Below are 111435 nucleotides of genomic sequence, written 5' to 3' on the forward strand. Positions count from 1 at the left end.
CAGTTGCACACGTGTCACGAAGTACGGTCTACCGGATCGGCCTTCATTGTGAGGACGAATCCCGCGGATTGATCACGACCCGATACCCGGCCTAGGCGCGGGCAGGGGCTCGGTGGCGTCCTTCCGCGTGTCTGCGGCGGCGCAGCGCACGGGACCACTGGCCAACGCGGTGGGCTCGCTGGCCGGCCGGGGTGCCGAGCTGGTGCCAGCGCTGGACCGCAGCGGGCCGTTGCCGGAGGGCAGCGAGGCACCAGCGGCAGGCCGACAGGGGCAGGTCCGTACCGTCCAGCTCGCCCCCGCCGAGTGGTGTCACGTCCCGCTCGGCGAGGCAGCCCCAGCACCGTCCCGGCGACCGGAGCAGCCCCGGGGGGATCTGTGGCAGCGTGCTGGGCTCCATTACGGTGCCGATCATGGCGGCCCCTCGCGGTACCCGGGGACGTGTCGCACGGTGATGCGGAGTCGGCGTCTTCGGTGCCATCGTTCTGCCATGGCAGCGCCGTACGGCACGCCGAGTAGCAGCAGCGGCAGCGCGACCCCGAACCACAACGCCTGTCGAACCCCTGTGGGCGCGGGGTTGATCACCAGGACAGCCCCGGATGCGACACCGACGGCCACCAGGACGACTCCGATCGTGGCGGCAGCCTCGGTCCGCCTCGGCAGGCTCACAGCGGTTCCACCGTCGGGACCATGACCATGGCCGCGTCGGCAACCAGGCGGAAGGACCGGTGGTCGTCGTGGTTCCACTCGTGCTTCCGCGCCCATTCCCGCATCTCGTCGGTGGTGGGTGCCGGGCCTGACTCGGCACCGCACACGGTGCCGTTCTCGGACTCGGACTTGCCCACCAGCACGTAGACAGCCGGGTCTACGTCGGGCCCGTCGTCCGGGCAGAGCCGCCAGTCACCGTAGCGGGTGGTCGTCTTGCTCTCGCCGATCCGCCGGGGTTGATAGTCCGAGTGCGCCGGGGTCCACAGTGCTGACCGTTCGGGCGCTTCGGGGGTCTCGCTCATCATCCAACTCTCTGACGCTGGTCGCCTCGGCGGGCGCCATGTCGAACCGAACTCGCTCGTTGACGGACGGCACCCGGACATGTCTCGGATCGGCCGACCATTCGTTCCCGCCAGCGAGCGGAGCGAGCTTCCACCTCCCGTGGCGTTCCCCCTGGTACGTGCCGACGCTGCCCGACTCGGTGTCCACCACCGGGTCACCGACCTTTGGGGTCACCAGGTGCAACACCGCACCCTCGGGCCTGCGCGCCTCGGCGGCGAGGGCATCGACACCGGCCCGGATGATCTCGGCGAGCTTGAAAGCCGTCACCGGCTCGACCATCCCGAGATCCACCCGTGCCACACCGGTTTGGGGGTCCGCCGGCTCGACTACAAGATCCGGGAGCGGGCACCCGGCTTCCTCGGTCGCCGCACGAAGGTCAGTGCGCGCGTCTTCCGCCTGTCTCTCTTGCTCCCGGGCGATGCGGGAGAGATGCGAGTCACCCACGGTGGTGGCCTCTCACGTTCCGGTTGACCTGTCTGGCTCTACGCAACCGCACCAACACGGAGAGCGGTAGGCTCGCGACGCTGGGGGGATATCAAACCCATCAAAGCCACAGCACGGGGAGATGGGGCAATGCCCGAGCGGCACCCGAACACTTCACTGGCAAGGCTGTTGAAAGAGGCTCAGTACACGCAGGGGGCCTTTGCACGGGCCGTCAACCTGGTGGGTACCGAGAGCGGAGCGCCGACCGGCTACCAGCAGCCGGCAGTGTCCAACTGGCTCGCCGGTACCGAGCCTCGGCCCGAGACACAGGCGGCCATCCTCGAAGCCTTGACCCGCCGCCTCCGTCGCCTGGTGACGCACTCCGAGGCCGGTTTCCCACCACCACTCGATCAGCCGACCGGTCCGACAGGTACGGTCGAAGCCCTGATCGAGTTGGGGAGGCAGGATATGGACCCCTCGCGGCGGAGCGTGCTCGGCGGCTCGCTGTTCGCGGTCGCGCTGACCATCCCGGGGTGGCAGGACGTTCTAGCCCGCGCCGAGTCGATCCAGCGCGGCCGGACCATCCGGATAGGGATGACCGAAGTCGCGAACGTCATTGCCATGACTGAGGAGTTGAGCAGCATTGACGACAGACACGGCGGTCGGGCTGCCCGCCCCATGGCGGCAAGCTACCTGGTCAACACCGTGGGTCCGTACCTCCGGGCTGAAGCGCCCGAGGCCGTTCGGCAGGCGATGATGTCGGCCGCCAGCGATCTGTGCTACCTCACTGGCTACATGGCAGTGGACGAAGGGCTGCACGGCCTCGCACAGCGCTACTACGTCAAGGCACTCGAACTCGCCGGGATCGCAGAAGATCATCTGACCTACTGCACCACCCTGCGGGGCATGAGCGTCCAAGCCGTCGACCTCGGGCACGGGAAGCGAGCTATGCAGCTTGCCGACGCTGCCGCGGCAGCCTCGCCCGCCGCAGGGCCTCGGATGAGAGCCTTCCTCGCAGGCCAGCAAGCCCACGCCGCCGCGCAGACCGGGAACGTTGCTGGCGCGCACCGGTTGATCAGCGAGGCGGAAAGGGCGATGGATCAGGCCGAGTCCGAGAGCAAGGCTTTCGGGTCGTACGACCCTTCGTCGCTCCACTACCACATCAGTCAAGTTCGTTATGAGCTAGGGGACTTGACGGGGGCCGTAGAGTCCCTGGAGCTGTCCGACAAGCTTCGCCACGGCGTCTACCGCCGGACCCGCGTTCGGTACGGATCGCTGCTGGCCGAGTGGCAACTACAGGCGGGAATGTTCGAACGCGCGTGGTCCACATGGCACGGGGTGCTTGATGACTACCCCCTTGTACAGTCGGGCCGCGCAGACGCCAAGATCCGGAACATGATGGGCCTGTTGACCAGCCACCCCACCAATTCCGACGCTCGCGATCTCTACGAACGCGCCCGCAGCCTGGCCCCTTCCCGGCTCGCCGCGTAGCCTCCCCGAAGCCCCGCCACCCTGCCGAGGGGGTGACGGGGCTTCGCCGCATCTACGCCGCGAGGGCGACCAACTCGGCAGCCAGGGCACGGGTGTGCCGAACCGTGGTCACCAAGGCGAGCCCGGCCGGGGTCGGCTGGTCCGCCATGCGGTCGACCAGATAGACGCCCCACCCGGGAGGTAGGTGCCGCTGAGAGGGGATCCGGCGGACGGACTTGCCGTAGCGCTCGGTGATTCCGGCTCTCACCAGGACGGACGCGAGTCGGAACATGATCCCGTACGCGTCGTCCTCGGTGTCCTCAGACACCATGAAGTGCCGGTGCGCGGTCATGCGGCCGTCCTCGTTGAGTCCCGCCGTGATGACGGAGACGGTCCTACCCTCCAGCAGCTCCCGAACGATGCGCTCGATGACCGCCACGGCGTCCGGATCGGGAACCAGCGTCCAGCCGAGCCCGCCGTGTTCCGCGGGCATCGGGGCGGGCATGTAGCCGCACGGCGGGCGGGAGCCGCGCCAGCGAAGCGGCATCCTGCGAATGCCATGGCGCCGGTCACGCGGTCCCTGATCGACTGCGCCTCGACCTGCGCGGCGAACGCCAGCATGAGCATTTACGGCTCTGCCATGGGGTCGATCGGGTTGCGGAAGTCGAAGACCAGACGGCCGCCGCCGATGCCCTCGGCGAGAACCAACATGCTTCGGTGCTCGCGAGCCCACCTGGCGAGATCGTGCATGTCCGCCATGGACCGGATGATCCGGTCGAACCGCCAGCAGACGACAGCGTCGAAGTTGTCCGGGTCCGTGAGCCACGTCCGAAGGGCGGGACGGTCGAACTGGGCGACCTTGGACGCGCTCACATCCAGGTCGACGGCCTTGCCCAGGGTATCGCCCTCGCCGAAGTCGATCCCAAGCGAGCCGGCCACCATGTCGCAGGCGTCGCGCTGCCGCTCGGGGCTGGTGGTCTCGTCCGTCAGGACGGACAGTCGAACTACTCGGACCCCTCGCAGCGGCTGGCTGAACACGGTGCCCTCTGTGCCGGGCAGGCTGTTGGGTTCCATCCCGTCGGTGGGGCGGGAGGGATTCCGGGTTTCGAGGGACAGGGTGGCGGTCGACACCGTGGACTACTCCAGAACAGGTGGTGCGGAGTGTTCGGGTCGGTCATGACCGTCCACGGCACGTCACCCTGTCCCACGTCGGCGAGCGTCGCACCGAGATCCTTCAGCCGCGCGACCAGCTCCGCCTGGTGGGCGGGCGAGGTGGTGGCCAGATCGAGGTGCACCCGGTGATCGGCTCATCCGTGGCACCGACGCGCTGCTGCCGTCGCTGCGCCGCTCCCGGTCGCCCCGGATCGTCACCGTGTCCAGCAGCGTCGGCTCGCTCACCCGTCAGGCCGGGCCCGGGGGTGGGTTCTTCGAGGACGCCTGCGACGTCCGCCGGTGACGCGGGCCGGTGACGCCCTGCGGGGTGCGCTGCCGGTGCGCTGCCGGTGCGGGATCGACCGCCGGCCCGCCCCGGGGCCGCCCCTGGTTCCATGCCCGAACGGACGGCCTCCTACTATCGTTGCGCATTCTCCGACGGACGCCGATGCCCACGCGGCCGGGTGCCCGCCGTCCAGTGCCCCACACGACACAACGGCTCCACCGCACGGTGATCGAGTCGTGCATCGAGGAGGAACGTTCATGCACGCCCGGAAGATCGGCGCGGCCGCCGCAACAGCGGTGGCGCTCCTGGCCGCCCGCGACCTCCTCCAGAAGAGGCACGCGCTGCTCCGCAACTTCCCGGTGGTCGGGCACGCCCGGTACCTGCTGGAGACGATCGGGCCGGAGCTGCGGCAGTACATCGTGACCTCCAACGACGAGGAACGCCCGTTCAGCCGTGACCAGCGCACGTGGATCTACTCGTCGGCGAAGGAGGAGAACAGCTACTTCGGGTTCGGCACCGACGTCGACGTCGAGCACGTGCAGGGGCACGCCTACCTGAAGCAGCGCACCTTCGCCGGTGCGCTGCCCGACGCCCACGACCCGCAGGCCCCCCTTCCCTCGGCCAAGGTGCTGGGCGGGCCGCGCGGGCGCGCCAAGGCCTTCCGGCCGGCGAGCGTGGTCAACATCTCCGCGATGAGCTTCGGATCGCTCTCCGGTGCGGCCATCACCGCGCTCAACAAGGGCGCGGCGCTCGCCGGCACGATGCACAACACCGGCGAGGGCGGACTGTCGCCGTACCACCGCAACGGCGGCGACCTCGTCCTCCAGCTCGGGACGGCGTACTTCGGATGCCGCAACGAGGACGGCAGTTTCAGCCTCGACAGGCTCAAGGACGTGGTCGCCGGCGCCCCGGTCAAGGCGATCGAGATCAAGCTCTCCCAGGGCGCCAAGCCGGGGCTGGGCGGGATGCTGCCGGGTGCGAAGGTGACGCCGGAGATCGCCGCGATCCGCGGCATCCCGGTGGGCAAGGACTGCGCCTCCCCGTCGCGGCACTCCGCGTTCGGCGACGTCGACTCGATGCTGGACTTCGTCGAGCTGCTCGCCACCGAGACCGGTGTGCCGGTCGGGATCAAGAGCGCGGTGGGCGAGATGGGCTTCTGGCAGGAGCTGGCCACCCAGATGGCGCGCGGCGACCGCGGTGTCGACTTCGTGACCGTCGACGGCGGCGAAGGCGGCACCGGGGCAGCGCCGCTGATCTTCACCGACTCGGTGTCACTGCCGTTCCGGATGGGCTTCTCCCGGGTCTACGGCACCTTCGCCGAGCTGGGGCTGACCGACGACCTGACCTTCATCGGCTCCGGCAAGCTCGGCCTGCCGGAGAACGCCGCGGTCGCCTTCGCCCTGGGCGCGGACATGGTCAACGTGGCGCGTGAGGCGATGCTGTCCATCGGGTGCATCCAGGCGCAGAAGTGCCACACCGACAAGTGCCCCACCGGCATCGCCACCCAGAACCCGTGGCTGGCCCGCGGCGTCGACCCGGCGTCCAAGTCCACCCGGGCGGCCGTCTACCTGCGGGCCCTGCGCAAGGAGCTGATCAAGGTCTCCGGTGCCCTCGGCGTGGCCCACCCGGCGCTCATCACGCCCGACGACATCGAGATCATGAACGGCGACTACGAGGCCCGCACCCTGGGCGGCGTCTACGGCTACAAGGACGGCTGGGGCCGACTCGGCCCGCACCTCGCCGACCGGATCACCGCGCTGCTCACCTCCGCACCGGACGGCACCGGGACGCCCGCCCTCTGACGCGGTGGCGGCGACGGGCCCCGGTACGCCCGTCGCCGCGGCGGGAACCGATCCCTACTGACCGGTAGTCATCTCCCCCGGTACACCGGCGCATCCGACGGCAGGGAGAACACCTTGACACCGCAGACAGACGCGCAGCGCGCACCGGGCGGCCGGCACCGGGGCCCCGGGTCCGGCCTCGCCGCCTGGCTGACCGCCGCCACCGTCCTGGGAGGTTCGCTGGTGCTGCTCGTCGCGCTGCTCGGGACGGACGGCGGCGACATCGGGACCACGTCCTACCGCGCGGGCTACCAGGCGGGCAAGCAGTCCGGGATGCAGGTCAGGAACACCGCCGAGGACGTCATGGCGGTGGGGCGAGCCTGCTCGAACCTGGCCGGAGAGTCCTTGCCGCAGGGGTGGTACGACGGCTGCTCGGATGCACTGGCCGGAAGTCCCGCCCAGAGGTGACACTGCCGCTCCCACGGCACGGGGCCCGCGCGACCGGATGCCCGCGCACACGACGGGCGCGCCCGGAGGTTCGAGACCCCGAACGCAGGAGTGATCCACGTGGCCCTGTTCACGGCTCTGGGCAGCGTTCAGGGCTTCGGGCAGCACCCGTGCAGGCGAGGGAATCGAGCGTGGAGGCCCACGCGGCCACTGCTCGTTGAGGGCACGCCGGTCGGCGGCCGGGCGGATGGCTCGGGTCAGGTGATCTGCTTCTGCGGGTGCAACTCGACTGTGATGTGCGGGGCGAGCGCGTGCAGGAAGTCGGAGGCGTCGAAGATCTCCCCGGCGGAGACGACGCCGACGGTCCTCGTGCGGCCGGTCAGGACGCGGTCGAGGGCCTCGGCGACGAGGGGCGCGGTGACGGCGTAGATGTCCTGGCCGCCGGCCGTGGCCCGGCGCTCGGTTCCGCCGGAGCGGACCACGACGTCGACGAGGAAGGTCTGGTTCGAGCGCCCGCTCTCGTCGGCGGCGGTCGGGACCGGTGTGTGAGGGGCAGCGACGTCTCGGGCCGCCTCGGCGCTCATGTAGGTGGTCACATCGGGGATGGAGAGATGCTGGGGGACGGTCACGACGTCCGCCATCGTGAACTCCCCGATCACCAGCCGGGGTCCCATCGGTTCCGGGAAGGTCCACTCCAGGGTGGGCGCGGCGTCGGTGCGGCGCTCCCACTGTCCGCCGCGGTAGCGCAGGCGGTGGTCGCCGCGTCGCTCGCGGGAGACCGCGCCGGAGCGCCGGGTGCCGGCCGTGGGGTGCCAGTTGCTGAGCGCGTAGGCGATGTGTGCCTCGTCGGCCTCGGTCCAGTCGCCCATCGCCGCGGTGGCCAGCAGGTCGCCGAGGCCGCCGAAGAAGGCCATGGCCGGGACGATCACCGCTCCCGCGTCCCGGGCCCGCTCGCCGTAGTGGGCGAATGTGTCGAGGTTGGCCTCGAGCTCGGCGGCCACGTCCAGGTAGGGGATCCTCGCGCGGAGCGCGGCCTCGATGACGGGGCCGGTGGTTGACGCGAAGGGGCCGGCGCAGTTGATGACCGCCGCCGTGCCCGCCAGGGCCCGGTCCAGCGAAGCCGGGTCCTCGACCGACGCCGCCCGGGCCTCCAGCCCGTGTTCGTGGGCCATCTCCTCCAAGGTCCGTGCGTTGCGCCCGGACAGCACCGGGACGAACCCGCGCGCGGCCAGCTCCGCGACCACGAACCGCCCGGTGTGACCGTAGGCGCCGAACACCGTCACCAGCTGGCCTGACCCCATGAGACTCTCCCGCTCTACTCGAACGCCCGCTGCGAGGTCGATCCGCTGCGGCCCGACACCCACATCCTGTCCCTCCGGCAGCACCCCGTACGAGCGTCGGAAACGACATGACGCGTACAGTTTCGGACATGGCTGCTGTTGCACTGGCCGTCACCGACGGCATGCTCCACTACGAACTGTCCGTGGCCGTCGAGGTCTTCGGAGCCGATCTGACCCACATCGTGGATCCCTGGTACGACTTCGCCCTCTGCGGGAGCGGGCCGGTGCACGTCGGCCGCTTCCGCCTGGACCCCGACCACGGGCTCGACCACCTCGTACACGCAGACACGGTGATCGTTCCCGGCTGGGCCGACACCGACCGCGACCCGCCCGCCGAGCTGGTCGAGGCGGTGCGTGCGGCCCACGCGGCCGGTGCCCGCGTGGCCTCCCTGTGCACGGGCGCCTTCATCCTGGGCGCGGCAGGACTGCTCGACGGGAGGCGCGCCACCACGCACTGGGCCCACACGCGGGAACTGGCCCGGCGCCACCCGGCGGCCACCGTCGATCCGGACGTCCTCTACGTCGACAACGGCGACGTCCTCACCTCCGCGGGCAAAGCCGCCGCCATGGACCTGTGCCTGCACCTGATCCGCCTCGACCACGGCTCCGCCAACGCCAACAAGATCGCCCGACGCCTGGTCGTCCCACCCCATCGCGACGGCGGCCAGGCCCAGTTCATCGCCACCCCCCTCCCCGCCCCGGGTAACCATCCCTTGGGCGAGCTCTTCCCCTGGGCGCTGGAGCGGCTGGACCAGCCGCTCACCGTCGAGGACCTGGCCCGCCAGGCCCGCATGAGCTCACGTCACCTCGGCCGCCACTTCAAGCACCTCACCGGCACCACGCCACTGCAATGGCTCCACACCCAGCGCATTCGCCACGCCCAGGAACTGCTGGAGACCACCGACGCCACCGTGGACACCATCGCCGCAGCCGCCGGCATGGGCACCGCCACCACCCTGCGCCGCCACTTCCACCGCAGCGTCGGCGTCCCACCCGACACCTACCGCCGCACCTTCCGTCCCTAGACGAGCGCCAAGCCCGCTCCCGCCGCAGCCGGAGTCCCACCAGCCAGCTTCCGCCCGCCAGTTCGAGCGCCGCACCGGCCGACATCCCGGCCGCGACCAGGGCGGCGGCGAGGGCGATGACGACGACGATCACGATCGCTTCGGCGCGTCCTGGCAGCCAGGACGGGGCCGGGCGCGGCCCGTCGGCGCCGGCGGCGGCGCAGCGCGCCGTGTTGGCGCATGGGCCCGCCCGGACGGCAGAGACCGCCCGGCCGCGAGGTTCGAGCGGTCTCTCTGCGTTCGGGTATCGGGGCGCCGGGCGCCCGGGCCGCCGTGTCAGCCGCCGTCGGCCGTCGCCGGAGCGTCCGCTGTTCCGTCCACCGCGCGGCGCCGGCGCAGTGCCAGTACCCCGCCCACCGTCGCGGCGGCGAGCAGCGCCGACGTGCCCAGCGCCCAGGGCAGTACGGGACTGCCGTGTGCGGCCGGCGTGGCGGCCAGCGGCACGGCGGTCGGCCCGTCCGGCGCCGTGGGTGCCACGCTCGGGGTGGCGTTCGCGCTCGGTGCCGGCGCCTCGGGCGCAGGGGACGACGGTGCCTCGGACGGTACGGGCGCCGGCGGGTCGGCAGCCGGTTGTGGCACCGGAGTGCCGGTCTGCGTCGTGCGCGGTACGGGTGTCGTGGGCGCCGTCGTCCGTGGCTCCGGCTTACGCGTCGTGGCGCCGCCGGGTGCCGGGGTCGGGGCCTGGGCGGGGCTGCCGCCGGTGAACTCGAAGCTCACGCCGCCCATCTTGGTGCCCGTCACCATCGAGCAGGGCCCCTCCGGGTAGAGGTACGCGCCGAGTTCGTACACCCCGTCCGGGCTGCCGGCGGGCATCGAGAGGGTCTCGTGCAGCACGTGGTCACCGCGGGTCAGTCCGCCGAACTCGACGCGGTTGGAGTTCCAGGTGCCGAGGTTGCCGGGCTGGAGGGCCGGCTTCCAGGTGAACGAGAAGCGGTGCGCGGGGCCACCGTCCACGCTCAGCTGCACCGAGGGCGCGGGCCCCGGTGTGTAGCCGCCCTGCTGCCGGGTGGGGACGACCGCCACCTCGAACGCCGTGGCACTCTGGTCGGGAGCGTCGAGGTGCAGGGTGTTGTCGGTCTCGCGGGAGCCGCCCATGCGGACCTTGGGGACCGCGCCGTACACCCCGTCGATCCGGTAGGTCCCGGACGTCATCGTCGTACAGACGTCCGCGTGGGCCACGCCGGCGCCGGTCACCTGGGACAGGGGTATCGCAAGGGCCAGGATCAGGCCGCGTCTCGTCATGGCCCCGCATCCTAGGGGTGCCGGGTCGGGCCGCAGCACACGGGTGTCCGGCAGACCGACCCGGCGGACCGGGCACAGGCCCTCACCACCGACGGCGGGCCCGCCGACGGCGTCTGGTCACGGGTGCGCCGGGCCGTCTCCCCCGCCGTTCCGCGGTACACCGTGGACTTCCTGGAGGCCCGTTCCCCGACGTCGAGAACCTGCACCCCGAGATCGCCGGGCTGGTCGGCCCGAAGGCGGCGCCGAGCCTCTGCTGTCCGCCGACCTGCCGGACCTCGGGGACGACGGCGACACACCCGGCCCCGAGCCACCCGTCGGCGATCGACCGTTCAGCAGGGGGTGTTCGGGCGCCGCCCGGTGCGGTTGTGGTCGATCCTGGTACGGGCGACCGGGCCAGGTCGCCCCCGCCGACGCAGGAGCGAGAAGGATGACCGGAAACCGCCCCGAGGCCTCGGACCCGCTGCCCGCGACGGAACGGGTACGCCTGGCCGTGTACCGCGGATTCGCACGGACCGGCCGCGCCCCGGGTGTGCCGGAACTCGCCGCGCTCAATGCCCTCACCCCGGACGGGGTACGCCGGGAGCTCCGCGCGCTGCACAGCAGCCATGACCTGGTGCTGGACCCGCGGGACGGCGATCGGATCGTGATGGCGCATCCGTTCGCGTCCGTGCCGCTCGGCTTCTCCGTCATGGGGGCCCGCACGCTGTGGTGGGGCGGCTGCGCCTGGGACTCGTTCGCCATGCCCCACCTCCTGCGGGACGAGACCGACGTCCTGGTCGCCACCCGCTGTCCGGCCTGCGACACCCCGCACGCCTGGGTGGTCGGCCGGCAGGCGCCTCCGCCCGGCGACCAGGTGGCGCACTTCCTCGTCCCCATGCACCGGGTCTGGGACGACGTGGTCCGCACCTGCGGCAACCAGCGCCTGTTCTGCTCCACCGACTGCGTCGGCGGCTGGCTGCGCCGCACCGGCCAGGAGCGCGGCTACGTGATGGACCTGGCCACCCTGTGGCACTTCGCCGCCGACTGGTACACCGGCCGCCTGGACGCGGGCTACACCCGCCGTGACCCCGCCGCGGCAGGCGCCTACTTCGCGCAGATCGGCCTGCACGGATCCTTCTGGGGGCTGCCCGACCGAGGGACCGGCACCGGCCGCCTCCCGTAGGGCGGCCCACCGAGCCGGGATCGGAGGCCTGCGGAACCCCGCCCCCGCGGGCCGGACCGCCGTGGGCAGCGGCCGGGCCGGTGCGGCGGAGAGGGCAGGATTCGAACCTGCGCGGGCCCTCGCGGACCCTGCTCGGCCGTTGCCGGCCAGGCACCCGATGAACCGCTCCGGGCACCTCTCCCAGTCCGGGAGCCCGCCTCCGGCGCTCCCTTGATGTGCCCTCAGCCTGCCGTACCGGCCTGACCGGACGCTGACCCGATCCTGACCCGGCCGCCTCGGCTCCCGCGGGCCCTCGGGGTCGAAGAGTCGGCCGCCCGCATCGATGACGGCCGTCGCGCCACGGCCTACCTTCTGTGCGGGCTCCTGCGGGAGCCGCCCGTCTCCGGTGGTCGGGCGGCGGCCGGCTCCCGGCAACGGTGCGGCACCGGGCCGCCGACACCGCCTCAGGAGGATGTGCATGGCCGTCACGGCGCGTGGGAAGGCCACCCGGCTCCGCTGCCGGCCGGGGGTCTGCGTCGTGGCCGTCGGCCTGTCGGGTGTCGGGGCGGTGCCCGCGCAGAGCACCGGGATCACCGGTTCCGCTGCGCTCTCCGTACCGGCCGGTGCCGCATCCGCAGCTCAGGACATCCAACTGGATTCCTGGATGGAGCAGTCGCAGGGAACGATCGGGGACCGGCCGCTCGACCGGGTCGCCATGCCAGGGCAGCCACGACGCCGGGACCGCGGGGATCACGGTGGGCAGCGGTGTCTGCGAGCCGGGCGACACCGCGAGCACGGCCAGGATCAACTGTTCGACTGAAGCACGGTCCACCGGCGCGTCGCCCGACCTGCGGGCGGCCCCCGCCTGCGGCGTCAGGAGGCCGGGGCCGCGCCTGTCGCGCCCGTGCGCCGGGTACGGCGGTACGCACCGGGGCTGACGCCCTGCCACCGGACGAAAGCGTGCCCCAGCGCCGCCGCCCCGCTCAGCCCCACCGCGCGGGCGACCCGGTCGGTGGTCAGGTCCGTGGTCTCCAGGAGGAGCCTGGCCCGGGTGTGCCGGGCCTCGTCCAGCAGCACCCGCCAGGAGGTGCCGTGTTCGCGCAGCACCCGCCGCAGCGCCCGCCCGCCCATCCGCGAGGTGGCCTGGGCGTCGGCGAACCCCACCCCCTCCAGCGGCACGCCGGCCAGCCACCGGCGCAGCCGCTGCGGGACGGCGTCCGGCCCGGTCAGGTCCGCCAGCAGCCGGTCCGCGTAGGCGCGTTGCAGCGACGCCAGGCCCTGGTCCACCACCGCCCGGCGCAGTTCCAGCTCGGCCGTCGACACGGTCAGCGCGTTGTCCGCCGCCCCGAACGCCACGGGACAGCCCAGCACACGCTCGTAGCCCAGCCGCTCGCTCCCGCACGGATGGGTGAAGGTGACCCCGGCGGGCGTCCAGGCCGGCCCGGCCAGCCAGCGCGCGGCGCTCACCATCCCCACCACCACGGCCTCCACCTGCTGCGGGCGCATGGCGCCGGGCGCGACGGTGGGTCGGTACACCACCCGCGACAGGGTCCTGCCGCGCACCAGCTCGATCTCGCCGGCCTCGCTCACCAGCCGGTGGTAGCGGACCGCGGCCTCGGCGGCCTCACCCAGCGTGGCGCAGCCGAGCACGACATGGCCCAGGACGTCCAGGGCCGCCGGTCGCAGGTCCGCCCCCACCCGCAGCCCGGCCGCGGGATCCCCCGACGCGCCGATCACCCGGTCCCACAGAGCGCGGACCTCCTCGAACGGCAGGCGTCGGTCCCCCGCTGCCAACAGGTCGGGGCCTGCGCCTCCCGCACCCGCGACCGCCGAGGCGTAGCCCAGCGAGACCGAGACGCCGGGGGCGGGAACGACGCCGGGGCCGGAGGTGGGGATGTCCATGACCGCCAGTCAAGACAGCCACCGCCACGCCGTCAACGCCTGCGAGCCGTGATCGCGAGCACCTGCGGTCAACAACCGGGCCGCGCGGATCAACGACACCGTGCCCGGGTGCCCAGTACGGTCGGTGCCACCCCTGCCCGCGGCCGGGCCGCCGCACCACCCGGACCTGGGCGGATCCCGTACCGGGAGTCCCGCCCGCGGTCCGCCGCAGGCCGCGCGCCCGCCGCGCCGTACCCCGGAGAACCCCTGTGATCCTCTTCCTGCTGCCCGAGGCCGACTACGATCCCACCGAGGCCGCGCTCCCCTGGGCGGCGCTGCACGACGCGGGGTTCGACGTCCGCTTCGCGACCCCCGACGGCCGTCCGGCGCACGCCGACCGGCGGCTCACCGAGCAGGGGTTCTCCTGGCTCTCGCCGTGGCTCATGACCCGCGGCGGTCCGCTGGCCGCCTACCGCCGGATGACCCGCGACCCGCACTTCGGCGCACCGCTGTCCTACGGCGACGTGGACCCCCGGGCGCTCACCGCCCTGTTCGTCCCGGGTGGCCACGCGCCCCGCGTCCGCAGTCTCCTCGACAGCCGCCCCGCCCAGCGGATCGCCGCCGACGCGATGAGCCGGGCGATCCCGGTCGGCGCGGTCTGCCACGGCGTCCTGCTGCTGGCCCGCGCCGTCGACCCGGGCACCGGCCGTTCCGTCCTGCACGGCCGGCGCACCACCGCGCTGACCTCACGGATGGAGCTGACGGCCTGGCAGCTGACCCGGCTGCGCCTCGGCAGCTACTACCGCACCTACCCCACCACCGTGCAGCGGGAGGTCACCGCGGCGCTCGCCGACCCCGCCGACTTCGCACCCGGGCCGGTCCTGCCGCTGCGCGACGGCCCCGGGCGGCTGCGCCGTGGCTTCACGGTGCAGGACGGCGCCTACCTCTCCGCCCGCTGGCCGGGCGACTGCCACCGCCTGGCCCAGCAGTACCTCGCCCTGGTCGCGGCCACCACGGGAGGCCCCGGGGCCGCCGGGCAGGACCGCTGAACCCGCAGCCGGCACGCCCCCATCGCACGTAGCCCGCAGAGGATCCGATGACCGACCATGCCCGCCGGGCCCTCGAACACCTCAGGGACCCGTCCAGGTTCCAGTGGTACGTCATACCGGTGCTCCTCCTGATCCTGTACGTGTACGCCGCCGAGGTCCAGCGGCGGGACTGGAGCTCCGTCCTGGCCGGGCTCGCACTGTGGGGCATGGCCCTGGTGGCGTGCCGGCTGCCCGCTGCTCATCTGGCTGCTCGGATACCTCCCGTTCCTCCTGGTCTGCTTCCGCGTTCACGACCTGCCCCGGCTGCGCACCAAGGCCGTCACCATCGCGGCCCTCCTCGCCCTCGACGCCACCGCACTGGCCGTGGGATGGTGCCGTGCTGCAGGACCATGGGCGGCTGGGCAGTGTAGTTCTCCAGGTACCAGCCGTTGCGCGGCACCACGCTGGGGATGCCGCGCTCGTGCAAGTACTCCTCGGTGACGCTATGGGTGACGGCGAGGATCGTGGTCGCCGTGTCGGCCTGCACCTTGCTCGTGTACGCCACCAGCGACACACCTACAGCCCTGGCGGCGCCCATGACACGCCGGTGGTTGGCGAAGCGCTCGTCCACGGGGATCGAGGCCGAGATCGGCAGCAGCCTGTCAGCTCCCGCAAGGGCGGCTGTCAGGCTGTCAGCGTCGGCGAAGTCGGCTCGGCGCGTGACGATACCGCGGTCGGCCAGGGCCGTGATCCCGGCGATGTCCCGACCGGTCGCGATGATGTCGTCAGCGGGTGTGCCTGCGTCGAGCAGGCTTTCCACGACAAGCCGCCCGAGCCGTCCAGTCGCTCCGGTGACGAGAATTGACATGTCCTATGACCCCATTTTCAGTGGCATGGCCGTTCCAAAGGACCCAGCCGTTGCCCCGGGAGTCCCGCGTTGCGGGCCTGCGAGCCACGCTAGAACCTGACACTGGTGTCAGGGGCAAGTCGGGCGACAAGGTTCACGTGGACGGGACGATGCCACCCCAGCAGCACGATCTTGGACTGTTGCCCTGTGTCGACTCGCCGAGTCTCGAATACTCCCAGGCTGCGGTGGAGCGGATGGCTCAGGAACGCGAGAAGCTCTCGTCCCACATCACAGACCTCATCAACACTCGCGACGCGCTGGACGCGGCCATGGCCCGCGCCCTGGCCGGACGGCCGTAGGAACAGCGACTCAGAGATCGCTGATCTCGGCCAGTTCGCGCCGCAGTTCCGCGTCCCGCTGGAGGTCCACTTCGCCGGCGCCGACGGCACCTGCTGATACCGCGACGACCGCAGCCGGCGCTACCGGCTCTACCGGCGCACCACCCTCATCCGAGCGGCCGAACCCCTGCCGGGCCGGCGCCCGGCCGGGCCGGGGCGGGTTGGCGACGTCGCGATGAGCCCGGCGATCCGGGCGCTCGACGTGCCGCCCTCGCACTTCACGTGCCCGGGGCTGACACCCAGGCGCAGTCCGCCCTACGCCATGACGCAGGGGCATCGAAGAGTCGGATGGGTGACTCCGGCTGGAACTGTGGGGCGAGCTGGCCGGTTTCGGCTCTTCACTCTCCCGGCGTTAGATGTGAACATGACAATGGCACATGCCCTTCGAAAGGAGATCGATATGAGCAAGGTTCTCGGCGGACGCTGGGCGGTTCGTGGGATTGGCGTCATCAGCGCCGTTCTCCTGGCCGCGACCGGGGTGGCGGCCACCCCCGCTACAGCCGTGCCCGCCGGCCCGGCCCTGAGCGGCGGAATCAACCCGCACGACGTCTCCGCGACTGACATCTTCATCCTGCAGATGGACGGAACCTCCGTCGAGTTCCTGCGCGAGGTCAGCGGGCTGGATCCCGCGGACCACCGGGTGACGCTGGTGCGTACCGAATTCCACAGCCCTGCGGTCGACCGGTGGATCGACGACGCGATGGCGGGACGCGAGGGGCGCCTCAAGAACATCACCGTCGGAGTTCCCGACTCCTCCGGCCACATCATCAAGCGGTACAACTTCGGAGGCGCATTCGTGGAGCGAATCGACCTGCACCCCGGCTCGCAGGCGGACACGCTCACCGTCAGGTACTTCACGCTGAACGTCGGCTGACCTCCGCGTTTCGGTTCGCGTCGGCTGATCCGGGACGGCCCCTGTCACGGAGGTTGCGGGGCCGTCGTCAGGCGGTGGGCGTGCCGAGGACCCGGCGCGGCCGGGTGTCCCCGGACCCTCGGGGCGTGGAGATCAGGGGCGGATTCGCCTGTCAGGTTGCCGGTCCGGGCAGTGCCGCCAGGCGGCTGAACGCCACGGTCGGTTCGTGGCGCCAGGGCCGGCTTCTTCAGCACGGGGATGAACTGCGGGCCGCCGGCGGCCTGCCCCTCGGTCAGGACGGCCGCCAGCGGGCGGCCTTGCGCTCGCCGGCGACGTGGACACGCTGGTCTGCCCGCCCCTGGAGCGCCCGGGCAGGGGGCCTTCAGACGGAGCTTGCGTCGATGTCGGACCCCTCGCCGCTCGTCCCGTTCCGGGTCCTCTGCGGTGTCCTGCCCGTCTTGCTCCTCCGGGCCTTCCCCGCCCCCTCGGCCGCCTTCTCCGGGTCGGCGAGCGGATGTCGTGCCGCCCTGGGCCCGCGCCGCGGGCGAGGCTTCCGCCTCGCAGACAACAGGGGGGATGCCGTTCAGGTGCAGGACGCGGGCCAGTGCGAGTCCGCCGAGCCCGGCGCCGATGACGGCCACGGGGTGCATCGCGCCTCCTTCGTGAGCGGGGGCGGCGTGCTCGGCCGACACATTTGGCGCACCGCTCCAAAGTAGAACCATAGACCCAGATGGCGCAATGCTCCAATTTGGTCGGGCAATCCAATTTGGTTCATCGCTCCAAGTGTGTCACCTTTGGGGCATGCCAACACGAGCACGCCAGACTCAACGGCGTAACCAGGTGCTGTCCCGGGAGCAGATCATCGCCACCGCGATCGACCTGCTCGACACCGGTGGCGAGGGCGCCCTGACCGTCCGGGCGATGACCGATCGCCTGGCCACCGGGTCAGGGGCGATCTACTACCACGTCGGCAACCGGGACGAGCTTCTGGACACGGCGACGGAAACCGTCATCACCGCCGCCCTGGCCGCCCGGCCCGGCGGGGCCGAGGCGACACCCGAGGACGAGATCCGCGCGGTCGCCCTGGCCCTGTTCGACGCCATCGCCGAGCACCACTGGCTCGCCACACGGCTGACCCTCCAGATCATCCGCAACCCCGTCGGCCCGGTGACGGTGGGAATCTTCGAAAGGCTCGGCCAGCAGGTGGGCGCCCTGGGCGTCCCGCAGGCCCGCTGGTTCTCCGCGGCCTCGACGCTCGTCCACTACATCCTCGGCGCGGTCAGCCAGAACGCCCGCATCGAGGGCGACGCCTCGGGCGTCGACCCCGGGGCGGACCGCGAGGAGTTCCTCGAAGCGACCTCGCAGGCGTGGCAGGACCTCGATGCCGAGACCTACCCGTTCCTGTACGCCATCGTCGGCCAGATCAGGGAGCACGACGACCGCGAGCAGTTCCTCACCGGCATCGCCGTCGTCCTCGACGGCCTCACCCACCTGCGTTGACCCTCCGTATCCGGCCGGGTCCGCCGATCGATCATTCCTTGAAGGGAAACCTCTCATGCATGACGTCATAGTCGCGGGCGGCGGCCCGGTCGGCCTGTTCCTGGCCGGTGAACTGGCCCTGGCCGGCTGCTCGGTCCTGGTCCTTGAGCGGGACCAGGGACTCTCCTCGCCCCTGAATGCGCTCCCGCTCGGGATGCGGGGTCTGAACGCCGGCTCGGCCGAGACGTTCCACCGCCGCGGCCTGTTGGACGCGATGCTGGACGCCTCCGGCGCCGACGCGAAGGAGGTCGGCGCGCACCCCGACGCAGTCGAGGCACCCGTTCCCCGCGACGTGTCCCACTTCGCGGGCATGGGTCTGGACGCGGGCGGCATCGACGCGTCCGCACTGCCGTTCAGGCTGCCCAGCCCGGCGATGGAAGGGTTCATGACGAGCCTGGAAGCCGTCTCCACGGTGCTGGCCGAACGGGCCGCCGCACTCGGAGTGGAAGTCATCCGGGGCGTTCCGGTCACCGCCGTGGCGCAGGACGACGACGGCGTCACCACCACCGCCGGCGGGCAGGAGTACCGGGGACGCTGGCTGGTGGGCTGCGACGGCGGGCGCAGCGCCGTGCGTGAACTCGTCGGCTTCGACTTCGTCGGCACCGACCCGCAGTTCACCGGGTACGTCGCCAAGGTCACCTTCGCCGACCCCGAGCAGCTGTCGTTCGGCTTCAACCTGACGCCGAACGGGATGTACCTGCGTACGCCCTGGGGGTACCTGGGCATGAACGACTTCGACGGCGGCGCCTTCGACCGTTCCCAGCCACTGACCCGCGAGCACCTTCAGGCGGTCCTGCGCCGCATCTCCGACACCGACGTGACGCTGACCGGCGTCGAGCTGGCCTCCAGCTTCACCGACCGCGCGATGCAGGTCAGCAGCTACCGGATGGGCCGCGTCCTGCTCGCCGGTGACGCCGCGCACATCCACTCGCCCCTCGGCGGCCCGGGTCTCAACCTCGGCATCGGCGACGCCGTCAACCTCGGCTGGAAGCTCGCCGCCACCGTCCACGGCACCGCACCCGCGGGCCTGCTCGACACCTACACCGACGAGCGCCACCCCGTCGGGGCCGCCGTCCTCGACTGGTCCCGCGCCCAGGTCGCCACCATGAAGCCGGGCCCCAACGCCCCCGCCCTGCGCAAGCTCATCCTCGACCTGGTGAGCACCCCCGACGGCGTCACCCACGTGTACCGGCAGACCTCGGGGTTGTTCAACCGCTACGACCTGGGCAGCGAACAGCCGATCGTCGGCCGCAGCGCCCCCGACTTCCGCTTCACCGGCGGCACGCGCCTCGGCGAACTGCTGCGCCGAGGCCAGGGCGTGCTCCTCGACTTCACCCTCGACCGCGCGCTCCAGACCGCGGCCGAGGGCTGGCACGGCCGGGTCCACTACGCGGCCGGACCGGTACACAACGACCTCGGACTCGCCGCCGTGTTCATCCGACCGGACGGCACCGTGGCGTGGGCCGATCACCACGCCGACCCCGAAGCATTCCAGCGAGCCGCGACCCGCTGGCTCGGCGACCCGCGCAGCTAGGTCCTGAGGCGCCGGCACGGGGCGGACTCCTTCCGTGGTGACCGGGGTGGTCGACGCGACCGTGCGACCGCCGTTCGTCGAGGGTCGCGCGCTCGTCGGGGGCCGAGCCGGGGAAGAAGCGATTCCCGCCCCAACCGCCTCCCGCACCGTCTCGTCGCCCTGGGAGAGCTCGGTGACGTCCCGTCGGCGGTCGGCCGGGACGCGAGAACGTCCGTTGGCGACGACCCCGAATGATCGATGTTCACCGTCCATTGGCTACCAGCGCACGATCTGTCGATCGCGGCGCAGAGGTGCACATGTCCAAGCTGAAGATCATCGTGGGGACCACACGCCCGACCAGGGCGGCCGACCGGGTGGCACCATGGGTGGCATCCGTCGCCGCCGCCCACGAACGCTTCGAGGTCGAGGTGCTGGACCTGCGGGACTGGCCGCTGCCGTTCTTCTCCGAGCACTTCGGCACCATCGGCGACATCCACGACCCGACGTACTCCGAGCCGGTCGTGAAGGCGTGGAACGCGAAGATCAAGGACGCGGATGCCTGCGTCGTCGTGACGGGCGAGTACAACCACAGCGTCCCGGGCGTCCTGAAGAACGCCATCGACTCGGTCTGGGTATCCAACGCGTTCCGCAACAAGCCGGTCGCCGTCGTCGGCTACAGCGCCGGCATCGGCGGCGGTATCCGGGCGATCGAGCACCTCGCCCAGATCATGGTGGAGGCGGAGGCCGTGCCGCTTCGCAACACGGTCGTGATCCCGTTCGTCGACGACGCGTTCGATGACGCGGGCCGACCCACCAGCCCGGTGATGAGCGCGGGACTCGCTGTCGCACTCGACGACCTGGCCTGGTGGTCGGCCGCACTGGAGCAGGCCCGTGCGGCCGGTGAGCTGCCGCCGGGCCGGGCCCGGCTGCGTGCCGCGGTGCTCGACGCGGAATCCCGCAGGCGTTGAGTCGTCGCGAAGCGCGGTGCCGGTGTAACCCCGGACGTGTAGAAGGCTCTGGGGGCCTGGCCCGAGCCGTGTGCGGAAGGCGCACCACCGTGATCGGGGTGACCGGTCCGGCCGGCAAGACCGGTACGAAGTACCGTGCTGGCGCGGGTACTTGCCACACGGACGGGGACCGTCGCGATACCAGGGTCGACCTTCACCGGCGGCGGCCACCTGACCGGCGCTGACCAGCCTCGACGGGGGATCTCCGGAGCAGTGGTCGGAGCGTCCCGGAGGACCGGGCGGCCATTCCCTCCGAGTCATCAAGAGCAACACCCGATCAGCCACATCCGGTCCTCCCGGACCGTCCCACACACACAAGGACACACCATGCACGACACCCCCCGGCAAGCCCACGAGACCGACGTCCTCGTCATCGGCGGCGGACCGGTCGGACTCGTCAGCTCCCTGCTGCTGTCCGACCTCGGCATCGCCCACGTCGTCGTGGAACGCCGCGACGGCACCTCGCGCCTGCCCAAGGCCCACTACCTCAACTCGCGCAGCATGGAGATCCTCGACTCCGTCGGCATGGCCGAGGAGATCTACGAAGCCGGAGCCAGCCAGGCCGGCGGCCTCGCCTGGTACACGACCCTCGCCCCCGAGGGGGAAATGGTGATGCGCCAGGACGGCTTCGGCAGCGGCGCGCTGTCGCACGCATACGCCCGCGACAGCGCACACATCAGCGGAAACCTGCCGCAAAAGCATCTTGAACCGCGGCTACGCCGGGCCGCGGAGAAGAAGAACCCCGGGAACGTACGCTTCCAGCACGAGGTCATCTCCCTCACCCACGACACGGACGGCGTCACCGCCGCCGTCCGCTCCGCCGAGGGCGAGAGCGAGATCCGCGCCCGCTACGCGCTCGCGGCCGACGGCGGCCGCACGGTAGCAGCAGCGGCCGGCATCACCATGTCCGGACTTCCCCCACTCGGACGCGCGGTCGCCCTCCACTTCGCCGCCGACCTGTCGCACGCGCTGCGCAAGGACGACGACTCATGGATCCGCCTGATCAATCGCGTCACCGACGACGGGACAATGCTGGAGGTCGCGCTGGTCGCGATGGGGCCGACCAACTGGGACCGGCACTGCGAGGAGTGGGTACTCAACGTCATCGGCCCGGCCGACGACGCGTCGACGGCCGCCGACATCGACCACGCCACCGCGATCACAACGATCCGCGAGGTCCTGGGCCTTCCCGAACTCGACGTGGAGATGCTCGGATCCGGTGGATGGACGATCGAGAGCGTTCTGGCCGACCGATACCGCACCGGACCGGTGTTCCTGGTCGGCGATGCGGCTCACCGCTTTCCCCCGACCGGCGGGCTCGGGCTGAACACCGGCATCGCCGACGCCCACAACCTCGCCTGGAAGCTCACCGCCGTGCTCCAGGACGCTGCCGCCGACGCTCTGCTGGACAGCTACGAGCGCGAACGACGCCCCGTGGCCGTCCGCAACATCGAATGGGCCATGTTGAGCGCCCTCAACCACCTGACGACCACCCAGGCCGCCTGGGGCATCGTCGCCGGCGCCCCGCCCGCGCAGAACCTCGCCACGTTCCAGGCGGTGATGGCCGACGGACCGGACGGCGCGACGCGCCGCGCCCGGCTGCGGGAACTTCTGTACACCCTGCGCCCCGAGTGGCAGCACCATGACATCGAACTCGGCCACAGCTACGAAGACGGCGCAACCCTTGCGGACGGCACACCCGCGAAGGAGCGCGACCCACTGGGCCTGGGCCATGCACCCGGCGCACGACCCGGCGATCGCGCCCCGCACGCGTGGTTCGAGCACAACGGAACACGGACCACCACACACCGCCTGATCGAACCAGGCCGGTTCCTCCTCCTCACCGGCCGGAACGGCACGGCCTGGCCCACGGCAGCGCGCCGCGCCAAGCTCGGGATAGCCGCCCACGTCGTCGGATCCGACCTGGTCTGCGACCGCGACTGGCACGCCCTGTGCGAGATCAGCGACACCGGAGCGATCCTCATCCGCCCCGACGGGCACGTCGCCATGCGCGCCGTCGACGACACCGAAGCCGAAGCGCTGTTGGACGGCGCCATCGCCGCAGCCCATGGCCACGCCATCTGAGAGCGAGGATGTGACGCGGCTCCTCCGGGTAGGTCTGACCCGTTACCGACCTCGGCTCGTCGGGGTGATGTTTCGCGAAGTCCCTGATGGGTTCGGAGCGGTGGCTGTATGTCATGGCGTGTAGGAGGCGCCGCAGACAGGTGCCCTCGACGGCGACCCCAGGATCTTGGAGTGCTCAGGGCAGAACCGGGAGATGCCGTCCTCGAACACCATCTCCCCGTCCTCCTTCACCAGTTCCTTCGTCACCAGCCACCGCGCCGACGACATCCCCCTCCATCTCCTGCGTGGTAGCCGGGCGGCGACGCCGGCTACATCGAGTACCCGAGCCAACCAGTACTGAGGGCGGAACCGGCCTGCCTATCCCTCATCGACCTCCTGGTCGATGGCTTCGTTGGCACGGTCGATCTCGGCCATGTGCTCCTCCGCCCAGGTCCGCAGCCCCGCAAGCGCGGCTTCCAGGGACAGCCCGAGTGCGGTGAGTCGGTAGAAGACCCGCGGCGGCACGGTCGGTTCGACCCGACGCGACACCAGCCCGTCGCGGGTCAGGCTTCGCAGCGTCACGGACAGCATCTTCTGCGAGACGCCGGGCATCCGGCGTCTCAGCTCTGCGAAGCGCACCTCGTCCGGTGCGGCATCGGCGAGCGTCTTGACGGCCATGGACGTCCACTTCGTACCGATGCGGTCCAGCAACTGCCGCGTCGGGCAGTGGGGATCGAACAGATCGCCGCGTACCCCACGACCGGCGGCCCGGGCTCCGAAGGTGGTCACCTGTGGCTCACCACCTTCCCTGAAAGTGCCGTCTAGCAAGCGGTCGGACAGTTACCTATCGTTCTGTGGTCACCAATGGTAACCAGTCGGAGGAGCTGTCATGCCCGTCACCACCGCACACCAACTGCGCCGCATCGCGACGAATGGCGTCCAACTCAACGTCGCGATCGCCGGGGACGGACCCGCGGTTCTCCTGCTGCACGGCTTCCCGCACACCTGGCAACTCTGGAGCGGCATCATGGGTCGACTGGCCGGACGGTACCGGGTCATCGCCCCGGACCTGCGAGGCTTCGGTGCCAGTGCACGTGCCGTCGAGGGCTACGACGCAGGCACCCTAGCCGCCGACGCCGAAGGGCTGCTCGACGCACTCGGCGAGCCCTCGGCAGCGGTGGTCGGCATCGACGCGGGCACTGCCCCCGCCGTCCTGCTCGCGCTGCGCCGTCCCGGCCTCGTCCGGCGCCTGGTCGTGATGGAGGCACTGCTCGGCCGCCTGTCCGGAGCCGAACACGTCGTCGCGGGCGGCGCCCCGTGGTGGTTCGGCTTCCACGCCGTCCCCGGCCTCGCCGAGACCGTCCTGGCCGGCAACGAGGCCCCGTACATCGACTGGTTCCTCGACTCGGGGACGCTCGGGCGAGGAGTACCCGACGACATCCGTGCGGCCTTCGTTCACGCGTACACCGGGAGCGAGGCCCTTCGCTGCGCGTTCTCCTACTACCGGGCCCTGCCCACCAGCGCGCAGCAGATCCAGGACGCCGTCGCGACGGCCCGGCTGACCATGCCCACCATGGCCGTCGGCTCCCACCCCGTCGGCACCGGACTCGAACGCCAACTCCGTCCCATCGCCGATGACCTGGTCGGACACCATCTCCAGGACTGCGGCCACATCATCCCCCTCGACCGCCCCGACGCATTGTTCGCGCTCCTGGCTCCCTTCCTATCCGCCGATCTGCCGAAGTGACCGGAGCGGGGCCGAAGGATCACGGTCGGCGGTTCGGGCGTTCGTCCCAGCGGTGAGATGTCCAGGACCGCCGGATCAGGCTGCGCACGGTGATGATGGTGTCGGCGAGGTCGAAGAAGGCATCAATGACGGTGACGCGGCGCTCGTAGCACCGGGCGAGACGGCAAAAGGCGTTCTGCCACGCGTGAGTGCGTTCGACGTGCCAACGCCGACTGGCCTGAATGGGCGCCTTCTCCCGCTTGTGCGCGATGCGTCCATGCAGACCGCGTTCGCCGAGCAGAGCGCGGGTGTATCCGAGTCGTAGCCGGCGTCCAGGTGCACGGTGATGGTGTCGGGCAACGGGCCGAGGCCCTCCAGACGGTCCAGAGTCGGGGCGAGAAGCGGAGAGCCGTGGCGGTTGGCACCCGGCCAGGACACGGCCCAGCGGAATGCCGTATCCATCCGTCATGCCCGAGCGCTTCAGTCCCTGCTTGCCGCGGTCGACCGGTGAGCGTCCGGCGGCCTCCCCGCCTCCAGGTGCCTTGCTGATCGCCCCGTCGACGGCGATCTGGTCGAGGACGAGGCCGACGATCCGGTCGTAGGACTCCAGTGCGAGCTGCTTGAGCCGGGCAAAAGCACCCCGTCGTATCCACTCGTCGCGTCGGCTGGGGATCGTGGTGGCCGAGCAGATCGTGTCGGCGATCGCCTCGTAAGAACAACCGAAGCGCAGCAGCTGCAGCATCTTGTCGAAGATGATCCGGTCGCCGATGCGCCGGCGGTGACATCCACGGGCTCCCGGCGTTCCAGGTCCACCAAGATCGTGGCGTACTGATGGCCCTTGAGCAGCGCGAAGTCGTCCCCGCCGAGCACCCGCACGTGGGTGACGGCCGCCTCGGGCAGAGCACGGGCCAGGCGGAGCAGGGTGTCCTTCGCTACGTCGATGCCCAGTGCGGCGGCCAGGCGGGCTCCGGGCCTGGCCGCCCGCCGACCGCGCGATCGACGTCAGCGCCCTCCACAGCGGCGGCGTGCGCCGGGCATGAGGCGTCGTCAGCCCGTCCACCTGCTCGACGAACGTGACAGCGGGGCAGGCCGGTTCTCACAGTGGAACCGACGCACCATCAACTCGATTACCGCCCGCACTCCGCCGATCGCGGCATCGGCCAGCCGCCGCACGTACCGGCCATGCACCCGGGACGACACCCAGCCGCACCGTGAACACACCGCCGCAGTGGCCTTCACACGAGCGTGGAACCTCACCCCGGCAGCCGTTCGCTCGACCAACTCGCCCGCCACAGCGGCCAGATGAGGAAGCTCTGGCGGTCGATCCGGGTTGGTCCGAAGCCCGGGACCTGGCCCGCCGGGTGCTCGTCGATGTGCAGGGTGAGTGGAGCCTGCCGATGCCGGGGGTCTGCATCGTTCGGTAGCTGTCCCCGGTTCCGCGGACCGGGCTGCGCGCGACGGCGGCGGGGCGATGGGCCCCTTCATCAGGACGTGGCTGAGCGCACTCTCACATGTACGCCGCCAGTTGGACCCGTGGGGGCCAGGTCGCTCCCTGCTCGCGCAGCTCGCCGCCGACTGGGGCAGAGCCGGGTCCTCGCCGGCAGGACCGTCGGGTTCGGGTCAGGTCCGAGGGGACGGGCCCGGGTTGGCGGCCTCGATGCCGGCCAGGATGAGGTCGATGCCGGCCAGGAACTGTTCCCGGTCGTCGTGCTCGGGGAGCTGCGCCGCCACCCGGTGCACGAACGGGTACCGAGCGGGATCGAGCTGGATCCACTGCTGGGCGATCTCGTTCAGGAAGGCCGTCCGGTCGGTCCTGTGCGCGAGCAGGCGGGCGTTGGCGGCGTTCTGTCCGGCGACGCCGAGGACATGGATCACGAGTGTGGACGTGGCGTCGAACTGCGCTCCCTCGGGTACGCCGAGTTCCTCCAGCCGGCTGCCGAAACCTTCGAAGATCTGCGGGATCGCGGCCAGCCACGGCGCGCGGGAGAGCTGGGTGCCGACCCAGGGGTGTGCGTCGATCGCGTCGAAGAGCCCGAGCGCGAGGGCCCGGATCGCCTGCTGCGGACGCGCGCCGGCGGCCAGGTCCGCCATGACCCGCGCGATCACGTCGTTGGTGGCCGCCGCCAGCAGGTCGTCCTTGTTGGCGACGTGCCAGTAGATCGCCCCGCTTCCGGTGGCCAGGTGGGCCGCGAGTGCGCGGAAGGTCAGCGCGGCCTCGCCGTCGGCGTCGAGGATCTCGATCGCGGCCTCCACGATCCGTTCCTTCGACAGGGCGTCCGTGCGCCGTGCAGCCCGCTGCTTCTTGATGGCCATGGACACAGTTTGACATGAATGGAGCGCTGTTCCAACATGGGAATGGAACGGCATTCCATCAGCTTCGGAGGGAACACACCATGACGACACCGGTCACGATCATCGGCGCGGGCCTGGGCGGCCTCACCCTCGCGCGCGTCCTGCACGTCCACGGCATCCCCGCCACCGTCCACGAGGCCGACCCCTCCGCCGAATCCCGCACCCAGGGCGGCCAGCTCGACATCCACGAGCAGGACGGACAGCGCGCCCTCGCGGACGCCGGCCTCACCGACGAGTTCCGCGCGATCATCCACGAGGGCGGCGACGCCGCCCGGATGCTCGACCAGCACGGTGCACTGCTGCTGGACATCCCCTCCGACGGCACCGCGGTGCGCCCCGAGGTGCTCCGCGGCGACCTGCGCCGGATCCTGCTCGACTCCCTGCCCGAAGGGACGGTGCGCTGGGGCAGCAAGGTCACCGACATCCGGCCGCTCGGCGACGGCCGGCACGAACTGACCTTCACCGACGGCTCGACCGAATCCAGCGACATCCTGGTCGGCGCGGACGGCGCCTGGTCCAGGGTCAGGCCGCTGCTCTCCGACGCCCGGCCCGTCTACACCGGCACGACGTTCGTCGAGACCTACCTGCACGACGTCGACGAGCGGCACCCCGCGACGGCCGCGCTGGTCGGCCGAGGCGCCATGTACGCACTAGCCCCCGGTAAGGGGATCGTCGCCCACCGTGAGGCGGGTGGCATCCTCCACACCTACGTCCAGCTGAACCGTTCGGCCGAGTGGATCGCCGCCACGGACTTCACCGACACCGCGGCCGCGAGCGCCCGGATCGCGGCCGAGTTCGACGGATGGGCGCCGCACCTCACCGCGCTGATCACCGACGGCGAGACCGCCCCGGTGGCACGCATGATCCACACCCTCCCGGACGGACACCGCTGGGACCGGGTGCCTGGCGTGACACTGCTCGGCGACGCCGCGCACCTGATGCCGCCGTCCGGCGACGGCGCCAACCTGGCGATGTTCGACGGTGCCGAACTCGGCAAGGCCATCGCCCGGCACCCCGACGACGTCGAAGCGGCGCTCGCCGCCTACGAGAAGGAGCTCTTCCCGCGCAACGAGGCCTTCTACGCGGACGCCCACGAGATACTCGACCTCTGCCTCGGCGAGCGCGCACCGCAGAGCCTGCTCGACTTCTTCAGCGGGCACCTGGAGCGACAGGACGAGGCGGTGGCCCCGTCCCGAAGGTGACCGCCGCGTTCGGACGGCCGGGGGTGGCGGGCCCGTCCTCACCCCGGCCCGCTGCCGCACGAGGCCTCGGGGTCGGGCCGAGAAGAATCTGCGAACTCGAACGCGGGCCGGCCGGCTCGACGGCGTCGCCCGCGTCTCCCATGGCCGGCTCCGGGTCGTTCGACCAGCGGTAGGAGCATCGACGCGACGCGGATCGGTCGCCGCCGAGCCGGACCGTGAGACCGCGCAGCTCCGCCGCGAGCGCGTCGGGTGCCTCCAGGGGCAGGAGGTGGCCGGCGCCGGGGACCGTGCTCGGCCGGGCGTGCGGGATGTGGGGCAGCAGGTGCTCTCGGAGCACGTGCGGCGGTTCCACCGCGTCGTCCTCGCCGACCAGGACCGTCACCGGGACGTCCGTGTCCGGACCGGAGTTCCATGGCGGGACGTCCCTGTCGAGTACGGACCGTGGAGCCGGGTCTACGATTTGTTCCGCCGGTGGCAGCGGAACCGCACCTGGCAGCGGATCCTCACCCGGCTCCAGTCCCTGGCCGACGCGAAGGGCGCGGTCGTTTGGGAGCTGAGCGTCGACTCCACGGTGTGCCGCGCCCACCAGCATGCGGCCAGGGCTCGCAAGCAGGGTGACCTGCAGAAGGAACCACCGGGTGGCGTGTTCGCCGAGCCTCGTGATCACGGGCGGGGACGGCGCGAGGCGGGTTCACCACCAAGCTGCACCTGGCAGTCGAGCAGGGACAGAAGCCCATGTCGATCGTGGTCACGGCAGGACAGCGCGGGGACTCGCCGCAGTTCGAACCCGTGCTGGCAAAGGTCGGCGTGCCCCGTTTCGGGCCGGGCCGGGCACGGCCTATGCCTCCCGCAGGAACCGCGCCTACCTGCGCCGCCGCGGGATCCGCTGCACCATCCCGGACAAGGCCGACCAGGCCGGCAACCGCAAGAAACGCGGCTCCCGCGGCGGCCGCCCGCCGAAGTTCGACCCGCAGGACCACAAGGCTCGGCATGCGGTTGAGTACGGCACCAACCGCCTCAGGAGACACCGGGCTGTCGCCACGCGCTACGACAAGCTCGCGGTCGCTACGAGGCGACTGTCCTCGTAGCTGCCATCAACGAGTGGCTCTGAGCAGCGCATTCGAACCGCCTCCAAGGGGGGAGGCGAAATCGGCTCGCCGCGCCAGCGAACCAGGTGGCAGGGTGCGGCGCATGACGCCCCAGCATCAGATTCGTGCCGACTACGACGCTCACACGATCGTGGTCTATCAGGCGTACTCGCCTGCCATCGCTGACGCGGCACTGCTGGCGGGCCGCTTCGTTGCGCCGTTCTCGTTCCACCGGATGACGTGGATCAAGCCGTCGTTCATGTGGCTGATGCACCGCAGCAACTGGGCCCGCAAACCGGGTCAGGAACGTGTTCTCGCAGTACGGATTACCCGGGAGGGCTGGGAGGAGGCCCTGTCCCAGGCCGTGCTGACGACCACCGACCCGGCGGCCGTCGCCCAGGCAGCCGTACATGTCCAGTGGGACCCGGAACGCTCGCCGCGCGGAGCGGCACTGAATCACTACAGCATCCAGGTCGGCATCGGCCGCCGCCTGATCCGCACGTTCACCGACGACTGGATCGTCAGTCTCACCGACCTCACCCCCCAAGTCCACAAAGCCTCGGAACTGATACAAACCGGGCACACCGCCAAAGCACAACGGCTGTTTCCTATGGAGCGCACCTACCCGATACCTCGGACACTGCAAGATGTCGTTTCCCCAGGTAGATGACCGGGAACTCGTGAGAGGCCTCCCACGGCCCACCGTGATACGAGCACTTTCGATGCACGGCCTGGTAGGCGGGGGTCACCGCTGCGGGCGGCTCCGGTGGTGCGGGCGCGACCAGCAGCACGCCCGCCAGCCCCGTGGGTCGGCGTGCCGCCAGGAGCTGACCCACCTTTCCGCCCATCGAGTGGCCGACCAGCACGAACGGCCCGGGGTCGAGGGCCTCGACCACGCACCGGAGGTCGTCGGCGAGTTGGCCCAGGTCGTAGCGGCCCGGCAGCGCTCGTGAAGTGCCCCGGCCGCGCTGGTCGAAGCGGACCGTGCGCCGGTCGGCCGGGAGCCGCCCGACGACCCCGTCCCAGTGGACGGCGCGGGGGCCCGTGGCCGGCCGCAGCGACCGGACTTCCACGTCCTCGCCCTGGTCGCCGCCGGGCGTATCCCCTGCGAGCGGGGAGCGTGGTGTGGATCCGGCCGGGCACGGTGCACCGCTGGAGCGACGTCGACGGGGTTGACGGCCCCCTGGTTCTCTTCCGGCCCGGCTTCCTGCCGTCCTGGGTCCGACGCCGGCCCGGGACCCTTCTGGGCCCGCCACCTGGTCCCGCGGGTGCGGCCCGTGGGGGCTCCCGCTCCAGCCGCCGGCGGGGGAGCCGGAGCGAGACGTCTCCGTCCGCTACCGGGCCGCGGTGGAGGAGCACTTCACGCGGTGGCACCAGGTCGCCGACTACACCCGGGTGACGGGCTGCGACCGGCGAACGCTGACCCGGGCCACCCGCGCCGCCCACCGGCGTCGGCGCCAAGGAGTTCCTGGACCAGCGCATCGTGCTGGAGGCCAAACCGGCTGCCGGCCCACACCGACCTGCCGGTGAGCGGGTGCGCGCGGCGCCTCGGATTCCGGGACGCCGCGAACTTCTCCACACCTGACCCCGCGTCACCACCACGGCCGACACCGCAGGCGGGTGAGGTGCCCGGATGTCCCGCGCCCGGGCGGGACTGCCGTGCGGCGGGTGGCGGATCCGGCGGGAAGCACCCCTGAACGGGATCGGTGGAGAGGACCCGGCTCCTGCCCGTCAGCCGTCGGCTCGAACCGGCAGGCGCAGATCGCTCGGTGTCGGCTGGTCGCGATGCTGCGTGGTGAGTCGTCCACGGCGGTGTCTAGTAGCCCGTCGTCTTGAGCCACCGCAGGAGTGCCACCAGCTCCGCGCCGAAGTCCTCGCAGAGTGCGACCAGGTCCCGACCTGCGGAGGTGTCGAGCAGGCCCTTGGCTGGCGGGAGGGCGTGGAGAGCGCCGTGGCAGGCGTGTTCGACGGTGAGGTTGCGGGAGGCGAGGTAGCCCAGGCCGTGGCTTCGGACGGGGTCGGCCAAGGCGGCGAGGTACCGGCGGTGGGCGTCCTCCGACGGGTGGGAGTGGAAGGAGTCCTCGACGAGCCGGTCGAGGTGGTCGGCCAGGCCCCGCGGGCAGTCGATGATGTACTCGTTCTTGTCCGGGCTCGGTCCCTCCAGCGATTCGCCGAAGGTCAGCAGTCCGGCGATGGTCTCCAGCTGAACGAGCTCGCGCACGTCCGGGCTGTCCACCTCGGAGGTGAAGAGCGGGGCGCGGGACAGCTCGACGATCGCCTGCCTGTACCGGCTTTCGACTGCTCGCTGGGGGCCGACGCTGCCGATCGGAACAGCGACTCCAGGACGGAGGGGTCGACGCCCCACTCCGTGTCCCACTCGAACGCGAACAGCGGGGCGTGCAACCGCCAGAGGGCCAGTGCGGCGGCATGGCGTTGTTGGAGGGGAGCCAGCGCGGCGGATCGCCCGGTCAGCGCCACGTCGTCGTGCCAGTCTCTCCGGTCCATTGCTCCCCGCCCCGTGCCTTCGCTGCAGGGATTCTAGATCCTGCGGGAGGAGCGTGATCGGCCGGACAGCTCCTGACCTTGGGGGCGGCATCCACGCCAGGCTTCACCGGATGTCGTGTTCGGCCTCGGTTGCGATGGCCGCACGGAGGGTGGGGGTCGGTGAACCGACGCCGAGCCTGGGTGTGGCGCACCCGGGCACGGCCCGGCCTGGATGACTTCGTCGTGCCCGCACAGGATTGCCGAGGTCCGCGACGTCGGGCCCCACCGGAGTACAGCGCACGCAGGGAGAGAACACACATGAGGCGGATGACCAAGGCCGTGGCGATCACAGGCGCGAGCAGCGGGATCGGCGAGGCGACCGCGCGCAGGCTCGCAGCGGACGGACACAGCGTGCTGCTCGGCGCGCGCCGCACCGACCGGCTCCGGCGGCTGGTCGAGGAGATCACGGATCAGGGAGGCACCGCGGCCTACCGGGCGCTGGACGTCACCGACGCGGCCGACGTGCGAGCGTTCGTCGACGCCGCGCGTTGCGAGTTCGGCCGGCTCGACGTCCTCGTGAACAACGCGGGAGTGATGCCTCTCTCACCGCTGGACGCGGGGCGGATCGACGAGTGGGACCGCATGATCGACGTCAACGTGCGAGGTGTCCTGCACGGAATCGCCGCGGCCCTGCCCGCGATGCGTGCCCAGGGCCACGGGCACATCGTGAACGTCGCATCCGTCGGCGCGTACGAGGTGTCCCCCACCGCCGCCGTCTACTGCGCCACCAAGTTCGCCGTCCGCGCCATCTCCGAGGGCCTGCGCCAGGAATCGGCCGGGGCCCTTCAAGTCACCTTGATCTCGCCCGGCGTGACGGAGTCCGAGCTCGCCGACGGCATCTCCGATCCCACGGCACGGGACGCCATGGCGACGTACCGCTCCGTCGCGCTCCCCGCATCCGCCATCGCCGAGGCCATCGCCTACGCGGTCGCCCAACCGTCCACGGTCGACGTGAACGAAGTGATCGTCCGACCCGCGGCGAGCGCCCAGTAGGCCCGTCTGCCCCGGGGTGACGGGGTGCGGGACGGCCGGGCCGTCCCCGCGGCCGCAGGGGTTCGGTCCCCAACCCGGCGGGGGGACACCGGGCGTACGACTGCCGGCGGCCCGCCGGCTGCAGGAGCCCGACGCCGGCCGGCGCCGGGACTAAGGATGGCGTCCACAGCGCACACCGGAACACATAAGCGTGTTCGGCGCACGCTTTTCCTGCTACAGCCATAGGCACGCTCAAGGCGCGCAACACCGACCGAACGCGACACGCCGACCGCAACCTCGGCAGCGCCCGCTGACCACCCATCAGACGATGCCGGCGATCGGGCCGGTGGCGGCCCTGCCGCGGGCGGGACGGCACCCCGGACGTGTCACCGGCGGTCGGGGAGGGGCCACAGCCCGGTCCAGGACGTACTGCCAGTGCGCGCGCTGCTGTTCGCGCTGTTCGGCGCTCGCCAGGTGCTCTTGGTGGAAGCGCAGCACCGTCCGGCCCCGTCGGTGGCAGGGCTAGGGCGATCTGAACCGTCGTCGTGCTTCCGCGAGTGACACGGGCCGCCCTCGACCAGACCCCCGGGGGCCGCCGGAACCGCCCCCGAGCAGCCCGGGCCGAAGACGCAGGGCCTGTGCGGTGTACGGGTGGCGCCGCGCGGCCGGGCGGGTGATGTGCCCGGGGTGTCGTCCGGGCAGCGGTGCCGAGGTGTGCGAACGCTGGAAGGACGGTGCCCCGGGGCGCCGGCCGCCCGATCGCCGACCCTCTCGGGGAGTGTGCACCGCCATGTCCGTCGCCCACCGGATCCTGCAGTCGCTCCTCGTCCTCGCCTGCGCCGCCGGTCTGTGGGCCGCCACCGCCGCGCCCGCCCAGGCCGCCCCGGGCCGGGCTGCCGGCGTCGCGGACCACGTCGCTGCCGGTGCACCGACCGGCAGCGCGGCGGCCGCCGGGCGAGGGATCGACTGGGAGAAGGTCGCGGCCTGCGAGAGCGGCCGCCGCTGGCACGCCAACACCGGCAACGGCTACTACGGCGGTCTGCAGTTCGACAGGGCGACCTGGCGCGCCAACGGCGGCACCGCGTATGCCGCCCGCCCGGACCTCGCCACCCGTGAACAGCAGATCGCCGTCGCCGAGCACCTCGCCGCCCGTCGCGGCCTCGCGCCCTGGCCGGTCTGCGGAGCCCTCAGCAGCCGCCCTGCCGGCCACCACACCATCCCGTCTCCGCGGCCCACCGCGCAGCAGCCCACTGCCTCGGCCGAGACCGAGACCGGGACAACGGCAGCTGCGGCTGACGGTCCCGGTTCCGGGGATCCCGCCACCGTCGTGGTCCAGGACGGCGACACCCTCGACACCATCGCCCGGACGCTGCAGGTCCCCGGTGGCTGGCCCGCCCTCTACCAGGCCAACCGCGACACCGTCGGCGACGACCCCGACCTCGTCCTGCCCGGACAGACCCTCCGGCTCCTCTGACGCCCAGCAGGGCTGACCCAAGGCCGAGATCACCGCGGTGGGGATGGCGAGCTCGGGAGCGTCAGGCCGGGTGTTCGGTGCAGAGGCAACCGACACCCTTCTCGATCCACTCCTGTCCGACCCATTCCGGGTGCCGTTCGATCAGCAGCGTCCGGACCTCGGCCACGATCTCGTTCTCGTCCATGGCGGAGTCGCGTCGCCGCCAGGTCTCGTCGCGCAGCTCGCGCAGGTAGTCGCGGACGTCTGCGAGCACCTGTGGGCCGCCGACGGCGCCATGACCGGGGACCACCGTCCGGTGCCCGTGGGCCGCCAGCCGCTCCGTCACTGCCAGCCAGCCGATGCCGGAGACGTCGGTGTCGTACGGCGGGAACCAGGGGAAGATCGCGAACTGTCCGGTCTCCGCCAGGTCGCCGGTGAACAACGTGCCTGCGTCGGGTACCTCGATCACCTGGTCGCCCTTGGTGTGGCCCTGACCGGTGGGTCGCAGCCGCACCGTACGGTCGCCGAGATCCAGGTCGTACCCGTGGTCGTAGACCACATCGGGGGCGGGCACGCGGACGTTGCCGTCGAGGCGGTCGGCGACCGACGCGCCGAGACCGCGGAACATCTCCAGGTAGCCCGGCCCCTTCGTCCTCAGGTCGTCGGCCTGGGCACGGTTGGCGAGGTAGGTGGCCCGGCCGTCGAACACGTGCGCGCCGAAGGCGTGCTCGGGGTGGAAGTGCGTCGTTGTCAGGTACAGTCGGCGCCCCTTGGCCACCTCGGACGCCAGGGCGAGGACCTGCTCGGCGTTGGCGGTGCCCATGCCCGTGTCGACGACGAGGACGGCCCGCGTGCCGCCGATGATGCCGATGTTGGGGACCAGCGGGGTCCCGCGGTTCGGGATCACCAGCAGGTCAGGGGCGATCTCCTGGGCGCCGGCGACATGCACGGCGGGGTCGGGAAGCAGCGTGTCGTTCATGCTTGGATTCCACCGTCCCGGCACCTCACCCGTCCAAGACCGATTCGGCGGATCCCGATACCGTACGGGTATTGTTGCAGCGTGGAGCTACGAACATTGCGCTACTTCGTCGCGGTCGCCGAGGAACTCCACTTCGGTCGGGCCGCCGCCCGGCTGCACATGAGTCAGCCCCCGCTGAGCCGGGCGATCAAGCAGTTGGAGACCGGCTTCGGCGCCACCCTGCTGCACCGCTCCGCCGCCGGTGTCACCCTCACCCCCGCCGGAGCGCTCCTGCTGGACGAGGCCCGCAGCCTGCTCGACCAGGCCGACCGGCTACGCGCACGAGTGGCCGCGGCGGCAGGCCCTGCGGCCATCACCATCGGCCTCCTCGGCGACGGCACCGACCTGGGCGCCGTCCGACTGGCCAACGCCTACCGCGAGCGGAACCCGGGCGTCGAGGTCCGCATCCGCGATGCCGACCTGACCGACCCGACCTGCGGGCTGCACGCAGGACTTGTCGACATCGCCCTCACCCGCGCACCGTTCGACGAGACCGGCCTGACCGTGCACCAGCTGCGCGCCGACCCGGTCGGTGCGGTGCTGCGCACCGACGACCCCCTTGCCGGCCGCGCGCACCTGGAGCTGGCCGATCTGTCGGGCCGGCGCTGGTTCCGGTTCCCGGACGGCACCGACCCGTTGTGGTGGTCGTACTGGAACGGCGGCGAGCTCCGCGAGGGGCCGGTGGTACGGGCCGTCCAGGAATGCCGTCAGGCCGTGCTCTGGAACGGCACGGTCGGCCTGACTCCCCTCGGACACGACATGCCCGAGGGTCTGACCGCGGTACCGCTGGTCGACATGGCGCCGAGCCGCGTGGTGGCGGTGTGGAACGAGAGGGACCCGAACCCGCTGATCCCCTCGTTCGTCCGCATCGCGACAGGCGCCTACCGCCGCTGAAGCCCCTCCCCGCCTTGCGCCGTGCAGTCGAGGGAACTCGGACGGTCCGCATCGTTCGGTTGGCGCGAGTCGAGGAAGCGCCCTCTCCACGTGCTCAGCTCCCGAGGAACGCGCAACCCTCGATGGGGTGCAGTCGCCCGGCCCACATCGAGTACGTCCGTCTGGCCACCGGGCCCGAGGTCGCTCACCCTGTTGCCCGCGATCGCGGAGTTCAGCCAGGTCACGGGCCGATCCGGGTGCCGCAGTCCCCGTTCGCCCGCGATGCGCGGCGCATGGCCGTATCCGAGCGGCTGGTCGCTTTCCCGGCGCCCGCTGTCGGTGAGCGAGTCGCGATGGTCATGCGTGCTCCTCACGGTCGGCGGCGCCGAACCAGCGGTCCGCGGTCTGCTCGAACTGCGTGTGGTCGGGGTCGTCGGCGGCTGCCCAGGCGACCGTGCCGTCGGGCCGGACCAGCACGGCACGCAGTCCGAGGTCGTTTCGCGCCGGCCCGGCCGCATACCGGATCCGGGTCCTTCGACGCGCGGCCGGACCGCGCAGGGAGCTGTCGGCGGTGAGATCGAGCACGACGCCCCGTCCGTCCTGCATCAGGCCCGCGAGGCGGGTCCCGTCCTCCAGTCACAGGTCAGGGGCGTCACGGCCGACCCGTGGGTGCTCGCTGCCGAGGTCGTAGCGGTTCGAGGTCCCCGAGGCCCTCGTGAACACGTAGGTCGTTCCGTCCCGCGTCCCGATCAGGTCACGGATCACCTGCTGGACCGCCTGGCCGTGCGCGTCCGGCTTCATGACCGCGGACTGTGCGCGCGTCCAGTCCAGCGCGCCCGCGCCGATCGGACGGCGCTCCGAGGTGTAGGTGTCGAGCAGCCCGTCCGGGGCGTGACCGTGCACGGTCGCCGCGAGCTTCCACCCCAGGTTCATGGCGTCGCCGATGCCGAGGTTGAGTCCCTGCGCTCCGAGCGGGGAGTGGATGTGCGCGGCGTCTCCCGCGAGCAGGATCCGTCCCTTCCGGTAGGTCGTCGTCTGCATCGCCCGGTCGGTGAAGGGCGAGACGCGCCGGACCTCGCTCAGCGTCACATCGGTGCCGGACACCCGGCGTAGAACCGTCTGGAGGTGTTCGCGGGTCGGCCGCCGTGAGCGGTCGAAGGCGCCGTCGTCGAAGTCCAGGACGCCGAGGTAGTCCTTCGCGGGCATCCGCAGGTACATGCCCGTCGGCGTCAGGTGGAATCCGGGGCGCAGTTTCTCGGGATCGGCGACGGTGGCGAGCATGACGTAGCCGGTGAACTGCGGCTCGCTGCCGACGAAGTCGAAGCCCGCGAGCCCGCACACCGCGTACTCGTGCCGGCCGGCCCGCGTGACCACCTTCTCGTCGTCCTGGGTGACGGCGGAGACCGTGACGCCTCGTCTGATCTCCACACCGACCTCGGCCGCCTGCTCGGACAGCACCGTCTCGACCGCTTCGAGGTTGGTCATCATGCCGTCGGACGCCGGGCCGGGCAGCCGGAAGGGCAGGGCGGTGACGTCGATGTCGGCCGGATCGAGCACGATGCCGGCGAAGTGGCCCGCACTTCGAGGGGGTTGTGGCTCGTCCGGGTGGGGGTCCGCGCCGGGGGCGTCGCCGACGCCCGAGGCCGTCAGCAGCGGGTGCAGCATGCCGCGGCGGTCGAACGCCGCGACCGACGCGGCGGACAGGCTCCGCATCCCGAGCGGGTCCGCCTTCCACGGGGAGCGGAGCGCCGGCTCCCGCTCCAGGACCAGGACGGAGCAGCCCGCCAGGCCGAGTTCGCAGGCGAGGAACACGCCGACCGGGCCGGCCCCCACGATCGCCACGTCGTACACGGGGGTCACCGGACCGGTCCGGTGATCATGTCGACCAGGCTCTGCGCCGTGTTGGCCTCGGAGTCGATCCCCTGGACCTCGGCGCCGTCGAACACGACGTCCGCGGTGGGGCGCGCGAACATGGCCTCCTCGTACGCGCCGAGCGCGGCCTCGGTGTCGTCAAGATGCGCGGCGAGGGCCCTGCCGAGTTCAGCGCCGTCGAACATGGCCAGGTTGGCGCCCTCGCCGTTCGGGGCCGTGAGGTGGGCGGCGTCGCCGAGCAGGGTCACGCCCGGCAGCCGGTCCCACCGGAGCCCGGTCGGCAGGGCGTAGTGGGGGCGCAGTACGGGTGCGGTGTCGGTGTCGGTGATCAGCGCGGTGAGTTCCGGCGCCCAGCCCTCGAACTCCTGCGCTATCCGCGCGGTGGCCGCAGCGGAATCGGTGAAGTCGATGGCGGCGAACCAGTCCCGTTCACGGGTGAGTTGCACGTAGGCGTGCAGGGTGGCGCCGCTCTCCCGGTGGGCGAAGATCTCCTTGCCCGGCGAGGGCGCGATCATCGACCCGCCGCCGACCGCCTTCGCGGCGGCGGCGTGCCGGGTGTCGGCCTCGAACAGGTAGGTCTCGACGAACGAGGTGCCGGCGTACTCCGGTACGGCGTCGCACAGCAGCGGGCGGACCCGTGACCACGCGCCGTCCGCGCCGACCAGCAGGCCCGTGACCACACTGCACCCGCAGGCGAACGTCACCTCGTGACCGCCCTTTCCGAGCGCACGGACGCCGCTGGCCCTGTGGTCCCACCGGACGGTGCCGGCCGGGAGGGAGTCGAGCAGCATCCGTCGCAGCTCCCCGCGCATCACCTCGGGGCGGCCGCCGCCGTCGTCGGCCTTGTCCATCAGGACGGTCCCGTCCGTGTCGAGGACCCGCATCGTCTGGCGGCCCTCGATGACGATGGCGTGGAACTCGTCCATCAGATCGGCCGCCCGGAGGGCGAGTTGCCCGTTGTGGTCGTGGATGTCGAGCATTCCGCCCTGCCTGCGCGCGGCCGGGGAGGGGTCGGCCTCGTAGACCCTGGACGGGATGCCGTTGACGTGCAGGACGCGGGCGAGGAGGAGCCCACCGAGTCCGGCGCCGATGATCGTGACAGGGCTGTTCATGATGCTTGCTCCTCAACGGATCGGACCGCCCGGCGAGTTGCGGGCGGTCACCTGCGCGAAGGCAGGCACTCGAACGGTGACGCGGGCCGCTCACACGGGGCTCACACGGCGCTGACACGCTCGCGCCGACGGCCGGAAGCCGGGCCGGCGCACCGATTTGGGGCCTTCGGCGCGTGTACGGGAGGATCGGCGCATGGACGGCGATACGCGGCTTCGCATCACGCTGCTCAGCGGGTTCCAGGCGGCTCGCGGTGACGCCGTCCTGCCCGTCGCGGGGGCGCGGCTGCAGGCTCTGGTCATACGGCTGGCCCTCGCCGGCGGTCGCCCGGTCTCACCGGGCGCGCTGGCCGACGCGATCTGGGCCGAGGAACCGCCGGCCGACCCCGCCCACGCCCTGCAGGCCCTCGTCTCACGGCTACGCCGGGCCCTGGGCTCGGCCGGTTGTGTCGCGCAGGCCACGGGTGGCTACCGGCTGGACGTGGCCGCGTCCGACGTGGACGCCCTGCGGTTCGAGCAGCTCGCCGCCGTCGGCCGGGACCGACTGCGCGCCGGCGACCGTCATGCCGCGGCGGCCGCGCTCGGCGAGGCCGTGGCCCTGTGGGGCGATCACCCGGGCACCGAGCCGACGGCCGTCGCCCCGGTGGTGCCCGCCGCCGCGACCGGGCTGGCCCACACCTCGGTGGAGGCCGTGGTCTCTCTCGCCGACGCCGAGATGTCCCTGGGCCGTGCCGATGCCGCCGCCGCCCGGCTGACCGCGCTCCTCGCCGACCACCCGGTCCACGAGCGCGCGGCCGCACTGCTGCTGGACGCGCTCGCGGCCCAGGGCCGCCGGGCCGAGGCACTGGCCCGGTACGAGCAGGTCCGCGCGACCCTCGCCGCCGAACTAGGCACCGACCCGGGGGCCGCCCTGCGCGACCGCCACGCGCGCCTGCTGCGCGCCGAGCAGCCGGCCCCGGTCGCCGGCCCCGCACGGACCGCGGCCGGCCACCTGCCCGCGCCGCTGACCAGCTTCGTCGGGCGCCGTGCCGAGCTCACCCGGATCGACGCGATGCTCGCCGCGGGCCGTCTGGTCACCGTGCTCGGTCCCGGTGGTGCCGGCAAGACCCGGCTCGCCGTCGAGGCCGCCCGCCGCCGGAGCCAGGCGTACCGCGATGGAGCCTGGATGGTCGACCTCGCCTCGGTCACCGAGCCTGCCAAGGTGGGCGTGGCCCTGCTCGCCGGGACCGGGCTGCGCAGCGGTGCGATCGAAGCCCGGACCCGGCGCGACGGCGACGAAGTGGACGTGCTCGTCAGCCGGATCGGTGGCCGGGAGAGCCTGCTGCTCATGGACAACTGCGAGCACCTGATCGACGCCGTGGCCCACCTGGTCACGACGCTGCTCTCGCGTTGCCCCGGGCTCAGCGTCCTGGCCACCAGCCGCGAGGCCCTCGCGGTCGACGGCGAGGCGCTGGTGCCGCTCGGCCCGCTCACGCTGCCCGGCCCCGGCGACGACGTCGAGCAGGCCCGGCGGGCCGCGGCCGTGCGCCTGTTCGCCGAGCGGGCCGCAGCCGTGCGCCCCGGCTTCGGGGTCGACGAGGCGACGCTGTCCGACATCCGGCAGGTGGTGCGCCGCCTGGACGGGATGCCGCTGGCTCTCGAACTGGCCGCGGCCCGGCTGCGGACGCTGTCGCTGCCCGAGCTGGCCGACGGGCTGTCCGACCGGTTCCGGTTGCTCACCACCGGCAGCCGGACCGCGCTGCCCCGCCATCGGACCCTCGGCGCGGTCATCGCCTGGAGCTGGGACCTGCTCGGCGAGCACGAACGCATCGTCGCCGATCACGTCTCGGTCCTGCCCGGCGGTGTCACGTCGGCCTCGGCCACCGCTGTCTGCGCCGGTACGGCGGTGCCGGCCTCGGACGTCCCCGAACTGCTCGCGGCCCTGGTCGACCGGTCGTTGCTGCAGCTCGCGCCCGAGCCGGGACGCTACCGGATGCTGGAGACACTGCGGGAGTACGGCACACAGCGGCTGGCCGGCACGGGCGACCTCGGCACCGTCCGTGACCTGGCCGCCGGGCACTTCGCCGGTCTGATGGCCCGTTACGACCCCCGCTGCGCGGGCCGGCCCAGTCGGCCGCGGTGCGGGTGATCGCCACCGAGTACGACAACACCCTCGCCGCCCTGCGCCGGCGATGCGACACCGACGACGCCCCCGGCGCCCTCTCGCTCGCCCTGGACCTGACCTGGTACTGGCAGATGCTGGGCCGGACCTCCGACGCGGCCCACTGGCTGGGCAAGGCACTGGCGGTGCCCGGCAGCGGGCCGACGGCCGAGCGCGACTGCGCGCACGCGATCTACCTGCTCAACCGGGGCGACGCCCGGCCGGTCCCGGCGACCGGGGAGACCGCGGACGCCCGGGCCGGCATCCTCGAACTCGCCGACCGGCTGCTCGCACATCCGGAGCTGCCCGGTCCGTACGGTGCACTCGCCGCGCTCCCGCTCGCCTTCCTACAGGCGGAACGGACACAGGGGCGGAGGACCACACCCGCGATCATCGAACGGCTCGCCGACGGCGACGACGTGTGGCTGGCCGGGCTGGCCCGTCTCTTCCGCGCCCAGTTCACCGAGAACGCGGGCGAACTCGACCGGACGCGCACCGATGTGGAGGCGGCCCTCGCCTGCTTCCGGCAGGTCGGCGACTTCTGGGGCCGGTCCGAGACCCTGCCGCTGCGTGCCCGGCTGCGGCAGTACGACGGCGACCTCGACGGTGCACTCGCCGACCTGCGCGAGGCCCGGTCGCTGGCAGCCGAGTTCGGCGCGCTCAGCCTCGCCGACACGGTCTTCGGTGACCTGCGCTGGATCGACCTGCACATACGACGCGGGGATACCGACCTGGTGATCGGGTTGATCGACTCGGCCCGGCAGCGGCTGCTCAACGCGCGAGCCCCGGCGATGCGGTTGCTGGTCGACGCGTGGGAGGCCGGCTTCCTGGTGCGGCTCGGCGAGCTGGACCGGGCACGTGAACTCCTCGACACCGCCGACAGGGATCTCCCCGACGACATCCCCTTCCCCGGGGACCACGCCCGGACGCTCCTCGGCACCGCACGCGCCGCGTTCCGCCTGCGGACGGGCGATCCGACCGGCGCGCAGAAGGCGCTGGTGACGGCCCACGCGGCGGCACTGCGCACCCGGGACCTGCCCGTCCTGGCCCTCGTGGCGGTCCACACGGCCGCCCTCGCCGACGCACTCGGACTGCACCACCACGCCGCGGTCCGGCTCGGCGCGGCCTCTCGCCTGCGCGGCACGCACGACCGCACCGACCCGCAGGTGCACGACCTCACCCAGAGCGCGCGGGCCGCGCTGGGCGCGGACTCCTTCGCCGCGGCGTACGCCGAAGGCTGGGAGCTGGACCACGCGACGGCCGCGGCCGAGGCCCGCCCCGCCCGGCTGTCCCGGGACCGGCGCGCACGCTGATCGAGAGGGCGGTTCGTGCGTTGCCGTCCGATTCGGCAGGGCTGCTGGGCGCCGGGCTGCCGTTTCAACTCGGCGCGGTCCCCTCGATGTTGCTCGGCACAGTGATCAGTTGCGGTGCCGCGACGCACGCCCGGCGCGCTCCTCGGTCAGGGCCACGAAGCGGGCGACGATCGCCAACTCCGCGTCGCTGAACAGGCTGCGGGGTTCCGCCGCAGCCGTGCGGACGGCCTCGGCCTGCAAGCCGGCCCTCTTCAGGCCGACGGCCCCGGGCCCGGGCCCGGGCCCGGGCCCCAGGATCTCGACGTACCCCGCGTCCGCCAGGCGGCGCAGCCCCGCCCGGGTCTCCTCCGCCGGTGTCCTGAGCTCCCGGACGACCCAGTCCACGTCGCCCAGGTCACCGCACACGTCGTGCAGCCACAGGCACCGCAGGTACAGGCCCAGGTCGGCGAGCGAGAGGCGCGGGTCGGTGATCGGGCCGTGCCGGACCATCAGCGCGAAGCCCTCCGGGCCGCCGTCTGCGTCGATCGTGGTGACCAGTCGAACCGAGTCCATGTGATGCTCCCATCCCGAGGAGCCACAGAAGGCCCTCTCACCGCTTTCGGGGCCGGCAGGCGACCGGATTGGGCCTTCACACTTCCTCCGGGTTGCCCTACCGGTATCGGTTCATCGGGCCACCCCCGGTGCGTGGTTGCTCCGGGCCGGCTCGGGTCCGAGGGCTCCACGGCCCGGGGGTCGGCCATGGCTCGCCGGGCGCCGGCCGATCGGTGTGCGACCGTGACGGTGAGCGCGAGGTAGACGTCCTCGGCCCAGACGCCGGCGTAGCGCCTGGTGATGCCGAGGAAGAGGCCGAAGGGGTTGCCGGTGCTGCCGCCGGCGATGGGAAGAGCTGCTGCATCAACCAGACGATCCTCGGCACGGCCCCGGGCAGCGCATTCGACCCGATGTTCATCGAGCCCAAAGGGGCCAAGTCGTCTCCCCACCCCTGCTCCACCACCGGCCACGTCAACGGGGACGGCTTCGGGCCTCGGGACGCCGCGGGGCCGTCCGGGACCTCACGGGCGGTCCGCGGGTCGGGCCCGAGCCTCGAAGGTCATCGGAAGTTCCCCTGACGTACACACGCACGGACAGCTCCATCCAGCAGCATCGATCACGTTCCGACAACCCCGCACACCGGAATGGGAGATCCTTCACCCATGCACGAAGTCAACCGGCGCCGGTTCATCCAACTCGCGGGCGCCACAGCAGCATTCGGCGCTCTCTCCAACAGCATCCAGCGCGCCGCCGCGCTGCCCGCGAACCACCGCACGGGATCGATCGAGGACGTCGAGCACATCGTCGTCCTCATGCAGGAAAACCGGTCCTTCGACCACTACTTCGGCTCCCTCCGCGGCGTTCGCGGTTTCGGCGACCCCCGCCCGATCGTCACCCGGCAGGACGGCAAGCCGGTCTGGTACCAGTCGGACGGCACCAAGGACCTCCTTCCGTTCCACCCGGACGCCGACGACCTCGGCATGGCGTTCCTCCAGGACCTGCCGCACGGTTGGAACGACGGCCACGCGGCCTTCGCGGGCGGCAAGTACGACAGGTGGGTGCCGTCCAAGGGGTCCACCACGATGGCGTACCTGACCCGCGACGACATCCCCTTCCACTACGCGCTCGCCGACGCCTTCACCATCTGCGACGCCTACCACTGCTCGTTCATCGGCTCGACCGACCCGAACCGCTACTACCTGTGGACGGGCTACACGGGCAACGACGGGCAGGGCGGCGGTCCGGTCCTCGGCAACGACGAGGCGGGCTACGCCTGGACCACATACCCCGAGCGCCTGGAGGCGGCCGGGATCTCCTGGAAGGTCTACCAGGACATCGGCGACGGCCTGGACGCGAACGGCTCCTGGGGGTGGATCGGTGACCCGTTCCGTGGCAACTACGGCGACAACTCGCTCCTCTACTTCAAGCAGTACCAGAACGCCCGGCTCGGCGAACCGCTCCACGACCAGGCACGCACCGGCACCGACGCCCGCCGGGGCGAGGGATTCTTCGACCAGCTGAAGGCCGACGTCAAGGGCGGCACGCTCCCCCAGGTCTCGTGGATCGCCGCTCCCGAGGCGTTCACGGAGCACCCCAGCTGGCCCGCCAACTACGGCGCCTGGTACATCGCCCAGGTGCTCGAAGCGCTCACCTCGAACCCGAAGGTGTGGGCGAAGACGGCCCTGTTCATCACGTACGACGAGAACGACGGCTTCTTCGACCACGCGATCCCGCCCTTCCCGCCGGCCTCCACCGCCCAGGGCGCCTCGACCGTGGACGTCGGACCCGACCTGTTCAAGGGCGCCGGCAGCCAGGTGGCCGGCCCGTACGGCCTCGGCCCACGGGTGCCGATGATCGTCGTCTCCCCGTGGAGCAAGGGCGGGTTCGTCTGCTCCGAGACCTTCGACCACACCTCCGTCATCCGGTTCATCGAGCGCCGCTTCGGTGTGCGCGAACCGAACATCTCCCCCTGGCGGCGGGCCATCTGCGGTGACCTGACCACCGCGTTCGACTTCACCCGCACGGACACCCGCCCGGCCGCGCTCCCGGACACGACCGGCTACCGGCCGCCGGACCACACGTCTCACCCCGCCTACGTCCCGACACCGCCCGCCAGTCCCGCCATGCCACGGCAGGAGCGCGGCCACCGGCCCAGCCGCCCGCTCGGGTACCGCCCCCACGTCGACGGTTGCCAGGACCGCGCGGCCGGGACGTTCACCCTCACCTTCGCCTCCGGTGCCACGGCCGGAGCCGCCTTCCTCGTCACCTCGGGCAACCGCGCCGACGGCCCCTGGAGCTACACCACGGAGGCCGGCCGGACCATCTCCGGCACCTGGGACACGGCCCGGTCGAACGGCGTCTACGATCTCTCCGTGCACGGGCCGAACGGCTTCCTGCGGGACTTCCGGGGCCACGCCGGCACGGCCGCGCCGGAGGTCACCGCCCGACACGCCGGCGACGACCTCGAACTCACCGTCACCAACAACGGTTCCCGCACGGCCAGGCTGAAGATCACCAACGGCTACGGCGGCCGGCCCGTCGACCTCCCGGTGCGACCGGGGAGCAGCGTGCGGCACACCATCGACCTCGCGGCCAGCCGCCGCTGGTACGACCTGACCGTCACCTCCGGGAACGACCCGTCATTCCTGCGACGGTTCGCCGGACACGTGGAGAACGGGGCACCCGGGGTCAGCGACCCCGCGATCGCCACGGCGTAGACACCCACCGGGCCGGGCGCCCGCTCCGGGGTCGCCGCGAGGCGGCCCCGGAGCGGGCGCCGCGGGTCGTCCAGCACCTCGACCGGGAGTGCCGTCCGGGTGGGTTCGCGGCCGCCCGGCCCGCCTCGGGCGCCCTCGCGTACGACGCCCCGACGGACTGGGGCAAGGTCGTCGCCACCGCCCCCGGCCATGTCGGGGAGGTCCGCCGCCTCGTCTTCGACCCGCTCGCGCAGACCCAGCAGCGAGCCCTGGACGCCATCGCGCGGGACGCGGAACCAGCCTGACGGATCGTCGTACCGGTAGCCGGCGGCATCGGGCCGGTCCGGGCGATGCCTTGTCGCTCATCGTGCGTGCGCCTCGGGCCGGCGTGTGCCGATCTCGCAACGGATCCTTTGCCGTCCTCCTACCCGCGAACCGGGGTGGGGGCGTTCGTCCGTACGTGGCAGGGGAGTTCAGGTCGTACACCGATCACGCCCTCCGCACCCGCCAACCGCGCGGACCCCTCACCGAGAGCGACCGCACGCACACCGCGGCCGAACCGCACCGGAGGGTCGATTCCGCGGGAGCAAAGCGTGCTCAATTCCGCGAGCGCGTTGACAGAAGGAGCTCACTCTCCCGTGTCCGTCGACGCCGCGACCCCCCTGAGCCCGCTCCGCCCACCACCTCTCACCAGCGCAGACGGCCCCAGGGCCGGGCTCGGCAATCGAGTCGCTCCTCCGCCGGTTCCGACGACACGGATCATGAGAATTCCCTTCGATTGCCCTCCCGTGCGCCCGATGGCTCCCTGTCCGAGTCATGGTGAATGGGCGTCACCCCAGGTGACATCCGCCCGCGCCCGCACGTGCCGATGTGCACGTGGCACCCCTGACCCCAGGAAACCCGCCCCAGGACAGAGCCAAGGAACGACCCCTCTATGGACGTACGCCAGGACACCGCCGGCTCAGACACGCTGCACCGCCCCCACCCGGGCCGGGCGGCCGGCTGGCCGGTGGCCCAGCCCGCCCGGCCGCGCACCCTGCTCGACATCATCGCCGCCACCGCCGACGCCGACCCCCACGCGGCCGCGCTGGACACCGGCACCGCCGTGCTCGACTACCGCACCCTGCTGCACGAGGTCGACACCCTCGCCGGCGTCCTCGCGGGCCACGGCATCGGCACCGGCGACCGGGTCGGCGTGCGCATCCCCTCCGGCACCGCCGACCTGTACGTCGCCATCCTCGCGGTGCTGCGCTGCGGCGCGGCCTACGTGCCCGTCGACGCCGACGACCCCGACGAGCGAGCCGAAATGGTCTTCGGCGACGCCCGGGCCTGCGCCGTCATCGGCGCCGACCGCCGGCTGGTGGCCAGACCGGACGCCCGCCCCGGCGGACACCCGGCCCGGCCCGACCCGACCGACGACGCGTGGATCATCTTCACCTCCGGCACCACCGGACGACCCAAGGGCGTGGCCGTCACCCATCGCAGCGCCGCCGCCTTCGTCGACGCCGAGGCTCGCCTGTTCCTCCGCGACCGCCCCCTGGGGCCCGGCGACCGCGTCCTGGCCGGCCTGTCGGTGGCCTTCGACGCCTCCTGCGAGGAGATGTGGCTGGCCTGGCGCCACGGCGCCTGCCTGGTGCCCGCCCCCCGTTCGCTCGTCAAGGCCGGCACCGACCTCGGCCCCTGGCTGGTCGAACGCCGCATCACCGTCGTCTCCACCGTCCCGACCCTGCTCGCCTTGTGGCCGCAGGAATGCCTGGACGCCGTGCGCCTGATCATCGTCGGCGGCGAGGCGTGCCCCGCCGAACTCGTCGAACGCCTGGCCACGCCCCACCGCGAGTTCTGGAACACCTACGGCCCCACCGAGACCACCGTCGTCGCCACCGCCGCCCGCATGCTGCCCGGCGAGCCGGTGCGCATCGGCACGCCCCTGGACGGCTGGGAGATCGCCGTCGTCGACCGGGCCGGCCATCCCGTCCCCTGGTACCGGACCGGCGAACTGCTGATCAGCGGCATCGGCACCGCCCGCTACCTCGACCCCGCCAAGGACGCCGAGAAGTTCACCGCCCACCCCGCCCTCGCCTCCCCGCGCGTCTACCGCAGCGGCGACCTCGTGCGCAACGACCCCGAAGGCCTGGTCTTCCTCGGCCGCGCCGACGACCAGGTCAAACTCGGCGGCCGGCGCATCGAACTCGGCGAGATCGACGCCGCCCTCCAGGCCCTGCCGGGCATCCGCGCGGCAGCCGCCGCCGTCCGCAGGACCCCCGCGGGCGCCGACCTGCTCGTCGGCTACCTCGTCGCCCGGCCCGGCACCACCCCCGACCTCGCAACCGCCCGCCGGCACCTACTCGAACGCCTGCCCGCCCCGCTCGTACCCGTCCTCGCCCTCGTCGACTCGCTGCCCACCCGCACCTCCGGCAAGGTCGACCGGGGCTCCCTGCCCTGGCCGCTCCCCACCACCGGCACCCAGGACACGGCCACCGCAGGCCCCCTCGACGGCACCGTCGGCCGGGTCGCCGCCCATTGGGAACGCCTGCTCGGCACGGCTCCCGGCGCCGACGACGACTTCTTCGCGCTCGGCGGCTCCAGCCTCACCGCCGCCCGCCTCGCCTCCGAACTGCGCACCCACTACCCGGGCGTCTCCGTCGCCGACCTGTACGCCCACCCCGTCCTCAGCGCGCTCGCCGCCCACCTGGACACCCTCGCTCCCCCACCGGCCCACGACGGCCCCCGCGAACAGGCTCCCACCGCCCAACGCACCGTGCGCCTCACCCCCGCCGGCTCCGGCCTGTGGCAGACCCTCGCCCTGCTCGGCCTGTTCACCCTCGCGGGTCTGCGCTGGGTCCTCGTGCTCACCGCCCTCGACGACCTCACCGGCGCCCACCTGCCCTGGGCCCCGCACTCCCCCTGGCAGCCCGTCGCCGCCGGCCTCCTCCTCTTCTACAGCGCCCCCGGCCGCACCCTCCTCGCAGCCGGCGCCGCCCGCCTGCTCACCCTCGGCGTCCGCCCCGGCAGCCACCCCCGCGGCGGCCACGTCCACCTGCGCCTGTGGGCCGCGGAGCGCACCGTCACCCTCCTCGGCGTCAGCGCCCTCACCGGCACCCCCTGGGCCACCCGCTACGCCCGCGCCCTCGGCTGCCGGGTCGGCCCCGGCGTCCACCTGCACACCCTGCCCCCCGTCACCGGACTCGCCCGCCTGGGCGCCGGCGCCGTCCTCGAATCCGAGGTCGACATCGCCGGCTGGTGGCTGGACGGCGACCTCCTCCACCTCGGCCACACCGCGGTCGGAGAAGGCGCCCGCGTCGCGACCCGCGCCACCCTCCTGCCCGGCGCCCGCATCGGCGCCGGCGCCGACATCGCCCCCGGATCCTGCGTCACCGGCCTCGTGCCCGCCCGGGAACACTGGCACGGCTCCCCGGCCCGGCCCGCCCCCGACACCCTCACCTCCCACTGGCCCGCCCCGGGCACGGCACCGCGCTCGCGAGGCTGGGGCCCGGCCTACGAGATCGGCCTCGCCCTCCTCGGCCTCCTGCCGATCATCGCCGCCCTGCCCGCCCTCGCGATCATCTACCCGATCATCGACACCGACCGCAGCCTCGGTCAGGTCGTCCTCCAGCTCCTGCCCGCCACCGTCCCCCTCGCCGCCCTCACCCTCCTCTGCCACGCCGCCCTCATCGCGCTCGCCGTCCGCCTCCTCTCCCTCCCCCTGCGCCCCGGCCACCACCCCGCCCACGGCAAGGTCGCCTTCTGCGCCTGGGCCGTCCACCGCCTCGCCGACACCGCCCGGCGCACCCTCTTCCCCCTCTACGCCAGCCTCTTCACCCCGCTGTGGCTGCGACTGCTCGGCGCCCAAGTCGGCCGGCGCGTCGAGGCGTCCACCGTCCTGGGACTGCCCGGACTGATGCACGTGGACGACGGCGCGTTCCTCGCCGACGACACCCTCGTCGCCCCCTACGAGATCCGCGGCGGCTGGCTGCACCTCGGCCCCTCCCACGTCGGACGGCGCGCCTTCGTCGGCAACTCCGGCATCGTCGGCCCCGGCCGCCACCTGCCCGCGGGCTCCCTCGTCGGCGTCCTGTCCGACACCCCCGCCCACGCCCCCGAAGGCTCCTCCTGGCTCGGCCGCCCCGCCTTCGCGCTGCCCCGCGTCGCCGTCACCGGCGGCGAGGCCCGCACCTACGACCCGCCCCAGCGCCTGATGTGGGCACGCGCCGGCGTCGAGCTGTGCCGCCTGCTGCCCGTCATCCTGGCCGCCCTGCTGGCCGACCTCGTGCTGCTCGCCCTCCAGGAACTGCGCAACGACTACGGCCTCGCCGCCACCCTGGCCGCCGCAGGTCTCGTCCTCGGCGCCGCCGCCGTCATCGCCCTCGCCGTCACCACCGCCGCCAAGTGGCTGCTCGTCGGGCGCTTCCGCACCGCCGAACACCCACTCTGGTCGCCCTTCGTCTGGCGCAACGAGCTCTACGACACCTTCGTCGAGGAACTCGCCATGCCGTTCGGCGGCTCCAGCATCACCGGCACCCCGTACCTCAACGTCTGGCTCCGCAGCCTCGGCGCGCGCATCGGACGCGGCGTGTGGTGCGAGACCCACTGGCTGCCCGAGAGCGACCTCGTCACCATCGAGGCCGGCGCCAGCGTGAACCGCGGCACCGTCCTGCAGACCCACCTCTTCCACGACCGCGTCATGCGCCTGGGCACCGTCCACCTCGGTCCCGGTTCCACCACCGGCCCGCACTCCGTCGTGCTGCTCAACTCCTCCCTCGGCGCCGGCACCGTCGTCGGACCTGCCTCCCTGGTCATGCGCGGTGAGAGCGTGCCCGGCGCCACCCGCTGGCTCGGCAACCCCGTCTCCGTCTGGAGCGCCGACCCCACCCCGCCCGCCGGCCGCCGCGCCGCCCGGGCACGCCGCGCGGCGGGGTGACGCACGGCGGGGTGGGGCACGACGGCGTGACCCGCGATGGCGTGACAAGCGTATTGTGCGACCGCCATACTGTTCGAGCCCGAACCGGCCCTGAGGGCGCCGTTGGCAGACTTGCCGACAACTCCCCCCGGCAGGCGTACGACACCACCTGACGAAGCGCTACCGGCCGACCGCGCCCCCGGCTCGGGGCAGGCCCGCGATGATCAGGTCGAGGGCGAAGTCGAAGCGTGGGTCGAAGCTGTCGGGTCCGACGTGCGGCAGGACCGCCGCCAGGGCCGGGTAGGTGTCGGCGGGAGCCTGCTCCGGGAGGAGGGACGGCTCGGTCTCCTGGGCGGCCTGCTGTTCCTGGGTGAGGCCCAGGGTCAGGTAGAAGATCGACCAGTGGGTCCACGCGGCCGTACGCGGTGTGTGGCCGGCGGCCAGCAGGGTGGCGATCACGGTGTCGGCGTAGCGGAGCGTGTGCGGCTCGGCGGCGAAGACGCCCGCGACCATCCTGGCCGCGTCGCGGTGGGAGAGCAACGCGGCGCGGCAGCGGCGGCTCAACTCCTTGAGCCGGGCAGGAAAGGCCTCGGGCAGCGGTTCGTCGAGGCAGTGCGCGAGGAGTTCGTCGGAGGCCAGTTCGAGCAGGCGGCTCTTGTTGGATGCGTGCCAGCGGACGGTGTTGTGCTGCACGCCGAGCCGGGCCGCGACGGCGCGCATGGTCAGTCCGTCCAGCCCCTGCTCGTCGAGGACCACCAGGGTGGCGGTGACGATCTCGGCCCGTGTCGTACCCATCCGATGCGCCCTTCGGTCGGCCTTCCCAGCCCAGTTGTCCGATGGACAAGACCTCAAGGAAGTGATTGCCATGCTCGACGTGCTCATCGCCGGGGCCGGCCCGGTCGGACTCTGGCTCGCCGCGGAGTTCCGCCTGCACGGAGTGGACGTGACCGTCGTGGAACGGCGGACGGAGCCCGACGGACGGTCCCGTGCGGTCGGCATGCAGGCCGGCACCCTGGACACCTTCGCCACCCGCGGGCTCGCGGAACGGTTCATCGAACGCGGCACCCCGGTACCGACCGGCCACTTCGGTGCGGCGACCACCCGGCTGGAGTTCTCCGCGGTGGGGGCCGTCCACCCGTTCATGCTGGCGCTCGGACAGTCCGTCACCGAACAGCTCCTGGAGGAGCACGCAGTGGCGGCCGGCGCCCGGGTGCTGCGCGGCGAGGAGGTCGTCTCGCTCACCCAGGGGCCGGACTGCGTGGAGGTGGCCATCCGCGCCGGCGGCACCCACCGGACCGTACGGGCTCGCTGGGTGGTGGGCTGCGACGGCACCCGCAGCGCGGTACGACAGGCCGCCGGCATCGACTTCCCCGGCCAGGACACCACCCTGACCGGTTGGCTCGCGGACGTCGAGCTCGACGACCCGCCGGCCGGCCCGCTCTCCGCCGTCGGTCCGGCCGGGTCGTTCCTGGCGGCGCCGATCGGCGACGGCGTCCACCGGCTCGCGGGTGTCTCCACGGCCACCATGCACCACGGCACCGACAAGCCGCTGACCCTGACGGAGGTACGGGAACAGACGCGCGCGCTGCTGGGACGCGACCTGGGCATCCACAACCCCCGTTGGCTGTCCCGCTACGGCAACGCGACCCGCCAGGCCACGTCGTACCGGTCCGGCCGGGTGCTGGTGGCCGGGGACGCGGCCCACATGTTCTTCCCGGCCGGCGGACAGGGGATGAACGTCGGCATCCAGGACGCCACCAACCTGGGCTGGAAACTGGCCGCCACCCTCCAGGACCGGGCGCCCGCCGGACTGCTCGACAGCTACGACGCGGAGCGCCGGCCCGCCGCCCGCGCCGTCATCGACAACACCCGTGCACAGCTCGCCCTGTTCGCCGCGGCGAGCCCGGAGCAGATCGCACTGCGCGAGGTCCTGTCCGCCGCACTGGCCGAACCGGAGACCAACCGCCGGTGGGCCCACCGGATCGCCGGCTTCGCCGACCCGCTCCCCGCCGACCCCGAAGCCGGCGCCCACCCCCTGAACGGCACCCGGCTGGCCGGCCTCGCACTCGCCACGACCGACGCACCCACCGCCCACCCGTTGATGCACCACGGCCGGCCCCTGCTGCAGGACCTCGGCGGGACACGGACACCGTGCGCAGCCGGTGGCGTCGAACAGCGGTCCGCCACCGTCAACACACCTGCGGCAGAGCCGATCTGGCGTGACGTCACCACCGTCCTGATCCGGCCGGACGCCCGGATCGCCTGGGCCAGCACCGACGCCGACCCGCAGCGCCGTGCCGCGGACTGCGTCCCGGCCCTGCGCACCGTGTGCCGCTGAGCCCGCCGGCTCGGGGGCAGTTCACCCGGACCCTCACCGACCAGCGAGGTCTACGCGGTCCGCCCGCGACGAAATCAAGCATTCAGGGCCGACCTCGCAACCGGCCGCGGCCCCGCCGTCCCGATCGACATGGCATACCCTCGCACGCGCGACCGGTCGGGTCGGAACAGGATGGGCCGGTCGAGGTGAGGGCGGGTCAGGGCCGGTCGGGTCCGCGGTAGGGCAGGGTCTGGCTGTAGACGACACTCGTGGTCGTGCTGCCGAAGCCGGCCAGTTCGTCCATCAGGGTCTCCAGGTGCTCCATGGAGGTCGCGGCCACCTTCAGGGTGTAGCAGTCGTCGCCCGTGGTGCGCAGGCACTCCAGGATCTCCCGGCGTTCGGCGAGCAACCGGCGCAGCGGTTCGTGGCGGTTGCCGGGGTACTTCAGCCGGACGACGGCGAGTACGGGGTAGCCCACCTTGGCCAGGTCCACCTCGGCCCGGTAGCCGGTGATGACACCCAGCGCCTCCAGGTTCCGCACCCGTTCCGTGGTCGCCGACGGGCTCAGGCTCACCCGCCGGCCCAGCTCGCTGAGGGAGATCCTGGCCTCCTGCTGCAGCTGCCTGATGATCGTCCAGTCGAGTTCGTCCAAATTCACGGCCATGTCGGCAACCTACCGGGACAACGACGGGAGAGCACGGGGTCCACCGGGATGCCTCGGTCCCGGATCCAGCAATCGCCGGGATGACCTCGAAAGCAACTCGGCCGAGACGTAACGGGCTTCGGGCCCGGCACCGGTCCCAGTGAGCTGCGCGCCGGGCACGGACGGAGGAGGGCCCGGGCTTCGACCTACCGATGGGGTCGAACCATGGTCCCGCCGTACCGGCTCCATTGCAGTCGGCGCGGTCGGCCCACCGGCCTCGGCCCAGCGACGACGCCCGACCAGGTCCGCCGGGGATCGCGCACAGGCAGTCAGCTTGTGCTTTATGGTCTGGCCCGGTCGCGCTCGATGATGCTCTCGGGGCTTCCGACGGTTTTTCCCACGTCGTAACGGGTGGCGGGGTGTCGGTTCTTCGAGCCGGTCGGTCTTCCGGGGCCGGGCCGGGTGGGATTGGGTGCACGGGCTGGGCAGGGCAAGGTCGAGCGGAGGTTCCTGAACGCTCGGCGGACTCGGGCAGGGGCGGGTCCAGCCGAGCGTCTGCTTGATTATGCGGAGCGTGTGCTCCAGGTCGAATCTCCGGAGGAACGCCTGCCAGCGCAGGTCGACGTCGGCACCTACGCGGCCTCGGTCAGCCAGGCCGGTGGTGGAGGACCGCAGTCGGAGCGGCAGCGGGTCTCCGCCGCCGCTCGGGCGGTCGACCTCCAGTCGGATCAACGTCCTCTCGACGACAGGGATTTCGCAGTCGCGGTCGATCCACGCGGAGCGGGTCGTGAGCCTGGGTGCAGGCGGTCCCAGGCCGTCGCGTGTGCGGTGCCGTAGCGGTCGGTGACCTGCACGGCCGCCGCGTCCGGCTCGCCCCCGGGCCGTCGGTGCACAGCCCCGCGTCGGTGAGCTCGAACAGCGCGTCAGGCCGACCGGTCAGGCAGTCGTAGAAGACCCCCGGAAGCGTGACAGTTCCGCAAGCGGATCGCCCAGCACGCCCTGTTCCACCACGCTCACCGGCACGGCCTTCGCGTCGAGTCCTGTACCTCTTGGAGGTCCAGAATCATGCGGGGCGGATCCGCTGGCCTGGAAATACCCATGTGGTGACCTGCACTCGCCGTCGGACCGCTACTGCGACAGGCAAGGATCCCCGATCGTCGGCTTTCTCCGCTCGCCCTCGGGAGTGAAGGTCAACGATCCGCGGAACGAGCCGCCGCCGAAACGCACTGCGAGGAGCAACGGTTGTGCATGCTCGGGCGGCCACGGTTCGGCCCCCGGTTCGCTGCCGTTCCACAGGTGGAAGACCACCGTCGGCTGCTGCGGATCCTCCGAGAGGTAGCCGAGCGTCTTCCCGTACAGAGGATTGTTCCCTCCGAACAGCACCGAGGGAGGGCCGAACTCCGCCGCCACGTCAGCCCAGGTGCGGTCAACAGCGGCCCACCCCCGGACTCGGCCGGTGAGGGCCTCGTACTCCTCAGCTGTGAGAACCCTATCGGGCTTGAGCCAGCCGCGTCGCTGTGCGAACTACGCGTATACCGAGGCGACTTCGTAGCAGTCAGCCTGTGCGGGGAAGACATCCTGGAAGGCCCCGCTGGGGCCGATGGGGGTCCAGAGCCCCTGCTCTTCCCAACTCTGCTTCAGCTGGTTCCACGCCTCGGGCTGGCGCTCGACGAACAGCAGGTGGTCAATCAGGATCCGAAAAGCCGCCTCGGCCCCGTACAGCCCAGGCCGGCGCAGGGCGAGGTTGAGCTGATCAATGAGGTGATCGTAGATCTCTTCAGCAGCGGCAAGCCGAGTAGGAAGCGTCACGCACACAGTCTTCCGCATGATGATCACCACGATCGCCTGTTCCGCTGACGAAGACGAGAGTGGATAAATCACAAGCAGAGCACCGGATCGTCGTGTCCGTCGGAGATCCGACCGCCTTCGTGGCGCACCTCGACCAGGTGATCGTCGGGGCCGGTGGCGTCCGCCGGTGCATCGAAGGGCAGAAGCGGCCGATCCGGCCGTCACCGCGAGGCCACAGCGGACTCCGCCGCCTCACGCTCAGGCCGGACTTTCCTGTCGGAGCCCGTAACGCGCTGCCGGGCCTCGCGCGTCTACCTCCCGGAAGACGGCACCAGAGGGGACGACACGCGTGATCGGCAGCAGGCACGGGGCGGACAGCCGACGGGAGTTCGAGGAATTCGCCCATACGAGGGGAACCGCGCTGTTTCGCACCGCGCTCCTGTTGTGCGGAGTCTGGCACCTGGCCGAGGACCTCACCCAGAGCGCCCTCGCCCGGATCTACTCCTCCTGGGGTCGGGTGCGGCGGGCCGACAGCCCGGAGGCGTACGCACGGAGCGTCCTGGTCCGTACCTACCTCTCGCACCAGCGTCTGCGGCGCTCGGGAGAACGGCCCGCCATCGGCGAACTGCCCGAGCAGGAGGCCACCACCGAGGACCACAGCCTGCGGATCACCCTGCTCGCGGCCCTGGCTCTGCTCCCGCCCCGCGACCGCGCAGTCCTGGGACTGCGCTACTGGGAGGACCGCAGCGCCGAGGAGACCGCTGCCGAACTCGGCCTGAGCGTCGGCGCGGTACGGGTCCGCAGCCTACGGGCCCTGAACCGGCTACGGGCACAGCTGGGGGAACAGCTGGCCGGCCTCGGTGGGTAGCCGCTCGGCCGGACCCGCCGCCCCATCGTGAAGGACGACCCATCGTGAAGGACGACTCATCGTGACGGACCCAGGAGAGGACGAGGGCATGGACGGATCGGACCGGGACGGACAGGACCTGCGCGAAGCGCTCGGGCGGGCGGTCGGCGGGGCGGCACCGGACCTGGCGGCGCTGACCGCCGGCGCGGCTGCCGAAGGCGGGGCGATCCGCCGACGACGGCGCATCGCGACGGCGGCCGCGGTCGGCGCACTGGCCGCCGGCGGCGTGCTGCTACTGCCGCACGTGCACCCGTCGGTCGCGCCGGCGACGACCGCGGCCGCCCAGCCGACCCGCCCGGCCGCCGGGAGCACCGCGGCCGGGAGCACTGCGGCCGGCACCGTGCCGCTGACCGGGCGGGCAGCCGTCGAAAGCTGATCGCGCTGCTCCCGCCCGGCTCCCCGATCGGCGCGTTCAGCGGGAGCGACGGTTCGCCCGGCCAGAGCCGGCCGGAGGTACGCGGCGAGGTGACGTACGACAACGGCCACGGATCCGCAACCATCGGGGTGACGGTCGGACCCGACTGGACCAGCGATCCGAAACACCCGGCCGGCACCGACGACTTCTACGCCTGCGCCTCCCGCGGCCCGATGACCTCCTGCCAGTCCACCGTGCTGCCCGACGGCAGCCGGCTGCTGGTCTGGGAGGGACGGGTCTTCGCCCAGATCCAACGCGGTGCCGACCTGCTGCGCGCGGACGGCGTCCGCATCACCGCCAGCACCACGAGTCTCATGGACGCGCGGCGGGAGACCGTCCTCACCGAGCAACCGCCCGTCAGTCTGGAGAAGTTGGAAGCCATCGTCCGCGCCCCCACCTGGACCGCCCGGATCGACGAGGGGGAAGCCTCGCGGGCGGCCACCACGATCGCGCCGTACAGGGACCAGCGGGTGGCCTCCGCCGCCCCCACCCCCTGACACGCCCACGGGCGACCCGGCCGACCGCCTCGCCGGCCCGCGCGGCCGAGCCTTTCGCGGGCCCACCCCTCGAATCCCGCTCCCCCCGTGACGGCTCCCTCATGGGGGGTCTCCCGGGCGAGGGCGAGGGCGAGGAGCCCCGGTCCCGGTTCCAGTTTCCGAGGGGGCAGTCGCGCGTCGTCCGGCTCGCCGGCCGGAAATCTGCTTCGTGGCAACGGCCGACGCCGTTCCCGGATGCGCATGCGGCGTGCCGGAACCTGGTCCATGCCGCGAGCCAGGTGCCGACGGACTTCCCGGGCAACCGAACGGGCCGGCGTTCCCGCCACGCCGGCGGCCCGGCGGTACATCGTGGAGCCGTCGTCACCGCCTACCTGCGCGGCGGGTGTGGCGGGGCGGACAGCACGGCGAGCCGCGCGCGGCACCTTGATGCCCTCCCCCGGGCCGGTTCGGGGTCGGGCGAGGTCCTGGTCCAGGGCTCCCCGGAGCAGGGTGAGCGGCCCGGGTGGCCACCCGCGGGAGCCGGTGGTCCGGGCCACCGCCACGCCGGTGGCCGTCGTTGTGACGGCCACCGGCGGCTACCCGTTCAGCCGCTGAACCTCGGCCGGTCCGGCGCCGGGTCCCGTACCGGGACAGCGCTGGCGGCAGCGTCTCGGGTCAGGTGCCCGAGGTCAGTAGCGCAGCTTCCAGCCCTGGGCGAGGTGCGAGACTCCGGTGTTCCGGTCGTCCGCGCCCTTTCCGGACTCGTGCGCGGTGGCGGCGGCGACGCTGCCGAGCACGGCAAGGGCGCCGCAGGCCGCCATGAGCCCGGCGCGCGTCGAGCGCGAGGTGCGGCGGGCCTTCGGGGTGGGCGTGACGGCGGGCAGTTCATTGCGGGGATTCACGATGTCTCCTGTCTTCCAAAGGCTCACCGGGGCTCCGGTGGACCTGATCCAAGGTCAACAGAACATGATCACGGCGACAACCGAACCTTTCGGGCTCGGACCAAACCTGCCGGTCCCCGCTCCCGCAGGATTTCGGTCGCCCGAGCCGGCCGGCGGGCGGGCTCAAGGCTCCGGATCGAAGCAAGCGGCACCGCGGGCGACCCTGCGACGGCGGGCGGGTGGGCGACCCAGGGGCCGGGCGATCCGACCCGGCCCGGTCCCGCGTTGGCGGTCACCGCCGGGGCTACGCCGCGCGTTCGGGTTTCTGTCGGATCCAGCGGTGGGTTCACGCGCGGGTGACGGATACGGCGGTTCCCGGCTTCACAGGCGTCGGGGGCCGGCACCGTCCTCGGCGAGTGCGTCGCCGGGGTTCAGCAGGGCGCAGGCCTTCATCGAGAGGCAGCCGCAGCCGATGCACCCCGTGAGTTCGGCCTCCAGCCGTTCGATGGTCTGCCGGCGTTCCTCCAGGCGGCGCTTCCAGCCGCGCGAGGCGCGCTGCCACTCCTGGTGGCTCGGCGGCCGGTCGAGCGGTACGTCCGCGAACGCCTCGCGGAGGTCCTGCAGCGGGATGCCGATCCGTTTCGCCACCGAGATGAGGGCGACCCGGCGCAGCATGTGCCGGGGGTAGCGGCGCTGGTTGCGCCCGTCGCGTTCGGACGCGATCAGGCCGAGCTCCTCGTAGAACCGCAGGGCGGACACCGCCGCCCCGGTCCGCGCGCTGACGTCGCCGATGGCCAGCCAGTCGTCGGGGGTGGCGCCGGCTCCGCCGGGCTGGTGGGTCGTCATGGGTGACCTCCTGTTGACCTCAAGCTTACTTGAGGCCCTACGGTCGGCTGCGCCAGAGCGGCAATCAGCACCGACCCGAGAGGACGGCCGCCCGATGACGTTTGTGATCGCCCAGCCCTGTGTGGACGTCAAGGACAAGGCATGCCTGGAGGCGTGCCCCGTCGACTGCATCTACCAGGGGCAGCGGATGCTCTACGTCCACCCCGACGAATGCATCGACTGCGGCGCCTGCGAGCCGGTCTGCCCGGTCGAGGCGATCTACTTCGAGGACGACACCCCGCAGCCGTGGCGGCCGTTCAACACCGCGAACGCCGAGTTCTTCACCGACCTCGGCTCCCCCGGCGGCAGCGCGAAACTCGGCCTGATCGAGAAGGACCATCCGATGGTGGCGGCGCTGCCGGTGCAGGAGACCGCCTGACCCACCGGACGCGCCGGGCCTCGTGCGGAGCTGCCGGATCATCCGTGACCGGGCAACCGTGGGCGTTCGGCCTCGCCCCGGCGCCGGTTCGGCGATCCCGCGTTCCTCCGGTCGTCCTTCCCGGGCGGCAGGGACGACCGGACCGGTGAGGGTCCGCGCGTTGCGCGACGAGCACCGCGGTACGGGACGACGGGTCCGGCGGACAACGCCTGCACGGCGCCGGGAGGCCGGCGGCAACACGCGGGCGGCGCGCGCCCGTGGGCGGGTCAGACAGCCGGGGCGGCCGTGGCCAGTCGGGCGAGGGTGGTGCGGATGCCGGCGCGGTTGACCTCGATGCGGCGCGCGGGGCCGGTGCCGGCGAAGACCAGGCCCAGCAGTTCGGCGGCGCGGGCGCCACGGCCGGTGCGCAGGTCCTGCCAGCGCTCGGTGACCCGGGTGCCGGTGCCCACGGGCTCGAAGCGGTATCGCCAGCGCGCGATCGGCAGGCCGAGCACGTCCACGTCGAACGTGAACTCGACGCCCGGTGCGGCCACCGTCACCCGGCCCGTGGTGAACCACACGAACAGGCCCCGCCGGTTGAACCCGAGGAACCGCGTGCCGGGCCGGGCCGCCGGCCCCGACAGCCACACCCGGCGGCACTCCGGACTCCACCGTCCCATCGCCCGCAGGTCCGCCACCAACCCGTAGAGCGTCTCGGGAGCGGCATCGACCAGGACGGACTCCTCGATCTCGAACTGACGTGACATCGGCTTCTTCCTCACGAAGGGACGCCCGGCCTAAGCGTCCGGGCTCGGGTGCCGTCAGCCGCGGGCGGCGACGAACAGGCTCTGCGCGGCGCGGCCGATCGGGCCCCGCTCGTCGTGGAGCCCGGCCTCCGCCGTGCCGATCCCGTCCGGGGCGACGGCGGTCCGGGCATCGATGCAGACCCACTCGCCGACAGGATGGCGGTGCAGGTTCACCGTCAGATCCGGGTTGACGAACAGGTGGGAGGTGAAGTCGAGTTCGTTGCTGACCCCGTTGATGGAGTCCGCCGCCACCAACACCCGCTCCAGCGGGTCGGTCTTCTCCCCGGCCACCAGGGGCACCCGCATCCGCAACCAGCAGGCGGCCGGCCCCCGCTCCAGGAACGACCCGGCCGCGAACCGGAACTCCATGGCGCTGTGGTACCCCTGCTCCCAGGGCACCGCGAAGAACGGCGCCGGCCGGGAACGCCCGACCGGAGCCACCACGGGCTCCCCCGCGACCTCCGGCACCGAGCCGGGCGCGGTGCGGATGCTCAGCGCGGTCGCCCGCATCACCTCGGTGCCGCCGTCCACCGCCAGCGAGACCCCCACCAACTCCACGCTGCGCCCCGCCCGCAGGACCCGGGTGGCCACGGTCAGCGGCCGCAGCGGCACCGGACGCAGGATCTCGAACGTCATCCGGGCCACCCGCAGGTCCTCCCGGGCGCCCGGGCGCAGCAGCACCGCCCGGCCCAGCAGGGCCGCGGGCGGCCCGGCGTGCTGGCTGTCCACGTCCCACGGTCCCCGGGTGTACGCGGTGGGTGCGAACCGCTCCTCCGAGAGCTGTTCGAAGAACGCCTCGGCCCCGCCACCGGTCCCGGTCATCGTCTGTCTCCCGTCAGTCGCCGACCACAGGCTACTCACTGGTAGCCGCCACTGTCCCGGGTTCCGGCCGGTCCGTCGGCCCGCTCAAGCCCGGTCGGCCGGCGCACGATGTGGAGGATCTCGGCGGTCGGCCCGACCTGCTGAGGGACGGGGAAGCGGGCGGTGCACGCGGTGTCGGAGCGCTCCTACCGGCGGCTGGTACCCGCCCATGCCGAGTTGTTCCTTCTTCCGGCCCTCAACCCGGGCGCTGACCCTGTCGACCGGGACAGGCGCGGCAGTCACCGGCGTCGCCAGGATCAAGGACGTCAGCACCCGGATTGTCGCCTCGTCCCGGGCGAGCCTGGTCCGCGAGGACCCCGAAACCCGGCGCCGGCGCATGCACGACCTCGTCCGCGCCTACGCCCACGCCCACGCCCACGCCGCGGCGAACACGCCCTGAAGCAGTTCGAAGCCTTCCGACAGCCGTCTCGCCGTCGGTCACGGGCAAGACGCCCGGCGAGGCCGCGGTCGAGAGCTGTCATGGGACGATCGGCCGGTGGCTCGACTCGTGAACCGTGACAGTTCCCTTGAGGAACTTGAGGACGACCGCTGGTCGGCCGGGCCGGGCGGCGAAACCCGGCTGATGGCGACCGTACGCGAGCTCCGACGCAGGCCGATCGGCGACCTGACGGTCGAGGACATGCGGCTGCTGATCAGGCAGGACGTAGGCCTGGCCCATCTCCTGCCGCGGGCGGTGGAGGTCCTCCGGGTCGACCCACTGGCGGAGGGCGACATGTACGAGGGCGATCTGCTGGCCGCCGTACTCACCAGGTCTGCGGAGGTCTGGGGCGAGTGTCCGGGACTCCGGCGGGAAGTCCGCGTGATCGTCTCGGAGTTGGCCGACGTGCCGCCCGTCCTGAAACGCGATGTCGAGCGGTTCCTCGCTCTGTGGACCGCCGACGGCGGCCGCCGTCCGCGGACGGCCGGGCCGGCTGTGGACGAGGATGGCCCGGCGCGGCCAGCAGGACGGTGAGGGCAACGTCGGGGTCCGGATGGGTGCGGTGCGGCCAGACCCAGGTCGCGGTGCGCCCGTGGGTCACCGAGCCGAGCGCGGAGTGCGGGCACTCGACGGCGAAGACCGCCGCGTCGACCCCACCGAGTCCCCCGCGACCGGCCGGCTGACACGGGCGCAATCGATGGGCTCGACCGCCGGGCGGAGGCCGAGGCGCTGGGTTCGATGCCGGACGTAGGCGCGTGCTGGGCGGCGGGATGCTCGGGTAACGCTTCGGGACGGGGCGGCAACCGGGCACACACGCCGCCGCCACTGCCGTCCGCCCGGCGTACCGGGCCGACCTGCTCTCGGGCGCCCGTCCTGGTCCGGTCGATTCACTCCCGGCGCCGCGGCGAGCAGGCCGTACGGGACCTGCGGGAACTGGCCGCCTGACCAGGCGGGTTGTGATTCCGGGCCCCTCGATCGGGGGAGGCCGTCCAGGAAACCCGCGCTGGTCAGAGCCTTGCCCGGTCATCTGCCGTACACCTGGCGGCAGAGGTCGACCAGGTACTGCGGGAGGCCGTGCCGGCTTCCGACCAAACAGACGTCACCCTGCCCGCCGGAGCCGACGGTCGGGCGCTGCTTCACGGGTGCCTGCGGTCGCGGGCGAGCGGGCCGAGCACCCGATCCGGCGCTCCGGCCGGGTGCGGGCCTGTCGGGTGCGGGCCTGCCGGGTGCGGCGGACCGTACGGCCGGGCCCCTGTCCTGCGACTCGGCCGGCTCGGCCGGCCCGGCCGGCTCCTGGTCGTCGCCGTCCTCCGGTACCGCCTCCTCCACCGCGGAAGGCTGCGTCGGATCCGGCGTCGGATCCGGTGTCGGGGCGGACAGCGGGCGGACGGCGGGTACCGGGGACATCCGGTCCAGCACGGTCAGCACGGGGACGGCAGCGAGCACCGGTGGTGCCCCCGCCTGCGGCCGGGGTCCGGGCCGGTCGGCTGGCGGGACCGCCGTGACGCCCAGCACGACGGCCGCGACCAGGGTGACCACGACGGTGCGGCGACCAGCCAGGGCGGCGACCGCCCTGCCGGTCGCCGCCAGCACGCCCAGGGTGGGGCCCAGGGTGGCGACCGGGACCGCGGCCGGATTCCGAGCACCGGGCGTCGGGGCCCCGGGTCGGGCGGCCGCGGCGGCCAGGGCGTCGCTGGCCCGGGCGTTGGCGGTCGCCGTCCGGTAGGCGGAGGCTCCGGAGCCGGCCCACAGCGCCGCCACCTCCCGGTAGAGCCGGGCGGCGCGCAGGTGGTCGCCGCCGAGGTGCGCCAGGTAGGCCCGGATCTCCCGGACGGCCAGGGCCTCGGGGTGCTCGGGGCCCCGTTCGGCGGCGACGTCCTGGTGGAGCTCCGCCGCGATCCGCTCGGCGTCGGCCAGCTCGCCCAAGCGCACAGCCCAGCGCACGGCCCCGGCGATCCGCCGGGACCGTGGGGACCAGGGTGCCGGCCACTCCTCGCCGGCCGCCAGCAGCGGTGGCGGCGAGACACGGGTATCAGCGACGCCGCCGACGGCGCCGTGCTCCTGCGTACGGTTCATCGTCCTCTCCTTCGCCGGGTCAACCATCGCAGGTGGCAGCGCCTCTGACGGCGTGGCGCGGTCAGGACTCGCACACGTCCTCACCCGGCGTGCCGTCGATTCCTCCGTCCGGCGGCGGGCGGAGATCCAACGGCAGTGCACCGCACGGTGGAAGCTGGCGCGCCCCCGGGCGCACCGGCTCAAACAGGTCACCCGGAACGGGGGACCAACAGGACGCACCGCCACCTCCGTACCACCCGACGCAGGTCGGGATCGGCAGGACGGCACGGCGGCCCGAGGCCGCGGCGAGCCGGTACCAGGACCCGGCTTCTAGGATCTACGGCATGGCAACACGACTTGTGCAGATCAACATGAAGGCCGGGGACGACTCCGCGCTCGGCCGGTTCTGGGCGGAGGCACTCGGTTGGGGTGTCGACAGCGAGGGGCCCGGCGTGACCAACCTCGAACCGATAGGCTTCTCCTACCCCGACCCGGTGGCCGTCTGCATCGACATCATCGCCCGCCCGGAGCCCAAGACGGTGAAGAACCGGGTGCACCTCGATCTGGCCACCACCTCCGTCGCGCATCAGGCGGAGCTGGTCGCGCGGCTGAAGGATCTCGGCGCGACACTCGCCGACGTCGGCCAGGGGGACGTCCCCTGGACGGTCATGGCCGACCCGGAGGGCAACGAGTTCTGTGTCCTGGAGCCCCGCCCGATCTACCGGGACACCGGGCCGATCGCCGCGGTGGTGGTCGACTGCACCGACCCACGGGCGATGGCGCGGTTCTGGAGCGAGGCGACGGACAGGACGCTGCACGACGTCGCGGACGACCACGCGACCATGCGCTCCGCCCAAGGCGTCGGCCCCTACCTGGAGTTCGTCCGCACCCCCGACACCAAGAGCGACTGGAACCGCGTCCACCTCGACGTCGCGCCCTACCCCGGTGACGACCTGGCGGCCGAGGACGCCCGGCTGCGCGCCCTGGGTGCCACCGACCCCGGTATCGACCAGTCCGCCATCACCTGGACCGTTCTGGCCGACCCGGAGGGCAACGAGTTCTGCCTCCTCACCCCGCGCTGACCGGCGTCGCCTCCGGCCCGGCCCGGCCGACCCGACCTGGCGCCACCAGGAACGGGTCGGCGGCCGGCGCCGGGAGGACCTGGGACTCAGCCGGCCCGGGCCGGGCCGGTTCCGTACCGGCGCCCGCGGACGGCCGCCACGGCCTCGGCGACGCGGGCGTCGAAGGCGGCGAGTTCTGCCGCCTCGGCCGCGGTGACCACGAACGCACGCCGGTCGCACAGGACACCTGCCCGCCAGATCCGTTCGACGGCCCGGATCGCGGTGATGTCGGTCAGCGGGTCGCCGGAGACGAGCAGGAGGTCCGCGCGCCCACCGGGTGCGACGTGCCCGCGGTCGGCGAGCCTGAACACCCGGGCCGGAGCGGCGGTCGCCGCGTGCAGCACCCGGGCGGGTGTCAGGCCGCAGCGGCCGAGCAGTTCCAGCTCCCGGTGCAGACTGGCCCCGAACACGGTTCCCGGGTTCGGGGCGTCGGTGCCGGCCAGGATCGTGACGCCCGCGTCGACCAGTCGGCCGACATTCTCCTCGGCGCGGGAGTAGGGCGGCAGTCTCCGCCCGGGCCGCTGCTCCGATGCACCGGAGGTCAGCCGCCGCACCTGCGCCCCTCCCGGTGTCCCGGCGGGTCGCGGGTCCGCGACCACGGCGGCCCCGCCCGCGACGGCGCCGTCGCCCGCATCGCCCGCATCGCCGAGGACGTTCTCGATGGTCGCCAGCGTCGGACCGACCGCGATCCCGGCCTCGGCGATCCGCTCGGCCAGCGCACGGTCCAGGTCACCGTCCACCGGCACGTGCGCCACGACGTCGACGCCCGCGGACACGACCTCGCGGACCCCGGCCACGGAGTTGACGTGCGCGACGACCACCAGGCCGCGGCCGTGCGCCGCCCTGGTCAACGCGGTCATCGTGTCCAGGTCCAACGACGGCGCCGCCCACGGCCCCGTCGCGCCCGGCGGACCGAAGACCTTCAGGTAGTCCGATCCCTCGGCGACCCGGTCCGCGACGAACTGTTCGGCCTGCTCCGGACGGGTCAGGGTCGGGAACGGCGCGTACATCGTCGAGGGATGCCCGCCCGGCGCCGTGGCGCCGATCCCCGCGGAGCGCACGTCGGCCACGTCCGACCGGGCACCGGCCTGCTGGCGTGCCGCGGCCATCACGTCGGCCGGGCTGAACATGTCCAGCGCCGTGGTCACGCCGAAGGCGAGCCCCTGTGCCAGAGCACCGGGCACCAGGTGGATGTGCGAGTCGATCAGCCCCGGCAGGACGGTGCCGCCCTGCGCGTCGATCACCTCGTCGCCGTTCCGGGCCGTGGGACCGGTGGCGCAGTCGGTGATGACGCCGTCGGCGAACCGCACCGACGTCCACTCCCGCATCCGCGTGCCGTCGAAGACCCGCGCATTGACGATCGCCGTTGCTCCGGACACCGGGCCCTCCCTGGCGGCTGTGCTGGACGGTCGGACACCGGACGCCGGACGCCGGGGCGTCACGCCACGTCAGGGTATCCCGCCCCCTCCTCGGCGGTGCGTCCGTCGTGGGGCCCGAGAGCGCCGTCGGCGATCGGGTTCGGCTGTCCCGGCAGCCCGTCCGGCCCTCGGACGGGCGCACGTCGGACGGCAAGCCGTGCGCGGCCGGCATCTGACGGATCAGCACACCTCGGTGTACGGCAGGGAGGCCACCGGGCGCGCCCACTGCTCGGTGTCGTGGGCCGTGGTGGTCGCGCAGACGCGGGCGGCGACCTGCTGCGACCCGCGGCCCGCGCGTTCCGGGAGGGCGCGCCACGGTCCGGCACGCTCCACTGCGACGCCCGCCGGCACGGTCGGGCGGTGGCGTGTCGGACGGCCCGGCTACGCTCCCGGGCATGGGCTACACCACGACCTTCATCGGCCGGATCGCCGTCGAGCCGCCGCTCAACGGGCAGGAGATCGCCTACCTGCGGAAGTTCGCCGACACCCGGCGCATGGACCGCACCAACGGCCCCTACTACGTCGACGGCACCGGCCCCGCGGGGCAGGGCCATGACGCGGACATCCGCGGGTTCAACACGCCCCCGGCGGGCCAACCCGGCCTGTGGTGCCAGTGGGAGCCCACGGACGACGGCGCCGCCATCGGGTGGAACCGGCACGAGAAGTTCTACAACGCCACCGAGTGGATGGCCTACCTGGTCGACCACTTCCTGAGGCCCGGCGCGCATGCCCAGGACGGTCCCGGCTTCGAGAGCTTCACCTTCGACCACGTGCTCAACGGTGTGATCGAGGCGCAGGGCGAGGAGTCCTGGGACACCTGGCAGCTGACGGTGCGCGACAACGAGGTGTCCGCCTCCGGCCCCGTGGAGCCCGAGACGGTCTGGCTCTGTGAGGGCTGCCTCACGCCGGTGGCCGACGAGGACACCGTCTGCTGCCCGGGGTCGGAGCCGATCCCGGCCTACGTCGAGTAGGTCGCTCGCGCAGATAGGCGGGTGCGGCACCCGGGTAGTGAGGCGAGCACAGGTCTCCGTGATCATGGAGTTGCGACGCTCGGTCCGCCTCGTCCTGGCGGATCCGGTTGCTCGGGGCCTCGTGGTGCACCCCGAGGTCGCGGGCCATCTGCCGGATCACCGGCCTCGGGCCGGCGGCGCGGTACGCGGCAACGGCTCGCTGCCGCAACTCGGGTGGATACTTCGTCGGTGCAGCCATCGCAGAGGCTCCCTTCTCATGGCCCATCAGGCCATCGCCGGCAACCATCCGCACCCCGGGGGAACCTCGGTTCGCAGCCTGATCCGCCGGGCTGGACCACCACCGCTGGGACGAGCGCCCGAAGCGACGTCCTTGAGCCCCCATCTGCCTGGCCTCCTACGCGCAGACTGATCCCGCTGGTCGGCAACCTGTTGTGGTTCAGGCGACGCGGGTCTCGTAGGCCTGGCGGTTGGCGAGCACGTCGTCCATGTGCTCCTCGGCCCAGGCCTTGAGGCCCCGCATCATCTCGTACAGCGACAGGCCGAGATCGGTCAGCTCGTAGGAGACCGTGACCGGCACGGTCGGCACCACGGTGCGGGACACCAGGCCATCGCGCTCCAGGGAGCGCAGCGTCTGGGTGAGCATCTTCTGGCTGACGCCGGCCAGTAGGCGCTGCAACTCCGAGTAGCGCATCACCCGGGGCTCGCCGGCGCAGTCGGCGCCGGGCTCATGCGCGCTGTCGCTGCCGAGCGCGGCCAGGATCAGCGTGACCCACTTGTCGGAGATCCGGTCGAGCAGCTTGCGGCTGGGACAGGCCGCCACGAAGGCGTCGTACTCCACCTTGGCCTGTGCCCTTTGCTGGGCCGCCGTCATCGTCGCCATGGACCGTTCCTCTCACCTGCGGGTGCCCTACGAACTCGGAAGTGCCTACTTCCCGATAAGAAGCTACACACCAATAGTGGTGCAAGGAGCCGTCAGGCACCATCCCCTGGCTCTACACGAAAGGCACACCATGAGCACCCCCTTCGCCCTGCTGCCCGGCGGCACCTGGAACCTGGGCGACCTGACCGTCTCCCGGTTCGGCTACGGCGCCATGCAGCTCGCCGGCCCCTGGGTCATGGGCCCGCCCGCCGACCGCGACGGCGCACTCGCCGTCCTGAGCGAGGCCGTTGGCCTTGGCATCACCCACATCGACACCGCCGACGTCTACGGGCCTCACATCACCAACCAGTTGATCCGCGAAGCCCTCCACCCGTACTCCGAGGCGCTCCACATCGTGACCAAGGTCGGCGCGACCCGCGACCAGGAGGGCGGCTGGCCCCCGGCGCGCAGGCCCGAAGAGCTGCGCAGGGCAGTCACCGAGAACCTGGAGAACCTCGGCCTCGACACGCTGGATGTGGTCAACCTCCGGCTCGGCGACGCCCAGGGCCCCGTGACCGGTTCGCTCGCCGAAGCGTTCGAAACACTCGTCGAACTCCAGCAGCAGGGACTGATCCGGCACCTCGGCGTGAGCAACGCGACGACGGCACAGGTCGCCGAGGCACGCTCGATCGCGCCGATCGTGTGCGTCCAGAACATGTACAACCTCGCCCACCGCCAGGACGACGAGCTGATCGACGAACTCGCCGAACAGGACATCGCCTATGTGCCCTTCTTCCCCCTCGGCGGCTTCAGCCCGCTGCAATCCTCCGCGCTCACGGCCGTGGCCACCCGGCTGGACGCGACGCCGATGTCGGTCGCCCTGACCTGGCTGTTGCAGCGGTCGCCGAACATCCTGCTGATCCCCGGCACCTCGTCGGTGGCACACCTGCGGGAGAACATCGCAGGCGCGGGACTCCAGCTCTCCGACGACGATCTCGCCGAGCTGGACAAGATCGGCCGCTGACCCCACGGCAGGCAGCAGCGCCGCGAATTGGTCCCACAACGGGTGCCTGTCGGCTGGCTCCTCCAGCGAACTGCTCCTCCGCTGCGCCGGGAGTGCGCGGATCGGACGCGCCCGGGGTGTGACCCCGACGGCGGCTCGAACCGAGCCGCCGCCTGACCGTTCGGCCGACTCTCGGCGTGCTGCGCTGCCGAACGAGGATTCGAACCCCGATTCTCCTGATCCAGAGTCAGGCGAGCTGCCAGTTACACCATCCGGCACTGCGGGCGGGCGGCAAGCGTGAGGGCCGCCCGGACGGGGACGTGTCCCCGGGGCGGCCCGGCCTCGAAGGCGATCGGTGCGGGGCCTAAGCTCGGGCCGGTGGAGAAGATCACGACACATCTGACGGCCGCCGCCATCCCGACCGCACCCGTCCTCGTCCTGCGACCCTGGATGCAGGCGGACGCGATCCACCTCGTCGAGCTGTACCGGGACGCCGCCATGCGTCGCTGGAACAGCGTGCGCATCCACGACCGGGCCGGTGCCGAACGCTGGATCCAGGAGCAGCGTCAGGGATGGGAGACGGGCGAGCGCCGTGCGTTCGCCGTCCTGGAACCCGGCGACGGGTCGGCGGACGAACAGGTCGTGGGGCACGTGGTCGTCAAGGGCGCCCTTCCCGGGGCGACTTCGGCAGAGGTCGGCTACTGGACCGCGGCGCGCGCCCGCGGGCGGGGAGTCGCCCCCCGCGCGCTGGAAGCGGTGTCCGGCTGGGCCTTCGACACCTTCACCGACACCGGACTCCGCCGCCTCGAACTCGTCCACCAGGTCGACAACCGCGCGTCCTGCCGCGTCGCCGACAAGACCCGGTACGCGTTCGCTTCGACGATCCCCGCCGCACCCCCGGAATACCCCCTCGACGCCCACCTCCACGTTCGGACCCACCGCTGACCTGCAGTCGCAGTACACACCCGGCAAGCGCAGGCCCCGACCGGAGGGGGTTGAGCAGCTGAACGGGCCCTGCGCCCTCCCGGCCGGGGGTCCGGGCCCCGGCCGTCAGCTCCGCACGAAGGCCAGGTCGCCCGGTCGGAGCCGCTCGCGTGGTCCCGCCGCCCGCAGCACCACGTCCAGGACCCGGGCCGGGTCGGCGGCGTACGCGTGCGAGAACCACGCCATGTTGGCCTCCACCACGGCCCAGCGGTGCTCCGGGCGGTACGGGTCGAGCAGTTGTCCGACGTCCACGACGACGGCGCTCGGCAGGGTGTGCCCGGCTGCGGCGATCAGCCGGTCGACGAACTCGGTGATCTCCGCGCCGGTGGCGCGGTCCGCGCCGTCCGTCCCGTCCAAGGGCAGTGGGCGCGGGTCGAGCCGGCCGAACACCGCGTACCGGCTCGCCGCCGCGATGCGCCCGTCCAGGAGGAACAGCCGGTACTCGGCCGCGAAGGTCACCACCTCGGAGAGCAGCACCGGTGTGGTCGGATCCAAGCCGGCAGGCAGCCGGGAGCCGTCGGAGTAGACGCCTGCCGGAAAGGACTTGTCGCGTGGCGGCTTGACGAACGTCGGCCGGTCGAGCGCCCGCGCGTCCGCGACGGTCGCGATCCGGACCCGTCGGCCGGTGAACTCCTGCGGCAGCTCGGCAAGCCAGTCGTCCACCGGCTCGAGCAACGCGAACCGGAACCGGCCCGCCAACCGGGCACCCGCGAGCGGCCCGCCGTACCAGTGCGCGGGGCCCGTCACCTGGCCGGGTTCCTCCGCGGCCCGAACCGCCATCCCGCGGCCCGCCGCCTCGGCGGCCAACAGTTCCATCGTCGACGTCCGCCGCCCGGGCATGACCAGCACCGCGTTCCTCCTCGATCGGCAGAGCGGCCAGGCTAGTCGTGTCGTGTCGCAACCGCAGCCGGGTTGTCGCCCGACGCCTGCGGCGCGGCATCGGGCCGGCCGTGGCCAGGACCGACACGGACGGGACGCCGGTGGGCGGCCCCCGGCCCGGCGGCGTGTGCGCTTGCAGCCCCGGGGAGCGGGTGGGGCAAGTCGGATGCGTGGACATGGAGCGAGGCCTGTGCGCTGGACGGGACCCGCGTCGGCGACAACCGCTCGATGATGCCCTCCGTGGGCGCCACCGCCCCACGGGCGAGCAGCAGTTGGACCAGCACCATGCGGGCGAGGCGACCACCGGTGTCGACCGCGCGGCCGTCGATCTCGGCCCGGAACGAGCCGAGTACGTTCCACTGAACCATGACGGGAACATCATGGGAGGCCGAGATCACCGGCCGGTGACCGGAGGACGCGGCGTCCCTGTGCCCGCGCGAAACCACCCCGGAGCGGCGCCGGGGGCGGCCCGGGGGTGTACGCCCCGGGCCGCCCCCATTCACTGCACGGACACCGGCCTGGCACCCGGGGGTGAGCGGCCGGAGTGGGGCACCAGAGGGGGTTCTGGCCCTCAGGGCCCCGTCCGGCGACCAGGACGTCGGAAGCCTCGGCGGCGCGCTCCACCGGCGCCCGCCGAGGCGACCGGGGCCGTCAGGAAGCCGCAGCGGCGGCGCGCTCGGCGGCGCTGCGTTCGACGCAGAACTCGTTGCCCTCGATGTCGGCCATGGTGACCCAGCCGCTGCCGTCGGGGCGGCGGCGGTCGGCGACCTGGGTGGCGCCGAGGGCGAGCAGCCGCTCCACCTCCTCGTCGCGGGTGCGGTCGGTGGGCTGGAGGTCGAAGTGGAGGCGGTTCTTGCCCGCCTTCTCCTCGGGGACGGCGACGAAGAGCAGGTCCATCCGCTCGCCGACGATCAGGGCCTCGGGGTCACCGGGCTTGTCGTCGTCGGCGAGCTTGCTGTCGAGGACCGCGGCCCAGAAGGAACCGAGCCGGTAGGTGTCGGCGCAGTCGATGGTCACATGATGTACGAGAGAAGCCATGGCGCACACTATGACGCCCGGTCAGGAGATCGTCCACGGAATTCTCGAACCGGCGGCAGGCCGTCGACGACGGTGCGAACCACTGACCGGGCGCGGCCGGGCCGGATCCCACCGGTTCCCGACCGATCCGGCCCGGGCCGCTCCGTCGCCACACGCATCGCTCCGCGGGTTCAGTACTCGTTCTTGACGACGAAGAAGGACCCGCGAATCGTCCCGGCGAGCTTCGACTTCTGCCGTGCGAACTTGAACCGGGAGGCGAGCTCCTCCGGGACCTCCATTCCTTCGGAGAGCTTGAACCCGACCGCCCGCTTCTTGGGGCCGTCGAGGGTGTACATCACGTTGACCGACAGTCCGCTCTCGTAGAAGACGTAGGCCATGCGGATGTTCTCGACCTGGAAGGCCGTGGCCTCAAGAGGCCGGGACGCGATGACGATGTCCCGTTCCTCCTTGAGGATCCGGTGCACCCAGTCGACGGCCGCCTTCGCTTCGCCGGCGGGTTCCACCGTGAAGGCGTGGTCGTATTTGTTCCTGAAGTAACGGGCCTCGTTGGCCCGCAGGCCGGCGAGCGCGTCCGCGACGGGCGACGATTCCAGGCCCACGGTCGATACGGTGTCGAAATCCACGGTGTAGGTCATGGCAGATTCCTCGTTCGGAGGGGGTCGGCACGCGCCCCGGAACTCGACGAAGGGTGTGCCGTGCGGTGATCCTATGCGGCGTGACGGCGCCGGGGGACGACCACCGGCGGGAATCCTGCACGTGCCTCGGACCTGTCGGGTCGGTCGGCTCGGCGTCCGCTTCCGCCGGCCCGCCGACCGGCCGGCCCGCCGACCAGCCGGGCCACCGGTCAGCCGGCCCACCGATCAGCCGGCGTCAGTCGCACCCCGGTCGCCGGCCGGTGAGCTCTTCGAGCCGTTCGGCCAGGGCGTCGACCAGCGCTGCGGGCGCCCTGCCCAGACTCACCATCGGCACGTTGTCGGGACCGGCGGGGAACGGGTAGGGCTCCACGGTCGGCAGCTCGACGCCCATGTGTTTGAGGACCGCGCGCAGCCGGCGCGCGGCGGCGAGGGACTCTGCCTGGTGCTGGTCGGCGGCCATCACGCCGCCACCGGATCGAGGCCCGGACGGGGGCCGATCAGGTGGTCGACCCCCCGTGGGTCGACGGCGCGTCCACGGCGACCGGGCCGGGAGTCGCGCCCCGGGGCGAGCCGGAGCGAGGCAGTGCCCGGCCCTTCGGCCCGCGCGGTCATGCGTGGAGGTCGTTGTGGCGTCAAGGGCGTTCCTCACTGTGTGGGGGATCGAACGAAGCCGGCGCGAACCGGGAGGCCGGGGGCCAAGGGGGCCGGGGCCGAGGGGGCCGGGGGCCGGGCTTCATCGTTGCTCACAACTCGGGTTCGGAACGCTCGGCGGTGCGGATTGGAAGCAATCCTGACCGGATCCGTTCCGTTCCGACCGGCGCCTCGCGCCCGGTGCTGCGGACGGTGGCCGGCTGTCGGCCCGCGGCGTGCTGCGCGGTGAGCGGGAACAGCAGGACGGGCGTGCTGGTCGGCCGGGCCGATCCGGTGGCGGGCTCGACGGTGACGCCGATGCCGCCGGCCCCGTCGATCGGTCCGTCCAGCAGCAGGGCGCCGTCCGAGCCGTGCAGCAGCCCGGCGGGCCGGGCGGTGCCGCTGTCGTCGTACCAGAGCTGGTAGGCGCTGCCGGCGCCCAGCGGGGGGAGGCCGGTGGCGAGGAATCCCGCCTCGTTGCGGCTCTCCGACCAGACGACGGTGCCGTTGCCGCTCCCGCCGGCCGCGGTGGCCGTCCGGGTCCGCGCGTCGGGTGCGGTCAGCAGGGCCGCGAACCGGGCCTGTTCACCGCGTAGTTGCTCGGTCTGTGCCTGGGCGCGGTCCGCCTGGTCGTGCTGGTCGACGGCGATGGCTCCGACCACGGCGGTGAGAGCCAGCGAGGCGGCGAGGCCGACCGCCGCCCAGCGGCGGGTCGTGGTGCCCGGTAGCCGCCGGGTCCGCGGCGGGGCCGGTGCCGCGGCCGCCGGCGGGTCGGCGGCCGGCAACTGCCGGACGGTGTGGATCGCCGCCATGGTCCGCTCCTCCATCGCGGGCGGCGCGGCGGTGGCCTCGGCGGCGGCGAGCCGGGCGAGGGTCGCGGCGAAGTCGGCGACCTCGTCGGCGCAGCTCTCGCAGTGGCGGAGGTGGGTCTCGAACGCCTCCCGCTCCGGCCCCTCCAGGGCGTGGGCCGCGTAGGCGCCGCTGAGCGCGTGCTGGTCAGGGGAGGTCATCCGCCCCCACCCCCAGGCAGTCGCGCAGGCGGACGAGGCCGTCCCGCATCCGGGTCTTGACGGTGCTGAGCGGGGAGCCGAGCTGGTCCGCGACCTCCTGGCAGGTCCTGCCCCCGTAGTAGGCGAGGGTGAGCGACTGCCGCTGGAGGTCGGTGAGGCCGCGCAGGCAGTGCCGTACCCGCTCGCGCTCCAGCCGATTCTCGACCTCCTCGACGACCTCGTCGAAGGCCGTCACGTGGGCCTTGGCCGCCGCGCGCTCGTCGCGTGCGGCGGCGGCCCGGGCGAAGCGCACCCGGTCGACGGCCCGGTGGTGCGCCATGGTCAGCACCCAGGGAATCACCTCGCCGCGTTCGGGGCGGTAGCGGGCGGCGGTTCGCCAGACGTCCAGCATCACCTCCTGTGCCACCTCCTCCGCCTGGGCCTCGTCGCGCAGCACGCGCCTGACGATCCCGAAGACCCGGCCGACCACGGCCCGGTACAGCGTGCGGTACGCGTCGTGGTCACCCACGGCGACCTTGGCGACGAGTTCCTGGAGCTCGTCGCCCTGGGGCTGCGACCCGACGGTGGGCCGGATCGCGTTCACAGCGCCGCGGCGTCCCGGTCCCCGCGGGCCGGCCGCGCGGGCACGGCTCGCGGAGCAGGGTTTGGGGACGGGTGGGTGGCTGCCATGGCTGCGGCCTTTCACGGCTCGGTCCGGGGGCCGGGCAGGACGGCCCGGCCACCCCTGATTCGGAGCCGAGGCCGGGCCGGACGGGTCGAGGGCGCCGATTCGTGGCAGTTTTCTCAGAATGGTGTTCTTTCGTCCGAATATAGAAACTTTGACCGGATTTTTCTGCCGCCCACCCCCGTCCGGACACCCGTCCGGGTGCGAATCGAGGTCATGGAAGGGTTCCGCGGCCCGTACTCCCCCCGCCCGGCCATCACCGGGCACCTGAGGAAGGGTTGCCTGACGTTCGATCAGAAAGGAGGTGTCCGACGATGCATGCCACGCGCACCAAGCGCTCGCTCGCCGTCGCCGCGACCTGCGTCATGCTCGGCGGCGGCGCCGCCGTCGCGACGTCCGCCACGACGGCGGCGGCCGCCGCTCCGGCCGGCGTGTCCTCGGTGTCCCACGACAGGGCGTCCCACGACAAGGAGTGCCGCTGGTACCCGGCGCACTGGGAGCACAAGTACGTCCCCGGGCAATGGCAGAAGGTCTGGCACCACGGCTACTGGCAGAACCAGTGGCACTCCGGCTGGTGGGACTCGCACCACGACCGGCACCACGGGTACTGGCACAAGGTCTGGCACAAGGCGTCCTGGCACACCGTGTGGCAGCCCTCCCACTGGGAGAACCAGTGGCAGCCCGCGGGCTGGTACTGCCGCTGACCGCCCACCGCTCGTCCCGTGACGGGCACCCGACGAGCGGGTGGCGGCCCACCGGCCGCCGCCCGCCCTCGTCCCCACCCGGTCCCCCGGGGCTCCGAGAGAGAGCACCAGACCATGACCACCGTGCACCCCACCCCCGTGCAGACCCCGGCCCCGCCGTGCCGCGGCGCCGATGCGGCCCTCCTGGGATGGACCGAGCCGTTCACCGACCGGCCGCAGTGCGTCACCGAGGTACGCGCCCACGCCCGGTCCTTCCTCGCCCGCGCGCGGCTGTGCGGTGCGGAGCGCGACGACGCCCTGCTCGTCCTCAGCGAACTCGTCACCAACAGCATCCGCCACGCGCACGGACCGGGCACCCTGCGCCTCACCGCCGGCCCGGACGGCATCGGGATCGACGTCAGCGACGGCAGCCGTCTGATGCCGACGCCCCGGCTGACCGACCCCGGACGCGACACCGGCGGCCTGGGCCTGCACCTCGTCGCCGTGCTGTGCGACAGCTTCTCGGTGACGCTCGACGCGGGCAGCGGCAAGACCGTCCACGCCCACCTCCCCCACCCGGACGCCCGCCCTGCCGCCCACCCCGCCGCCCATCCGCGGGGCGATGACGCCCCGCGCGACGGACGCACCCACCACTGGTGACCGGTCCGCCCCGGCCCTGTCCGGCCCGCCCATCGAGGAGCAACCCGTGTTCACCCGCACCGTCCGCCGTCCGCTCGCCGCCCTGCTGGCCGCCACCGCCCTCGCCCTGGGCCTCGCCGCCTGTGGCACCTCCGGCCCGGACGGGGCGGGCCGGACACCGGCCTCCACCACGACTGCGGCCACCGTGGCCGCGGCCACCGCGGAACCCGCCGGCGGCCCGTTCGGCCCCGCCTGCGCCGCCCTGCCCAGCGAGGGCGCCGGCAGCCTCGGCGCCATGGCCGAGGACCCGGTGGCGACCGCCGCCTCCAACAACCCCCAGCTGTCCACCCTGACCTCCGCGATCACCAAGGCGGACCTGGTCGACACGCTCAACTCCGCGAAGGACGTCACGGTCTTCGCCCCCACCGACGACGCCTTCCGCAAGCTCCCGCAGAAGACCCTCGACGCGCTCCTGGCCGACAAGGGCCGGCTCACCGCGCTCCTGACCTACCACGTCCTGCCGACCCGCCTCGACGCCACCGCCCTCGCCGGCACCCACCCGACCTTGCAGGGCGACACCCTCACCGTCAGCGGATCCGGCGACGACTTCACCGTCAACGGGAGCGCCGAGGTCGTCTGCGGAGACGTCCCGACCTCCAACGCCACCGTCCACCTGGTCGACACCGTGCTGATGCCGCCCGCCTGACCTTCCGTTCCGCTCCTTCTGTTCCGCTCCTTCCGTTCGGCTCCTTCCGTTCGGCTTCCGTCCGCGCCGCGCACCGCCCCGCGCGGACGGGACCGACGGGGGACGGGCCGGCCGGCGACCGCGATTCCCGACGACGTCCGGCGCGGGGACGTCCAGCCGTGGGCCGTCACCCGTCGGCGAGGCGTTGGATGGTGGTGCTCAGCCAGGCCTGGAGCTCGGCGGGGTCGCCGAGTTCGGAACGCAGGACCCGGCGCCGGGTCGAGACGCCGAGCACGAAGGCGTCGATCGCCGCGGCCCGACTGCGGGCCTCGGCATCGTCCAGGCCGCTGTCGCGCAGGTAACACCGCAGTGGCTCCAGCGAGTTGGCGTCGAGGAAGGCGGCCAGCGCCTCCGCCGCCTGCGGGCGTTCGCCGGACGCCCGGTGCAGCACGAGCAGCGGATCCTCTCCGACCACGCCGAACCAGCGCCGCACGATGCTCGCCGCGAGGCGCGGGCCCAGCTCGGAACGGTCGCCGTCGAAGGAGCCGGACACCGGGATCTCCACCTGGGTCGCCGCCAGGAAGAGGCCGTCCTTCCCGCCGAAGTAGCGGGTGATGAGGTTGGGCGACACGCCGGCCGCGTCGGCGACGCCCTTGACCGCGACCGCGGCGTACCCGTGCCTGGCGAACTGGCGTCGCGCCTGTTCCAGGATCCGTTGCCTGGTGGCGGCGGCGTTGCGAGAAACCATGTGCATGAGGATACACCTCATGTGTACGCTCATACACATGAGCGAGGGCATCGAAGACATCAGGGAACGGCTCCGACGGACGCGACGCGTCACGACCCCGTGGAGCGACGACGACAGGCGCGGCATCAGCGGCACCCGCCTCGACGAACTTCTCGAACACTGGCAGAACGGCTACGACTGGAGCGTGCACGAGCGCCGCATCGGCGAGCTCCCCTGGACGACCGTGCAGGCGGGCGACACCGACCTGCGGGTGATCCACCAGCGGTCCGCGGATCCCGGCGCTCCGGTGGTCGTCCTGCTGCACGGCTGGCCGGACTCGGTGCTGCGGTTCGAGCGCGTCCTGCCGCTGCTCACGGACGTGCACGTGGTGGTCCCCGCCCTGCCGGGCTTCCCGTTCGCGGCCCCGCCGACCACCTCCGGCATGTCGGCCGGCCGGATCGCCGGGATCGTCGCCGCCGCACTGGCCGAGTTGGGCTACCCGCGGTACACGGTGTCCGGCGGCGACGTGGGCGGCACCGTCGCGGAACTCCTCGCGGCCGAACACCCGGACCGCGTCGCCGCCCTCCACCTCACCAACACCGCTCCGCAGCGTGCGCTCACTGCGGACCCGACGAAGCTCCCACCCGACGCGGCCGCCCACCTCCGCCGGTCGGCGCAGTGGTTCCGTACCGAGGGCGGGTACATCGCCCAGCAGTCGACCCGGCCGAACACGGTCGCGGTCGCCCTCGGTGACTCCCCCGCAGGCCTGGCCGCGTGGATCGTCGAGAAGCTGGAGTCCTGGTCCGACGGCCCCGCCTTCACCCCGGACGAACTCCTCACCTGGGTCACCGCCTACTGGGTCACCGGCACGATCGGCACCTCCTTCACCACCTACGTCGAGCCGGTCACCCTCCCCGACCGGATCGACACACCGACCGTGCTCTCCGTCTTCCCGCGCGACACCAAACCGGAACCCCGAAGCTACGCCGAGGCGTTCCTGAACATCCGCGACTACGTGGAACACCGCGCCGGCGGCCACTTCGCCGCATGGGAACAGCCCGAGGCCTACGCCGACGACGTACGCCGCGCGGTCGGGCTGGGCCGCCGGGAGGAGACCTGACGGTTCGCCGGACTCCGTGCGACGGGGCTCCGGGCCCCACAGGCGGAGGCGCTCGCGGCCCCGGGTCTAGAGGAGGACGACGCAGCCGCGCTGGCGGATGGACTCGATCCAGCCGGGGAGCCGGTCGAGCTTGGTCCAGCGGAGATCGAGCTTCTGCAGCCGCGGAAGGTCGGCGAGGCTGTCGGGCAACTCGCGCAGTCGGCTGGCACGCAGGTCGAGGTGGGTGAGGTGGGCCAGTCGTCCGATCGTCTCGGGCAGTTGGTGGAGCGGGTTGTTGCGCAGATCGAGGTGGCGGAGATCGCGCAGATCACCGATGGACCCGGGTAGCCCGGTCAGCCGGTTGTTCATGGCGTGCAGTTCGCGCAGTCGGGTCAGCCGACCGATCGCGTCGGGCAGGTGGGTGAGTTGATTGTTGTAGAGCCGCAGCTCGCGCAACCGTGCCATGCCGCCGATGGTGTGCGGCAGCGTGCTGAGCCGGTTGTCGGTGAGGTTGAGGTAGTCGAGCCGGTCCAGCCGCCCGAGCGAGGCGGGCACCGAGGTGAACCCGTTGTCGCTCAGATAGAGGTAGTCGGTGAGTCGGGGCAGGTCTCCGATGCTGTCGGGCAGGTGGCGGAGTCGGTTGTGGCCGAGGTCGAGCATGCGCAGTTCGACCAGGTTGCCGATCGCGTCGGGGATCTCGCTGAGCTGGTTCTCCGCGAGGTTGAGCGACTGCAGGCGGGTCAGTCGCCAGAGGGTGTCAGGCACGGAGGTCACCGCGTTGCCGCCGATGCTGAGGTGCTCCAGCGAGGCGATGTCGCCCAGTTCGGACGGGATCGTGGACAGCCGGTTGCCGTACAGCAGGAGGCTTTCCAGCCGGCGCAGCGACGTGATGCCGTCGGGCAGGTGGGTCAACGCGTTGCCGTCGAGGTCGATGCGGCGCAGCGCGGTGAGCTCACCGATCGGGGCCGGCACCGAGGTCAGCCCGGCGAAGGGTGCGATCAGGGCGACTGCCACGCCGTCTGCGAGGCGGAGGGCGTCGTCGGGCAGCCTCGCAGATTGAGTCACGGTACCCGACTCTACGACACCGGGGCCTCGCAGGACGTGGTGCCGTCGGATTCGTGATCGGGTGATCCCGGGGGCTGCGGTCGTACTCGGGACGTCAGTCCCACCACGAGACGACGGCGAGGCCCCGCTGCGAGGCCCCCGCGAAGAACGCGCGGAGCGCCGCGAAGTGGGCCGCCGGATACGTACCGGGCCCGTGGCGGAGGCCTTCGGCGCCGTGGCCGATCAGCGCCCCGGCCGCGTGGTCGTCGGACGGCAGCGCCGCCAGGGCGGCCGGGAAGTCGATGTCGCCGAGGAGATCGGCGACTTGCTCGACCTCCGTCGGACCGCGTGCTGCCGGTGCGGGGCCGAGGAACGCGACGGCGTGGGGGTTGGGCGTTGAGGAAACCGACGTCCAGCACGACGCCGCCGCCGGTGGCCCGCCCGAGCGCGGCGAGGTGTGCATCGCCCGATCCGGCGATCTCGCAGAGGCCCACCAGCATGGCGGGCGCCCGGTCCAGGTCAAGACCGTCCGTCGCCGGCGGCTCCCACTGGTGGTCACCGTCGGACGACGTCGCGGCACGTGCACGGCACGTGCACGGCACGTGCACGGCACGCGCACGGCACGCGCTCGGCACGCGCACGGCACGCGCTCGGCAGGCGGCGAGGTACTCCTCGGTGACGCGGGCGAGCTGCCGGGTGACGGCCATGGCGGACGGTATCCCGGTGGCGGACGGTGCCCCGTCGGCGTCCGGTCCTCTGTCGGGCGTCCGCGCGCCACAGGACCGGTGTCACCCCCGGACGGCGGGGGTGGGCCCCGGGGTCACCGGGGGACGGTCCGTCAGGGCAGCTTCGCTTCCCCGGTGGACCGGGCGGCCTCCGGTGTGCCTGACGTGTCGTCGGCCCGCTGCTCTGCGGTGGTCTTCAGGGCGTGCAGCCAGGACTCCAGGCCCTCGCGGAGGATCGCCGTCGCGGTGGGGACGTCGGCGTCCACCTGGGGACCGGTGTGGGTCTCCTCGGTGCTCACCAGGACGCCCCCGGGAATCCTGGCGAAGTTCCAGACGTGCACGCCGTCGATGTGCAGCCCGGTGCCGTCCGCGGGGCCGGTCCAGCGGATGCAGGAGCCGTGCGCGATCTGCCGGACGGTCGAGGTGATCACCAGGGTGGAGGCCGGGAGGCCGGCCGCGGGCGGGACGGGGGTGGTCCAGCGGAACGCCGAACCCGCGTGCAGTGGGCCGTGGTCGAGGCGCACCGCCGTGGTCACCGGTCGCTGCCAGGAGGGCCAGCCGGACACGTCGGCCTGGAGGTCCCAGACGGTGCGCAGCGGCGCGTGGATCACGATCGCGGCGCGGTGGCGGACCTTGGCGTCGGGATCCACGCCCTGGCCCCGGCAGGTGAGCGAGGCGCCGGGGTGGGGGGCGGTGGTCGCGCCGGAGGGGGCTGCGCCGGCGCCGAGCAGGGCGGCGGCGAGCGGGAGGGCGAGCAGGGCGGTGCGTAGTCCGGGCATGGTGGTCCCTTGGTCGACTGGGCAGCGCATGGAGACGGTTGAGCGCGCGTCAGTCCCCATAGGGGTGGCGACATGCTCAAGCTCTCACTAGAGGCTATAACTGCTCTTGGCGGCCAGTCAACGAACGCACGCTATAGGTTCTCACTAAAGCTAGATCCTGTAGCGACACGGGATCGGCGACACGCGGCCCGCGGCCCGGCCGCAGGAGGGGCGTCGGCGCACGGCGGCGGCGAGCCGCCGTCGCCCCCGCGCGACGGACGGCCTGCCGCACCGTCAGGCCTTCCTGTAGCGGACGTGGTCGATGTGCCAGACGTAGGAGTGGGCGATGGATTCCAGGGCCGCGGCGTGCTGCGCGAGCGGCGCCGAGCCGCCGGTCGCGAGTTCGCCGATCCCGTGCCGGGCGGCCGCGGCGCGCTCCTCCCCCAGGCGGGCGACCACCGCGGCCGCGGTGGGGACGTCGCAGTTCCGCTCCCTCGCGATCAACGTGATGAGGTTCAGCGAGTGCGGGACGCCCTTGGCGGATTCCCTCGCGTAGGAGCCGAGGTCGTTCAGCACGCCGGCGAGGTCGGCGACGGCCGACTCCGGCTGCCGCACGGCCTCGGATCGTCGTGCCTCTTCGGGCAGTTCGTACCGCAGGACGACCTCGGCGACGGCCACCAGGGTCCGCGCGAACACGGTGTGGGGGCGGATCGCACGGTAGTCGTGCGACGTCACGTGCTCGGGTTCGGCCAGGTGGTGCGCCTCCCAGAGGCTCCCGAGGAGGATGTCCCTGAGGCAGCCGGTGACCCTCAGGTACTGGGCGGTCGTGGCCCGGGTGCGCAGCCTCACCAGGAGGTCCCGGAGCGCTTCGTCGAAGGGGCCGGCGTCGCGGGACGGCTCGCCGTCGGCCAGGAGGTGCACGCAGTCCCAGATCCGGCGCACCAGTCGGGCCGGGTCGCTCGCCGCCGCCGCTTCACCGTGGGTGTCGTCGAAGGCGGTGAGCCACAGGAAGAGGTCGGCGCACAGGTGGAGGCCGTCGGGTTCGGCCGTGGGAAAGGTCCGGGCGACCCCGTGCGCCACGATGTCGCACAGGGGGCCCAGGGCCTCGGGCGGGCCGAGGAGCGGGAACCGGCGGAGCCACTGCCCCAGGTGCGCCTCGATGCCGCCGGCGTGCGGGCTGGCCGGGAAGGGGCCCGGGAAGCTGCCGGAGAGGTCGGGCAGCGGCAGGGCGGCGAGGCCCGTGAGGTCGGTGGTGCTCACGCTGCCTCCCGTGCCGCCGCGTGCCCGCGGGCCTCGGCGGTCATGTGGAGCGAGGAGGGGTGGACGGTGATGGCGGGTACGGGCCGCACGGTGCTGCCGGGTACGGGCCGCAGCGTCCAGCGGGAGGCGATGAGGGCGGTCAGGACCGTCGCCTCGGCCCAGGTGAAGCCGTCGCCGATGCACATGCGCTTTCCGGCGCCGAAGGGGATGTACGCGCCCCGCGGAGGCTGCGGCCGCTCGGGGAGCCAGCGGTCCGGGTCGAACCGCTGGGGGTCGTCGTACAGCTCCGGGTCCCGGTGGAGCGCGTACGGGCTCCAGATCAGGTCGGCTCCGGCGGGCAGGTGTGCGGTGCCGAGCCGCACCGGGACGGTGGCCTGGCGGGTCACGATCCAGGCGGGGTTGTGCAGGCGCAGCGTCTCGGTGACGAGTCGGCGTGTGTGGCCGAGCCGGGGAAGGTGCTCGGCGGTGAGCGGGCCGCCGGCCAGTACGGTGTCGACCTCCCGGTGCAGCCGTTGCTCCAGGTCGGGGTTGCGGCCCAGCTCGTGGAAGAGCCAGGCCATGGTGACCGCGGTGGTTTCGGAGCCCGCGGCCAGCAGGGCGGTGATCTCGGAGAGGATCTCCTCGTCGTCCAGGGGTCGGCCGTCCTCGTCGCGGGCGTCGAGGAGCAGGGAGACGATGTCGTCCTGGGTGCCGGGGGTCTCCCGGCGGGCGGTGACGATGTCGCTGACCGTCCGGCGCAGCAGGCTGTTCGCGGCCCGGAGCCTGCGGTTGCCCGGGAGCGGCATCCACTCCGGTGCGGAGACGGGCACGACGGCGCGCCGGATGGCGGCCTGGAAGACGGTGTCGACGCCCTTCATGATCGCTTGCGCCGGGTCGCGGTCGGGGTGGGAGGAGAACAGCACCGACATGACGATGCCCTGGGTCATGAGCTGCATCTCGTTGAGCACGTCGAGTCGGGCCCCGGGCCGCCAGGTCCGGAGTGCGCTCTGCGCGGTGGTGATCATCGTGTCGATGTAGGAGTTGATGCGTTCGCGGTGGAAGGCGGGCTGCATGAGGCGGCGGCGTTGCAGGTGCTGCTGTCCTTCGGCGATCGGCAGCGGTGATCCGCCGAACAGCCGGAGCTTGTCGAAGAGCCGGCCCTTGCTGAAGTTCGCGGACTGGGCGGTGAGCATCTCCCAGATGAGTTCCGGCGAGTTGACGACGTACACCGGCCGCGGGCCGACCCTGATCCGTACCACGTCGCCGTGGCCGCGCAGCTGTTGCATGTACGCCAGCCGGTCGCGGAGCAGGGGCATCACGTGTCCGACGACGGGCAGGCGTCCCGGTGCGTCGGGCGGGGTCGTCGGGTCGGGGGTCACGGGAGGTACTCCGTTTCGTGGCGGGTCCGCAGCAGGGCGCGGGCGGCGAGGATCTCCGCCTGGATCATCGCTTCCGGTGCGTAGAGGGTCTTGTCGTGCCAGAGGGCGGGGTGCCGGTGGCCGGACGTGTGGGCCGTCTCGTGCAGAAAGGTTTCGGCGCGGTCCAGGGCGCGGACGGGCTGCAGCGGCGCCGCCCCGGACGCGTGGAGCAGGATCCTCACGGCGTAGGCGGTCTCCTCGGCGGTGCCGCCCCAGATGCCCCAGGACCCGTCCTCGCGCTGGGTGTCCAGCACCCATCCGGCGGCGGCCTGGAGCGCCCGGCGTGCTCGGGGGCCGCGCAGGGGGGACAGTGCGGTGACGCAGCGCTCGGTGGCGTAGTACGGGGAGGCGTGCCACTTGTCGGTCCAGTGGCCCTGCGGCTGCTGGTGCCCGACGAGCCAGTCGGCGACCCGGTGGACGACGGGTTCGTGCGTCCGCGCGGTCTCGGGGTGGTGGCGGAGGTAGGCCTGGAGGGCCTGGACGGCGTGTGCGTTGGCGCTGAGGGAACCGGTGTCCTCGCCGATGTAGCAGTCGTAGTGACGGCCGTTGTCGAAGACGGCGAGCGGCGCGGGGTCGCGGGGCCGGTCGACGAGGGCCGCGACGAGGACGGCCATGGCGGTGTCGTCGGCGTCCACCATCAGTCCGGGGGTGCCGCGGACTCCCTCGGGGTCGTAGAGGGTGTCGGCCCACGTGCGCAGGACGGGCAGGCCGGAGGGCGGCAGGACGGTGCGGGCGAGCGCGGCGGCGACCCAGAGCCGCTCGAAGACCGTGATCGGTGCGGCTTCCGGGAAGAGACCGCCGTAGCGCCGTGCCACGTCGGCGAGTTCGGCGGCCGCACGCTGGTGCTGCGGGGGGTGGGGGGTGGCGGCGAGCAGGGCCGCGGTGGCGGCCGGGGAGCTGCCGAGCAGCCCGTCCGCTGCGGGCAGGAGGGTGTTCGGGAGGTGGGCGGCGACGCCCTCGAAGGTGTGGTGGAGCTTGAGCGGGACGGCGCCGGCGGCTCGGCACCTGCCTGCGACCGCTTCGGGTACCGCGGCGTGGTAACCGCCGGGGACGACGATACGCGGGCCGCGGTGCCAGGGCCCGAGGTGCGGAAGGTCGGCGGTCCGCGGCTGGTCGAGGCGCCGGTTGACGGCGGCGACCAGGTCGGGGACGAGGATCTCGGCGGCCGCGGTGTCCGGCCACGGCCCGGCCGTCGGCAGGCCGCCGAGCGCGGCGAGCCCGCCAGCAGCCGCCGCGGCGAGCCGGTCGACCGTACCGCCGGCGAGACGGTCCGCGGCACCGCCCGCCCCGGGTTCCCGTTCCAGCACCGCGAGGAGGGCCTCGACGGCGCTCAGCGTCGGCAGGAGCCGGTAGGGCGCGGGTCCCTCGCCCCAACTGCCGTCGCGGGCCTGCTCGCGGAGCAGGTACTCGACCCGGGTCCGTCCGCCGGGCAGCCACGGCGCCTTGGACAGCACGCGGGCCGTCTCGTACAGGGACGGGCGGACACTGCCCCAGGGGTCGGCGTCCACGCCGCTGATCAGCTCCGCCGCCGCGCGGGTCAGCCCGGTCGCCGCGGGGGTCGGCTCCGTCGCCGCGCCGGTGCCGCCGTCGACCGGCCGCTGCTCGACGGGGGCCGTCGCCAGGGAGGTGCCGGCCGCGCGGTGCTGGTCGTCGTTCATGCGAGCCTCGCTGTTGCGGATCCGGCGATGTCGCGCAGCGCCGTGGCGGCGGCGGCCGGGATGGGGGCACGGTCAAGGGCCGTCAGGGCTTCGCCCAGCCGGGTTCGGATCATCTCTTCCACGGTCTGGCGGGCTCCGGTGGTCTCCAGGACGGCCCGGACCACGGCGGCGTCCCGCTCGTCGAGGCTTCGTCTGGCGAACCGTGCGCGCAGCGACCGCATCTCGTGGTGGGAGGCCCGCTGGGCCGCGAGGGCCATGAGCACGGTGGCCTTGCCCGCGCGCAGGTCGTCCAGCACCGGCTTTCCGGTCTCCCGGGGATCGCCGAAGACGCCGAGGAGGTCGTCGCGGAGCTGGAAGGCCTCGCCGAGCGGCAGGGCGAACGCGCTCAGGGCCGCGAGGACGGCCGGGTCGGCGCCGGCCAGTGCCGCGCCGATGTGCAGCGGGCGTTCGACGGTGTACTTGGCGGTCTTGTACCGGATGACCCGGACCGCGGTGTCGACGTCGTCGGACAGCCGGCCGGTGGTCCGCAGGTCCAGGTACTGGCCGTAGAGCACCTCGCTGCGCATCTCGTCCAGGAGCGGCAGGACCTGCTCGGGGCCGCGGGTCGTCGGGCCGGTCGCGCGCAGGAGTTCGTCGGACCAGATCAGCGCGAGGTCCCCGAGGAGGACGGCGGCGCCCAGGCCGTGTTCCTCGGCGCGGTCGGCCGGGCCGCCGTCGGCGGTGTAGGCGCGGGCCAGCGCGCGGTGGGCGGACGGCCGGCCGCGGCGGGTGTCGCTGGCGTCCATCACGTCGTCGTGGATGAGGGCGAACGCCTGGAAGAGTTCGAGGCCGGCCGCGGCCCGGACCGCCGGGGCGTGGTCGTCCCCCCCGCCGGCGGCGTACCAGCCGCAGACGCACAGCAGCGGGCGGAGGCGCTTTCCCCCCGTCAGGAAGGTTCGGAGCTGGGCTATGAGGGGCGGGAGTTCCGGCCCGGGCGCGGACTGTTCCTTGGCTTCCAGGAAAGCGGTCAGCGCCGCGTCGACATCCCGCCGCACGGCCGGGAAGTCCGGTGCGGCGGGATGGGGTTCGACGTCGGGTGCGGGTAGTTCAGGTCTCTTGTGGTCAAGAACGGTCACGAAGTGTTCCTTATGGCAAGCAGATGTGGCCACAGACACACATCCCCAGGTGTTTCAGCTGTCACGCCCTGGTGCTGGTGTGGCGGAGAACACCTCGTCAACGTGCTTGGATCCGTGGACAATGCCGTGACCGGATGGTGCGCGTGCGTGCTGTCCCCGCCGCTACGCCGGCACGGGACCCGCGGCGGCCGCGGCCGACCCGGACGACGGCTGCCGGAGCGCCGCTCCCCCGGCGTCGAGGGTGAGCGGGGTGAAGCGGACGGGCAGGGCCGTCAGGCTCCGGTAGATCGGGCCGCCGCGGTAGGTCAGTTCGCCCGCGGACACGGCGAGTTTGATGTCGGGCAGGTACGAGGTGAGCCGTTCGATCGCCGCGGTGGCGACGAGGACGGCCGTGGAGCGGGCCGGGCAGGCGTGCGGGCCGGCCGCGAAGGCGAGGTGGGCCTTGTTGCCGGAACGGTGGCCCTCCTTCGGCGGGTTGGCGTGTGGGCAGGAGTTGGCGGCCGCGTAGGAGACCATCACGGGCGAGCCGGCCGTGATGACCGTGCCGTAGAACTCGACGTCGTACCGGGGGAAGTGCAGGCTGTAGTTGGCCAGCGGGGAGTCGTTCCAGAGGGCCTCCTCGATCGCGTGCTGGATCGGCAGGCTCCCGGTGGTGAGGGTGCCGAAGTAGCGGTCGTCCGAGAGCATCCGGGCGAGCGTGCTGGCGATGAGGTTGGTCAGCGGCTCGTTGCCCGCACCGAGGACGATGATGACCTGCTGGAGGACGTCCTGCGGGCTCAGCCCGTTCGGGTGGTCGATGAACCACGAGGTCAGGTCGTGTCCGCGCTGCTGTGCCTTGGTGGCGTACAGGCTGGTCAGGTACTCGTTCAGCGACTGCGCGCCCTGGCCCATCTGTTCGGGATCGGAGCTCACCATCGCGGTGAGGGCCGCCAGGAGCCGGGAGGCGTACTCGTCGGGCATGCCGAACAGCGCGTTGAAGACCATCAGGGGGATCTGCTGCGCGTACTGGGCGACCAGGTCGGCCCGCCCCTCCCCCGCGAACCGCTGGAGGAGCGTGTCGGCGTAGCGGAAGGTCAGGTCGCGGACGTCGTGCGGGTCCAGCAGGCTGAAGCTGTCCGTGATGACGCTGCGCAGGTGGGCGTGCTGGGCGCCGTCGGCGAAGAACAGGCTGGGGCGCCACTGCACGTGCGGCATGAGCGGGCTGTCCGGCGGGACCTGGTCCATCCACGGGCGGGTGTCCTTGGACCAGGTGTCCGTGTCGTGGAAGAGGTCGAGTGCGGCCCGGTAGTCGGTGACCAGGTGGACGACGACGCCCGGCGAGATCTCCGCGAGGCCGACCGGCCCCTGCAGGCGCAGCAGTTCGTAGCTGCGCGCGGGGTCGGCGTCGTGCTCGGGCCCGTGGATGCGCACCGGGGCGGCGGGAGGAGTGACGGTCACGAGGGTTCGTCTCCGGCTCGGGCTATCAGGTGGGCGGTCAGGACGATGAGTGCGTCCAGGGTGGAGTTCTTCTCCCGGACGTCGCAGGTCACCAGCGGGGTCCGCTCGTCCAGGTCGAGCTTGGAACGCAGGGTTTCGAGGGAGTACCCGGGTGAGGTCGGGAACGTGTTCACGGCGACCGCGTAGTCCAGGCCGCGTTCCTCGACCAGGTCCATGACCTCGAACGACTGGTCCAGGCGGCGCGTGTCGGCCAGGACCAGGGCCCCGATCGCGCCGTCGGCGATGTCCTCCCACAGCGGCAGGAAGCGGCGCTGCCCGGGGGTGCCGTACAGGTACAGGACCACCTTGGCCTGCGGCACGGTCAGCCGGCCGAAGTCGATGGCGACCGTGGTGGTGGTCTTGCCGCGCAGACCGTCGAGGGTGAGGTCGTCCGCCGATGCGGCGGCGTCGGTCATCACCTCGTCGGTGTGCAGCGTCGGGATCTCGGACAGCGTCCTGATCGCGGTGGTCTTGCCGATGCCGAGGGGCCCCGCCACGAGGATCTTCAGCCGCTGCTGGTCACCCTCCGGCAGATAGACCGGACTCGGGCTAGTGCGTTCTGAGCGCGCGGAGTCCATTCAGCACCTCTTCCAGGAGTTCTTTGGACGGACGGTTGGCGTGCGCATCGGGGAGCAGGGCGTCCGGGGCCGGCACGCGGACCTGCACGTGGCCGCCGTCGATGAGCTGGGAGAGCAGGACCTTGCACACGCCGGTCTGCAGACGGAGGTAGGCGGCCGTCTCACTGATGGTCAGGGCACCGCCCGTGAGCAGCGAGATCATCCGCTGCTGCACGGGGGTGTGGTGGGGTGCGGCCGGGAGCCCCGTGGCGGCCACGGCCATGAGCGACTGGAGGGAGTTGCGGCTCGGGGTGCCGACACCCCTGGTCGCCAGGTAGCTGGGGATCATCCGCCGCCGCTGCGGGGCGCGGCTCATGACGGGCTCTGTGTGCGGGCCGGGACCGACATGAGTTGTTCGCCGAGCTTCTTGGCCTGCCGGGCCATGATGTGTGCGACCGTGCCCATCGGCATGTCGAGGCCTCCTGCGACGGCGATGAAGGTGTTGGTGCGGGCACCGGCCGGCATGATCATGTACGTGCCGTGGGTGTTCTGCACGGTGATGGTCGTGACGGGAGTGCCGTCCGAGGCCTCCAGCGCGGCGTTGGCCGCGGCGCGGGCCGCGCCGTGAAGAGCAGCCGTCATGGCGGAGATTCCTTCCGCGGTCTCGCGGAGGAGCCCTTCCGTCGCACCGATGACCATGCCGTCGCTCGACAGGACCAGGGCGTGCTTGACCTCGTTGCTGACTTCGGTGATGGGATTCAGGACCCACGACGGGTCCTCGATCACGGGGCGCGAGGCGGAGAGGGTCACGGTGCTTCCTTCGAGTCGGTGGGGGCGAGACCAGCGGCGATTCCCTCCTGGAACTGGCTCCAGGTGTCACGAGCCTTCTCTGGGTTCAACTCCCGGGGCTCGATGACGGGCACATCACTGCGGGTGGGCTCCGGACGGGCACGGCGGCGGCGCTGCGGCAGGCCGCTGCCGTCGTCCGGAGCTTCTTCGTTCGGGGCGGCGGCGGCCGGAGGCGGCGTGGGCCACCGGGGCGCCGCGGGCGGAGCGGCGGGCAGCGGAGCCATCGCCGAGATCGGTTCGGCTTCCTCGTCGATCGTGGTCAGCAGGTGCGGAGGGATGGTGAGGACGGCACGGACCCCGCCGTACGGGGAGACCTGGCCGATCGACACCTGGAAGCCGTGGTCGGCGACGAGCCGGCCGATCGCGGCGAACCCGAGGGCCGGCGGATCACCCAGCTCGGTGAGGAAGGTGTCCTGCCGGTCCTCACCCGACACCAGGAGGACACCGCGGCGGACGGCCTCCGCGCTCATGCCGGTGCCCGCGTCGTCGATGGTGACGCAGACGCTGCCGGAGCCGGTCTGGATGACGCTGGCCTCCACCGCGAGGTCGTCACGGGAGTGTTCCAGCGCATTGGCCATGAGCTCGGTGAGGGCCACGGCGACGGGCTCCGCGGCGCGGCCGACGACCGCGAGGCCCGAATCCAGCAGCCGGGAACTGATCTTGATGCGTTCGTAGCCGTGCAGCCGGGACGAGGCCCCGCTGACGATCTCGACCGCGTAGGTGTCCGGACGCACGTGCCCCGGCCAGGCCCCGCAGACGATCGCGGCCTTCTGGACCAGCCGGATGGCCTGCTCGTTGAGGTGGTCGACCTTGAACAGACCGTCGAGCAGACGCGGGTCGTCGAACTCGCTCTGCAGGCTCTCGACCTGCGACTGCAGCCGGTGCGACAGGGCCTGGATGTCCTGGCACGCACCACGCAGCGCCGCGCGGGCGGAGGCGTCGATGCGTCGGCGCTCCTTGGCCACGGTGTCCGCGTAGTGGCCGAGAACGGCTTCGTACAGAGCGGCGTACTCGGTGCCGGCCAGGGCCTCGTGCTTCAGGCCGGGGACCGGGTGATGCGAACTCACCAGGTGCAGGGCCAGGCCGGGGAGGCGGTCGGCGACGAGATGCTGGAACTCGTCGCCGAGCTGCTGGAGTCGGCCGCCGAGCTGGTTGAGTTGCTCGCGGGACTCCTGCCCGCTCCTGTCGGCGGCGTTCAGGGCCGCGGACTGCGCGGCATTCTGCGCGACGAGGGTGCGACGCGAACGCGCGAGCAGCGCCGTGGCTACGGCACCGGCAGCGGTCGTGGCGCCGAGCACCACTGCGGCGGTCTCGGGAATCGAGGTCAACGGACGGGTCCTCGGGGTCGAGCCGACTCCGGGGGAGACATTGAGGAGCCACTCGTTCGCGGCGAACGAGCACCCGACCTCCGGAGCACCGGCGGATTACGGACGTACAAATGATCGATCGAGCAGCAAGCGTGACAGGGACAGCATATTGCCATGTCCATGCCATGCACGACCGACCGGCGGACGTGCACCACGCCGTTCAGCTCACCGCCGGACTCCCGTGCCACGATGCGACGGCGCTCCGCACGGGACGTCCGGCGTCCCTGCATGCGGCGGCCTGACAGTCGTGAGCATCATCCTGAACTCCGCGGGGTTCCGTCTGGGCCGCGGAGCCGCAACTAAATCCCGGCGCTCCGCTTCTGAGAGATCATTAGATCACATGATGTGTTAATTGCCTCTGCCTGCACCGCCTTTTGGACATCCGGGGCCACCGACGTAGAGCCGAAGAGGCAGGGTCACCGGAGACGTGGGGTGCACCGGCCCCCACACCCGGGCCGGCGCGCGCCGGGCGTCATGAACGGCGGAGCAGCCAGTGCGGGCCGACCGTCCATCCGAGCAGACGGCGCGAGGCACCCCCGTCCGCCGTGCCGTCGTCCTCGAACCGCCCGCCCGCGGCGGTCAGTACCAGCCCGGCCACGGCCGGAGCCAGCCGGGCCGGGTGGTCCCCCGCGAGCCGGTCGAGCACCGCCTCACGGGTCCGCGGTGCGCAGAGCGACAGGTGGAAGACCATCTGCCGCCAGGCGAAGGCCGCGTTCTTCACGGCGGCCAACGGATGCGGGAGTTGCTCGGCCCTCAGCACCAGCCGGCAGGCGGTGTCGAAGGCGCGCCGGGCGAGCGTGTCCCACCCGTCGACGGGGGTGACGCCGGCGACCCCAACCAGGGTGGCCAGGTTGTGGGTGGTGAGGATCTGGGCCTGTTCGATGACCGTGCCGTTGCCGGCCACCGACCAGTCGGCGGAGGCGCGGCCGGCCCGCTCCCGGCACAGGACGGAGAACCCGGACGCCGTACCGGAGCGCCGGCCGCGCACCGGGCGGTCCTGAGGTGCGGCGCGTACGGCCGCGTAGCGGAACAGGAGTTCCGCTCCGCGCTGGTGCCAGTCGGGGCCCGGGCCGTGCTCCGGCACCCGCCCGATTCCGGCGGTCTCCAGCCAGTGGGCGAGCAGCTCGTCGGAGAACGGCAGCCACACCGCCAGCGCCTCACGCTGGGTCTCCACCGACCGGTTCGGGCCGCGCCGTTCCAGGGTGGCGACGGTGTCCGCGACGGTCTGCCGGTGAACGGCGTCGGGGTCGGACGCCGGTCCGTCGCCGGTCTGCGGGGTGAATCGCAGCCGGGCCGCGAACGGTGCCAGCACGGCGGCCAGTTCGAGGGCCGCGCCCTGCTCGCCGGCCCGGACCAGCCACGCCACCGTGAGCAGCGCGGCCTCCTCGGGGACCGTCACCCGGTAGCGCCCGCTGTCCAGCAGTTCCCACAGCCGGGCCAGGCCGGCCTCGGTGAGCGAGTGGGCGAACAGCCCCGCCCGGTCCGCCGGGATGCCGGCCTCCCGGCAGGCTCGGGCCTCGTACGGCTGGAGCGGTCCCTCGGCGCAGGCCCGGCCGCTGGCGAAGCCGCCGCGCAGCACCTCCGGGGTGACCCACACGGGCAGGCCCGCCACCGGGGCCCTGGTCCCGATCCGCAGGCTGCCGTCCTTCATCCCGGCCAGCACCGCGCGCCACCGCTCCTGGCGGTTCTCCGCGCCCGATCGGGTCTCCGCGTCGGGATGGGAGAGCGCGGTGACGAACGCCCGGGCGAGCTGCCCGTGGGCGAAGTCGACGGAGACGGCGGTCGTCGGGCGCTGCTGCTCAGCGTTGTCGTCCATGGCCGACGTGGCGGGTCCTGCCCCCGCGCCCACCGGATCTGAAGTCCGGCGCTCTGGCTACTGAGCTACACGTCGCTGACCGCCACCCTAGGGAGGACCGCCGGGGCGGGCAACGAGGTTTCCGTCCGGCCGACGGGCAGGCGGTTGCGGTGACCGGACGGCCTCCGTACACCGCCGCCCCGCCGTCGGGGTCGATCGGTTCCGCCTCATCCGTCGGTGTGCCAGGGGAAGGGCGCGAGGTCGGGCTCGATCCAGCCGGTCCTGGCCGGATCGCCCGCCAGCGTCGCGGACCGGTAGAAGCGGGTCAGCAACTTCTTGTCGAGCAACGCGGGATGCGCGTCGGCGAAGACGTCGAAGTCGGCGGCGTCCGACCGGCCCGCGTGGTGGCCCACCAACTCGACCCAGGCACGGCTGACGGTGGCGTTGTACTTCTGGGGGGCGCCCGCGTAGCGGGCGGTGCGCCGGATCCCGTCGCTGATCAGGTCCACCGACGCGGCCGTCCCGTGGCGTCGGACGGCCAGCCAGGTCAGCCGGACGTGCTGGCGGTGCCCGAACCGCTCGGCGGTGGCCATCACCTCCTCCATGAGCTGCGTGAACGCCGAGGGCTCCTCGTTCGCGCCAGGGCCGGCCCCGGTCAAGATCCCTCCTTGGTCAGCGCGTCCAGCACGGCGTAGAAGCCGGCGATCGACTCGGCCGGCAGGCCGTCCAGGGCGCGGTGTTCGAGATCGGCCAGCGTCCGCCCGATCAGGTCGGCCGCCGCCCGGCCGGAACCGGTCAGCTCGATGAGTACCGAGCGACGGTCGCCGGCCCGCACGCCGCGGGTGATGTGACCGCGTCGCTCCAACCGGTCGAGCACGCCGGTCAGGGTCGTGGGGCGAGTGCCGACGGCGGCGCCCAGCTGGGAGACGGTGCGGCCCCGGCCGTCGGCGAGATTGGCCAGTGCGTTGATCTCGGACGCGGTCAGGTCCAGATCGACGAGTTCGGTGGCGATCAGGTGCAGGGTGGCGTGGGTCGCGCGTTGCAGGGCCAGCAGCGCCGAACGCTCGGATGGAACGGATTCGTACTTCACGGTTTCGGATAATACGAAATCGGATCATCTGAGGCAAGGGGACGTCTCGCCCTCGGGCCCAGCGGGGCGCACGGAACCGGCGGCGGCCGGCGTCACCGACCGGCGTCACCGACCAGCGTCACCGACCGGCCGCGCTGACCGACCGAGCCGACCGGTCTCAGCGGAACGCGGCGACGTTGCGGGCGGCCCAGTCGGCGAAGGGGCGCGGGGCCCGGCCGAGGACCCGCTGGACGTCCGGGCTGACGCGCAGTTCGGCCGGACTCGGGGAACCGAGGATGTCCAGGGTGTCCGCGGCGAGCTCTTCCGGCATGGTCCGGGCCATGGCGGCCGCGGCCTCCTCGCGGGTCAGCTCGTGGAACCTCACCGGCGAGCCCAGCGCCGCGGCGATGGCCTGCGCCTGCCCTCGCGGAGTGATCACCTCCGGCCCCGTGAGCTCGTACACGCCGCCGGTGTGCCGGTCGTCCAGCAGGCAGGCCGCCGCGACCTCGGCGATGTCGGCCGGGTCGACGATCGGCACCCCGACGTCGCCGAAGGGCGCGGCGACGACCTGTCGCGTGCGGACGGAATCGGCCCACCACAGGGCGTTGGAGGCGAAGCCGCCCGGACGCAGGACGGCCCATTCGAGGCCGGAGGCCCGCAACGCGTCCTCCACCGCGCGCATCGCGATCCGCGTCGCGCCGAAGGGCCTGGTCGCCACGCCCTGCGTGGAGAGCAGGACGACCCGGCGGACGCCACCGGCCGCGGCCTGGGCGATGAGATCGGCCGGGCCGGCCCCGGCGGCGTGCAGGTCGCCGGAGAGCAGCAGGAACAGCGCCTGCGCCCCGGCCAGCGCGGGCTGGAGGCCGGCCGGCTCGGCCAGGTCGGCGGCCACATGGCGGACCCCCTCCGGCACCACCGCCGCACGTCGCGACACGGCCGTCACCTGCCGGCCCGCCTCCGCCAGTGCCCGCGTCAACGGCCGGCCGATGTTCCCGGTAGCCCCGGTCACCACGATCATGATCTGCTCCTTGCCCGATGTCTTCTGTGTGACCGTCACGCTAGGTCTGCGGACTCATTCTCGGTAAGGACAGACCTGGAGGTAAGCTCCTGACATGGTGGTAGGCGTGCAGCGCAGGCAGGTCGAGCAGGCAGAGCGGTATGACGTGTTTCACACCGACTGCCCCGCGCACGACGTGGTGGACCACGTGACCAGCAAGTGGGGCGTCTGGGTCCTGATCTCCCTGCGGAGCAACGACCTCCGGTTCCACGAGCTGCGCGGCAGCATCCAGGGCATCAGCGAGAAGATGCTCGCCCAGACCCTGCGCGGACTGGTCCAGGACGGCCTGGTCTGGCGACAGGTCGAACCGACCACACCGCCCCAGGTCACCTACGGTCTCACCGAGTTCGGCCGCGACGTCGGCGAGCCGCTGACGGATCTGCTCGACCGGATCACCCGGCGACGGCCGCCGCGCGACGCGGAATAGCGCGGTCGCGCCCGGCGCAGCCGACGGGGCGAGGCCTCAGGAGCCCCGGCGGAAACGGTGGCCCCATCCGCACGCGTGGACAGCCCGGGAGGCCGACCATTCTCGGCCGACTTCCGTCAGGGGCATGCAACCCGGCGTGCCAACTGCCGTGCCCGGGAAGGCTTGTGCGGTCCGTATACGGAAGTCGCCTGAGGAGAACTCCATGATCTCAAGGAAGTCCGTCGCCCTCCTGAGCGGTGCGCTGGTACTGCTGAGCGCACCGCTGACCGCCGGCCCCGCCGTCGCGGCCGGCACGAGCCCGGCCGCCTCCGGCCAGAACGCGGTCGCCGGCAACTGGCTGATCCACACCTTCAACGGCAAGTGTGTGGAGGTGGAGAACTCCCAGACCGGCAACGGCGCCACCGTCCAGCAGTGGGACTGCGTCGGCCAGGCCGGCTCCGGCTGGTACGGCGAATGGCACGGCAGCTACGAGTACGTGAAGAACTCCCACAGCGGGAAGTGTCTGGAGGTGGAGAACTCCCAGACCGGCAACGGCGCCCGCATCCAACAGTGGGACTGCCTGGGCCAGGAGGGCTCCAAGTGGTACCCGGTCGACGCGGGCAACGGCTACGTCAACCTCGTGAACTACCACAGCGGTAAGTGCCTGGAGGTGGAGAACTCCCAGACCGGCAACGGCGCCCGCATCCAACAGTGGGACTGCGTCGGGCAGGCCGGCTCCAAGCTGTACACCTCGGCCGCCTGAGCGGGGGCGGAGGTTTCCACCCGACCGTTTCGACCGGTCGGGTGGAAACCTCCGCCGGTTCCTCCCCCGTCGCCCGGGGACGACGCATCAGCCGCCGGTAGACGAACTGTTGCAGGGGCAGGCTCCACAACCGGTCCGGCTGTTCCCCGTCGAGCGGGGGTCGACCACAGCACACCAGCCGGACGGTGTTCGGTCGATCGCCGCCACGCCCGCCGTACCGGGCGTTCCACCGTCACCACGACGCGGGCGGCGCACGACCCCCGAACGAGATGCCGCCTGAACGGAGGAACCGATCCAGGTTCGCCATTGCTCGGCCGAGGTGCAACACTTTCGAGCCGCGCTTTCGACGTCGCGGTCGCTGCCCGGCTGTGCCGATGACGTCGGGATCCTGGATTTGCGTGCAACCCCCGATCTCCGTTTCGACGGATCACCCCGGGCGGACCCGGCACGGACCCGGAGGACGTCTTGATCCACCTCGCCGACCAGCTACCACTGCCGGAGAGCCCGGAGCCGCAACGGAGAACAGACCATGAGCACTGCGCCGTCCGACAAGGAACTCTGGGACGCGTTCGTCGAGGCCAGGCGGGAGTTGCAGCGACGCCAGGCCGACTTCCACAACGGTGCCCAGGACGGGACAGAGATCCTCCGGGCGGCCCTGTCCCCCGAGGCGGGCGTCTGGCAGCAGGGCGCCGCCCTCCACTTTCTGACGGCTTTCGCAGCCGACGGCGCCTCCGTCCTTCCGGAACTGGTGCGCTGGTCCACCCTCTCCGATCGGTGGGGCCGCGACGCCCCAGTTGCAGGCATGGCCGCTTCTGGAGGAGTTGGTCCAGGGCCCAGGCCAGCGACGACCTTGACGTCCGCGAGGTCGCCGAGCACTACATCGCGACCTACGGGCCCAGGTGGCTCGCCGAGACGGCAGTCGCCGATCCGAGGGCATGAGGCTTCGGTACCCCCGGCCGCGCTCGACCGCGGCTCCGGCCGGCGCGGCGCCCCAGCACGGTCCTGCCGACGTCGGGGGCAACCGCGATCGACATCTCCGAACCGGCCTCGGGCAGGTGCCTCACCCTCTCACCATGGACTACGGATTCCCGGTGGTCGGGGGCTTCAGGGAGCTCGGCCACGGCCGGCCGGAGGGGCCGTCACTCCGATCTGCCGTCCGCGACCATGAGCAGACACATGCACGTGAACTCATCGAGTACCTGCGCAACGGCACGGTCCTGATCGCCGCGACCACGCTCGTGCGTGACATCCTCAGCCCCGACCGGCCTGTGATCGGCGGGTGGCACCTGATGACGGACGGGCACTGGCTCTGGCATTCCGACCTGGCCCACTACGTGCAGCACTACCACGTGGCCCTCGACCCCGAGTTCATCCGGCACGCGTGGAGCAAGGGCTGGACCGTGCCGGAGCTCGGCGAGCGTCAATTGGACGCGATGGTGGCCGCACTTCTCGGGGACGAGTCCGGCTGACGTGGGGGCGTAAGTCGGAAGGCCGGGCCGACGGGACGAACTGTCCGGCCGGGCGGCGTCGGCGCCGCCCGGGGCGGATCCCGCGTACTTGGCGATCCACAGCGGCCGGTCCGGCGCGGCCAGCGAGCTGATCACGGCGGGCAGCAGGCCGGGCAGTACCGCGAGCGAGGCCCCGAGGGCGCCGAGCCGGTCGGGCCGGCGGCCGGCGAGCCGCGCCAACAGCACCGTGGACACCACGGCGCCCTGCCAGATCGGTAGCAGAGCCATGCCGTTGAGGCCACCGACGTGGAAGGGCCCGGCCTCTCCGCCGGTCATCGCGATCATGGGCAACCCGACCGCCAGGGCGACCGCCGCACCCTCGCGGCGGCGTCGCGGCGAGACGTCCACCAGGTCCGGCGGCGCCAGGACGACCAGTGCCCCGGTCAGGATCAGCGCCGCTTGCAGCCCGACCAGAGAGAACACGTTCGACCAGGAGAGCGTCTGCAGGCCGGCGGTCACCACGACCGCGACGAGCGCCGTGATCCGGGCGCCACGCCACGGGCCGAGCACGGCGAGGGCGAGGATCCACGGCAGGGTGTCTGCCAGCACCAGCACCGCGCTGAGCACGGCGTGACCCAGCCCGAGGTTCGGGAACGGGTAGCGGATCCGGTGGGCCGTCTCGTGCAGGTTCGGCAGCAGGAAGTACAGGCAACTGCCGGCGGTGGTCGCCAGCACGATCGGCGCGGCTCCGGCGAGCATCCGGCCGGTGGGGTTGGTGGCGCCGATCCGCAGCCGCAGGCGCAGCGCGTGGGAGGCGAGGTCGAGGCGTTCGCGCAGCAGTGCGCGGCCGTTCAGGCCTTCGGCGGCCTCGGCGAAGGTGGCGGCGATGTCCTCGCCGTGGGCCATCCGGTAGCGGGTCGGGTAGAGGCCGATCAGCAGCCGGTCGAGCGCGGTGTAAGAGGGTGCCGGTGCGCAGCCTGGTGCGTCCCTCGGAGATGGCCAGCACCTCCTGTGACTTGACGGTCTGTCATGACGTCAGCATAGGTCCACGGCCGCCATATGTCGATCAAGAACCTATGCGCGCCGCACGAACCGGGCAAGTCGCGCATTCTTCACCTTCCGTCAGCCCCTTGTGTGGCTCGGCGGGATACCCAATACTGCGCAATAGTGCGCGACAGGTCTATACAACGCGCAGATTCGCACTCAGCCATGCACCGTTCCCCTCGACACCAGGGCAGGCCATGCGATCCCTTCGGACCCTCCTCGCCGCAGCGCTCAGCGCGCTCGCGTTACCCCTCGCCGTCACGGCGACCGCCCCCGGCGCCGCAGCCACGACCGCTGCCGCGGCCGCGGCCGTAGCCGGCGCGCCGACCACCGTCCCGGCGCTCCAGCAGTGGACGGCCGGCGCCGGCTCGTTCACCTTCGGGCCGACCTCGCGCATCGTCGTCGACCCGGCATCCGCCTCCCAGGTCGCCGACGACGCCGCCACCTTCGCCACCGACCTGTCGGCCCTCGAAGGGCGCACGGTCGAGGTCGTCCAGGGCACTCCGTCGCCCGGTGACATCGCACTGGCCCTCGGCGCCACGGGCCTGCCCGCCGAGGGCTACCGGATGACCGTCGGGTCGTCGATCGTCGTCTCCGGGGCCACGGCGACCGGCGCGTTCTGGGGCACCCGCACCGTGCTCCAACTGCTGCACCAGGGACCGACGATCGCGGCCGGGACCGCGCGGGACTGGCCGGTGAAGTCCGAACGCGGCCTGATGATCGACACCGGCCGGAACTTCTTCCCGGTGCCCTGGGTCGAGCGCCAGATCCGCGACATGGCGTACCTGAAGGAGAACTACCTGCACCTGCACCTGTCGGACACCTTCGGGTTCCGGCTGGAGAGCAGCACGCATCCGGAGATCACATCGGCGCAGCACTACTCCAAGCAGGACGTCGCGGACCTCATCGCGCTGGGCGACCGGTACCACGTGACGATCGTCCCGGAGATCGACATGCCCGGGCACATGGACGCGATCCTGTCCGGCGAACTGGCCGTCGGCAAGGACTACCGGCTCAAGGACGGCAGGGGGAAGGTCAGCGCCGGCTTCATCGACCTGACCGACCCCGGTGCCCGGCAGCTGATCAGCGACCTGATCACCGAGTACGAGCCGCTGTTCACGTCCTCGCGGTACTGGCACCTCGGCGCCGACGAGTACGTCACCGACTACGCCTCCTACCCGCAGCTGCTCGGCTACGCCCGGGCCAACTACGGCCCGGACGCGACGGCCAAGGACACCTACTACGGCTTCGTCAACTGGGCCGACTCGATCGTGCGGGCCGGCGGCAGGACGATGCGGATGTGGAACGACGGGATCGGCACCGGCGACGGCACGCTGACCCCGAACGCCGACATCGTCGTGGAGTACTGGTACGACTACGGCGCGACCCCGCAGCAGCTGATCGACAGCGGGCACACCATCAGCAACGAGTCCTGGGACCCGACGTACTACGTCTACGGCGGCGCCAAACCGAACACCACGTGGATGTACGAGACGTGGAACGCCGACCGGTTCCAGGGGACCAACACCGTCACCGATCCGGGCCGGAACCTCGGCAGCAAGCTGCACGTCTGGTGCGACACCCCGTCCGCGGAGACCGTCGACCGGACGGCGGCCGGCATCAGGTACCCCCTGCGCGGCCTGGCGCAGATGACCTGGGGATCGCCGAAGCCGGTGAGCACCTACGCCGCGTTCGTGCCGCTCATGGACGCGATCGGCCGCGACCCGCTCTGGCCCGGCCCGAACACCTCCGGCGACCTCGCCCAGGGCAGGCCCGCCACCGCCTCCAGCACCGAGACACCGGACTTCCCGGCTGCGGGCGCCACCGACGGCGACGCCTCGACGCGGTGGTCGAGCCAGTACGCCGACCCGAGCTGGCTCCGGATCGACCTCGGCAGCGTGCGGACCGTCAGCCGCGTCGTGCTGGCGTGGGAGGCCGCGTACGGGAAGGACTACCGGATCCAGATGTCGAACGACGGCACCACCTGGACCACGGTCTACACCCGCGCGAACGGGACCGGCGGCACCGAGACGCTGACCGGCTTCACCGGCAGCGGCCGCTACATCCGGATGTACGGCACCGCCCGCGGAACCCGGTGGGGCTACTCGCTGTGGTCCTTCCAGGTCTACGGGACCTGATCCGGCGGGCCCGGCCCCTCGGTCCTGCGGCAGCCGGGCGGCGAACCGCCTGCCGCCGGGCCGCAGGCGGAGCCGTACGGCGCTTGCCTCCGACCCACTCGTTCGAGCAGCCTCCATCCGCCCGGGGCGGGCGAGGTGCACTCCGGAAACACATCGGACGCGTTCACGTCTCCTGGCATGATGGGGCGATCTCCGGGACGGGGTGGTCACGGTGATCGGCACACTGTGGGAGAGGGGCGTGGCACCGTGCCGCTGGTCGTCGGGGCGGTCGTGACGGTTCTCGTCCCGGGCGCCGTGTTCCCGGGACCGGCCATTCCGTCACTCGAACGCCGCTGAGGGCAGGCCCGCATGCAAGCCGACCGGTCACGCCGCGACCACCCGCGCACCCACCCGACGAATGCCCGACTCTCCCTCCACGAGCTGGCGTTCGTCGCCGGTGGCCCGACCCGGGTGGTCGACACCACACTGCTGCGGATGCACCGTGAAGCACGCCTGGTGGTCGACACGGACACCGCCACCGCCACCGTCGCCGATCCGCACCCGGCGGACGGCATCGAGGCCGCGCTGATCGCCGCCGCCGGCCCCGAACTCGTCTGCTCGGTAGCGGAGTTGCGGCTGCGGTTGGCCGGCGACCCGGCGATCGCCGCTCTCGGCCGGAGCCGTGCGGTGAAGCGGTTGCTCGTCCACACTCCGTGGGGCCGGGTGATCGGCGACTGCCTCGGCCTGGTCGTGGTGTCACTGATCTCGCTGACGCTCATGGCGGCGGCGATCGCCTGCGCCGGCGTCGCGCTGTTCTCGACCGTAGGAGAGACCGACGGGCCGGTACTCGGCCCGCTGGTGGCGACGGTCGTCCTGGTGGCCCTGCTGTACGGGCTCCACCGGCTCTCCGTCCGGGTGTTCAACCGTCCCGTGGACGAGCCGGCCGAACGAACGCGGCGGGTCCTGGACGCCCTGGCCGGCGGCGGCGCCGTCCCCGCGCCATGGCGGCTCGCCGAGGACGCCTGGACGTCGGGCGGCCCGACCCCGTTGGGCGCCGTCGCGCTCCACGGCGTCGACGCCGTGGAGGACGAGGCCATGGCCGGCGCGCTCCGGGGCGTCCCGCAGGCGCCGCCGCCTCCGTTCCTCTGGGACAGCGCGAACGAGTCCGACTTCGCGTGCATCTGCGGGGTCCACGTGAGGTCGCCGGGCCACCTGTGCGGGGAGGACGACGACCTGTCCGACAGCCCTAACGAGCCGGGGTCGACCCCCGGCTGACACTCGGCCGGGCCACAGCCGACCCACGGCCGGCCCGTGCCGATCCGCCACGAAAGCCGGGAGCCGGGCGTTCCCGGTGCGGCGATGCCGGCGACCGTACGATCGCCCCGACACCGGCTGCACGGGGCAGCCCACCGACGGACGGAGAACCCGATGTCACGTTCAGGGGCGGTCCTCGCCGCGACGTGCCTCCACGGCCCGGGCGCGATCGGTTCGAAGCCGTGCTGATCTACTCGATGGGCGTCTCGGTGGACGGCTTCATCGCCGACCGCGAGGGAGCTTTCGGGTGGACGACCCCGACCGAGGAGCAGTTCCGCTTCCACCTCGTGCAGACCCGCGAGCTCGGCGGATACCTGTGCGGGCGCAGGCTCTACGAGACGATGCTGCCGTGGGAGACCGATCCCTCGATGCGCGGCACCGAGCTCGCGGCCACCTTCGCCGACGTCTGGTGCGCGATCCCGAAGGTCGTCTTCAGCCGCACCCTGACCAGCGTGCAGGGCAACGCCCGGCTGGCATCCGGCTCGGTGGCCGAGGAGGCCGCCGCGGCATTGGCCGCCACCGGCAAGGACGTCTCGATCGGCGGCCCCGGCCTGGCCGCGGGGGCGTTCGAGCTCGGCCTCGTCGACGAACTGCGCATGTTCCGCAATCCGGTCGTGGTCGGCGGCGGCACACCCTTCCTGCCGCCGGTCACCGAGGACGTCCGGCTGGACCTGGTCGAGACCAGGACGTTCGGCTCGCGCGTGATCTACGAGCGCTACCGGCGTTCCCGCGACGCGTCGCACTGACACCGACCACGGCGGCGGCCCGGTGAGGCCGGAGGGTCATCCGGCGTCGACGGCGTCGGGCGCCCCTCCTTGCCGCAGTCCGCGCAGGAGCAGGTCGATCAGCCGTCGGGGGTCGTAGCGGGGGTCGGTGTCGCGTCCGATGCAGAGGTTGCCGATGCCGCGCAGCAGTTCGTAGGGCTGCACGCCGGGCCCGATCTCGCCGGCCTCGGTCGCCGCGGCGAGCAGGTCGCCGCACACGGGCATCAGCCGGTCCAGGAAGTGGGTGTGCAGCGCGGCGAAGCGCTCACTGTCGGACTGCAGGGCGTCGGCGAGGCCGTGCTTGGTGACCAGGAAGTCCACGAAGAGGTCGACCCACTCGCGCAGCGCGTCGAACGGGGAGGCGACCTCGGTCAGCAGTCTCGGCCCCGCCTCGGCACAGGCCTCGATCTGGTGCCGGTAGACGGCGGTGACCAGGTCCGCCCGGGTGGGGAAGTGACGGTAGAGCGTCCCGAGTCCGACACCCGCCCGGGCCGCGATCTGGCGGATCGGCGCGTCGATCCCCGAGCTCACGAACACCTCTGCGGCAGCGTCGAGCAGGGTCTGCTGGTTGCGCACGGCGTCGGCCCGCTTGCTACGGGCGGACGCCCCTCTGGACTGGTCCGCAGTGGGCACCACGTTCTCCTTCCGATGGCCTTTGACGAAACGGATCAACGTTCCGTATCTTAAGTGGAACAACGATCCGCTTTCAGCCTATCCGAAAGCGGCGCTCCGCCACACCCGCCGCCGCCCTCCGCGGTCGGCTGCGGACACCATCGAAGGGCATGCTCCCCATGAGTGCACCTGCTTTCACGGCCGCCACCCCCGGCTCCCCCACCCCCGTCCTCTCGGTCAGCCCGGTCGTGCTGCCCGTCCCCGGCCGCGCCGTCGACCTCCAGGTGCGGATCTCCGCCCCGCTGACCGGCGACGAGCTGCCGGTCATCCTCCTCTCGCACGGCCTCGGCTTCTCCCATCACCTCTCCTCGCTGAACGGCTACGCCCCCCTCGCACACTTCTGGGCCGCCCACGGCTTCGTCGTCATCCAGCCCACCCACCTGGACTCCAGGACCCTGAACCTGTCCCCCGACGCCCCCGGGGCCGCGGACCCCTGGCGCACCCGGGCCGAGGACATGACGCGCGTCATCGACCGGCTCGACGAGATCGAGGCCGCCGTCCCCCGGCTCACCGGCCGCCTCGACCGGAACCGGGTCGCAGTCGTCGGCCACTCCATGGGCGGGCACACCGCGAGCCTGCTGCTCGGCGCCCGGCTGACCGATCCGCACGACGCGACCACGGTCGACCTGGCCGAACCCCGGATCAAGGCGGGCGCGCTGCTCGCGGCACCCGGCCGCGGCGGCGACGCCCTCACCGAGTTCACGGCCGAGCACTACTCCTTCCTCCTCACCACGGACTTCTCCACGATGACGACGCCCGCGCTCGTGGTCGCCGGCGACAAGGACGACTCCGCCTTCCTGACGGTCAGCGGGCCCGACTGGCACACCGATCCCTACGTCCTCGCCCCGAGCCCCAAGTCGCTGCTCACCCTGTTCGACGCGGAGCACTCGCTCGGCGGAGTCTCCGGATACGACGTCGCCGAGACCACGGACGCGAACCCCGAGCGGGTCGCCACCCTCGCCCGGCTCGTCTGGGCCTACCTGCGCAGCGAGCTCTACCCCGGCGACCCCGCCTGGCAGACGGCACGCGACACGCTGGCGGCCGACCCCGCCCCGCTCGCACGGGCCGAATCCAAGTAGCCCCGCCGGGCACGGGCTCCGTGCCGCCCTACGGCACGGAGCCCCCGCGGCGCCGAAGACGTGCACCCGGACCCACCCGGCGCACCCCTGACCTGGGCACTCCCGACACCACTGGCAGCCTGCGACCGGCACCACCGAACGGAGTCCCACCCGCGGACGACGCGAACCACGGGCCCGGCGGCTACCGGGACCCGGTCCCCACCGCCCGGCGGCTGCTCGCCGAAGGCCGTCCGCCCCGCGCCGGCGAGCCGCTTCCCCCGCTGGAGCGCCCACGGCGCGCATCACCGGTACTGCCGGGCAGCCCGGCGCAGCCGGCGGCGCCGGATCCCAAGTCCCGCTGCTCGGGGGCTACTTCGTGGCCGTTCCCGAGCCGGCGTCCGGACCGGGCCTGCCGCAGGTGCAGCGGCTGACCACGGCGTGCGACTGCCTGATCGACCGACTACCGCTGGACGGCTGCTGCTTCGACACCCCGCAGCCGGTCAGCTGGTTTCCGGGCACAGGACGCCCGACTACGAGCACTCCCAGTAGAAGCGGCCCTCCCGGCGGTCGGGGCTGACGAACGCGAATCCGAAGCCGTAGCCGAAGTTGAGGAAGTAGGGATCGTCCTCGCCCTCGCCCGCGTCGCTGATCCGGAAGAGGAACTGCCAGGGGGAACCGACGCGCGCACACTCGTTCGGGTAGCGGGCGGCACCGCCGAGGTGGTCGCGCGGCTCCTCGGCGCCGAGGAGGGGCGGCACAGGCTGCAGGTCGATGCGCCATTCGACGGGGATCTCGGCGTCGTCAGGTCCCCAGCGCCACAACGTCCGCCCCCGGGTCCCCGGCGGCCCTATGACGGCGAAGGACGGGATGCGGCCGTCCGGCTGGACCAGCAGGACGGCGTCGCCCCTCTCCGGGTCGGTCCCTCCCATGACGATGTCCTCCTCGTCGAGGAAGAGATAGGCCAAGCGGAGCTCCTGGCCCGGGACGGGGAACTGACCGATGAACACCAGCGGTTCACCGGATCCCGGGTCCAGCGGCCAGGTCGGTTCGGCGAGCCAGACCGGCTCACCGCCGAACTTGGCCACCGGATCGGAGATCGGCTGCTCGGCCGGACCGAGGATCATCTGTTGGCGAGGCAGGAAGGCCGCATCGTACGGTCCCTCCGCTCGCCCGGTCGGACGAACGATCACGAGCGGATCATCTCATCCGCGAGAACGACGGCGGCTCGGGTGCCGCCCATGGCTGTTCTCAGCGCGGATCCGCTGCCGCGTCGTCGCGGACCGGTAGGAGGCCGCGTTCGGCGAAGACCCGCTTGGCGGCCAGGGTCGCGTTAATCGCCTTGGGGAATCCGCAGTAGGCGGCGGCGTGCAGCAGCGCTTCGACGATCTCCTGGGGGGTCAGACCGACGTTGAGGGCGGCGTTGACGTGGACCTCCAGCTGGGGTTCGCACCCGCCGAGGGCGGTGAGCATGCCGAGGGTCAGCAGCTGGCGGTCGCGCGGCGGCAGTGCCGGGCGGGAGTAGATCTCGGCGAACCCCCAGGCCGCGATCTGGTGCGCCAGCTCCGGGGAGACGTCCGCGAGGGCGGACATCACGTTCTTCCCGGCTTCGCCGTCGATGCGGGCGAGGACGTCCATGCCTCGCTCGAAGCGGTCCTGGCGGTCCTGGCGGTCGTGTGCGGTCGTGTTGTCGGCGGTCATCGATGTCTCCCTGTCTCGTCCGGTGGTCCGTCTCGGCCCCGGTGGGTGGTGCCGGGCGCGGACAAGCCCAACGTAGGCGTTGGAGTGCACTCCAGGACAAGCTGCGGCCTGCCGCGTCGGGCGTGTTCTGACGGCGTGTCGGCAAGGCCCGCAGCGCAGGTTCGACCGGGCCGCCGGTCCCGCGGCCGGAACCCGTTTGTTCGGCGGCGGGCGTGATCTGTACGCTCCGCGAGGTCCGGAACGGCTGTACCGAGGGGGACGGAGCATGAGCTTGAGGAATCGAAACGCATGGCGCGCTGCTGCGGCGGTGGCCGTGCTCGGGCTCGGCACCGGCTGCACGTCGAGCAACTCCGTGCCGGCCGCGGGGGCCGGGCCCGCCTCCGCTTCGGCGCCCGCCTCCCCCCGGGAGGTCCAGATGCTCTCCGGCGGAGCACTCGCGCACGCCCTGCTGTCCGACCAGGAGGCCCGGACCGTCGGGTACGGGACCAACGGCGACCAGCGGATCGAGCAGGAGCGCACGCCGGACCGGGAACCTCCCGTCCCCGAGAGTTGCCGCCCTTTCCAGGCCACGCCCCCTCACCCGGCCCAGGTCTCCGCCGCCGTGAACGTCCACAAGCTGGGATCGACCCTCGTGATCCGCTCCATAACGATCGACCGCAGGTCCGCGGGCGACGCCGAGGCCCACCTGGCCTCCCTGCGCAAGGCCTTGGACGACTGCCCGACCATGACCGTGGACTACGCGGACGGCACACCAGCGGTGGAACGGAGGGCCACCAGGCTTCCCGACGTGACCGCAGGCGAGGAATCGGTCGCGTACCTCCAGACCTGGACGGACACCATCGACGGCCGCAGCGTGGATCAGGCCTTGGCCGTCACCGTCGTCCGCTGCGAGAACCTCACGGTGACCGTGACGGCGTTCGGGGACGTGCCGAGCTCGCTGACCCCGCCGGAGAGGGCCGCGCAGCTCCCCGTCAACGAGGAGTCCCTGATCAGGCTCCAGACCGACAAGGTCCGCGCACTCCTGGCCGCCTGACCGGGTGAACGCTTCCAGGATGCTCGCCCGCCGGTCGGTCGGGACGCGAGGCCGTCGTCCGCCACGCCGCCGTTCCGGGCGCCGCGGTCCTTCAACGCGGCCGGATTCCACCGGTCAGATGCTGGTGAGGAGTTGGGGCGACAGGATTCTGATCATCGTGCTGGTCCAGCGCATCTGGCGCAGGGTCCGCGGGTGGCAGCAGGTGACGAGACCGAGCAGGTCGGTGTCGCGGCCGGCCTGCGCGGCTCCGGTGAGCATGTCCCAGTGGAGCGAGTTCTCGGTGGCGGCGAGGTGGAGGTCGCGGAGGTCGTGGAGGAGCAGCAGGCCCGTTTCGGGGCGGCGGCCGAGTGCTTCGGCGGTCTTCTCGCGGACGGTGGCCCAGAGGCCGGGGCCCGGGTCGGCGGTCTGTCCGGAGAGGTCGAGGCCGTAGTGCGGGGCGAGAGCGGCGATGAGGGCGGCGCTCTCGCGGGACCAGCGGGCGACGTCGGTGGCGACGTGGTGGACCTCGGGTTCGGTGCGGTGGCGTTCGGCGGCGGCGAGCAGGTCGTGTTCGAGCCGTCGTTCGCCGTCGTGCAGGGCTTTCAGGGTGGTCGGGATGCCGCTCACGGTGCGTCTCGCTCCGGCGCCGCGGTGGTCTGGGTGGCCACGGCGTCCGGTCCGCCGACGGTCGGGGGGACGGACCGGTGGTGGACGGGGGCGGACGCGGTGGTGGTGGGCGCCGGGCAGACCGCTCCCTCGGAGTGCTTGACCAGGGTGACGCGGGCGGCGGCGGCCTTGAACAGCGGCTGCTTGGAGACCGGGTCCCAGTCGGTGACGGTGGTCTCGTTGGCGGCGCGACCGACGTCGCCGTCCGGCCGGTGGCCGCCGGGGGTGTCCCAGTAGCCGTAGTGGAAGGGCAGGAAGACCATGCCGTCGCGGATGCCGGTGATCCGCAGCCGGCCGCACACCGACCCGCGCGCGCTGGTGACCTCGACCAGGTCGCCCTCGGTGAGGCCGTGCCGCTGCGCCTCGCCCGGGGAGAGTTCGGCCCACATGTCGGGTGCGGCGGCGACGAGTTGGGGGGCCCGTCCGGTCCTGGTGCGGGTGTGGACGTGGTAGAGCGTACGGCCGGTGTTCAGCTGGAGCGGGTACTCGTCGCTGGTGTCCTCGTGCGGCGGCAGGTACTCGGCGGCCTTGAGCACCGCCTTGCCCTGCGGGTTGAGCGTCCGGTACTCCGTCCCGGGCACGGACGCCCCGGTGACCAGGTCCTTGCCGTAGGTCTCGCAGACGTCCGGTGCGGCCCAGGTGATGCCGTCGGTGTAGAGCCGCTCGGTGCCGTCGGGGGCGTCCGGGGTGCAGGGCCACTGGACGCCGCTGCCGCCGCGCAGCCTGCGGTACGTCAGCCCGGTGTAGTCGCAGGGACGGCCGGCCGAGCAGCGCTTCCACGCCTCGAAGGCCGACTCGGGGTCGTGCCAGCCGATCAGGGGCCGGCCGTCCCTGTCGCGGAAGTCCATCCGGTGGGCGAAGTCCAGCAGGATGTCGAGGTCGCTGCGGGCGTCGCCGGGCGGGTCGACCGCCTTGTCGCAGAGGTGGACGGTCCGGTCGGCGTTGGTGAGGGTGCCGGACTTCTCGCCCCAGGTCGCGGCGGGCAGCACGACGTCGGCCAACTGGGCGGTCTCGGTGAGGTAGAGGTCCTGTACGACGGTGAACAGCCCGTCCTGGCCGAGGATGCCGCGGATGCGGTGCAGTTCGGGCATCGAGACGGCCGGGTTGGTGGCACTGATCCACAGCATCCGGACCGAGCCCTGCTCGGCGTAGCGGAGGATCTGCATCGCGGGGGTGGGCGGCCCGTGGTGCGGGATCCGCTGCGGTTCCACGTTCCAGAGCTCGGCGAGCTCCGTGACGTGCGCGTCGTTCTCCCAGTTGCGGAAGCCGGGCAGGTCGCCGTCGGCTCCGCACTCCCTGGTGTTCTGGGCGCTGGGCCGGCCGTTCATCTGCAGCACCCCGCAGCCCGGGCGCCCGAGCATGCCGCGGACCAGCTGGAGGTTGTTGACCTGGACGGCCGCCGCGGTGGCCTGGTGGGACTGGTAGACCCCCTGCAGCACCGTGGACAGCAGCCGCTCGGCGCCACCGAGGATCTCGGCCGCCCGCTCGATCTCCCGGACCGGTACCCGGCAGATCCCGGCCGCCCACGCGGGCGTGCAGCCGGCGACGCGCTCCGCCAGCTCCTCGAAACCGACGGTGTGCGCCGCGATGAAGTCGTGGTCGATCCGGCCGGTGCGGATCACCTCGTGCAACAGGGCGTTCAGCAGGGCGACGTTCGTCCCGGCGCGCGGCGCCAGGTGGACGGTGGCGTGCCGGGCGACCGGGGTGGGGCGCGGGTCGACGCAGACCAGCCGGGGCGGGTCCGTTCCCAGCAGGCGGTCCAGGACGCGCATCCACAGCACCGGCTGCGCCTCGGCCATGTTGTGTCCGAACAGGGCGATCACGTCGGCGTGGTCGACGTCCGTGTACGAGCCCGGCTGGCCGTCGCAGCCGAAGGTCTCCTTCAGCGCCTCCGCGGCGGTGGCGCTGCACAGCCGGGTGTCGCCGTCCAGGTGGCCGGTGCCGATCCCGGCCCGGGCGATCACCGCCAGCGTGTAGTGCTCCTCCAGGAGGAGCTGGCCGCCGGTGTAGAAGCCGATCGATCCCGGCCCGCGCTCGCGCAGCAGTTCCTTGGTCTCGGTGACGACGCGCGCCATGGCGGTGTCCCAGTCGCAGGGCACCAGGCGGCCGTCCGCGCGGACGAGCGGGGTGGTCAGCCGGTCCGGTGACCCGTTGGCCTGCCAGCCGAACAGGTCCGTCGGTCCGAGCCGGCCCCGGTTCACCCGGTCGGCGGCCCGGCCTCGTACGCCCACGATCCGGTCGCCGAGCACGGCGATGTCCATGGCGTCGCCGTTGGAGTGCAGCAGCGAGGCCGACTGCACCCACCGCTCGACCTGCGCCTCCTCGACGCCGGGTTCGAGGTAGGAGTCGACCCGCACCGGCCACGGCCGACCGGGGTCGAGCGGGGTGCGGTCGCCCCAGGGATGTGCGATCCGATCCACCTCGGGCTGCATCGACGACCTCCTCGCTCGCCCCTCGGGGCGAGGCGTCTACCCCCGCGAGCACCGGCCAGAGTGTCCGCCGGCGGTCGGTCGGCGGCCCACTTCATCCTGCGGGACACGTCGGGGCCTCGCGCGGCGGTTCACGACCGGCCCCCGCCGGCGAGCGCGGACGACAGGGCCGTGCTAGGGCTGCGGGCCGCCCGGGCGCACGCACCGGCCGGCGCCAGGCGGGTACGGGCCCGCCCCGGAGCGTGGCGGTGTGCGCCCACCGGGCAGGTCCGGCAGGCACTCGTCGGACGTTCGGCCTCCCGGTGAGCCGGGACCGTCCGCTGCGTCCGGCTGCGGGACAGGCCCGGCACAGGTGTTCGAGGGCGGCACCGACGAGTGATCCACGGTGCCGCCCGGCCCTGCGGCCCGTTGTACACGGTGCACTCTCCGCCCCCTCCCCTCGGAGTTCCCATGACGCCCGCGCCCATGCCCACGTCCCCGTCCACTCCCCCGTCCCCGTCCGACACCGCCGGCCCGCTGCGCCGGAGCCTCGGCGAATGGCGGATCGGGCTGGTGGCCTGGCGGTTGCTCGTCCTGCAGACGGCCCATCCCGCGGTCGCGGCCGGTATGGCCCGCTACTCGACCTACCGGGCGCACCCGTGGCGGCGCATCGAGCACACCGTGGACAGCGGAGCGAGGCTGTTCTCCGCCGGTCCCGAGGAACGCCGGCTCGAAGTGGCCCGGCTGGCCCGCACCCACCGCCGGATCAACGGGACCGACGACGCCGGACGCGCGTACACCGCCGAGGACCCGGAGGTCCGCGCCTGGGTGATGGTGACGCTGTACGAGGCCATCACGGCCATGCACGAGCTCTCCGGCCGCCCGCTCCGGCCCACCGAACTCGACACCCTCTACGGCGAGTTCAGGGACGTCTGCGCGGCCCTCGACATCCCCGGCGAGACCCTTCCGCCGACCGCCGCCGACGTCCCCGCCTACCTGGAACGCAACATCCGCGACGTCCTCGACTACGGCCCCCAGGTCCGCCACCTGCTGTTCGAGATGCTGCGTGAGGCGCCCGCCCCCCGCCGGCTGGGACGGCTCAGGCCCGCGTGGCCGCTCCTGCGCGTCATGGCGGCCCGCGCGCTGAGCGGCCTCACCGTGGCCGACCTGCCGCCGGCCTGGCACGACAGGTTCGGCACCCGCCCCGGCCGCGCCGCCACCGCACTGTCCTGGGCGGTCCACCGCGGCATGCGGCACGTCATGACCCGCCTCCCCGAGCACGTGCGCTACCGCCACCGGTCCTCCGCCGGCGCCGACGGGCCGGAGGCGGCACGGCGTACGGCGGTGCGCCCGGTCACGCGGCCCCGGGTCGCCGACACCCGCAGCGCCCGCCTGGAGACCTTCTTCCACCAGGTACTCGACCAGACCGGCGACGGGCGGGTCGACTCGGCCGACCTCCAGGCCATGGTCCACAACATCTGCTGGCAGCTCGAAGTCCCCGCCGAACGGGAGGACGCGCTCTACACCGCGTTCGAGACCTGGTGGGGCCACCTCTGCTCGGCGTCGGACACCGACGGCGACGGCACGGTGGACTGCGCCGAGTTCGTGTCCGCGATGCTCGCCGGTGTGGACCGGGACCCGGCCTACCTGGACGAGGGGCTAAAGCCGGCCGTACGCGTCCTGTTCCACACCGCCGACACCGACGGCAGCGGCCACCTGTGCGCGGACGAGTACCGCGTCCTGTTCGGCGGAT

104 protein-coding genes, 2 tRNA genes and 6 pseudogenes (1 of these 112 only partly in view) are annotated in these 111435 nt (G+C 72.5%); 48 read left to right on the top strand and 64 right to left on the bottom strand.

Annotation, left to right across the window (positions count from 1 at the left end):
* Nucleotides 1–662: 662 nt before the first annotated feature.
* On the bottom strand, nucleotides 663–1007 hold the full coding sequence (locus ACIOFR_RS22645; RefSeq protein WP_401000016.1) for a hypothetical protein: 345 nt from the start codon (nucleotides 1005–1007) through the stop codon (nucleotides 663–665).
* 139 nt (nucleotides 1008–1146) lie between these two features.
* On the opposite strand from ACIOFR_RS22645, the gene ACIOFR_RS22650 reads away from it, so the two are divergent.
* Together ACIOFR_RS22650 and ACIOFR_RS22655 are read left to right on the top strand one after the other, a co-directional pair.
* Nucleotides 1147–1518 carry a hypothetical protein gene (locus ACIOFR_RS22650; protein WP_401000018.1) on the top strand — a complete coding sequence of 124 codons (372 nt, stop codon included), beginning with the start codon at nucleotides 1147–1149 and terminating at the stop codon, nucleotides 1516–1518.
* 102 nt (nucleotides 1519–1620) lie between these two features.
* Nucleotides 1621–2961, top strand: coding sequence for a tetratricopeptide repeat protein (locus ACIOFR_RS22655; RefSeq protein ID WP_401000020.1), 1341 nt, complete (start codon nucleotides 1621–1623; stop codon nucleotides 2959–2961).
* 52 nt (nucleotides 2962–3013) lie between these two features.
* On the opposite strand, the gene ACIOFR_RS22660 is transcribed toward ACIOFR_RS22655, so the two are convergent.
* The 3 genes and pseudogenes from ACIOFR_RS22660 to ACIOFR_RS22670 all read right to left on the bottom strand — a co-directional run.
* Nucleotides 3014–3433: a hypothetical protein gene (locus ACIOFR_RS22660; RefSeq protein ID WP_401000022.1), complete on the bottom strand. Its 420-nt coding sequence runs from the start codon at nucleotides 3431–3433 to the stop codon at nucleotides 3014–3016.
* A gap of 134 nt (nucleotides 3434–3567) precedes the next feature.
* Nucleotides 3568–4071 carry a recombinase family protein gene (locus tag ACIOFR_RS22665; protein ID WP_401000024.1) on the bottom strand — a complete coding sequence of 168 codons (504 nt, stop codon included), beginning with the start codon at nucleotides 4069–4071 and terminating at the stop codon, nucleotides 3568–3570.
* A 35-nt stretch (nucleotides 4072–4106) separates the two neighbouring features.
* Nucleotides 4107–4241, bottom strand: a pseudogene (locus ACIOFR_RS22670) (VOC family protein); the annotation flags it as partial.
* Nucleotides 4242–4246: 5 nt separating this feature from the next.
* Here ACIOFR_RS22670 and ACIOFR_RS22675 point away from each other — a divergent pair.
* From ACIOFR_RS22675 to ACIOFR_RS22685, 3 genes and pseudogenes are all read left to right on the top strand, one after another.
* Nucleotides 4247–4357: pseudogene (locus tag ACIOFR_RS22675) on the top strand (dehydrogenase); the annotation flags it as partial.
* 278 nt (nucleotides 4358–4635) lie between these two features.
* Nucleotides 4636–6180, top strand: coding sequence for an FMN-binding glutamate synthase family protein (locus ACIOFR_RS22680; RefSeq protein ID WP_401000026.1), 1545 nt, complete (start codon nucleotides 4636–4638; stop codon nucleotides 6178–6180).
* Between the two features lie 114 nt (nucleotides 6181–6294).
* Nucleotides 6295–6627 (top strand): hypothetical protein, encoded by a 333-nt coding sequence (locus ACIOFR_RS22685; RefSeq protein ID WP_401000028.1) that lies wholly within the window; start codon nucleotides 6295–6297, stop codon nucleotides 6625–6627.
* 236 nt (nucleotides 6628–6863) lie between these two features.
* Here ACIOFR_RS22685 and ACIOFR_RS22690 read toward each other — a convergent pair whose 3' ends face one another.
* The gene (locus ACIOFR_RS22690; RefSeq protein ID WP_401000030.1) at nucleotides 6864–7907 is read right to left on the bottom strand and encodes a saccharopine dehydrogenase family protein; all 1044 of its coding nucleotides are present in this window, start codon (nucleotides 7905–7907) and stop codon (nucleotides 6864–6866) included.
* Nucleotides 7908–8035: 128 nt separating this feature from the next.
* Between ACIOFR_RS22690 and ACIOFR_RS22695 the strand changes: the two genes are divergently transcribed.
* A complete protein-coding gene (locus tag ACIOFR_RS22695; protein WP_401000032.1) occupies nucleotides 8036–8971 on the top strand; it encodes a helix-turn-helix domain-containing protein in 936 nt (311 codons plus the stop codon).
* Nucleotides 8972–9286: 315 nt separating this feature from the next.
* Here the strand turns inward: ACIOFR_RS22695 and ACIOFR_RS22700 are convergent, their stop codons facing one another.
* Nucleotides 9287–10252: a hypothetical protein gene (locus tag ACIOFR_RS22700; RefSeq protein WP_401000034.1), complete on the bottom strand. Its 966-nt coding sequence runs from the start codon at nucleotides 10250–10252 to the stop codon at nucleotides 9287–9289.
* Nucleotides 10253–10679: 427 nt separating this feature from the next.
* On the opposite strand from ACIOFR_RS22700, the gene merB reads away from it, so the two are divergent.
* Entirely contained in the window at nucleotides 10680–11414 is a 735-nt protein-coding gene (merB, locus tag ACIOFR_RS22705) for an organomercurial lyase (protein WP_401000036.1), read from the top strand.
* 86 nt (nucleotides 11415–11500) lie between these two features.
* Here merB and ACIOFR_RS22710 read toward each other — a convergent pair.
* Nucleotides 11501–11595 (bottom strand) — tRNA-Cys (locus ACIOFR_RS22710).
* A gap of 276 nt (nucleotides 11596–11871) precedes the next feature.
* Here ACIOFR_RS22710 and ACIOFR_RS22715 point away from each other — a divergent pair.
* Complete coding sequence (locus tag ACIOFR_RS22715) at nucleotides 11872–12213, top strand: hypothetical protein (protein WP_401000038.1); 342 nt, start codon at nucleotides 11872–11874, stop codon at nucleotides 12211–12213.
* A gap of 53 nt (nucleotides 12214–12266) precedes the next feature.
* On the opposite strand, the gene ACIOFR_RS22720 is transcribed toward ACIOFR_RS22715, so the two are convergent.
* Nucleotides 12267–13295 carry an AraC family transcriptional regulator gene (locus ACIOFR_RS22720; RefSeq protein ID WP_401000040.1) on the bottom strand — a complete coding sequence of 343 codons (1029 nt, stop codon included), beginning with the start codon at nucleotides 13293–13295 and terminating at the stop codon, nucleotides 12267–12269.
* A gap of 248 nt (nucleotides 13296–13543) precedes the next feature.
* Here ACIOFR_RS22720 and ACIOFR_RS22725 point away from each other — a divergent pair, with 248 nt between their 5' ends.
* Nucleotides 13544–14323: a type 1 glutamine amidotransferase domain-containing protein gene (locus ACIOFR_RS22725; RefSeq protein ID WP_401000042.1), complete on the top strand. Its 780-nt coding sequence runs from the start codon at nucleotides 13544–13546 to the stop codon at nucleotides 14321–14323.
* A gap of 319 nt (nucleotides 14324–14642) precedes the next feature.
* Here the strand turns inward: ACIOFR_RS22725 and ACIOFR_RS22730 are convergent, their stop codons facing one another.
* Complete coding sequence (locus tag ACIOFR_RS22730) at nucleotides 14643–15170, bottom strand: NAD(P)H-binding protein (RefSeq protein ID WP_401000044.1); 528 nt, start codon at nucleotides 15168–15170, stop codon at nucleotides 14643–14645.
* Nucleotides 15171–15947: 777 nt separating this feature from the next.
* Between ACIOFR_RS22730 and ACIOFR_RS22735 the strand changes: the two genes are divergently transcribed.
* On the top strand, nucleotides 15948–16421 hold the full coding sequence (locus ACIOFR_RS22735; protein WP_401000046.1) for a hypothetical protein: 474 nt from the start codon (nucleotides 15948–15950) through the stop codon (nucleotides 16419–16421).
* 500 nt (nucleotides 16422–16921) lie between these two features.
* On the opposite strand, the pseudogene ACIOFR_RS22740 reads toward ACIOFR_RS22735, so the two are convergent.
* A pseudogene (locus ACIOFR_RS22740) lies at nucleotides 16922–17050 on the bottom strand (FAD-dependent monooxygenase); the annotation flags it as partial.
* Nucleotides 17051–17201: 151 nt separating this feature from the next.
* On the opposite strand from ACIOFR_RS22740, the gene ACIOFR_RS22745 reads away from it, so the two are divergent.
* The 4 genes from ACIOFR_RS22745 (at nucleotide 17202) to ACIOFR_RS22760 (ending at nucleotide 22544) form a co-directional block, all read left to right on the top strand.
* Nucleotides 17202–17900 carry a TetR/AcrR family transcriptional regulator gene (locus ACIOFR_RS22745; RefSeq protein ID WP_401000048.1) on the top strand — a complete coding sequence of 233 codons (699 nt, stop codon included), beginning with the start codon at nucleotides 17202–17204 and terminating at the stop codon, nucleotides 17898–17900.
* A gap of 55 nt (nucleotides 17901–17955) precedes the next feature.
* Complete coding sequence (locus ACIOFR_RS22750) at nucleotides 17956–19473, top strand: FAD-dependent monooxygenase (RefSeq protein WP_401000050.1); 1518 nt, start codon at nucleotides 17956–17958, stop codon at nucleotides 19471–19473.
* Between the two features lie 296 nt (nucleotides 19474–19769).
* Nucleotides 19770–20420, top strand: coding sequence for an NADPH-dependent FMN reductase (locus ACIOFR_RS22755; RefSeq protein WP_401000052.1), 651 nt, complete (start codon nucleotides 19770–19772; stop codon nucleotides 20418–20420).
* A 366-nt stretch (nucleotides 20421–20786) separates the two neighbouring features.
* Entirely contained in the window at nucleotides 20787–22544 is a 1758-nt protein-coding gene (locus ACIOFR_RS22760) for an FAD-dependent monooxygenase (RefSeq protein WP_401000054.1), read from the top strand.
* A 111-nt stretch (nucleotides 22545–22655) separates the two neighbouring features.
* Here the strand turns inward: ACIOFR_RS22760 and ACIOFR_RS22765 are convergent, their stop codons facing one another.
* Both ACIOFR_RS22765 and ACIOFR_RS22770 read right to left on the bottom strand, forming a co-directional pair.
* The gene (locus tag ACIOFR_RS22765; protein WP_401000056.1) at nucleotides 22656–22811 is read right to left on the bottom strand and encodes a hypothetical protein; all 156 of its coding nucleotides are present in this window, start codon (nucleotides 22809–22811) and stop codon (nucleotides 22656–22658) included.
* A gap of 90 nt (nucleotides 22812–22901) precedes the next feature.
* Nucleotides 22902–23312 carry a winged helix-turn-helix transcriptional regulator gene (locus ACIOFR_RS22770; RefSeq protein ID WP_401000058.1) on the bottom strand — a complete coding sequence of 137 codons (411 nt, stop codon included), beginning with the start codon at nucleotides 23310–23312 and terminating at the stop codon, nucleotides 22902–22904.
* Between the two features lie 100 nt (nucleotides 23313–23412).
* Between ACIOFR_RS22770 and ACIOFR_RS22775 the strand changes: the two genes are divergently transcribed.
* Nucleotides 23413–24270 (top strand): alpha/beta fold hydrolase, encoded by an 858-nt coding sequence (locus ACIOFR_RS22775; protein ID WP_401000060.1) that lies wholly within the window; start codon nucleotides 23413–23415, stop codon nucleotides 24268–24270.
* A gap of 19 nt (nucleotides 24271–24289) precedes the next feature.
* Here ACIOFR_RS22775 and ACIOFR_RS22780 read toward each other — a convergent pair.
* The 3 genes and pseudogenes from ACIOFR_RS22780 to ACIOFR_RS22790 form a co-directional block, all read right to left on the bottom strand.
* Nucleotides 24290–25036, bottom strand: a pseudogene (locus tag ACIOFR_RS22780) (IS5 family transposase); the annotation flags it as partial.
* Nucleotides 25037–25296: 260 nt separating this feature from the next.
* A complete protein-coding gene (locus ACIOFR_RS22785) occupies nucleotides 25297–25734 on the bottom strand; it encodes a transposase family protein (protein ID WP_401000062.1) in 438 nt (145 codons plus the stop codon).
* 135 nt (nucleotides 25735–25869) lie between these two features.
* Nucleotides 25870–26562, bottom strand: coding sequence for a TetR/AcrR family transcriptional regulator (locus ACIOFR_RS22790; protein ID WP_401000064.1), 693 nt, complete (start codon nucleotides 26560–26562; stop codon nucleotides 25870–25872).
* An 80-nt stretch (nucleotides 26563–26642) separates the two neighbouring features.
* On the opposite strand from ACIOFR_RS22790, the gene ACIOFR_RS22795 reads away from it, so the two are divergent.
* The 3 genes from ACIOFR_RS22795 (at nucleotide 26643) to ACIOFR_RS22805 (ending at nucleotide 29561) form a co-directional block, all read left to right on the top strand.
* Nucleotides 26643–27803, top strand: a complete 1161-nt coding sequence (locus tag ACIOFR_RS22795; protein WP_401000066.1) for an FAD-dependent oxidoreductase — start codon at nucleotides 26643–26645, stop codon at nucleotides 27801–27803.
* 337 nt (nucleotides 27804–28140) lie between these two features.
* Nucleotides 28141–28803, top strand: coding sequence for a transposase (locus ACIOFR_RS22800; protein WP_401000272.1), 663 nt, complete (start codon nucleotides 28141–28143; stop codon nucleotides 28801–28803).
* Between the two features lie 191 nt (nucleotides 28804–28994).
* Nucleotides 28995–29561 (top strand): DUF4291 domain-containing protein, encoded by a 567-nt coding sequence (locus tag ACIOFR_RS22805; protein WP_401000068.1) that lies wholly within the window; start codon nucleotides 28995–28997, stop codon nucleotides 29559–29561.
* On the opposite strand, the gene ACIOFR_RS22810 is transcribed toward ACIOFR_RS22805, so the two are convergent.
* Complete coding sequence (locus ACIOFR_RS22810; RefSeq protein ID WP_401000070.1) at nucleotides 29500–30147, bottom strand: alpha/beta fold hydrolase; 648 nt, start codon at nucleotides 30145–30147, stop codon at nucleotides 29500–29502. The two genes, ACIOFR_RS22805 and ACIOFR_RS22810, sit on opposite strands and share 62 nt — an antisense overlap.
* Nucleotides 30148–30707: 560 nt before the next feature.
* The gene (locus ACIOFR_RS22815) at nucleotides 30708–31112 is read right to left on the bottom strand and encodes a hypothetical protein (RefSeq protein WP_401000072.1); all 405 of its coding nucleotides are present in this window, start codon (nucleotides 31110–31112) and stop codon (nucleotides 30708–30710) included.
* Between the two features lie 581 nt (nucleotides 31113–31693).
* Between ACIOFR_RS22815 and ACIOFR_RS22820 the strand changes: the two genes are divergently transcribed.
* Nucleotides 31694–32428 carry an SDR family oxidoreductase gene (locus ACIOFR_RS22820; protein ID WP_401000074.1) on the top strand — a complete coding sequence of 245 codons (735 nt, stop codon included), beginning with the start codon at nucleotides 31694–31696 and terminating at the stop codon, nucleotides 32426–32428.
* Between the two features lie 769 nt (nucleotides 32429–33197).
* Entirely contained in the window at nucleotides 33198–33881 is a 684-nt protein-coding gene (locus ACIOFR_RS22825) for a transglycosylase family protein (RefSeq protein ID WP_401000076.1), read from the top strand.
* 61 nt (nucleotides 33882–33942) lie between these two features.
* Here the strand turns inward: ACIOFR_RS22825 and ACIOFR_RS22830 are convergent, their stop codons facing one another.
* Nucleotides 33943–34839, bottom strand: a complete 897-nt coding sequence (locus ACIOFR_RS22830) for an MBL fold metallo-hydrolase (protein ID WP_401000078.1) — start codon at nucleotides 34837–34839, stop codon at nucleotides 33943–33945.
* An 81-nt stretch (nucleotides 34840–34920) separates the two neighbouring features.
* Here ACIOFR_RS22830 and ACIOFR_RS22835 point away from each other — a divergent pair, with 81 nt between their 5' ends.
* Entirely contained in the window at nucleotides 34921–35772 is an 852-nt protein-coding gene (locus ACIOFR_RS22835; protein ID WP_401000080.1) for a LysR substrate-binding domain-containing protein, read from the top strand.
* 336 nt (nucleotides 35773–36108) lie between these two features.
* On the opposite strand, the pseudogene ACIOFR_RS22840 reads toward ACIOFR_RS22835, so the two are convergent.
* Together ACIOFR_RS22840 and ACIOFR_RS22845 are read right to left on the bottom strand one after the other, a co-directional pair.
* Nucleotides 36109–37602, bottom strand: a pseudogene (locus ACIOFR_RS22840) (FAD-dependent monooxygenase).
* Nucleotides 37603–37607: 5 nt separating this feature from the next.
* Nucleotides 37608–38735, bottom strand: a complete 1128-nt coding sequence (locus ACIOFR_RS22845) for an FAD-dependent oxidoreductase (RefSeq protein WP_401000082.1) — start codon at nucleotides 38733–38735, stop codon at nucleotides 37608–37610.
* A gap of 193 nt (nucleotides 38736–38928) precedes the next feature.
* On the opposite strand from ACIOFR_RS22845, the gene ACIOFR_RS22850 reads away from it, so the two are divergent.
* Nucleotides 38929–40860: a BTAD domain-containing putative transcriptional regulator gene (locus tag ACIOFR_RS22850; RefSeq protein WP_401000084.1), complete on the top strand. Its 1932-nt coding sequence runs from the start codon at nucleotides 38929–38931 to the stop codon at nucleotides 40858–40860.
* Entirely contained in the window at nucleotides 40857–42185 is a 1329-nt protein-coding gene (locus ACIOFR_RS22855) for a hypothetical protein (RefSeq protein WP_401000086.1), read from the top strand. The genes ACIOFR_RS22850 and ACIOFR_RS22855 overlap by 4 nt, the downstream gene beginning before the upstream one ends.
* A gap of 105 nt (nucleotides 42186–42290) precedes the next feature.
* Here the strand turns inward: ACIOFR_RS22855 and ACIOFR_RS22860 are convergent, their stop codons facing one another.
* Nucleotides 42291–42737 carry a hypothetical protein gene (locus ACIOFR_RS22860; RefSeq protein WP_401000088.1) on the bottom strand — a complete coding sequence of 149 codons (447 nt, stop codon included), beginning with the start codon at nucleotides 42735–42737 and terminating at the stop codon, nucleotides 42291–42293.
* Nucleotides 42738–43378: 641 nt separating this feature from the next.
* Here ACIOFR_RS22860 and ACIOFR_RS22865 point away from each other — a divergent pair.
* Both ACIOFR_RS22865 and ACIOFR_RS22870 read left to right on the top strand, forming a co-directional pair.
* The gene (locus tag ACIOFR_RS22865) at nucleotides 43379–45433 is read left to right on the top strand and encodes a phosphocholine-specific phospholipase C (protein ID WP_401000090.1); all 2055 of its coding nucleotides are present in this window, start codon (nucleotides 43379–43381) and stop codon (nucleotides 45431–45433) included.
* Between the two features lie 913 nt (nucleotides 45434–46346).
* Nucleotides 46347–50330 (top strand): Pls/PosA family non-ribosomal peptide synthetase, encoded by a 3984-nt coding sequence (locus ACIOFR_RS22870; RefSeq protein WP_401000092.1) that lies wholly within the window; start codon nucleotides 46347–46349, stop codon nucleotides 50328–50330.
* Nucleotides 50331–50489: 159 nt separating this feature from the next.
* On the opposite strand, the gene ACIOFR_RS22875 is transcribed toward ACIOFR_RS22870, so the two are convergent.
* On the bottom strand, nucleotides 50490–51104 hold the full coding sequence (locus ACIOFR_RS22875; RefSeq protein ID WP_401000094.1) for a TetR/AcrR family transcriptional regulator C-terminal domain-containing protein: 615 nt from the start codon (nucleotides 51102–51104) through the stop codon (nucleotides 50490–50492).
* Between the two features lie 70 nt (nucleotides 51105–51174).
* Between ACIOFR_RS22875 and ACIOFR_RS22880 the strand changes: the two genes are divergently transcribed.
* Nucleotides 51175–52647: an FAD-dependent monooxygenase gene (locus ACIOFR_RS22880; RefSeq protein WP_401000096.1), complete on the top strand. Its 1473-nt coding sequence runs from the start codon at nucleotides 51175–51177 to the stop codon at nucleotides 52645–52647.
* Nucleotides 52648–52843: 196 nt separating this feature from the next.
* On the opposite strand, the gene ACIOFR_RS22885 is transcribed toward ACIOFR_RS22880, so the two are convergent.
* The 4 genes and pseudogenes from ACIOFR_RS22885 to ACIOFR_RS22900 form a co-directional block, all read right to left on the bottom strand.
* Nucleotides 52844–53290, bottom strand: a complete 447-nt coding sequence (locus tag ACIOFR_RS22885) for an Lrp/AsnC family transcriptional regulator (protein ID WP_401000098.1) — start codon at nucleotides 53288–53290, stop codon at nucleotides 52844–52846.
* Nucleotides 53291–53610: 320 nt separating this feature from the next.
* Nucleotides 53611–54144: pseudogene (locus tag ACIOFR_RS22890) on the bottom strand (transposase); the annotation flags it as partial.
* A 253-nt stretch (nucleotides 54145–54397) separates the two neighbouring features.
* Entirely contained in the window at nucleotides 54398–54679 is a 282-nt protein-coding gene (locus ACIOFR_RS22895) for a hypothetical protein (RefSeq protein ID WP_401000100.1), read from the bottom strand.
* Between the two features lie 114 nt (nucleotides 54680–54793).
* Complete coding sequence (locus ACIOFR_RS22900; protein WP_401000102.1) at nucleotides 54794–55108, bottom strand: hypothetical protein; 315 nt, start codon at nucleotides 55106–55108, stop codon at nucleotides 54794–54796.
* Nucleotides 55109–55409: 301 nt separating this feature from the next.
* Between ACIOFR_RS22900 and ACIOFR_RS22905 the strand changes: the two genes are divergently transcribed.
* The 3 genes from ACIOFR_RS22905 to ACIOFR_RS22915 all read left to right on the top strand — a co-directional run bounded on the left by ACIOFR_RS22905 (nucleotide 55410) and on the right by ACIOFR_RS22915 (nucleotide 56876).
* The gene (locus ACIOFR_RS22905) at nucleotides 55410–55925 is read left to right on the top strand and encodes a SigE family RNA polymerase sigma factor (protein WP_401000274.1); all 516 of its coding nucleotides are present in this window, start codon (nucleotides 55410–55412) and stop codon (nucleotides 55923–55925) included.
* A gap of 61 nt (nucleotides 55926–55986) precedes the next feature.
* On the top strand, nucleotides 55987–56340 hold the full coding sequence (locus tag ACIOFR_RS22910; RefSeq protein ID WP_401000104.1) for a hypothetical protein: 354 nt from the start codon (nucleotides 55987–55989) through the stop codon (nucleotides 56338–56340).
* A gap of 89 nt (nucleotides 56341–56429) precedes the next feature.
* Entirely contained in the window at nucleotides 56430–56876 is a 447-nt protein-coding gene (locus tag ACIOFR_RS22915) for a hypothetical protein (protein WP_401000106.1), read from the top strand.
* A gap of 668 nt (nucleotides 56877–57544) precedes the next feature.
* Here ACIOFR_RS22915 and ACIOFR_RS22920 read toward each other — a convergent pair.
* Together ACIOFR_RS22920 and soxR are read right to left on the bottom strand one after the other, a co-directional pair.
* A complete protein-coding gene (locus tag ACIOFR_RS22920; RefSeq protein ID WP_401000108.1) occupies nucleotides 57545–57757 on the bottom strand; it encodes a hypothetical protein in 213 nt (70 codons plus the stop codon).
* Nucleotides 57758–58117: 360 nt separating this feature from the next.
* On the bottom strand, nucleotides 58118–58582 hold the full coding sequence (gene soxR, locus ACIOFR_RS22925) for a redox-sensitive transcriptional activator SoxR (protein ID WP_401000110.1): 465 nt from the start codon (nucleotides 58580–58582) through the stop codon (nucleotides 58118–58120).
* Nucleotides 58583–58676: 94 nt separating this feature from the next.
* Between soxR and fdxA the strand changes: the two genes are divergently transcribed.
* Nucleotides 58677–59000, top strand: coding sequence for a ferredoxin (gene fdxA / locus ACIOFR_RS22930; protein ID WP_401000112.1), 324 nt, complete (start codon nucleotides 58677–58679; stop codon nucleotides 58998–59000).
* A 266-nt stretch (nucleotides 59001–59266) separates the two neighbouring features.
* On the opposite strand, the gene ACIOFR_RS22935 is transcribed toward fdxA, so the two are convergent.
* Both ACIOFR_RS22935 and ACIOFR_RS22940 read right to left on the bottom strand, forming a co-directional pair.
* The gene (locus ACIOFR_RS22935; protein ID WP_401000114.1) at nucleotides 59267–59746 is read right to left on the bottom strand and encodes an SRPBCC family protein; all 480 of its coding nucleotides are present in this window, start codon (nucleotides 59744–59746) and stop codon (nucleotides 59267–59269) included.
* A gap of 54 nt (nucleotides 59747–59800) precedes the next feature.
* Complete coding sequence (locus ACIOFR_RS22940; RefSeq protein ID WP_401000116.1) at nucleotides 59801–60607, bottom strand: thioesterase family protein; 807 nt, start codon at nucleotides 60605–60607, stop codon at nucleotides 59801–59803.
* A gap of 208 nt (nucleotides 60608–60815) precedes the next feature.
* On the opposite strand from ACIOFR_RS22940, the gene ACIOFR_RS22945 reads away from it, so the two are divergent.
* Both ACIOFR_RS22945 and ACIOFR_RS22950 read left to right on the top strand, forming a co-directional pair.
* Nucleotides 60816–61046 carry a hypothetical protein gene (locus tag ACIOFR_RS22945; protein WP_401000118.1) on the top strand — a complete coding sequence of 77 codons (231 nt, stop codon included), beginning with the start codon at nucleotides 60816–60818 and terminating at the stop codon, nucleotides 61044–61046.
* Nucleotides 61047–61142: 96 nt separating this feature from the next.
* On the top strand, nucleotides 61143–61619 hold the full coding sequence (locus ACIOFR_RS22950) for a contact-dependent growth inhibition system immunity protein (protein ID WP_401000120.1): 477 nt from the start codon (nucleotides 61143–61145) through the stop codon (nucleotides 61617–61619).
* A gap of 489 nt (nucleotides 61620–62108) precedes the next feature.
* Here the strand turns inward: ACIOFR_RS22950 and ACIOFR_RS22955 are convergent, their stop codons facing one another.
* Nucleotides 62109–63161, bottom strand: a complete 1053-nt coding sequence (locus tag ACIOFR_RS22955) for a hypothetical protein (protein WP_401000122.1) — start codon at nucleotides 63159–63161, stop codon at nucleotides 62109–62111.
* A 323-nt stretch (nucleotides 63162–63484) separates the two neighbouring features.
* Between ACIOFR_RS22955 and ACIOFR_RS22960 the strand changes: the two genes are divergently transcribed.
* Nucleotides 63485–64222, top strand: a complete 738-nt coding sequence (locus tag ACIOFR_RS22960) for a VOC family protein (RefSeq protein ID WP_401000124.1) — start codon at nucleotides 63485–63487, stop codon at nucleotides 64220–64222.
* Between the two features lie 86 nt (nucleotides 64223–64308).
* On the opposite strand, the gene ACIOFR_RS22965 is transcribed toward ACIOFR_RS22960, so the two are convergent.
* Together ACIOFR_RS22965 and ACIOFR_RS22970 are read right to left on the bottom strand one after the other, a co-directional pair.
* Entirely contained in the window at nucleotides 64309–65640 is a 1332-nt protein-coding gene (locus tag ACIOFR_RS22965; RefSeq protein WP_401000126.1) for an amidohydrolase family protein, read from the bottom strand.
* 219 nt (nucleotides 65641–65859) lie between these two features.
* The gene (locus ACIOFR_RS22970; RefSeq protein WP_401000128.1) at nucleotides 65860–66012 is read right to left on the bottom strand and encodes a hypothetical protein; all 153 of its coding nucleotides are present in this window, start codon (nucleotides 66010–66012) and stop codon (nucleotides 65860–65862) included.
* A gap of 62 nt (nucleotides 66013–66074) precedes the next feature.
* Here ACIOFR_RS22970 and ACIOFR_RS22975 point away from each other — a divergent pair, with 62 nt between their 5' ends.
* Entirely contained in the window at nucleotides 66075–66650 is a 576-nt protein-coding gene (locus tag ACIOFR_RS22975) for a hypothetical protein (RefSeq protein WP_401000130.1), read from the top strand.
* A 436-nt stretch (nucleotides 66651–67086) separates the two neighbouring features.
* On the opposite strand, the gene ACIOFR_RS22980 is transcribed toward ACIOFR_RS22975, so the two are convergent.
* Nucleotides 67087–67530, bottom strand: coding sequence for a winged helix-turn-helix transcriptional regulator (locus ACIOFR_RS22980; protein ID WP_401000132.1), 444 nt, complete (start codon nucleotides 67528–67530; stop codon nucleotides 67087–67089).
* 130 nt (nucleotides 67531–67660) lie between these two features.
* Here ACIOFR_RS22980 and ACIOFR_RS22985 point away from each other — a divergent pair, with 130 nt between their 5' ends.
* Nucleotides 67661–68533 (top strand): aldo/keto reductase family oxidoreductase, encoded by an 873-nt coding sequence (locus ACIOFR_RS22985; RefSeq protein ID WP_401000134.1) that lies wholly within the window; start codon nucleotides 67661–67663, stop codon nucleotides 68531–68533.
* A gap of 184 nt (nucleotides 68534–68717) precedes the next feature.
* On the opposite strand, the gene ACIOFR_RS22990 is transcribed toward ACIOFR_RS22985, so the two are convergent.
* Nucleotides 68718–68790, bottom strand: a tRNA-Gln gene (locus tag ACIOFR_RS22990).
* Nucleotides 68791–68890: 100 nt separating this feature from the next.
* Here ACIOFR_RS22990 and ACIOFR_RS22995 point away from each other — a divergent pair.
* Entirely contained in the window at nucleotides 68891–69457 is a 567-nt protein-coding gene (locus tag ACIOFR_RS22995; RefSeq protein WP_401000136.1) for a GNAT family N-acetyltransferase, read from the top strand.
* 105 nt (nucleotides 69458–69562) lie between these two features.
* Here the strand turns inward: ACIOFR_RS22995 and ACIOFR_RS23000 are convergent, their stop codons facing one another.
* The 6 genes from ACIOFR_RS23000 to sigK form a co-directional block, all read right to left on the bottom strand.
* Entirely contained in the window at nucleotides 69563–70312 is a 750-nt protein-coding gene (locus tag ACIOFR_RS23000) for an ATP-grasp domain-containing protein (RefSeq protein WP_401000276.1), read from the bottom strand.
* Between the two features lie 714 nt (nucleotides 70313–71026).
* Nucleotides 71027–71413 carry a VOC family protein gene (locus tag ACIOFR_RS23005; protein ID WP_401000138.1) on the bottom strand — a complete coding sequence of 129 codons (387 nt, stop codon included), beginning with the start codon at nucleotides 71411–71413 and terminating at the stop codon, nucleotides 71027–71029.
* A gap of 170 nt (nucleotides 71414–71583) precedes the next feature.
* Nucleotides 71584–72048 carry a phage tail protein gene (locus ACIOFR_RS23010; protein ID WP_401000140.1) on the bottom strand — a complete coding sequence of 155 codons (465 nt, stop codon included), beginning with the start codon at nucleotides 72046–72048 and terminating at the stop codon, nucleotides 71584–71586.
* A 235-nt stretch (nucleotides 72049–72283) separates the two neighbouring features.
* Nucleotides 72284–72508, bottom strand: a complete 225-nt coding sequence (locus tag ACIOFR_RS23015; RefSeq protein ID WP_401000142.1) for a hypothetical protein — start codon at nucleotides 72506–72508, stop codon at nucleotides 72284–72286.
* Nucleotides 72509–72791: 283 nt separating this feature from the next.
* Entirely contained in the window at nucleotides 72792–73688 is an 897-nt protein-coding gene (locus ACIOFR_RS23020; RefSeq protein ID WP_401000144.1) for an anti-sigma factor domain-containing protein, read from the bottom strand.
* On the bottom strand, nucleotides 73675–74262 hold the full coding sequence (gene sigK / locus ACIOFR_RS23025) for an ECF RNA polymerase sigma factor SigK (RefSeq protein ID WP_401000278.1): 588 nt from the start codon (nucleotides 74260–74262) through the stop codon (nucleotides 73675–73677). Before sigK ends, ACIOFR_RS23020 begins: the two co-directional genes overlap by 14 nt.
* Nucleotides 74263–74666: 404 nt before the next feature.
* Between sigK and ACIOFR_RS23030 the strand changes: the two genes are divergently transcribed.
* From ACIOFR_RS23030 to ACIOFR_RS23040, 3 genes are all read left to right on the top strand, one after another.
* Nucleotides 74667–75056 (top strand): hypothetical protein, encoded by a 390-nt coding sequence (locus ACIOFR_RS23030; RefSeq protein WP_401000146.1) that lies wholly within the window; start codon nucleotides 74667–74669, stop codon nucleotides 75054–75056.
* 114 nt (nucleotides 75057–75170) lie between these two features.
* Nucleotides 75171–75695 carry an ATP-binding protein gene (locus ACIOFR_RS23035; protein WP_401000148.1) on the top strand — a complete coding sequence of 175 codons (525 nt, stop codon included), beginning with the start codon at nucleotides 75171–75173 and terminating at the stop codon, nucleotides 75693–75695.
* 46 nt (nucleotides 75696–75741) lie between these two features.
* Nucleotides 75742–76380 carry a fasciclin domain-containing protein gene (locus ACIOFR_RS23040; protein ID WP_401000150.1) on the top strand — a complete coding sequence of 213 codons (639 nt, stop codon included), beginning with the start codon at nucleotides 75742–75744 and terminating at the stop codon, nucleotides 76378–76380.
* Between the two features lie 166 nt (nucleotides 76381–76546).
* Here the strand turns inward: ACIOFR_RS23040 and ACIOFR_RS23045 are convergent, their stop codons facing one another.
* On the bottom strand, nucleotides 76547–77107 hold the full coding sequence (locus ACIOFR_RS23045) for a TetR/AcrR family transcriptional regulator (protein WP_401000152.1): 561 nt from the start codon (nucleotides 77105–77107) through the stop codon (nucleotides 76547–76549).
* A gap of 37 nt (nucleotides 77108–77144) precedes the next feature.
* On the opposite strand from ACIOFR_RS23045, the gene ACIOFR_RS23050 reads away from it, so the two are divergent.
* Nucleotides 77145–78206 carry an epoxide hydrolase family protein gene (locus ACIOFR_RS23050; RefSeq protein WP_401000154.1) on the top strand — a complete coding sequence of 354 codons (1062 nt, stop codon included), beginning with the start codon at nucleotides 77145–77147 and terminating at the stop codon, nucleotides 78204–78206.
* A 66-nt stretch (nucleotides 78207–78272) separates the two neighbouring features.
* Here ACIOFR_RS23050 and ACIOFR_RS23055 read toward each other — a convergent pair whose 3' ends face one another.
* The 16 genes from ACIOFR_RS23055 to ACIOFR_RS23130 all read right to left on the bottom strand — a co-directional run bounded on the left by ACIOFR_RS23055 (nucleotide 78273) and on the right by ACIOFR_RS23130 (nucleotide 94273).
* A complete protein-coding gene (locus ACIOFR_RS23055; protein WP_401000156.1) occupies nucleotides 78273–79250 on the bottom strand; it encodes a leucine-rich repeat domain-containing protein in 978 nt (325 codons plus the stop codon).
* 94 nt (nucleotides 79251–79344) lie between these two features.
* Nucleotides 79345–79692: a hypothetical protein gene (locus ACIOFR_RS23060; RefSeq protein ID WP_401000158.1), complete on the bottom strand. Its 348-nt coding sequence runs from the start codon at nucleotides 79690–79692 to the stop codon at nucleotides 79345–79347.
* A gap of 375 nt (nucleotides 79693–80067) precedes the next feature.
* Nucleotides 80068–80733 carry an SRPBCC family protein gene (locus ACIOFR_RS23065; RefSeq protein WP_401000160.1) on the bottom strand — a complete coding sequence of 222 codons (666 nt, stop codon included), beginning with the start codon at nucleotides 80731–80733 and terminating at the stop codon, nucleotides 80068–80070.
* 273 nt (nucleotides 80734–81006) lie between these two features.
* A complete protein-coding gene (locus tag ACIOFR_RS23070; RefSeq protein WP_401000162.1) occupies nucleotides 81007–81972 on the bottom strand; it encodes a terpene synthase family protein in 966 nt (321 codons plus the stop codon).
* Nucleotides 81969–83330, bottom strand: coding sequence for a cytochrome P450 (locus tag ACIOFR_RS23075; RefSeq protein ID WP_401000164.1), 1362 nt, complete (start codon nucleotides 83328–83330; stop codon nucleotides 81969–81971). The genes ACIOFR_RS23070 and ACIOFR_RS23075 overlap by 4 nt, the downstream gene beginning before the upstream one ends.
* Nucleotides 83327–85027 carry a prenyltransferase/squalene oxidase repeat-containing protein gene (locus tag ACIOFR_RS23080; protein WP_401000166.1) on the bottom strand — a complete coding sequence of 567 codons (1701 nt, stop codon included), beginning with the start codon at nucleotides 85025–85027 and terminating at the stop codon, nucleotides 83327–83329. The genes ACIOFR_RS23075 and ACIOFR_RS23080 overlap by 4 nt, the downstream gene beginning before the upstream one ends.
* The gene (locus tag ACIOFR_RS23085; RefSeq protein WP_401000168.1) at nucleotides 85024–86142 is read right to left on the bottom strand and encodes a polyprenyl synthetase family protein; all 1119 of its coding nucleotides are present in this window, start codon (nucleotides 86140–86142) and stop codon (nucleotides 85024–85026) included. The genes ACIOFR_RS23080 and ACIOFR_RS23085 overlap by 4 nt, the downstream gene beginning before the upstream one ends.
* 162 nt (nucleotides 86143–86304) lie before the next feature.
* A complete protein-coding gene (locus ACIOFR_RS23090; protein ID WP_401000170.1) occupies nucleotides 86305–87579 on the bottom strand; it encodes a cytochrome P450 in 1275 nt (424 codons plus the stop codon).
* Complete coding sequence (locus tag ACIOFR_RS23095) at nucleotides 87576–88196, bottom strand: GTP-binding protein (protein WP_401000172.1); 621 nt, start codon at nucleotides 88194–88196, stop codon at nucleotides 87576–87578. Before ACIOFR_RS23095 ends, ACIOFR_RS23090 begins: the two co-directional genes overlap by 4 nt.
* Nucleotides 88168–88551, bottom strand: coding sequence for a DUF742 domain-containing protein (locus ACIOFR_RS23100; protein ID WP_401000174.1), 384 nt, complete (start codon nucleotides 88549–88551; stop codon nucleotides 88168–88170). Before ACIOFR_RS23100 ends, ACIOFR_RS23095 begins: the two co-directional genes overlap by 29 nt.
* On the bottom strand, nucleotides 88548–88961 hold the full coding sequence (locus tag ACIOFR_RS23105; protein WP_401000176.1) for a roadblock/LC7 domain-containing protein: 414 nt from the start codon (nucleotides 88959–88961) through the stop codon (nucleotides 88548–88550). The genes ACIOFR_RS23100 and ACIOFR_RS23105 overlap by 4 nt, the downstream gene beginning before the upstream one ends.
* Nucleotides 88962–88981: 20 nt before the next feature.
* A complete protein-coding gene (locus tag ACIOFR_RS23110) occupies nucleotides 88982–90352 on the bottom strand; it encodes an ATP-binding protein (RefSeq protein WP_401000178.1) in 1371 nt (456 codons plus the stop codon).
* 511 nt (nucleotides 90353–90863) lie between these two features.
* Nucleotides 90864–92207: a hypothetical protein gene (locus ACIOFR_RS23115; protein WP_401000180.1), complete on the bottom strand. Its 1344-nt coding sequence runs from the start codon at nucleotides 92205–92207 to the stop codon at nucleotides 90864–90866.
* A gap of 206 nt (nucleotides 92208–92413) precedes the next feature.
* Nucleotides 92414–92845, bottom strand: coding sequence for a hypothetical protein (locus tag ACIOFR_RS23120; protein ID WP_401000182.1), 432 nt, complete (start codon nucleotides 92843–92845; stop codon nucleotides 92414–92416).
* Complete coding sequence (locus ACIOFR_RS23125) at nucleotides 92842–93276, bottom strand: MarR family winged helix-turn-helix transcriptional regulator (RefSeq protein WP_401000184.1); 435 nt, start codon at nucleotides 93274–93276, stop codon at nucleotides 92842–92844. Before ACIOFR_RS23125 ends, ACIOFR_RS23120 begins: the two co-directional genes overlap by 4 nt.
* Before the next feature lie 157 nt (nucleotides 93277–93433).
* Nucleotides 93434–94273: an SDR family oxidoreductase gene (locus tag ACIOFR_RS23130; protein ID WP_401000280.1), complete on the bottom strand. Its 840-nt coding sequence runs from the start codon at nucleotides 94271–94273 to the stop codon at nucleotides 93434–93436.
* Nucleotides 94274–94367: 94 nt separating this feature from the next.
* On the opposite strand from ACIOFR_RS23130, the gene ACIOFR_RS23135 reads away from it, so the two are divergent.
* Together ACIOFR_RS23135 and ACIOFR_RS23140 are read left to right on the top strand one after the other, a co-directional pair.
* Entirely contained in the window at nucleotides 94368–94739 is a 372-nt protein-coding gene (locus ACIOFR_RS23135; RefSeq protein ID WP_401000186.1) for a winged helix-turn-helix transcriptional regulator, read from the top strand.
* Between the two features lie 202 nt (nucleotides 94740–94941).
* A complete protein-coding gene (locus ACIOFR_RS23140) occupies nucleotides 94942–95481 on the top strand; it encodes an RICIN domain-containing protein (protein ID WP_401000188.1) in 540 nt (179 codons plus the stop codon).
* Between the two features lie 1139 nt (nucleotides 95482–96620).
* Here ACIOFR_RS23140 and ACIOFR_RS23145 read toward each other — a convergent pair.
* Nucleotides 96621–97835: a hypothetical protein gene (locus tag ACIOFR_RS23145; RefSeq protein WP_401000190.1), complete on the bottom strand. Its 1215-nt coding sequence runs from the start codon at nucleotides 97833–97835 to the stop codon at nucleotides 96621–96623.
* A 335-nt stretch (nucleotides 97836–98170) separates the two neighbouring features.
* Here ACIOFR_RS23145 and ACIOFR_RS23150 point away from each other — a divergent pair, with 335 nt between their 5' ends.
* From ACIOFR_RS23150 to ACIOFR_RS23160, 3 genes are all read left to right on the top strand, one after another.
* The gene (locus tag ACIOFR_RS23150) at nucleotides 98171–100111 is read left to right on the top strand and encodes a family 20 glycosylhydrolase (protein WP_401000192.1); all 1941 of its coding nucleotides are present in this window, start codon (nucleotides 98171–98173) and stop codon (nucleotides 100109–100111) included.
* Nucleotides 100112–100459: 348 nt separating this feature from the next.
* A complete protein-coding gene (locus ACIOFR_RS23155) occupies nucleotides 100460–101365 on the top strand; it encodes a TIGR04222 domain-containing membrane protein (protein WP_401000194.1) in 906 nt (301 codons plus the stop codon).
* A 236-nt stretch (nucleotides 101366–101601) separates the two neighbouring features.
* On the top strand, nucleotides 101602–102150 hold the full coding sequence (locus tag ACIOFR_RS23160; RefSeq protein ID WP_401000282.1) for a dihydrofolate reductase family protein: 549 nt from the start codon (nucleotides 101602–101604) through the stop codon (nucleotides 102148–102150).
* A gap of 36 nt (nucleotides 102151–102186) precedes the next feature.
* Here ACIOFR_RS23160 and ACIOFR_RS23165 read toward each other — a convergent pair whose 3' ends face one another.
* On the bottom strand, nucleotides 102187–102801 hold the full coding sequence (locus ACIOFR_RS23165) for a TetR/AcrR family transcriptional regulator (protein ID WP_401000196.1): 615 nt from the start codon (nucleotides 102799–102801) through the stop codon (nucleotides 102187–102189).
* Between the two features lie 158 nt (nucleotides 102802–102959).
* On the opposite strand from ACIOFR_RS23165, the gene ACIOFR_RS23170 reads away from it, so the two are divergent.
* The gene (locus ACIOFR_RS23170; protein WP_401000198.1) at nucleotides 102960–103919 is read left to right on the top strand and encodes an alpha/beta hydrolase family protein; all 960 of its coding nucleotides are present in this window, start codon (nucleotides 102960–102962) and stop codon (nucleotides 103917–103919) included.
* A 509-nt stretch (nucleotides 103920–104428) separates the two neighbouring features.
* Here ACIOFR_RS23170 and ACIOFR_RS23175 read toward each other — a convergent pair.
* Together ACIOFR_RS23175 and ACIOFR_RS23180 are read right to left on the bottom strand one after the other, a co-directional pair.
* Complete coding sequence (locus ACIOFR_RS23175) at nucleotides 104429–105022, bottom strand: hypothetical protein (RefSeq protein WP_401000200.1); 594 nt, start codon at nucleotides 105020–105022, stop codon at nucleotides 104429–104431.
* A gap of 124 nt (nucleotides 105023–105146) precedes the next feature.
* The gene (locus ACIOFR_RS23180) at nucleotides 105147–105596 is read right to left on the bottom strand and encodes a carboxymuconolactone decarboxylase family protein (RefSeq protein ID WP_401000202.1); all 450 of its coding nucleotides are present in this window, start codon (nucleotides 105594–105596) and stop codon (nucleotides 105147–105149) included.
* 271 nt (nucleotides 105597–105867) lie between these two features.
* Here ACIOFR_RS23180 and ACIOFR_RS23185 point away from each other — a divergent pair, with 271 nt between their 5' ends.
* Nucleotides 105868–106629 (top strand): hypothetical protein, encoded by a 762-nt coding sequence (locus ACIOFR_RS23185; protein WP_401000204.1) that lies wholly within the window; start codon nucleotides 105868–105870, stop codon nucleotides 106627–106629.
* Nucleotides 106630–106743: 114 nt separating this feature from the next.
* Here the strand turns inward: ACIOFR_RS23185 and ACIOFR_RS23190 are convergent, their stop codons facing one another.
* Nucleotides 106744–107235: a hypothetical protein gene (locus ACIOFR_RS23190; RefSeq protein ID WP_401000206.1), complete on the bottom strand. Its 492-nt coding sequence runs from the start codon at nucleotides 107233–107235 to the stop codon at nucleotides 106744–106746.
* Entirely contained in the window at nucleotides 107232–109706 is a 2475-nt protein-coding gene (locus tag ACIOFR_RS23195) for a molybdopterin oxidoreductase family protein (protein ID WP_401000208.1), read from the bottom strand. The genes ACIOFR_RS23190 and ACIOFR_RS23195 overlap by 4 nt, the downstream gene beginning before the upstream one ends.
* Nucleotides 109707–110168: 462 nt before the next feature.
* Here ACIOFR_RS23195 and ACIOFR_RS23200 point away from each other — a divergent pair, with 462 nt between their 5' ends.
* A protein-coding gene (locus ACIOFR_RS23200) for an oxygenase MpaB family protein (protein WP_401000210.1) crosses the window boundary here: on the top strand, nucleotides 110169–111435 show its 5' portion. The gene runs 158 nt beyond the window's last position; 1267 of the gene's 1425 nt are visible here — the first part of the coding sequence; its start codon is at nucleotides 110169–110171; its stop codon lies off the right edge, out of view.

Source organism: Kitasatospora sp. NPDC088346, assembly GCF_044740765.1.
In the GTDB taxonomy this organism is placed as follows: domain Bacteria; phylum Actinomycetota; class Actinomycetes; order Streptomycetales; family Streptomycetaceae; genus Kitasatospora.

Excerpts from the sequence above, each read along its gene's own strand:
- ACIOFR_RS22940 (WP_401000116.1), bottom strand. The coding sequence starts at position 60,607 with ATGACCGGGACCGGTGGCGGGGCCGAGGCGTTCTTCGAACAGCTCTCG.
- ACIOFR_RS23050 (WP_401000154.1), top strand. The coding sequence starts at position 77,145 with ATGAGCGAGGGCATCGAAGACATCAGGGAACGGCTCCGACGGACGCGA.
- ACIOFR_RS22655 (WP_401000020.1), top strand. The coding sequence starts at position 1,621 with ATGCCCGAGCGGCACCCGAACACTTCACTGGCAAGGCTGTTGAAAGAG.
- ACIOFR_RS23130 (WP_401000280.1), bottom strand. The coding sequence starts at position 94,273 with ATGATCGTGGTGACCGGGGCTACCGGGAACATCGGCCGGCCGTTGACG.
- ACIOFR_RS22695 (WP_401000032.1), top strand. The coding sequence starts at position 8,036 with ATGGCTGCTGTTGCACTGGCCGTCACCGACGGCATGCTCCACTACGAA.
- ACIOFR_RS22985 (WP_401000134.1), top strand. The coding sequence starts at position 67,661 with ATGAGCACCCCCTTCGCCCTGCTGCCCGGCGGCACCTGGAACCTGGGC.
- fdxA (WP_401000112.1), top strand. The coding sequence starts at position 58,677 with ATGACGTTTGTGATCGCCCAGCCCTGTGTGGACGTCAAGGACAAGGCA.
- ACIOFR_RS23155 (WP_401000194.1), top strand. The coding sequence starts at position 100,460 with ATGCAAGCCGACCGGTCACGCCGCGACCACCCGCGCACCCACCCGACG.
- ACIOFR_RS23065 (WP_401000160.1), bottom strand. The coding sequence starts at position 80,733 with ATGCCCGGACTACGCACCGCCCTGCTCGCCCTCCCGCTCGCCGCCGCC.
- ACIOFR_RS22790 (WP_401000064.1), bottom strand. The coding sequence starts at position 26,562 with ATGGCCATCAAGAAGCAGCGGGCTGCACGGCGCACGGACGCCCTGTCG.
- ACIOFR_RS22960 (WP_401000124.1), top strand. The coding sequence starts at position 63,485 with ATGGCAACACGACTTGTGCAGATCAACATGAAGGCCGGGGACGACTCC.
- ACIOFR_RS22765 (WP_401000056.1), bottom strand. The coding sequence starts at position 22,811 with ATGTCGTCGGCGCGGTGGCTGGTGACGAAGGAACTGGTGAAGGAGGAC.
- ACIOFR_RS22795 (WP_401000066.1), top strand. The coding sequence starts at position 26,643 with ATGACGACACCGGTCACGATCATCGGCGCGGGCCTGGGCGGCCTCACC.
- ACIOFR_RS23140 (WP_401000188.1), top strand. The coding sequence starts at position 94,942 with ATGATCTCAAGGAAGTCCGTCGCCCTCCTGAGCGGTGCGCTGGTACTG.
- ACIOFR_RS22830 (WP_401000078.1), bottom strand. The coding sequence starts at position 34,839 with ATGAACGACACGCTGCTTCCCGACCCCGCCGTGCATGTCGCCGGCGCC.
- ACIOFR_RS23095 (WP_401000172.1), bottom strand. The coding sequence starts at position 88,196 with ATGGACTCCGCGCGCTCAGAACGCACTAGCCCGAGTCCGGTCTATCTG.
- ACIOFR_RS22870 (WP_401000092.1), top strand. The coding sequence starts at position 46,347 with ATGGACGTACGCCAGGACACCGCCGGCTCAGACACGCTGCACCGCCCC.
- ACIOFR_RS22850 (WP_401000084.1), top strand. The coding sequence starts at position 38,929 with ATGGACGGCGATACGCGGCTTCGCATCACGCTGCTCAGCGGGTTCCAG.
- ACIOFR_RS22745 (WP_401000048.1), top strand. The coding sequence starts at position 17,202 with ATGCCAACACGAGCACGCCAGACTCAACGGCGTAACCAGGTGCTGTCC.
- ACIOFR_RS22865 (WP_401000090.1), top strand. The coding sequence starts at position 43,379 with ATGCACGAAGTCAACCGGCGCCGGTTCATCCAACTCGCGGGCGCCACA.
- ACIOFR_RS22700 (WP_401000034.1), bottom strand. The coding sequence starts at position 10,252 with ATGACGAGACGCGGCCTGATCCTGGCCCTTGCGATACCCCTGTCCCAG.
- ACIOFR_RS22875 (WP_401000094.1), bottom strand. The coding sequence starts at position 51,104 with ATGGGTACGACACGGGCCGAGATCGTCACCGCCACCCTGGTGGTCCTC.
- ACIOFR_RS23180 (WP_401000202.1), bottom strand. The coding sequence starts at position 105,596 with ATGACCGCCGACAACACGACCGCACACGACCGCCAGGACCGCCAGGAC.
- ACIOFR_RS22785 (WP_401000062.1), bottom strand. The coding sequence starts at position 25,734 with ATGAAGGGGCCCATCGCCCCGCCGCCGTCGCGCGCAGCCCGGTCCGCG.
- ACIOFR_RS22735 (WP_401000046.1), top strand. The coding sequence starts at position 15,948 with ATGAGCAAGGTTCTCGGCGGACGCTGGGCGGTTCGTGGGATTGGCGTC.
- ACIOFR_RS22775 (WP_401000060.1), top strand. The coding sequence starts at position 23,413 with ATGCCCGTCACCACCGCACACCAACTGCGCCGCATCGCGACGAATGGC.
- ACIOFR_RS22760 (WP_401000054.1), top strand. The coding sequence starts at position 20,787 with ATGCACGACACCCCCCGGCAAGCCCACGAGACCGACGTCCTCGTCATC.
- ACIOFR_RS23160 (WP_401000282.1), top strand. The coding sequence starts at position 101,602 with ATGGGCGTCTCGGTGGACGGCTTCATCGCCGACCGCGAGGGAGCTTTC.
- ACIOFR_RS22975 (WP_401000130.1), top strand. The coding sequence starts at position 66,075 with ATGGGCTACACCACGACCTTCATCGGCCGGATCGCCGTCGAGCCGCCG.
- soxR (WP_401000110.1), bottom strand. The coding sequence starts at position 58,582 with ATGACGACCCACCAGCCCGGCGGAGCCGGCGCCACCCCCGACGACTGG.
- ACIOFR_RS23035 (WP_401000148.1), top strand. The coding sequence starts at position 75,171 with ATGACCACCGTGCACCCCACCCCCGTGCAGACCCCGGCCCCGCCGTGC.
- ACIOFR_RS23020 (WP_401000144.1), bottom strand. The coding sequence starts at position 73,688 with ATGACCTCCCCTGACCAGCACGCGCTCAGCGGCGCCTACGCGGCCCAC.
- ACIOFR_RS23000 (WP_401000276.1), bottom strand. The coding sequence starts at position 70,312 with ATGGAACTGTTGGCCGCCGAGGCGGCGGGCCGCGGGATGGCGGTTCGG.
- ACIOFR_RS23135 (WP_401000186.1), top strand. The coding sequence starts at position 94,368 with ATGGTGGTAGGCGTGCAGCGCAGGCAGGTCGAGCAGGCAGAGCGGTAT.
- ACIOFR_RS22980 (WP_401000132.1), bottom strand. The coding sequence starts at position 67,530 with ATGGCGACGATGACGGCGGCCCAGCAAAGGGCACAGGCCAAGGTGGAG.
- ACIOFR_RS22730 (WP_401000044.1), bottom strand. The coding sequence starts at position 15,170 with ATGTCAATTCTCGTCACCGGAGCGACTGGACGGCTCGGGCGGCTTGTC.
- ACIOFR_RS23045 (WP_401000152.1), bottom strand. The coding sequence starts at position 77,107 with ATGGTTTCTCGCAACGCCGCCGCCACCAGGCAACGGATCCTGGAACAG.
- ACIOFR_RS23005 (WP_401000138.1), bottom strand. The coding sequence starts at position 71,413 with ATGGCTTCTCTCGTACATCATGTGACCATCGACTGCGCCGACACCTAC.
- ACIOFR_RS22715 (WP_401000038.1), top strand. The coding sequence starts at position 11,872 with ATGGCCGTCACGGCGCGTGGGAAGGCCACCCGGCTCCGCTGCCGGCCG.
- ACIOFR_RS22690 (WP_401000030.1), bottom strand. The coding sequence starts at position 7,907 with ATGGGGTCAGGCCAGCTGGTGACGGTGTTCGGCGCCTACGGTCACACC.
- ACIOFR_RS22805 (WP_401000068.1), top strand. The coding sequence starts at position 28,995 with ATGACGCCCCAGCATCAGATTCGTGCCGACTACGACGCTCACACGATC.
- ACIOFR_RS23195 (WP_401000208.1), bottom strand. The coding sequence starts at position 109,706 with ATGCAGCCCGAGGTGGATCGGATCGCACATCCCTGGGGCGACCGCACC.
- ACIOFR_RS22755 (WP_401000052.1), top strand. The coding sequence starts at position 19,770 with ATGTCCAAGCTGAAGATCATCGTGGGGACCACACGCCCGACCAGGGCG.
- ACIOFR_RS22885 (WP_401000098.1), bottom strand. The coding sequence starts at position 53,290 with ATGGCCGTGAATTTGGACGAACTCGACTGGACGATCATCAGGCAGCTG.
- ACIOFR_RS23010 (WP_401000140.1), bottom strand. The coding sequence starts at position 72,048 with ATGACCTACACCGTGGATTTCGACACCGTATCGACCGTGGGCCTGGAA.
- ACIOFR_RS22880 (WP_401000096.1), top strand. The coding sequence starts at position 51,175 with ATGCTCGACGTGCTCATCGCCGGGGCCGGCCCGGTCGGACTCTGGCTC.
- ACIOFR_RS23170 (WP_401000198.1), top strand. The coding sequence starts at position 102,960 with ATGAGTGCACCTGCTTTCACGGCCGCCACCCCCGGCTCCCCCACCCCC.
- ACIOFR_RS22845 (WP_401000082.1), bottom strand. The coding sequence starts at position 38,735 with ATGAACAGCCCTGTCACGATCATCGGCGCCGGACTCGGTGGGCTCCTC.
- ACIOFR_RS22955 (WP_401000122.1), bottom strand. The coding sequence starts at position 63,161 with ATGAACCGTACGCAGGAGCACGGCGCCGTCGGCGGCGTCGCTGATACC.
- ACIOFR_RS22720 (WP_401000040.1), bottom strand. The coding sequence starts at position 13,295 with ATGGACATCCCCACCTCCGGCCCCGGCGTCGTTCCCGCCCCCGGCGTC.
- merB (WP_401000036.1), top strand. The coding sequence starts at position 10,680 with ATGACCGGAAACCGCCCCGAGGCCTCGGACCCGCTGCCCGCGACGGAA.
- ACIOFR_RS23060 (WP_401000158.1), bottom strand. The coding sequence starts at position 79,692 with ATGCACACCTCGCCGCGCTCGGGCGGGCCACCGGCGGCGGCGTCGTGC.
- ACIOFR_RS22945 (WP_401000118.1), top strand. The coding sequence starts at position 60,816 with ATGCCGAGTTGTTCCTTCTTCCGGCCCTCAACCCGGGCGCTGACCCTG.
- ACIOFR_RS22750 (WP_401000050.1), top strand. The coding sequence starts at position 17,956 with ATGCATGACGTCATAGTCGCGGGCGGCGGCCCGGTCGGCCTGTTCCTG.
- ACIOFR_RS23100 (WP_401000174.1), bottom strand. The coding sequence starts at position 88,551 with ATGAGCCGCGCCCCGCAGCGGCGGCGGATGATCCCCAGCTACCTGGCG.
- ACIOFR_RS22860 (WP_401000088.1), bottom strand. The coding sequence starts at position 42,737 with ATGGACTCGGTTCGACTGGTCACCACGATCGACGCAGACGGCGGCCCG.
- ACIOFR_RS23080 (WP_401000166.1), bottom strand. The coding sequence starts at position 85,027 with ATGAACGACGACCAGCACCGCGCGGCCGGCACCTCCCTGGCGACGGCC.
- ACIOFR_RS22820 (WP_401000074.1), top strand. The coding sequence starts at position 31,694 with ATGAGGCGGATGACCAAGGCCGTGGCGATCACAGGCGCGAGCAGCGGG.
- ACIOFR_RS22680 (WP_401000026.1), top strand. The coding sequence starts at position 4,636 with ATGCACGCCCGGAAGATCGGCGCGGCCGCCGCAACAGCGGTGGCGCTC.
- ACIOFR_RS23030 (WP_401000146.1), top strand. The coding sequence starts at position 74,667 with ATGCATGCCACGCGCACCAAGCGCTCGCTCGCCGTCGCCGCGACCTGC.
- ACIOFR_RS23115 (WP_401000180.1), bottom strand. The coding sequence starts at position 92,207 with ATGGACGACAACGCTGAGCAGCAGCGCCCGACGACCGCCGTCTCCGTC.
- ACIOFR_RS23145 (WP_401000190.1), bottom strand. The coding sequence starts at position 97,835 with ATGGCCCACGGCGAGGACATCGCCGCCACCTTCGCCGAGGCCGCCGAA.
- ACIOFR_RS23150 (WP_401000192.1), top strand. The coding sequence starts at position 98,171 with ATGCGATCCCTTCGGACCCTCCTCGCCGCAGCGCTCAGCGCGCTCGCG.
- ACIOFR_RS23175 (WP_401000200.1), bottom strand. The coding sequence starts at position 105,022 with ATGATCCTCGGTCCGGCCGAGCAGCCGATCTCCGATCCGGTGGCCAAG.
- ACIOFR_RS22660 (WP_401000022.1), bottom strand. The coding sequence starts at position 3,433 with ATGCCCGCGGAACACGGCGGGCTCGGCTGGACGCTGGTTCCCGATCCG.
- ACIOFR_RS23015 (WP_401000142.1), bottom strand. The coding sequence starts at position 72,508 with ATGGCCGCCGACCAGCACCAGGCAGAGTCCCTCGCCGCCGCGCGCCGG.
- ACIOFR_RS22645 (WP_401000016.1), bottom strand. The coding sequence starts at position 1,007 with ATGAGCGAGACCCCCGAAGCGCCCGAACGGTCAGCACTGTGGACCCCG.
- ACIOFR_RS22935 (WP_401000114.1), bottom strand. The coding sequence starts at position 59,746 with ATGTCACGTCAGTTCGAGATCGAGGAGTCCGTCCTGGTCGATGCCGCT.
- ACIOFR_RS22825 (WP_401000076.1), top strand. The coding sequence starts at position 33,198 with ATGTCCGTCGCCCACCGGATCCTGCAGTCGCTCCTCGTCCTCGCCTGC.